Source organism: Streptomyces sp. NRRL S-37 (assembly GCF_000721605.1).
Classification (GTDB): Bacteria; Actinomycetota; Actinomycetes; order Streptomycetales; family Streptomycetaceae; genus Streptomyces.
The window spans coordinates 1-115,343 of the sequence record NZ_JOIZ01000013.1 but is presented as its reverse complement, the minus strand read 5'-3'; the positions used below and the strand labels follow the sequence as shown (position 1 = coordinate 115,343).

Below are 115,343 nucleotides of genomic sequence, written 5' to 3'. Positions count from 1 at the left end.
ATGTCGGGCGCCAGCGCCGGAACCTCGTGCATCAACCCCTACCCGAGCGCGGCGGAGAAGGCGCAGGTCGAGCGGAACTTCGAAGGAGCCCCCACCGGGGCGCTCCTGGGGCGGATGTGACGCGTGGGTCGATCACCGCTATAGTCGTACCAGGTCACGGCGACGGAAACCTCCGGAGCCCGCCCGTGCGTTGGTGGTCCAAGGAAAGACGCCCCGCTTCCTGCGGGGAGATGCAGGTGCAAGGCCTGCCCGGCGCTCCATCCGAGCCCCCGTCCCGAAGTTTCGGGACGGGGGCTCGTCGCGTTGCCGGTGGTCCGGGGCCGCACCGGCACGGTCCAGCGGTCGGAGCGCGCCGGCCCGCCCCGAGCCGGCCGGCCATTCCACCGCGTCACCCCGGCCGGTGAGGATCCCGTCGCCGAGGCCGGGCGGCACGACGGCCCGGCAGGTGACGCCGGCGCCCTCGAGGCACCGGTCCGGGGCCGGCCGGCGGGCCCGCGCGTGCGGCACGATGCCGTCCTGGACGCCGGTGACCGGGCGGACCGGACCGGCGGGCCCGAGCCCGCCGGCGCGCCGCTCGTCGAGGTGCCGGGCGCACGCGGGAGCGGGCCCCGCCGGTCGCCCGGCGGGGCCCGCTCCGGGGCGTGGCCGGTCAGGCCGTGTGCAGGGTCAGTCCGTAGCGGTTGAGGATCTCGTTGACCGGCTGGAACCAGGTCTCGCCCCCGCCGGAGCAGTTGCCCCAGCCGCCGGAGGTGACGCCCTGCGCCTGGTCGCCGCTGATGAACGAGCCGCCCGAGTCACCGGGTTCGGCGCAGACGCTGGTCTTCGTCATCTGACGCACCGCGCCCTGGCTGTAGTTGACCGTCTCGTTCTTGGCCAGCACGGTGCCGCAGTGCCAGTGGGTCGTGGAGCCGGAACGGCAGATCGAGGCGCCGACCGGTGCCTCCGCCGAGCCGCGCACCAGCTGGTCCGACACCGTGCCCCAGCCGAGCACCACCGGCACCGTCCACCAGCCGCTGCCCACGTTCACCCAGGCGTAGTCGTTCTCCGGGAACGAGGAACCCTGGAAGTTGCCGATGTACGAGCCGTCCCAGCCCCTGACCTGCTGCCCGGCCCCGCCGCAGTGCCCGGCGGTGATGAAGCCGCCGTGCACCGAGAAGCCTATGGAGCAGCGGACGTTGCCGGTGTAGTACGGGTCGCCGCCCACCGTCCCGGCGGCGAAGGTCTCCGCCGCGGCCTTCACGGTCCGCACGGTGACCGGGCCGGCCTCGCGGGCCTGGTCCACGAAGGAGCGGACATCGTTGTCAGCGCGCCGGCCGGCGACGACGTTCACGACGACCGTGTTGGCGGCCGGGTCGACGGCCCAGCTGCTGACGCCCGAGGGCGCGTCGAGGCGGTCGATGCGGGACTTGGCCGCGTCGAGCTGCCGGGCGCTGTGCTCGACGGTGCGGACGGTCGCGCCGGACGCGTGCAGGGACCGTACCGTCGAGGCGTCGGCGTCCGGGGTGACGGCCACGGTCAGTTTCTCGCTCTTCGCGTCGAACCAGGCGCCGCCGTACGCCGCTCCGGCGGTTTCGCGGGCCTCGGGCGCGAGCTCGGTGGCCTCGCGTTCGGCGGCCAGCCGGTCCTCCGCCTCGGCGCGGGTCAGCCCGAAGTCCCGCTGCATCGCCTGGAGCAGGCCGTCGGAGGCGGGCGCGGAGCCGGCGGCGCGGGCGGTGGGGGAGCCGGGGGAGTCCTGCGCCGAGGCCGGCAGGGTACCGGCCGCGGTCCAGCTGCCGATCATGAGCAGAGCGGCCACGCCGGCATGCGTGAGTCGGGTGCGTCTCATGGAAGGTGCCCTTCGTCGTTCCAGCAAGGTGGGGGTGGAACAATCGCAGTGTGAGAGCGCTCTCAGCCTGAGTCGAGCAGAGCGTAGCGGGCCGGATGGTGTCAGGTCTATGCCAATGCAGGGCCCAATTCCCGTCCGCCCCGGGCGTGAGGTCTTCCGGAGGGCTGCTCCGGAAGGCGGCCCGGGACGGGCGTCCCCTTCCTCCGGGGAGAGGGGTGGTCAGAGGCGTTCGCCCGCCACCTCGTCCTCGTCCGGATCCGGCCCCGCACCGCCCGCCCGGGCCCGGTGGGCCCGCAGCCGGTCGAGGCGTGAGATGACGGGGGTGGCACTCACCCCGTGCAGCACGACGGACGCCAGCACCGTGAAGGTCACCACCGCCCACAACTGCTCGGCCGGGACGCCGAAACCGGGGGTGCCGAGCGCGTGGGCCAGGTAGAACAGCGAGCCGATGCCGCGGATCCCGAAGACGGCGATCACCACCCGCTCCCGCGGCCCGGCGGACGTACCGAACTGGGCGGCCCACCCCGTCAGCGGCCGGACCGCCGACAGCAGCAGCAGACCCACGGCCGCCCCCTGCCAGGTCAGCGACGCCAGGCCGCCCTGCGCGACGAACACACCGAGCAGGAACAGCAGTGCGGCGGTCAGCAGCCGCTCCACCTGCTCCACGAAATCGTGCAGCACCCGGTGATAGCCGTGGGCGCGCTCCGCCCCGCGGATCCGGCAGGCGGTGACGAACACGGCCACGAAGCCGTAGCCGTGCAGCAGCTCCGTTACCCCGTAGGCGAGGAACGTGGCGCCGATGGCGACGAACCCCTCCCGGTGCTCGGACAGCCGCATCGCCCGCCGCCCGGCCCGGAAGAACAGCCACCCGAGCAGCGTGCCGACGGCGAGTCCCGCGGACACGCCCACCACACACTTGTACAGCACCTCGACCAGCGCCCAGTGGGCGATCCCCCCACCGGTGGGACGTCCGCCCGCGGCGGCGAGCGCGACGGCCGCCATGACGAAGGGGAAGGCGAGACCGTCGTTCAGCCCGGCCTCGCCGGTCAGCGTGAAGCGCACCTCGTCCTCGTCGTGCTCGGAGTCGGTGGGCGCGCCCACCCGCACCTCCGAGGCGAGCACCGGATCGGTCGGCGCCAGCACGGCCGCCAGCAGCAGCGCGGCGACCGGCGGCCAGTCGAGCAGGCCCCAGGCCAGGAGGCCCACGGCCGCGATGGTCAACGGCATGGTGACGCCCAGCTGCCGCCAGGTGCCCTGCCAGCGCCGGCGGCCGAACGGCCGGTTCAGGGCGAGACCGGCGCCCATGAGGGAGACGATCACACAGATCTCGGTGACGTGCTCCACCCACGTCCGGTCCGCCACCGGGTCGATCTCGGGCATGGGCAGGGGCAGCAACTGGAGGGCGACTCCGCAGACGAGGAACACCAGCGGCAACGACAGCGGTCTGCGGGCCACCAGCCGGGGCAGCACTGCCGCGCCGAGGGCACCGGCCCCGAGCAGGGTGAAGAGGTAATCAGGGGAGGTCACCGGTCACAGGTGCCCGGAGCGGGCCGGGAGTACGCCGCGGCTTCGTCCTGGACATCGTCCCGGCGGCGGGATCCCGCCCGAACGGGCGGACGGGTGCGGTCCTCACCGCCCGCCGGGACGCGCGCTCCGGCGCGAAGGGCGGGGCCCGCGAAAGACACCGCGGCCGGTGCGCGCCCCGTGCGCCGCCTCGCGACGCGGAGGACTTGACGGAGCGGGACGCGCTCGGCGCTACTGGAAGGCGTGCCGGGCGCACACGTGTGGGGGGCCCGCCCGGCGCCGACCCGGTGTACCCACCCCCGCCGGACGCATGCCGAAGGGGTGACCGGTGCGGTCTCGACGGGCGGCAGTGGTCGTACTGCTGGCCTCGATGCTGCTCTGGACCCTGTGCTCCCCGGCGTCGGCGGCGGACCGGCCCGCCCCGGCGCACCCCGCCGCACAGCAGGACGGTCCGGCCGAGGCGGTTCCCGAGGCCGCCGACACGCCCGAGGCCGTCGGCACGCCCTTGCCCGGCGAGGGCGACACCTCGCTCCACCGGCCCCTCGCCCGCCCGTCCAGGGCGTCGGGGGCGGCCGGAGCGGCCGGCCCCGCCCACCCGGCGGCCGACGTGCGGCGACGAGCCGCTCCCCGGCCGTACCCGGTGGGACCGCCACCGGACCGGGATCCGGCCGGTCCGGCCCCCAGCGCCGCCGGCCTGCAGACATTCCGCTGCTGAGCGACCGCGGTACCGCCCGAGGCCTGCGCCGTGCGGCCGGGTGCCGCCCGCCGCGTGCTCCCCGAGCCGGTCCACGGTGACGAGCAGGCCTTCTCGTGTCCCGGAAACCGTGACCGACACAGGAGGCACACACATGTACGGAAAGCGCGTTCTCGTGGTGCGGCCCGACGAACTCGGGCCGAGTGAGCACAAGACATGGAGAGACCTGCGCGCCAGGTCCGGCGCACCGGAGAACCCGTTTCTCGACCCGGCGTTCACCACGGCCGTCGGACAGGTCAGGCCCGGCGCCAGGGTGGCCGTGCTGCAGGACGACGGGACACCCGTCGGCTTCCTCCCGTACGAGAGGGGGCCGCTGGGCCGGGGCCGGGCCATCGGTCTCGGGGTGTCGGACAGCCAGGGCGCCGTCCTGCGCCCCGGCCTCCGGCCCGACCCGCGCGCCCTGCTCGCGGCCTGCGGGCTCTCCTCGTGGGAGTTCGACAACCTGGAGGCCGGTCAGCACCTCTTCGTACCGCACGCCGTCGAGGAACTCGCGAGCCCGGTCGTCGACCTCGACCGGGGATACGAGCACTACACCGACGGGCTGCGCGCCCGTTCCCCCGGTTTCCTCAAGCAGACCCTGGCCAAGGAGCGCAGGCTCGCCCGGCAGGCCGGCGAGGTGCGGTTCGTGTACGACGCCCGGGACCCCGAGGCGTTACGGGCGCTGATGCGCTGGAAATCCGCCCAGTACCGGCGGACGGGCCGCCGGGACCGGTTCGCCCAGCGGTGGATCACCCGGCTGGTGGAGTTGCTGGCGCACGGCGACGATCCCGGGTGCCGCGGACTGCTCTCCGTGCTGTACGCCGGCGACCGCCCCGTCGCCGCCCACTTCGGCCTGCGCTCGGCCACGGTGCTGTCCTGGTGGTTCCCCGCGTACGACCGTGACCACGGCCGGTACTCACCCGGACTGGTGCTGCACCTGCGGATGCTCCAGGCGGCCGCCGCGGACGGCATCCGCATGGTCGACCTGGGCAGCGGTCCCGCCCGCTACAAGGACTCCCTCAAGACCCGCGAACTCCTCGTCTACGAAGGCGCCGTGGTACGTCCGGGGCCGGGCGGGGCCGCCTACCGGCTGGGCCGGGAGCCGGCGCGGGCCGCCCGCCGCTTCGTGCGCGGCCACCCCCGGCTGGCCGGTGCGGCCCGGCGCACCCTGACGGGGCTGGGCCGGCTGCGCGAGCGCTGACCGCGTCCGGCGTACGCCGACGTCAGTACGCGGGGTTGCTCCCGCCGTCAGATGTCAGCGCCGCCCGGGCCCGGCACCGTGGGTCGGGTGAAACTCAGCCGACCCGCACGCCGGGCCCACCTCGTCATCCATGTCCTCGCCTCCGCCGGCTGGCTCGGACTCACCGTCGGGCTGCTCGCGCTCGGCGTCACCGCGAACACCACCGGGTCCGCGGCCGCGGTGGAGGCGTCCGTCCGGGCCATGAAGCTCTTCGCGGACTGGCTCCTGCTGCCGGTCGCCTTCCTGACGCTCACCAGCGGCCTCGTCCTGTCCCTGGGCACGCCCTGGGGACTGGCGAGGCACCGCTGGGTGTGGACGAAGTTCTGGCTGACCCTGGCCACGACCACCGCCACGGCCTTCGCGCTGCGGCCGGGCGTGAACGCCGCCGCGGCGGCCGTGTCCGCCGGGCAGACCCTGCCCGACGGGGGTGACGTCCTCATGGGGCCGGTCGTCTCCCTGACCGCCTACGTCTTCATGACGGTGATCTCGGTCCTCAAACCCTGGGGGCCGACCCGCCGCGGCCGGCGCCTCCGGGCGGCCGCCCGGAGGCCGGGGCCGGCCGCACCGGCACGCCTGTGACCTACGGGCACGTCACAGGGTGCGCTCCAGCCGGTCCGCCATCAGCCGCACGAAGCGCGCCGGGTCCTTCGGCCGGCCGCCCTCCGCCAACACGGCCAGGGAGTACAGGAGTTCGGCGGTGTCGGTGAGGTCCGAACGGTCCTCGCGCTCCCCGTACGCCTCGTTCAGGCCCTTCACCAGCGCGTGATCCGGGTTGAGTTCGAGGATGCGCTTGGTGCGCGGCACCTCCTGACCCATGGCCCGGTACATGTTCTCCAGCGCCGGCGTGAGATCGTTCGCGTCGGCGACGAGACAGGCCGGGGACACCGTCAGCCGCGTGGACAGCCGCACCTCCTTGACGTCCTCCTCCAGCCGCTCCCGCATCCAGTCGAGCAGACCCGCGTACTCCTCGGCCTGCTGCTGCCGTTCGCCCTCGCCCTTGTCGTCCTCCCGCGCGCCGAGGTCGACCTCGCCCTTGGCGATCGACCGCAGCCGCTTGCCCTCGTACTCGCCCACGGCGTCGACCCACATCTCGTCGACGGGATCGGTGAGCAGCAGCACCTCGATGCCGCGCTCCCGGAACGCCTCCATGTGCGGGGAGTTGTCGATGCTCTCCCGGGACTCGCCGGTGATGAACCAGATGGCGTCCTGCCCGTCCGGCATCCGCTCCACGTACTGCTTCAGCGTGGTCGTGCCGTCGCCCTCGCGCGTGGTCGCGAACGAGGTCACCGCGAGGAGGGCGTCACGGTTGTCGGGGTCGGTGACCAGGCCCTCCTTCAGCACCGCGCCGAACTCCCGCCAGAACGTGGCGTACCGCTCGGCGTCACCGGTCATCATGCTCTTGACCGACGCCAGCACCTTCTTGGTGAGCCGGCGCTGCATCATCCGGATGTGCCGGTCCTGCTGGAGGATCTCGCGGGACACGTTCAGCGAGAGGTCCTGCGCGTCGACCACGCCCTTGACGAACCGCAGGTACGGCGGCAGCAGCTCCTCGCAGTCGTCCATGATGAAGACGCGCTTCACATACAGCTGCAGCCCGTGCCGGAAGTTCTGGGTGAACAGGTCGTGCGGGGCGTGCGACGGGACGAACAGCAGGGCCTGGTACTCGAAGGTGCCCTCGGCCTGCAGCTGGATGGTCTCGAGCGGTTCGCGCCAGTCGTGGCCGATGTGCTTGTACAGCTCGTGGTACTCCTCCTCGGACACCTCCTCGCGCGAGCGCGCCCACAGCGCCTTCATCGAGTTCAGCGTCTCGGGCCCGGCCGCCTCGCCGTCCCCGTCCGTCTCCCCGACGAGCCTGATCGGCCAGGTGATGAAGTCCGAGTAGCGCTTGACGATCTCCTTGATCTTCCACACCGAGGTGTAGTCGTGCAGCTGGTTGTCGGGGTCGGCCGGCTTGAGGTGCAGCGTGACCGAGGTGCCCTGCGGCGCGTCATCGACCCGCTCCAGGGTGTACGTGCCCTCGCCGCGCGACGTCCACCGGGTGCCCTGCCCCTCACCCGCGCGCCGGGTGAGCAGGGTGACCTCGTCCGCGACCATGAAGCCCGAGTAGAAGCCGACGCCGAACTGGCCGATCAGCCCCTCCGTCCCGGCGCCGTCCTGAGCCTCCCGCAGCTCCCGCAGGAACTGGGCGGTGCCCGAGTTGGCGATCGTGCCGATGAGCTGCCCGACCTCGTCGTACGACATGCCGACGCCGTTGTCCCGCACGGTGAGGGTACGGGCGTCCTTGTCGATCTCGAGCTCGATGTGCAGGTCGGAGACGTCGGCGTCGAGGGAGTCGTCCCGCAGCTTGGCCAGACGCAGCTTGTCGAGCGCGTCGGAGGCGTTGGAGACGATCTCCCGGAGGAAGACGTCCTTGTTCGAGTAGACCGAGTGGATCATCAGCTGGAGCAGCTGACGGGCCTCTACCTGGAACTCAAACGTTTCGGTCGGCATGATGCGTGACTACCTCACTGATCCACGGATCACCGGATACTGGCACGATCACTTTAATGAAAGAGGGCGTCAGCCGGTCGCGTTCACCGCCGAGTCCAGCAGGGGGCCGAGTTCGCGGGACACCGTCGTCAGGGGGCGGATATCCCGCTCGGCGCGGGCCATCAGGATCGCCCCCTCCAGAGAGCTGATCATCAGGGTGGCGAGGGGCCGGGCGCGCTCGGCCGGGACGCCCATGTCCGCCAGGGCCAGGGCCACCGCACCGGTCCACTCGGCGAAGGCGGCCGACACGGCCCGGCGGGCCGACGCGGTGGAGCCGGCGCGGTCCACCGTGGCGGCGGCGACCGGACAGCCGCCGCCGAAGCCCTCGCTCTCGTACTCGTCGGTCCACTGCCGGACCATCTGTGCGAACAGTCCGCCGGGCGTCGGTTCGGGCAGCGCGGCGAGGAACCGGGCGACACGCCCGGCCGCGTACCGGCCCGCCCACCCCACCGCCTCGTTGACGAGTTGCTCCTTGCCGCCCGGGAAATAGTGCTGGAGCGATCCGCGCGGCGCCTCCGCGTGCGCGGCGACCTCGCGCATCCCCGTCGAGGCGACCCCGTCGCGCCGGATGAGCTGGGCCGCGCTGAAGACCATCCGCTCCCGCGGTCCCCGTCCGGACTCCGTCATCCCCGACCTCCCGCGCTTTTCCTTCCTCCACCCTATGACGGCTGTCATGACGGCGGCTACTATGACAGCGGTCATGGAAGAGGCGCCGCGTGGGCGCGGCCCGGGAACGGCGGTGCGTCGTGCGCGTGGGTTTCATCGGACTCGGAGTCATGGGCCGGCCCATGGCGCTCAACCTCGCCCGTGCCGGAACACCCCTCACCGTCTGGAACCGCACCGCCGCCCGCTGCGCACCGCTGCGCGACGCCGGGGCCGAGGTCGCCGGGAGCGCCGGCGAGGTGTTCGACCGGGCCGGCACCGTCCTTCTCATGCTGGCCGACGAGACGGCCGTCGACGCGGTGCTGGGGCGCGGCACCCCGGACTTCGCCGCCCGCGTCGCCGGACGCACCGTCGTCCACATGGGCACGACCTCGCCGGAGTACTCGGCCGCCCTGGAGGACGCCGTCCGCGAGGCGGGCGGCGCCTACGTCGAGGCCCCGGTCTCCGGCTCCCGGGTCCCGGCGGAACAGGGGCTGCTGGTCGCGATGCTGGCGGGCGACGCCTCCGCCGTGGCGGCCGTACGGCCCCTGCTCGCCCCGGTGTGCCGCGAGGCGTTCGACTGCGGCGCGGTGCCGGGCGCGCTGCTGATGAAGCTCTCGGTGAACCTGTTCCTGATCACCCAGGTCACCGGACTGGCCGAGGCGTTCCACTTCGCCGACCGGCACGGGCTCGACCGCCGCCGTTTCCTCGACGTCCTGGACGCCGGCCCGATGGCCAGCGCCGTCTCCCGGATGAAGGCGCCCAAGCTGCTCGCCCGTGACTTCGCGGTCCAGGCCGCCGCCACGGACGTACTGAAGAACAACCGCCTGATCGCCCGGGCCGCCCGCAGGGCCGGACTGGCCTCCCCGCTCCTCGACGTCTGCCACGCCCTCTTCGACGAGACCGTGGCCGGCGGTCACGGCGGCGAGGACATGGTGGCCGTCCTGCGCGCGCTGGAGACCAGGACCGACGGCACCCCGGCCGGCTGAGTCACCTCTTCCGGCATACCTGTAAGGCCATGTCCGTCCTCGCCGGGTGACCGGCTCCTCCGGCGTTCCCGGCCGGGACACCGACCGCACGGCCTTCGGCCTCGCGACGTGTCCGCCGCGCCGCCCCGGCGCCTCGCCACCGGAGCCGCCCACCGCGCCGACAGGAAGAATCCGCAGGTCACCGCTGTGGGGCGGGCTTCCCGCCGACCACGGCGACCCGATGTCGGAGGCACCTGTCACACTTCAGTGGCGTGCGGGGGAGCGATGCGGGTAGTCGCGCGGTGTGATCGGTGAGTGAAGGCGGGCCGGATGGAACCAGTTCCAGTCGACGAGGGGGACACGGTGCCAGGCGCACCGCGGCTGCGGGCGTCGTACGCCCTGGACAACGACGGTGCCTGGATAGCCCAGGCACGCCACCTCGCCGCCGCGTTCCTGACCCGGGCGCGGGCGGAGGACGGCCTGCCGGTGTCGACCCGCGTGGTGGAGGTCACCCAGCTCGTGGTCAGCGAGCTGGTCACCAACGCCCGCAAGTACGCCCCGGGCCCCGTCGGCCTCGACCTGCGGGTCGCCGGCGACGCCGTCGAGGTGATCGTCCGGGACGGCAACCCCGCGCCACCGGTGGCCCGGGACGCGGACCCCGGCCGAGTGGGCCAGCACGGACTGGAGATCGTGATGGCCGTCGCCCAGGCCCTGGACGTACGGCAGGAGCCGGCCGGCAAGAGCATCATGGCCCGCATCTCCCTCCTCGCCTGAACCGCCCCGGGAATCATCCGCCCGGCCCGCTGTCCGGCGGTGCCGGCACGGCCGGAACAATGGGGTCGGCGGTGCGGTTCTCACCGGTGAACGCCGCAGGACACGTGGGAGAAGGGCGAGACGAAGATGACGACGAACGAGGAGAAGGCGCTGCTCGCGGGCGGCTGCTTCTGGGGCATGCAGGAGCTGATCCGCACGTTCCCGGGTGTGCTGACCACCCGGGTGGGCTACAGCGGTGGCGACGTGCCGAACGCGACGTACCGCGACCACGGCACCCACGCCGAGTCGATCGAGATCACCTACGACCCCACCGTCACCGACTACCGCACGATCCTGGAGTACTTCTTCCAGATCCACGACCCGAGCACGAAGAACCGGCAGGGCAACGACATCGGGACGAGCTACCGCTCCGCCATCTTCTACTTCGACGACGAGCAGAAGCGCGTCGCCGAGGAGACGATCGCCGATGTGAACGCCTCGGGGCTGTGGCCGGGCACCGTGGTGACCGAGGTCGTGCCGGCCGGCCCGTTCTGGGAGGCCGAGCCGGAGCACCAGGACTACCTCCAGCGCTACCCGGACGGCTACACCTGCCACTTCCCGCGGCCTGGCTGGCGGCTGCCGAAGCGCGCGGAGGCCTGACCGGACGTCCGGCCCGGCCCGTCGTGGGCCGGGGCGGCGCGCTCCGCCCCGGTGAAGGCCGTGGCCTCCCGCGGGGCGGCGCGCCGTTCCCGGGGTGCCGGACGACCGATAACCTGGCCGGATGAACGGGGAGCGGAGCGTCGGTGAGTGAGCGTCGGGAACGCGACTGGACGGACATGACGCCCGGGGACTTCGACCTCGACGCCCCGCTGTGCCTCAACGTGGGAACCGGTCCCGTCGTGGTGCCGGCCGAGCCGGACGAGTACGGCACGGCCCCGCTGTTCGGGGAGGAGACCCCGGTACGGCGGCCGGGTCCGCGCCGTACCCCGCGCCGGACCGCCCCCGACGAGCAGGGGCAGTTGTTCTGAATCCGGCGCGGGGCACTGTCGTGCTCAGGGGAACTGGACGACCTTGGACGGGATGGTGTCCGTCCCGGACGTCGGGGCGCCCGTGTCGTTGATGACGTGGCGGTACTGCCCCTTGCCGCCGAGCGAGATCACCTGCAGGTGCCGCATCCTGATGCCGGGCTTCACCGGCGCCTGGAACCCGTGGTGCTGCACGATGGTGTCGTCGGACGTGTAGTTGCAGTAGCTGCCGAGCGCCCAGGCCTCGTGTTCGTTCACCGAGTCGGCGACCTTGTAGGCCGCGTAGCCGACGATGCCGTCATGGGTGATGGCGGCCTCATTGGGGGCGTCGTACGCCTTCTCGTTCTGGAAGAAGATCGTGCGGCCGCGTTCGCCGCTCCAGACCACGTCGTACTTGTTGAAGTGTTCGACGAACAGACCCGTGGTGAGGACGTCGTCGCCGTTGACGCGCAGTCCGTAGTCGGCGCGGTTGGTCTCCCAGCCGACGCCCTCGCCGTGGTCGGCGCGCCAGATCCAGGTGTGGTCGATGATCACGTCGTCGCTGTTGACGACCACGGAGTCGGTGGCCCGGCCGGGACCGGCGCCGCCGACGCGGATGAACACGTCCTGCATGGTGGTCGGGTTGGCGGCGTGGTCCGCGGAGGAGCCCGGCTGGCCGATCCGCAGCAGGGTGTCCGAGTTGACCGGGCCGGCGTCGATCAGGAAGCCGGCCAGCCGGACCCCGTCGACGTCCGCGACGTGCATGGCGTCGACCCCGTTGTCCGGGATGATCGTCGCCAGGCCGAGACCGAGCACGACCGTGTTGGCGCGGTCGACCTCGATCGTCCGGTCGAGGTGGTAGACGCCGGGCGTGAACAGCAGGTGGAGGCCCTGGTCGAGCGCGGCGTTGATGGTCGCGGCCGTCGCGCCGGGCTTCACCACGTAGAACCGGTCGAGCGGAAGGGACGTACCGCCGGCGTTGGCCGGCCAGGAGACACCGCGCGGGTTGGTGCGCTTGGCGGGCACGAACACCTTGTACTGGTTGCCGTCGAGGTAGAGGAACGGCTTCTCACGGGAGATCGGCGTGGTGTCGAACGTGGTGTACGGGCCGGTCTCGAAGTTGCTCGCCGGGGCGCCCTGGACACCGGTGAACGTCATGTTCCACACGCCGTTGGTCCAGCCGCCGACGGAGCTGTCGCGCGTGTACCACTGCTGCTGGGAGTACGGGCCGACGGTGCCGTCGATCTTCGAGTCGGCGATGTAGCCGCCGGAGGCCCAGCCGTAGCCGTTCGGGGCGAGGTTGAGGCCGCCCTTGACGTGGATCCGGCGGAACGGGGCGGCCTGCGCGACCGCCCAGCGGTCGGTGCCGTTGACGGGGCTGAGGGCGAGGTTCTCCGCCGAACGCCAGAAGTTCTGCGTGGCGTTGCCGTTGAACCAGCCGGCGTCCACGGTGATGTCGCCGTTGATCTGGACGTCGTCGGGGTTGAGGCCGAGCCCGGAGACCGAGGTGTAGAAGCCGAGCTGGGCGTTGATGTTGTTGTACGTGCCCGGCTTCAGCAGGAACTGGTAGCGCCCGCTGCCGAACTGGTTGCTCTCCTGCTGGGCGAAGACCTGGTCGAACTTCTGCTGGAGGTTCGGCGTGGACGGGTCCACGACGATGACGTTCGGGCCGAGGTCGCCGCCGCCCTCGATCGGACCGCCGCCGCCGTCGTCCGACGCGGTGTGCACGGCGACCTCCCACAGGGAGTAGCCGTAGCCGGTGCCGCGGGCCGTGCCGAGGACGCGTACGTACCGGCCGGAGCCGCTCACCTCGTAGGAGGCCCGGCCCCCGGTGGCGCCGGTGACGGACGTGAGCGTGGTCCAGTTCTGACCGTCGGCGGAGGCCTCGATCCGGAAGTCCTTGGCGTAGGCGGCCTCCCAGTTCAGGTCCACCCCGCACAGGTCGCGTACGGTGCCCAGGTCGACCCGTACCCACTGCGGGTCGGAGGCCTGGCTGGACCAGCGGGTGCCGGCGTCGCCGTCGAAGGCGGCGGAGGCGGGGGTGCCCGCGTTCTCCGTGGAGGAGGCGGAGGCGGGTCTGCCCTGGGCGGCGTTGGCCGTGCCGCAGGAGGCGGGCGGGTTGCCGCCGCCGGTGGTGCCGAAGACCTGGAACTCCCACAGCGAGTAGCCGTAAGGGGTGGCCCGGTCCAGGCCCTGCATACGGACGTAGCGGGCCTGCCCCGACACGTCCACGGTGTCGACGCCGCCGTCGCTCCCGGTCACGGTCCGGGCGTCGGTCCAGCCGCTGCCGTCCTGCGAGAGCTGGATCTTGTAGTCCTTGCCGTAGGCGGCCTCCCAGTTCAGGACGACCCGGGAGACCGACGCCGTGGCGCCGAGGTCGACCTGCAGCCACTGGTCGTCGCTCGCGGCCGACGACCACCGGGTGCCCGTGTCGCCGTCCACGGCGCCGCTCGCGGGCGTGCCGGCGTTCTCGGTCGAGGAGGCGGTGGCCGCCTTGCCCTGGGACAACGGGGTCTCGGCCGCGGCGGCCGGGGCCTGGGCGGCGGGCAGGGTGACGAGTGCCGCCGTGGCGGCGAGCGCCGTGCCCAGGGCTCCGCGTCTGAGGCGGCTCGGGTGCTTCATGTGTCTCATGCGTCAGCCTTCTGCTGGTGCGGTGTGGGGATGCGGGCGGGCCCGCGTGCGGGTGGGCCGGGCCGTCCGGATGGCGGATGGTGCGGTGAGGCGGCTCTCCGTGTGTTCTGCGCGTTTTTTGTGCGTGAGGGCATGCCGGAGGACGGAACACGGCCCCGTGACCGCTTAGTTCAGGCTTTGATTTAAGTGGTGAGACATCAGGTGGGCAAGCCCTCGGACACGAATTGGTGAGTGAGCGCCCGCCGGTGGATCGGTGTGCCGGGGCGAATCCGCATGCCTTGACCGCCGGGCCGGGGGTACGCGGGCGGAGCGGTCGGATCCGGTGGGGAGGGCGAAGAGGGGAGTGCGGGTGTGCCGAGGTGCGGGGCGCTGCGCCCCGAGGCGGGGAGTTCACCCCAACGGCGGGTGCCCGCTGCGAGGGTGTGCCCGCCGTGAGACGTTGGCGGCACCCGATGCCCTTTTCGAGCGCTTTGTTCTCCCGGTTCGCCCGCAGTCGGCAAGGAAACGCACGGCCACCCCGTCCGTGGCCGGTCTGAAGCGGAGGAGTGTCACCCCATGAGCGAGGCCAACCCCGTCAAGCGGGCGGCGAAGAAGATCGCCGAGAAGCTGCAGGACGACGGATCGGCCCCGGCCGACGGCATTCCCGGACGCCCGGGCTCCCAGCCGCCGTCCCTGGCCGAGCCGACCGAGCCCCGCGAGCCGCTGCCGCCGAAGCCGGACCAGAGCGGCCCGGCCACCGTGTCGCCCACCGGCCAGCCCACCGGCGCCGACCAGGCCAGGATGGCGCAGTCCGGCAGCTACCTGACCAACGCGCAGGGCACCCGGCTGTACGACACCGACCACTCGCTCAAGGCGGGTCCGCGCGGCCCCGTCCTGCTCCAGGACCACCACCTGCGCGAGAAGATCATGCACTTCGACCACGAGCGCATCCCCGAGCGCGTGGTCCACGCCCGCGGCGCGGGCGCGCACGGGGTCTTCCAGAGCTACGGCACGGCGGCCTCCGTGACCAAGGCGGGGTTCCTCGCCCCGGACGTCGAGACGCCGGTGTTCGTACGGTTCTCCACCGTGGTCGGCTCGCGCGGGTCCGCCGACACCGTGCGCGACACCCGCGGTTTCGCCACGAAGTTCTACACCAGCGAGGGCGTCTTCGACCTGGTCGGCAACAACATCCCGGTCTTCTTCATCCAGGACGCCATCAAGTTCCCCGACGTCGTCCACGCCGCGAAGCCGCACCCCGACAGGGAGATCCCGCAGGCACAGAGCGCGCACGACACCTTCTGGGACTTCGTCTCCCTGCACACCGAGGCGACCCACCACACCCTCTTCTTCATGGGCGACCGCGGCATCCCGCGCTCCTACCGCATGATGGAGGGCTTCGGCGTCCACACCTTCCGGCTGGTCAACGCGGAGGGCGCCACGACACTGGTGAAGTTCCACTGGAAGCCCAGGCTGGGCGTGCACTCCCTGGTGTGGGACGAGGCGCTGACGATCAACGGCGTCGACCCGGACTTCCACCGGCGGGACCTCGCCGACGCCATCGAGGCGGGCGCCTACCCGCAGTGGGAACTGGGCATCCAGACCTTCCCCGACACACCGGAGCAGACCTTCGAGGGCATCGACCTGCTGGACCCGACGAACATCGTGCCCGAGGAACTCGCCCCGGTGCAGCCGGTCGGGCTGATGACCCTCAACCGGAACCCCTCCAACTTCTTCGCCGAGACGGAGCAGGTCGCCTTCCACGTCGGTCACCTCGTACCCGGCATCGACGTCACCGACGACCCGCTGCTCGCCGGACGGCTGTTCTCGTACCTGGACACACAGATCACGCGCCTGGGCGGCCCCAACTTCCCGCAACTGCCCATCAACCGGCCGCAGGCACCGGTCAACGACATGCTGCGCGACGGCATGCACCAGACGGCCGTGCACCGGGGCGTGGCCCCCTACCGGCCCAACTCCCTCGACGGCGGCTGCCCGTTCACCGCGGGCGCGGACACGGGCGCGTTCATCGAGACGCCGGTGACCGTCCCGGAGGGGCGGAAGGTGCGCGAGGCGCCGGAGTCGTTCGCGGACCACTTCAGCCAGCCCCGCCGGTTCTGGCTGAGCATGAGCCCGGTGGAGCGCGAGCACATCATCGGCGCGTACACCTTCGAGCTGGGCAAGTGCTACGAGGAGGCCATCAGGGTGCGGACCCTCCAGGTCCTGGCCAACATCGACCCCGAACTGTGCGCCGGTGTCGCCGAGGGCCTCGGTCTGCCCGCGCCCGAGCCCACCGTCCCGCTCGCCGACGTCGAGCCGAGCCCGGCCCTCTCGCAGATCGGGGGGACCTGGCCGGTGGACGGGCGCGTCATCGGCATCGTCGCCGGCCCGGACGGCGACCTCGACGGCGTCCACGCGGTACGCGACGCGGTGCTCGAGGCGGGCATGGTCCCGCTGGTCGTGGCGCCGACGGCCGGCACGCTCGGCTCGGGCGACCCGGCCCTGACGGTCCAGCGCAGCTACGTCACCGCGCGGTCCGTCGAGTTCGACGCCGTCCTGCTGGCCGGGGTGCCGGCCATGGGCGACGACCCGGCCGGCGTGCGCGACGGCAAGGGCGCGGCCTCCGCCGCACAGCGGACGACGGTCGATCCGCGGATCGGGCTGCTGCTGACCGAGGCGTTCCGGCACGGCAAGGCGATCGGCGCGTGGGCGGGCGGCGAAGCCGCCCTCGAGGCGTCCGGCGTCCCCACCGACGCCCCCGGCATCGTGGTCGCCGACTCCGGCCCCGCCGTTCTCGGCCAGGTCCGTGAGCTGCTGGCCTCGCACCGCGTCTGGGAACGCTTCACGACCCGGGCCTGACACCCGGCCACGACGGGACACCCCACCGGCCCGGTCCGCAGGCGCACCGGCGCCCCGGGCCGCACCCACCCTCGGTTTCACTCGAGCGGAGCCCCACCGCCGTGCGGGGCGGCTGCCCGGGGTGGGCGGTCCGCGGGGTGCCGGTGCCGGGGGCCGTGCCCGTCCTTCCCCGCTTCCGGGTTCGCTCGCGCGGGGGAGGGGGACTCCCGCCGGCCCGCGGGGCGGCTGTCCGCGGTGGTCACGGCCGGACGCCGGCGGTCCCACGGCCTGCTCGGCGGCGGGGTGCCGGCCCCGTCGCCGTACAGTGGGGAGGACGGCTCTCACCCGCCGGGTTCCGTGGAATCCGGCAGGCGGGCGCTCCGTATCGCCCCCGCTCCCGAGAAGCCGGTCCGCACATGCACCACCCTCCGTCCGCGTCCCCCGGCTCCCAGGAGCCGCTCTTCGGTCTCGACGACCTGCCGGCGGCACCGCCGGCCGGGACGGCGGCGTCCGCCTCTGCCTTCCGGGACTCCGCGCAGGCGCGCCGGCTTCTCGCGATCCGGGAGATCCACGCCGAACCGGCCGCCGCCGCCTCGCCCCGCGGGCGGCAGATCATCGCCCGGTTCCCCGGGGCCCGGCTGATCGAGACGGACTCCCACTGGCGCATCCCCGAACTCCACGGCAACGAGGGCAGCGCCGACCGCTGGATGCGGCTCAAGCGCGAGACCCTCGTCCTGGGCGTGAAGAAGACGCTCACCACCCGCCCCAACGGCCGCTCCGCCGACTGGATCGCCCCCGGCCCGTCCAACGGCTGCGCCCTGTCCTGCGTGTACTGCTACGTCCCCCGCCGCAAGGGCTTCGCCAACCCGATCACCCTCTTCACCAACATCGACCGGATCATCGCCCACCTCGGCCGCCACGTTGCCGCCCAGGGCCCCAAACCGGAGCCCAACCAGTGCGACCCCGAGGCATGGGTGTACGACATCGGCGAGAACGGCGACTGCTCCGTCGACGCCCTCGTCTGCGACAACACCGCCGACCTGGTGCGCGCCTTCCGCGACTGGCCCACCGCGAAGGCGTCCTTCGCGACCAAGTTCGTCAACCCCGACCTGCTGGAGCTCGACCCGCGCGGCCGCACCCGTATCCGCTTCTCGGTGATGCCGGCCGGCGACTCGCGCCTGCTGGACCTGCGCACCAGCCCGGTCGACCGGCGGATCGCCGCCGCCGCGGACTTCCTCGACGCCGGGTACGAAGTGCACTTCAACCTCTCACCCGTCGTCGTCCGCCCCGGCTGGCAGGACGCCTGGGCCGGACTGCTGCGGCACATGGACGACGTACTGCCCGAGCGCGTGAAGCGGCAGGCCCGCGCCGAAGTCATCATGCTCACCCACAACGCGGAGCTGCACGAGGTCAACCTCCGCTGGCATCCGCGCGGTGAGGACGTGCTGTGGCAGCCTGCCGCGCAGGAGACCAAGCGCTCCCAGAACGGCGCCCTCAACCTCCGCTACCGCGCCGGCATCAAGCGCCGCGCCCTCGCGGACCTGCGCGAACTGGCCACCCGGCACACACCGTGGCTCGATATCCGCTACGCCTTCTGACGGACGGCACCCACCCGTTCCGGCTTTCTCCCAGGTCACCCCCTGATAACGGGAATTAAGGGTAGGCTAACCTTGCCACGTGATTCCTGCTGAAGAGGCGGTCCCGGGCCCGCGCGGCCATCAACTGTCGGCCACCGATGTGACCGTGGCGTACGACGGCGCCGACGTCGTGCACGGCGCGGCGCTGACCCTGCGCCCCGGCGAAGTGACCGCCCTGGTGGGCCCGAACGGCAGCGGCAAGTCGACTTTGCTGCGCACCGTCGCCCGGCTGCAACGGCCGCGGACCGCCACGCTCACGATCGACGCCGGCACCGACGCGCTGGCCCTCGGCCCCCGGGAGTTCTCCCGCCGCGTCGCCCTGCTGCTCCAGGGACGCCCCACCCCCAGCGGGCTCAGCGTGCGGGACGTCGTCGAGTTCGGACGCTACCCGCACCGCGGCCGATGGGGCGGCGCGGATCCCGGCGGCCGTGCCGCCGTCGACCGTGCCCTCGCCCTCACCGGCGTCGCCGAACTCGCCGACCGCGGAGCCGAGCACCTCTCCGGAGGACAGCTCCAGCGCGTGTGGCTGGCCGGCTGTCTCGCCCAGGAGACCGGCGTCCTCCTCCTCGACGAACCCACCACCTACCTCGACCTGCGCTACCAGGTCGAACTCCTCGACCTCATGCGGGACCTGGCCGACGAACACGGCATCGCCGTCGGCGTCGTCCTGCACGACCTCGACCAGGCGGCGGCCGTTGCCGACCGGATCGTGCTCCTCGCGGCCGGACGCGTCGTCGCCGAGGGCCCGCCCGAGGACGTCCTCACCCCGCAGCGCCTGACCGAGGTCTACGGCATCCGGATCGAGGTCGACACCGACCCCCTCACCGGTCGGCTGCGCACCCGCGCCATCGGCCGTCACCACACCCGAAGCGAAAGGCTCGGCACCACCTCATGAGACGCCTCCTGCTCACCGCGCCCCTGGCCACCGCCGCCGCCCTCCTGCTGGCCGCCTGCGGCACCACCGAACCCGCCGCCGACGACGACACGGCCGCCAAGGAGTCCGCGCAGGCCATCACCCTCACCGACGCCACCGGCGCGAAGGTGGAACTCGACGGCCCTGCCGAGAAGGTCGTCGGCACCGAGTGGAACGTCGTCGAGCACCTGGTCTCCCTCGGCGTCGACCCGGTGGGCGTCGCCGACGTCAAGGGCTACAGGACCTGGGACGCCGCCGTCCCGCTCAAGAACGAGCCCACGGACATCGGCACCCGCGGCGAGCCCAGCATGGACACCATCGCCTCGCTCAAGCCCGACCTCATCGTCGCCACCACCGACCTGAAGCCCGACGCCGTCGAGCAGCTGCGCAAGGTCGCCCCGGTCCTGGAGGTGAAGTCCGCCGACGCCGCCGACCCGATCGGGCAGATGCTGAAGAACGTCGACCTCATCGCCGAGGCCACCGGCACCACCGAGCGCGCGGCCACGCTGAAGAAGGACTTCGACACCAAGCTCGCCGAGGGACAGAAGGCCCTCGCCGACGCCGGCCTGGACGGCGCGGAGATCGCCTTCGCCGACGGCTACGTCGCCTCCAACCAGGTCTCCCTGCGCCCCTACACCTCCGGTTCGCTCATCGGCGCCGTCAACGAGCGGCTCGGCCTGAAGAACGCCTGGAAGCAGAAGGGCGACGAGGCCTACGGCCTGGCCTCCACCGACGTCGAGGGACTGACCGGCCTGGGCAAGGTCCAGTTCGCCTACATCGGCAACAAGGACGACGCGAGCAGCGACCCGTTCGGCAAGGAACTCGCCGGCAACTCCGTGTGGAAGTCGCTGCCGTTCGTGAAGTCCGGTGACGTCCACCGGCTGGACGACGGCATCTGGATGTTCGGCGGCACCGGCTCGATGGAGGCGTACACCGACGCCCTCGTCGCCTCGCTGACGAAGTAGCGCGATGGCCGTCACCGCCACCACTCCCACCGCCCGTCCGGCGACGGCCGGGTCCCGGACGGGCGCGGCCGCGGTGACGACCGCGCTCGTGCTCCTGGTCGCGGCCCTCGCCGTCGTCGACATCACCCAGGGCACCGCCGCGGTCGGCCCGGCCGAGGTCCTCAAGGCCCTCACCGGACGGGCCGACCCGGCCGACGCGTCCGTCGTCATCGCCTCACGGCTGCCCCGCATGACCGCCGGGCTCCTCGTGGGCGCGGCCCTCGGCATGGCCGGCGTCGCCCTGCAGGCCGTCAGCCGCAACGTCCTGGCCTCCCCGGACACCCTCGCCGTCAACGCGGGCTCCTACTTCGCCCTCGGCATCGCCGCCGTCACCGGCGTCTCCCTGCCGCTGCTCGCCTCCTCGGGCGTCGCCTTCGCCGGCGGGCTCGCGGCGGCGGCCGTCGTCCTCGGACTGTCGGGGCTCGGCGCCGGCACCGTACGGCTGGTGCTCGCCGGTACCGCGCTCGCGCTCGGACTCACCGCCGTCACCGAGGGGCTGCTCCTGCTGTTCCCGCAGCAGACCGAGGGCCTCTACCAGTGGAACCAGGGCAATATCGGCCAGAACGGTTTCGACGGTGTCCTCCAGATGCTGCCCGTCGCCGTCGTCGGCCTCGCCGGTCTGCTGCTCATCGCCCGCCGGGTCGACGCCCTCGCCCTCGGCGACGACGCGGCCCGCGGACTCGGCGTGCCGGTGCGGGCCACCCGCGTCACCGCCGTCGTCCTGGCGACGCTGCTGTCCGCGGCGGCCGTCACCCTGGCCGGCCCGATCGGCTTCGTCGGCCTGTGCGCCCCGGCCCTCGCCCGCCCGCTCGCCCGCCGCGTCCGGGGGCTGCGGCTGCTGCGGGCGGGCGTGCCGGTCGCGGGCCTCGTCGGTGCCGCGCTGGTGCTCGGGGCGGACGTGCTGCTGCGGACGTTCGTCGACGCGGACACCGCGGTCGCCGTCCCCACCGGTGTGGTCACCAGCCTCGTCGGCGCGGCCTTCCTGGTGGTGATGGCGGCCCGGCTCCGTGACACCGCAGGCGCCGCCGCGCCGGACACCCTGCGCATCCGCAGCCGCGCCGTCTTCCTCACCACGCTCACCGTGCTGACGGTCGTCCTGGCCGGCGTCGTGATCGCCGCCGTCCTGCTGGGCGACAGCAAGCTGCTGCTGGGCGACGTGGTCAACTGGGCGCAGGGCAGGGCGGGCAGGACCGTCTCCTTCGTACTGGACACCCGTGTGCCCCGGGTGTCCGCCGCGCTCCTCGCCGGGGCGGCGCTCGCGCTGGCCGGAACCCTGGTGCAGGCCGTCACCCGCAACCCGCTGGCGGAACCCGTCGTCCTGGGCGTCTCCGGCGGCGGCGCGCTCGGCGCGGTGATCCTGGTGACGACGGTCCCCGTCGTCGGGGGGTGGGGCGTCGCCGGGGCGGCCTTCGCGGGATCCGCGGTCGCCGCGGTCGTCGTGTTCGGCCTCGCCGCGCGCGGGGGGTACCAGCAGAACCGGCTGGTGCTCGTCGGCATCGGTACCGCGACCGCGACGACGGCCCTGATCAGCCTGCTGATCGTGCTCACCGACCCGTTCAACGCGACCAAGGCCCTCACCTGGCTGTCGGGCTCCACGTACGGCCGGACCATGCCCGACGTCCTCCCCCTCGCGGCCGTCCTCGCCGTCGGCGTCGCGGTGGCCGGCGTACGGCACCGGGAACTCGACCTGGTCTCCCTCGACGAGGACACCCCCCGGCTGCTCGGACTCGACCTGGCGCGCGGGAGACTGGGCTTCCTCGTGCTGAGCGTGCTGCTCAGTGCCGCCGCCGTCGCCGCCGCGGGCACCATCGGCTTCGTCGGCCTGGTCGCCCCGCACGCGGCACGCGCCCTCGTCGGGCGGCGGCACACCCGCGTCCTGCCGGTCGCGCTGCTGCTCGGCGCCGTACTGGTGTGCACGGCCGACCTGTTGGGCCGCACCGTGATCGCCCCCGCCCAGCTGGGCGCCGGCCTGATGACGGCCGTGATCGGAACGCCGTACTTCCTGTACGTGCTGGTGCGCGGCCGCCGGTAGTCCGCGCGGGCCGGCGGCGCACCGCCGCCGGCCCGTCGGGCGGCGGCGGTGGGACCGGGCGGCGGTGGAACGGCGGGCTCAGCCGAAGGCCCTGACGGCCTGGTAGTACGTCCACGCGGTGCTGTCGCAGGCGGTCTTCGTGGCGCCGCCGTAGTCGTTGCAGACACGCTTGAGGTCCTCGTAGAAGGCGCTGTCGAGCCGCGTCTTGTGGGCGCTGAACGTGCCCGCGGCCTTGTAGTTGCGGTAGCCGAAGTCGTGGCGGGCGCAGGCGGTCGAGAACGGGAAGCCGAAGGGGTTGTCGGGGGAGGAGGAGCAGTAGTCGGTGGACCAGTCGAACTGGTAGGCGGACCAGGCGGATCGGTTCGCGCGGGCGGCGGTCCAGAGGCTGTAGCTCGACGAGCTGGTCTGCGTCCAGCTCGCGAGGACCTGGGGCTTGTCGGCGGGTACGGCCTCGGCGCCGGTGGCGGTGCCGAGGACACCGGCCAGGGCCAGGGCCGGGGCGGCGAGTGCGGTGGCGAGCCTTCGGTTCATCCCACACCTCCGTGAGACTGCGGCCCGGCCATCGGGTCGCAGGTTCATGCCAAGACGATGCCCGTGGCGCCTGTCCTGTCATGCGCGCGCCGTCCGACGCATCATGAACAACCGGTGACAAGGCACCGCGCGCCAAGGCCGTCCTCTTCGCCGGACTGGGCGTCGAGGTGCACCTGTGCGGAGACGTGACGCTGTAACCACCCGAGCGGCACCACCGCACGTACCGGAACCCGCCGAGGAGCACCCCCGTGCGCAGATCAGGAGCCCCGGTCACTCTGACGGCCGAGCCGGAGGCGTACCACCGCCGACGGCGAAAGGCACCTGACAGATCGTCGCGCGGAGGGCTATGCTCGCCGCGATGACCACTCAATCTGTTCTCGGATGGGAGGTCCCGTCCACGCAAGGTGAGTGCTGATGCATCCACCGACAGCGAACGGGAACTCCCGCCTTTCCCTCTGGCGGCGCGTACGTGAGTACGCCGTGCCGCCCTCCATGATCGAGACCGCGACCGCCCGCCGGCACGCCGGCGACTGGGCGGGGGCGTGTGCCGCCGCAGGTGTCGACGTCGATCTGGACCTGCGTCTCCTGACCCGCACCCACGGCCGGGAGCTCACGGCCCAAGTCCGGGACGACCTACGGCATTTGGCGCCCGACCTGCTGCGCTGGCACATGCCGAGAGTCGCCCCCGACGGACTGCTGCGCCCCGGCCTCACCGTCGCTCTGGCCCGTTACGGCCATCAGGACCCGGTGTACCTCGTGGTCCGCACGCCGCCCGCCTGGGCGGAGGGCGGTCAGCGGATCAGCCTCGCCCTGTGGGACGGCGACCGCCTCCGGGCCGGCGCCGCCCGGCACCCGCGGGCGCGCCCCAGCCCCCGGTTCCGCCTCGACCTGCACCGTCACCTGTGGGACGCGCGCAGGTCCGGCGAACTGCCGTTCCGGGCCGGCGCCGGCCCGCGGGCGGGACACCGGGACCGGTCGGTGCCGCTGGTGCCCGGGCACCACTGCGCCGTCGACCGCTGGGCCGACGAGACGCGGATCGTGCTCCGCGACGCCGGGCGCACCAGCGGTGCCGTCACCGTGCGCATCGGGGTCCGGCAGCGGCTGCGCCTGGACCTCACCGAGGACGACCAGGGCGGTGCGGCACCCGCCCTGCGCATCGGGCACGCCCCCACCGACGGCTCCGCCACCACGCTGCCGGTCCTGCCCGAAGCGGCGGCCTACGTCCTGCCCGACCTGGAACTGCTCCGTGCCGGGGCGATCGAGCCCGGCCGGCTGCACCCGCTGGTCGCCTCCGCGCTCGTCCCCGGGCACGCGCCGGCCGGCCCGCCCCGGACACCGGCACCGGCAGGACGGCCGCAGCTCGTGGAGTGCCGGGGAGCACAGCACCGCATCGGCCTGGTCGACGGCGTACTGGCGCCGCTGGACCACGACCCGGACGAGCTCAGGCGGGAGGAGCTGCTGGTCGCCCTGACCGGCACCCCGCTCCCCTGCCTGCGGGCCGTCGACCGGGCGCACCGGCGTCCCGACTGTCTCACCGGCGTCCGGGAACGCCTGGACCACGGTGACACCGCCGGTGCGCTGGCCGTCGTCGAGGGCCTGCTGGGCCCCGCGGCACACCTGCGCGACGGCCCGCTGCGGGACGCACTCGAAGCGGCCGCGCGGCGGCGGATCCTGCACGGGCTGTACCGGTCGGGAATGAGTGAACCCGCGCCCCGCTTCGGCCTCCCGGCCCCTCCCCGCCCCGGCCACCACCGGTCCCGCCCGCGCCACGCGATCTGCGACTGACACCACGGGGACTCGCGTCCCCGGCCCTTTCCATACCTGCGCCCTCTCACACACCACGGGTGATCACCCATGTCCTCGCACGCCCTTTCCGCCTCTCCCTCCCGACTCGACGTCGCCGGTGACCTGCTCACCCTCCTGCGCGACACCTCCACCGAACCCCGCCCCGACGTCCAGCTGGAGGCCCTGACCCTGGCCGTCGCCGCCGACCTGCCCGTCCTGCTGTGGGGCGAGCCGGGGATCGGCAAGACCGCCGCCCTGAACCAGCTCGCCGCCTCCCTCGGCCTCCCCCTGACCACCGTGATCGCCAGCGTCCACGAGCCGTCCGACTTCTCCGGGCTGCCCGTCGTCGGCGACGACCCCGCCGAACAGGGCGTCCCCATGGCCCCGCCGGACTGGGCCGTGCGCCTGGTCCGGGCCGGCCGGGGCCTGCTCTTCCTCGACGAACTGTCCACCGCGCCGCCCGCCGTCCAGGCCGCCCTGCTGCGGCTGGTGCTGGAACGGCGGATCGGCGCCCTCCGGCTGCCGCCCGGCGTACGGATCGTGGCCGCCGCCAACCCGCGCGCCTCGGCCGCCGACGGCTGGGAACTCAGCCCGCCGCTGGCCAACCGGTTCGTGCACCTGAACTGGACCCACGACCCCGAGGTCGTCGTCCGCGGCCTCGGCGGGACCTGGCCCCGCGCCACCCTGCCCCGCCTCGACCCGGGGAAGCTCACCGAGGCGGTGGCGTTCGCCCGGCGCGCGGTGTGCGCGTTCCTCACCGCGCGGCCCGCGCTCGTGCACCGGCTGCCCGACGGCGAGACCCGCCGGGGCGGCCCCTGGCCCTCCCCGCGCAGCTGGGACATGACCCTGACCCTGATCGCCTTCGCGACCGCGGCCGGCTCCTCCCGCGACATCCTCTCCCTGCTGGTCCGCGGCACCGTCGGTGACGGACCCGGCCTGGAACTCCTGGCGAGCCTGGACCGGCTGGACCTCCCCGACCCCGAGACGCTGCTCGCCGACCCGGCCGGCGCCGAGCTGCCCGAGCGGGGCGATCTGCGCCAGGCCGTGCTCGACGCGGTGGTGGCCGCCGTGCGCGCCCGCCCCGAGAGGTCCCGCTGGGACGCCGCCTGGGCGCTCCTCGCCCGCGCGGTCGACACCGGCGCGCCCGACCTGGTCGTCGTCCCCGCCACCACCCTCGCCACCCTGCGCCGCGAGGACTGGGAGGTACCGGTGACGATCGAACGGCTCACCTCGGCCGTGGCCCTGTCCCGGCGCGCGGACCGGGTCGCGGCCCGCGTCACGGCCGGAGCGGCGGCGGGCCGATGACCACCCGCCCGCCGAAGACCCCGGCCCCCGCGCTCGACCTCGACAAGCTGCTCACCGCCCGGCTGCAGGCCGCCCGCGCCCGCCCCTACCTCGCCACGGCACTGTTCGCGCTGCACCCCGTCGAGTCCCGGCGCGTCCCCACGATGGCCGTCGACCGGCACTGGCGCTGCTATGTCTCACCGGCGTTCGTGGCCGCCACACCGGAGGAGGAACTCGCCGGCGTCTGGGTGCACGAGGTGTCGCACCTGCTGCGCGACCACCACGGACGCAGCGACCGCGTCGCCCGCGAACGCGGACTGCACGGCCCGGGGGAGCGGCTGCGGATGAACATCGCCGCCGACTGCGAGATCAACGACGACATCTACGGCGACGGGCTGGCACGCCCCGAGGACGTGGTGCTGCCGAGCACCCTGGGGCTCACCTCCGGAGAGCTGATGGAGGACTACCTGCGCCAGTTCACGCTCGGCCCGTACACCCAGGGCCTGGTCTGGCTGGACTGCGGCAGCGGCGCCGACGGACTCGCACGGGACTGGGACCTCGGCCCGGACGGCGCCCACGGGCTCAGTGAGCAGGAACGCGACGCCGTGCGCTTCCGCGTGGCGCAGGGCATCAACGCCCGGCCGGGCGACGCGCCGCAGGGCTGGCGGCGGTGGGCGGAGAAGGCGTTCCATCCGCCGCAGCCCTGGCGGGACCTGCTGGGCGCGGCGCTCCGCTCGGCGGTCTCCGGCTCGGGCGCAGGGGACGACTACAGCTACGGGCGGCCGTCCCGGCGGTCGGCCGGGGTGCCCGGTGCCGTACTGCCGAGTCTGCGGCGCACCCCGCCCCGGGTGGCGGTCGTCATCGACACCTCGGGCTCGGTCAGCGACACCGAACTGGGCAGCGCGCTGCTGGAGGTCACCGCGATCTCCCGGGCCGTGGGCGGCCGCCGCGACATGGTCTCCGTGGTGTCCTGCGACGCGGCGGCCGGCCGGGTGCACCGGCTGTGCGGCGCCGAGGGCATACCGCTGACGGGCGGTGGCGGTACGGACCTGCGGAGCGGCTTCGCCAGGGCCCTCGGGTCCCGGCTCCGGCCGGATGTCGTGGTCGTCCTCACCGACGGACAGACACCCTGGCCGGACACCCGGCCACCGTGCCGGACGGTGGTGGGCCTGTTCCCCCGCGTGGGGGAGTCATGGGACGAGGACGACCCCGACTACGTACCGGACACCCCGCCCGACTGGGCCCGCGTGGTGACCATCGGCGCGGAGACCGGAGCCCGGTGAACGGCGCCCGGACCCGCTCGGCTCCGCGCGGTGTCCGGCGGCCGGTGGCTCCGCTCCCGGTCGGCGTCGGTGTCCGGCCGCACCACCGGGCGGTGGTGCGGCCGGACGCGGACGGACCGGTCAGTCCGTGACGTCCGTGACCGTCCAGCGCTGGTTGGAACCGGAGTTGGGCTGCCACGTCGTGACCGCGGCGCCCTCGTGCGTGGCCTGCCCGCCGACCTCCAGGAGGCGGCCGGTGGCCGCGTTGACCAGGGTCCAGGTGCCGTCGCCCGTCGTGGACATGATCCATTCGGCGGCCGGGTCCCGCTCGCCGGTGTGCGGTTCGGTCACCGGGACGTCGTCGCGCACGGCCAGCCGCTCGCCGTCCACCGGGCTGGTGAACTCGTAGCGCTCCCGCACGCCGTCGTCGGGGCGCACCGCGCTCAGCCGCCACCGCTGGGAGGCGGAGCCGTCGCCGGTGCCGATGACGAGGTGCGTGCCGTCGTCCGCGACGGTGACCGCCTTGCCGCTCTGCACGCCGGTCAGGGTGTACGTGTGGCCCTTGCGCAGCAGCGGGGCGTCCTTCGCGACGCCGGAGACGCCCTTGACGACGAAGGACGTCACCGACTGTGCGGGCACGGTGAAGGTGGCCGCACGGTCGGTGACCTTGATCGGCCGGTGCCGCTCCAGCTTGCCGTCGGCGCTGGTCACCACGGGCGTGACGGTCGCGTTCCGGCCGACGGTGCGGAACTTGGACAGGTCGAGGGTGACGTCGCGCGCCTCGGTGGTGCTGTTGACGTGGACGAGCGAGGCGCCCTTGCCGTTCTTCGTCACCGCCGCCGCGCTGGAGGTGTCGTCCACCTTGATCAGCCGGTCGCCCGGCTTGATGAAGTGGGTGAAGTTGCGGGCGGTGTCGAACTTGGTGTTGGTGCGGATCGGGCAGGTCTCGAGGGTGTCCTCCGAGGTGCAGCTGAAGGGGAGCTGGATCTCGCCCCAGTTGCCGCCCTCGGCGGACTCGCCGCCGGGCCTCATGTTGTCGTGGTCCTCGACGGGCTGCCAGAACACCCAGGCGCGCGGCTCCAGTTCGCGCAGGTCGTCGACGATGCGCTGGGCGAGGCCGAGACCGGGGCGCATGTCCGTGAAGCTCTGTCCGTCGCCCCAGTCGCCCTCGACCTCGCTCATCCACAGCCGTTTGTCCTCGGCCTTGGCGATGTCGCGCACGGTGGTGCGCTGACCGGTGCCGTAGGTGTGGACGTTCATCTGGCCGACGAGGTCACGCGCCTCGGGCGAGTAGGAGTTCCAGTTCTGCGCGAAGATCGACGGGTTGGTCTCGTCCATGGCGGAGATCTCCGCCTTGGTCCTCGCCTTCTTCAGCGCCGGGGCGAGCGCGTGGAGCACCTTCTCCTGGAGTCCGGGACCGATGTGGGCGCCCTCCTGGCGTCCGCCGACGGGTTCGCCGTCCGCGCCGAGGCGAGTGCTCCAGTAGTTGGTGTTCGGTTCGTTGAAGGGGTCGACGGTGTCGACCTTGATGCCGTGCGCCTTCTCCAGCCGCTTGGTGGCGCCCGCCAGGTAGGCGGCGAAGTCGTCGACCGACTCGGTCTTCAACTGGTCGGCGGTGGCGTCGAACCCGCCGGACACGTAGCCGCTGACGGTCATGAACCAGGGCGGGGAGTTGCTGAAGGTCTCCCAGTGGGTGATGTCCTTCTTGATGCGGTCCACCCACCACCGCTGGGTGGCGTCGGCGTCCTCGTTCCAGTCGGCGGGGTCCTCGGCGTCCCACCAGTCGGTGTCCTCGCGGGTGGTGCCCGCGGGCGCCTTCCACCAGCCCTCGACCGCGCCGCCGGCCCGCAGGTAGTCCTTCACGTCGGGGGCGTTGCCGCCGCCGATGTTGTACCGGGCGATGTTCAGGGCGAGGCCGTCGTCGCCGAACAGGAGCCGTGCGAGCTTCTCGCGGATCTGAGGCGGGTAGTCGCCGGTGGCGTTGGCGAACCAGACGAGGCTGGTGCCCCAGCCCTCGAACTCCTCCTGCTGGTAGGAGGGGTCGGGCCGGACGGTGACGGAGGGGAGGTCCGCGGCCTGGGCGGCGGACGTCGGCCCGGGGATCAGGGCGGTCCCGGTGGCCAGGGCTGCGGTGAGCCCGGTGGCCGTGAGGAGCCGTCTGGTGCGGGTGCGGCGTGCCATCGGTGTGCTCCCAACATGGAGGTGTGTGGTCGCGCTTCGGTGGACCCTCCCGCCGCACCGGCTGCCGCGGCGGGAGGGGACGGCCCCCGGAACGGGTGCGTGCCGTTCCGGGGGAGTGGTGGGGGCGGGTGTCAGGCGGCCGGCTGCCGCAGTACGGCGACCGCGCGGGGCCCGAGCGTGAGGACGCCGTCGGCGCCGGTGGTGCCGACGAGGACCTCCCCGTCGAGACCGCGCACCGGGACGGTGCCGTCGGTGCGGTTCACCAGGAACAGGAACCGGACCCCGTGACCCCGGCGTACGACCGGCTCGACCAGCCCCCGTACCTCGGCGGGCAGTTCGCTCTCCACGCCGGCCGGCTCCAGCAGCCGGGGCAGCAGCGCGGTGAGCCCCTCGACACCGAGCCGGGTGGACACGTACGCGGCGGAACCCCCGCCCGCCGGCCGCCGGGTGACGGCGGGCCTGCCCGCCTGCTCGCCGGTGCGGTAGCGGGCCAGGACCTCGGTCCCGGCATCGGTCACGGTGATCCGGTCGGTCCACAGGGTGCCGGTCGTGCCGTCGTCGAGCTCCACACGGTCACCGGCGAGCAGCGGGCCGAACTCCTCGATGCGGATGCCGAGCAGATCCCGCAGGGCGCCGGGATAACCGCCGAGCCAGACGTGGTCGTGCTCGTCGACGACACCGGAGAAGTACGTGGTGATCAGATGGCCGCCCTGTTCGGCGTACCGGGTGAGGGCCTTCGCCAGGCCGGCGGGGACCATGTGCAGCACAGGGGCGATCAGCACCTGGTGGCGGTGAAGGTCGGCCCGGGTGGTGACGAGGTCGGCGCGGACGCCGAGGGCGAGGAGCGCCGAGTACCAGTCGAGCGCCTCCTGCCGGTAGTCGAGCAGGGAGGTGGGGTGGGAGTCCTGCTCGCTCGCCCACCACGACTCCCAGTCGTAGAGGATGCCGACCCGGGCGGGCTCCCGCTCGGACCCGGTGACCGGGGCGAGGGTCTCGAGGGTGGCGCCGAGCGCGGCCACCGCGCGGAACAGCTCGCTGTTCGCGCCGGCGTGCGGGACCATCGCCGAGTGGTACTTCTCGGCGCCCGCCGCCGACTGCCGCCACTGGAAGAAGCAGACCGCGTCGGCTCCGTGGGCGACGTGCAGCAGCGAGTCGCGGGCCAGGTCACCGGGGCGCTTGGCCACGTTGACGGGCTGCCAGTTGACGGCGCTGGTGGAGTGCTCCATCAGGAACCAGGGCCGCCCGCCGGAGATGCCGCTGGTGAGGTTGGCGGAGAAGGACAGCTCGTCGCGGTCCTGCGGGCCGGGGTGGACGTAGTGGTCGTTGGAGACGAAGTCGACCTCGCCCGCCCAGTCCGGGTAGTTCATGCCCTTGATGCCGCCCGTCAGCATGAAGTTGGTGGTGACGGGGACGTCCGGGGTGAGCTCCCGCAGGATCTCCCGCTCGGCGCGCAGGTGCTCCTTGAGCACGTCCGAGGAGAAGCGCTTGAAGTCGAGCTGCTGGGTGGGGTTGGGGTGGGAGGCGGCCAGCCGCGGCGGCAGGATCTGCTCCCAGTCGGTGTACCGCTGCGACCAGAAGGCCGTGCCCCAGGCGGTGTTGAGCTCCTCCAGCGTGGCGTAGCGGGCGCGCAGCCAGTCGCGGAAGGCACGGGCCGCGTCGTCGGAGTAGTCGTAGACGTTGTGGCAGCCCAGCTCGTTGTTGACGTGCCAGGCGACGAGCGCCGGATGACCGGCGTAGCGGGTCGCCAGCTCCCGGACCAGGCGCAGCGCGTACCGGCGGAAGACGGGCGAGGTGGGCCGCCAGTGCTGGCGCGCCCCCGGCCACAGGGTCTCGCCGGTGGCCGTGACCGGGAGGATCTCCGGGTGGGCGGTGGTGAGCCAGGGCGGCGGGGAGGCGGTGGCGGTGGCGAGGTCGACGCCGACGCCGCCGGCGTGCAGCAGGTCCATCACCTCGTCGAGCCAGGCGAAGTCCCAGGTGTCCTCGGCCGGTTGCAGCCGGGCCCAGGAGAAGATCCCCACGGACACGAGGTTCACGCCGGCCTCGCGCATCAGCCGGACGTCCTCCTCCCACACGGTGCGGGGCCACTGCTCGGGGTTGTAGTCGGCGCCGTAGACGAGACGGGGGGCGGGGGCACCGTCCGCCCCGCCGGTGCGGGACAGGAGGGTGGAGATCATGGCGGTCCTTCCGGGTGGGGGCGCCGGGCGGCGCGCGGGATGGTGCGCGCCGCCCGACGGGTGCTACTTCTCGACGGTGAAGCCCTGCTCCTCGGCGTACTTCACCGAGGCGTCCTGCCAGGCCTTCAGGCCGTCCGCGAGCGTGGTGCCCGAGACGTAGGCCTTGCCGACCGTGTCGTTGAAGACCGAGTTGGCGTACTGCTGGAACGGCAGGTACGACCAGTCGCCGGCGACGTTCGCGGCGGACTCGGCGAAGATCTTGTTCGCCTCCTGGCCACCGAGGTAGTCGAACTTGGTGCTCTGGAAGTCGGCGGACTGCAGTTCCGCCTTGGTGGCGGGGAAGGCGCCCTGCTCGACGCGGGTGTGGACACCGTCACCGGAGTTCGCGTACTCCACGAAGGCGTAGGCGAGTTCCTTGTTCTTGCCGAGCGAGGGCAGGGTCAGCGAGCTGCCGCCGTTCTCCGCGCTGGTCTTGTCGCCCTCGGTCCAGGCCGGCATCGGGGCCGCGCGCCAGTCGCCGGCCGCGCTCGGCACGCCGCTGACGAAGTTGGCGGGCATCCAGGCACCGGTGGTCAGGGTGGCGATGGTGCCGTCGCCCAGGCCCTTGTACCACTCGTCGGTCCAGCCGTTGACCGGGGCGAGGAGCTTCTCGTCGATGAGCTGCTGCCAGGTGTCCGTGTACTTCTCGGCCTCCGCGCCACTGAAGTCGATCTTCACGTCGGTGCCGTCGACCTTGTACGGACGGGCACCGGCCTGCCACAGCATGCTGGTGGTGAAGCCGGCGTCGCCCGCGTCGTTGGCGATGTAGACCTTGGGGTCGGCCTTGTGCAGCGTGCGCGCGGCGTCGACGTACTCGTCCCAGGTCGTCGGGACGGCGATCTTGTGCTTGTCGAAGACCTTCTTGTTGTAGAACATCGCCATCGGGCCGGAGTCCATCGGCAGGCCGTAGACCGCCTCGCCCTCGCTCACGGCGTTCCACGGACCGGGCGTGTACTTCGAGGCCAGCTTGTCGGCGCCGAAGGGGGCCAGGTCGGTGAGACCCTTGCCGAGGGCGTACTGGTTCACCGCGAAGTACTCGACCTGCGCGACGTCCGGGACGCCCTTCTCGGCCGATATCGCGTTCGACAGCGCGGTGTAGTGCTTGTCGCCCGACCGCTCGCTGACGAGGTTGATCTTGACCTTCGGGTACTTCTTCTCGAAGTCGGCGGCGACCGTCTTCAGCGTGGGCTCCCAGGCCCACACCGTCACCGTGCCGCCCTTCTTCAGGGCCGCCTGGACGTCCGAGGCGGAGACCGCCTCGCCGGTGGAGCCGTCGTCGGAGCCGCCGCAGGCGGTGGCTCCCAGGGCCATGGCGGACACGAGGGCGATGCCGCGCAGCAGGCGGCCGGTGTTTCTGCGCATGAGGGTGCTTCCACTTCTTCGTGGGCGGGACGGGGTGAGGGCGGTGGTGCGAGGGTGCGGATCCGAGGGGGCGGCCGGGGGCCGCGCGGTCACTCCTTGACGCTGCCCGCGGCGAGACCCGACTGCCAGTACTTCTGGAGCAGCAGGAACGCGGCGATGAGCGGCAGGATGGTGATCAGCGAACCGGTGATCACCAGGTTGAAGACGACCTCGCCGCCGACGGTCTCGGCCTGGGAGTTCCACGCGCTCAGACCGAGCGTCAGCGGGTACCAGTCCGGGTCCTTGAGCATGATCAGCGGCAGGAAGTAGTTGTTCCAGGTGGCGACCGTGGTGAACAGCAGCACGGTCACGATGCCGGGGGCGAGCAGCGGGAGGGCGACGGTGAAGAAGGTGCGCGCCTCGCCGGCCCCGTCGATGCGGGCGGCCTCGAGGAGTTCGGTGGGGATGGCCTCGGTGGCGAACACCCACATCAGGTACAGGCCGAACGGCGAGACCAGCGAGGGGATGATCACCGCCCACGGGGTGTCGGTCAGGCCCATCTCGCTGAACATCAGGAAGGTGGGTACCGCGAGGGCCGTGCCGGGCACCGCCACCGCGCCGATGACCGTGGCGAAGACGCCGCGCTTGCCGGGGAAGTCGAACTTCGCCAGCGCGTAGCCGCCGAGGACCGCGAGGAGGGTGGCCCCGCCGGCGCCCAGCACCACGTACAGCAGGGTGTTCAGCAGCCAGCGCGTGAACACGCCGTCGTGGTAGGTGAACGTGTCGCGGAGGTTGTCCCACAGCGCGAAGTCGTCGGCGAACCACATCCCGGACGAGTCGGCCAGACCCGCCTGCGTCTTGGTGGCGTTGACGGCCAGCCAGGCCAGCGGCACGACGGTGTAGAGGACGACCAGGGAGGTCAGCACGGTCAGCAGCACGCTGCGCCGGGGCTTGCCGGCGGAGTGCCGGCGCGTCGTGCGCAGCCGTGGCGCGGCACGGCCGGAGGCCTTGGCGGGGGCGGCCGGGGCGGCGGTGGTGAGAGGGCTGCTCATCGGGTCACGCTCCCTTGCGCATGCCGCGCAGCTGCACGACGTAGGCGATCACCATCGTGATCAGGCCCATGATGATGGCCACCGTCGCGGAGTAGTTGTGCTGCTGGCCGTTGAAGGACAGCGAGTACGTGTAGAAGTTCGGCGTGTAGTCGGTGGTGAGGGCGTTGCGGGCGAGCGGACGCAGGATGTTCGGCTCGTTGAACAGCTGGAAGCTGCCGATGATGGAGAAGATCGTCGCGATGACCAGGGCGCCCCGGATGGCGGGCAGCTTGATCGCGGTGATCACGCGGATCTGTCCGGCGCCGTCGATCTCCGCCGCCTCGTACAGGGAGTTCGGGATGACGCGCAGCGCCGAGTAGAAGATCAGCATGTTGTAGCCGACGAACTCCCAGGTGACGATGTTGCCGATGGAGGCCAGCACCAGGTCGGGGGAGAGCGGGTCGGGCAGCGTGACGCCGAACGCCCCGTTGATGTCGCCGACCAGGCCGTACTTCGTGCCGTACATGAAGCCCCACATGAGGGTGGCGACCACCGCGGGCACCGCGTACGGCAGGAAGATCGTGATGCGGAAGAAGCTCTTGCCGTAGAGCCGGCCGCTGTCCAGGGCCAGCGCCACCAGCAGCGCGATGCCGAGCATGATCGGGACCTGGACGCACAGGAAGAGCGAGACCCGGCCGAGGGCCGCCCAGAACCGGTCGTCCTGGAGCGCCTGCTGGTAGTTGTCGAGGCCGACGAAGGTGGTCCCGCCGATGAGCCGGTCCCGGAAGAGGCTCAGATGGACCGAGTACGCGATCGGTGCCAGGAAGACCAGGGCGAACACGGCCACGAAGGGACCGATGAAGCCCCATCCCGTCCAGGAACGGCGGTCCCGTCTCGCCGGGGGAGGCGCCGGCCTCGGCTCGGCGTCCACCGGCGGTTGCAGCGTCGTCATGTCGTTCCTCGCTCGTCACCGTTCCGGACCGGCGGCTGCCCGGCGCGTGAGCCGGACGGCATGCCCCCTGCACGTGATGTTTGCGTAAACATCGGCTGCCGCGAAGGGCCGGCGAGCTGTTATGTTTACGTAAACATCGGATGGCGGCATGTTTACACCGCCCTCCTGAGGACGGTCAAGGGTCCCTTGGGAAACCGTGACGCGAGCAGTGACAGGAAGGCGGCTGACGGCGAGTGGACACGGCCGAGAGAACGCCGGCGAACGCGCCCGGCCCCGGCGCCGGGGCGGCCACCGCGGCCGGCGGTGCGCGCCGTACCCGGGGCGGCGCCCGGGCCACGGCCTCCATGGCCGACGTGGCCCGCCTGGCGGGGGTCTCGTCCCAGACCGTCTCCCGCGTCTCCAACGGCTACGCGGGGGTCACCGAGGAGACCCGCCGCCAGGTGCTGGCCGCGATGAAGGAGCTCGGCTACCGGCCCAACAGCGCGGCCCGCGCCCTCAAACGCGGTGAGTTCCGCACCATCGGCGTCATCACCTTCACCCTCTCCACCACCGGCAACGTCCGCACCCTGGAGGCGATCGCCACCTCCGCCGCGCGCGAGGGCTACGCGGTGACGCTGCTGCCGGTCGCCGTGCCCACCCAGGACGAGGTGCGCGGGGCGTTCTCCCGGCTGGAGGAACTCGCCGTCGACGCCGTCATCGTCATCATGGAGGTCCACCTCCTGGACGCGGCGACGGTCACCCTGCCCCCGCACGTCCAGGTCGTGGTGGTCGACTCCGACGCCGGCGACCACTACACGGTCGTCGACACCGACCAGGCGGGCGGCACCCGTACCGCCGTCCAGCACCTGCTCGGCCTCGGCCACCGCACGGTGTGGCACCTGGGCGGCCCCGAGGACTCGTTCGCCGCTCAGCGCCGCACGGACGCCTGGCGCGCCGCCCTCACCGAGGCCGGACGGGTGCCGCCGCCCCTCGTCCGGGGCGACTGGTCGGCGGACTCGGGCTACCGGGCCGGCCTCGAACTCGCGGCCCGGGACGAGTGCACGGCCGTCTTCGCCGCCAACGACCAGATGGCGCTCGGCCTGCTGCGCGCCCTGCACGAGCGCGGCCGGCGTGTGCCCGAGGACGTCAGCGTCATCGGCTTCGACGACATCCCCGAGGCGTCCTCCTTCCTGCCCCCGCTGACCACCGTCCACCAGGACTTCGCCGAGGTGGGCCGGCTCTGCGTCCAGGCGGTGCTGAGCAAGATGCGGCAGGGCGGCCCCGAGCGGGGCACCACCCTCGTCCCGACCCGGCTGGTGCCGAGGGCCAGCACGGCACCGCCGCCGGACCCCGCCCGACGATCGAACTCCTGACCCCCGTACACCGGTTGTGTGTGCGAGACTTGATGATCGTCAGGCACTCCCGAGCCACTTCAGGGACGGACTCCGCCATGTCGACGGGCACACCCCCCACCCCTCCGCGGATCGACACCAGCAGGGCGCACCCCGCGCGGGTCTACGACTGGCTCCTCGGCGGCAAGGACAACTACCCGGTCGACGAGGCCGTGGGGGAGAAGCTGCCGCCCCAGGCGCGCGACGCCGCCCGCCAGAACCGCCGGTTCATGCACCGGGCGGCCGCCTGGCTCGCCGGGCAGGGCGTCGACCAGTTCCTCGACATAGGCACCGGCATCCCCACGGAGCCGAACCTGCACCAGATCGTGCAGGGCGTGGTCCCGGCCGCGAAGGTCGTCTACACCGACAACGACCCGATCGTGCTGCGGCACGCCGAGGCCCTGCTGATCAGCAGCCCCGAGGGCACCACGGACTACATCCAGGCCGATGTGCGCGACCCGGGCGGCATCCTCCGGCACGCCCGCGGCGTGCTCGACTTCGAGCGCCCGATCGCGCTCTCCCTGATCGCCCTCCTGCACTTCCTCCCCGACGACCAGGACCCCCTCGGCATCGTCGGCGAGCTGCGGGCCGCGCTGCCGCCGGGCAGCTACCTCGTGCTGTCGCACGCCGCCTCCGACCTCCACTCCGAGCTGGCCGAGCAGGTCACGGCCGAGTACGCCCGCGCCGGCATCCGCCTGGGCTTCCGCACCCGCGCCGAGGTCGCCCGCTTCTTCGACGGCCTGGAACTGGTCGACCCCGGCCTGGTGACCGCACCGGAGTGGTTCCGCACGACCCCGCCGCCGCCCCCCGAGGACAGCGGCATCTACGCGGGTGTGGCGAGGCTCTCCTGATCCTCCGGTGATCACCGAAGGGTCCGCGGGCTAGCGTCCTCACATGAACGTTTCCTCGGACCAGGGCCGGCGCCGGACACCCTCGGGCGGCGACGACACGGCCGGAGCCACGGCGTGACGCCGCTGGAGATGGCCGGCGTCTTCGCGGCGGGCGTCGGCGCCGGCGCCATGAACGCCGTCGTCGGCTCGGGAACGCTGGTGACCTTTCCCGTGCTGCTCGCCACCGGGCTGTCCCCCGTCACCGCCACGGTCTCCAACGCGCTCGGACTGATCCCCGGCTCCGTCAGCGGCGCCATCGGCTACCGCAGGGAACTCGCGGGACAGGGCCGGCGCGTCCGCAAGTTCGGCGTCGGCGCCGCGCTGGGCGGACTCTGCGGCGCGACGCTCCTGCTGGCCCTGCCCGCCGAGGCGTTCGAGACCATCGTGCCCACCCTGGTGGGGCTCGCCCTCCTCCTCGTCGCGTTCCAGCCCCTGATCGCCGGGAAGGTGCGCGCCCGCCGCGCGGAGGGACACCCCTCCCGCCGCGACGGCGGACGGCCGCTCTCCGCCGGCCTGGCCCTGGCCAGCGTCTACGGCGGCTACTTCGCCGCCGCGCAGGGCATCATCTACATCTCCCTGATGGGCCTGCTCCTCGACGAGCCGCTGCAACGCCTCAACGCCGTCAAGAACGTGCTCGCGGCGATCGTCAACACGGTCGCGGCGGCCTTCTTCCTCTTCGTCGCCGACTTCGACTGGACGGCCGTCGCGCTCATCGCGGCCGGATCCGCCCTCGGCGGCCAGCTCGGCGCCAGGACCGGGCGCAGGTTCAGCCCCGCGGTGCTGCGCGCCGTCATCGTCGTGATCGGCACCCTCGCCCTCGTCCAGCTGCTCCTGCGCTGACTGCCGCCCGCTCTCAGGGCAGGATCGCATCCACGTAGCCGCCGTCGACGCGCAGTGCCCCGCCGGTCGTCGCGGAGGCCTGCTCCGAGCTGAGGTAGACGACCATGTGGGCGATCTCCTCCGGCTCGATCAGCCGTTGCAGCAGCGACTGCGGCCGGTGCTCGCGCATGAAGGCGCGCTGCGCCTCGTCCCACGGGAGGCCGCGGTCCACCAGCTCGTAGACGAAGTCCTCCACCCCGCCGGTGTGGGTGGGCCCGGCGATGACCGAGTTCACCGTGACGCCCGTGCCCGCCGCCTTCTTGGCGAAACCGCGGCTCACCGCGAGCAGCGCCGTCTTGGACATGCCGTAGTGGATCATCTCGGCGGGGGTGACGACCGCCGAGTCACTGGCGATGTACTGGACGCGCCCCCAGCCGCGCCCGGTCATGCCCGGCAGGAACAGCCGGGTCAGCCGCACGGCGGCCAGGACGTTCACCTCGAAGTAGCGCCGCCACTCCTCGTCGGTGATCTCCAGCGGGTCGGCGGAGCCGAAGACGCCGAGGTTGTTGACGAGAATGTCCACCCGCGGCAGCGCCTCGGCGATCCGCTCGGCGCCCGCCTCGGTGGTCACGTCCGCCGCGACCGGTACGACGTCGGCGCCGGGCACCTCCCGTTCGAGGGCGGCGGCGCTGTCCCGTACGCGCTCGGCGGAGCGCCCGTTGACCGCGACCCGGGCGCCCGCCCGCGCCAGCCCGGTGGCGATCGCCGCGCCGATGCCCTGGGTGGAGCCGGTGACCAGCGCCGTACGGCCCTTCAGATCGATCTGCACGTCGTGCGTCCCCTTCGTCCGGGTACCAGTGCCTGCATGAGATGCCTCGACATGGACGGAAGACGCCGCTCGCGCACGGGTTCCGCCCGATCCTGCTCCTTCCCGGGTCCCGCGCCCGCATCACCGCGAAACGCCCGGTGGGCATACGCTTCTTGTGACGCACTCGTACGGACGCGGGAGGCGACGTGACGGCCGAACACACGGACGGGACGGACGGCCGGACGGATGCCGGGACCGACGGCGACGACCTGCTCCACGGGCTGGAGGTGGACGACCGGCGCCCGGAGCGGCCCGTGCTGCTCGACGCCGACGGCACCCCGATCGAGACCTGGCGGGAGAACCACCCCTACGACCGCAGGATCCGCCGGGCGGAGTACGAGCGCACCAAGCGCATCCTGCAGATCGAGCTGCTGAAGATGCAGCGGTGGGTCAAGGACACCGGCCAGCGGATCGTGGTGCTCTGCGAGGGGCGGGACGCGGCCGGCAAGGGCGGCACCATCCAGCGGTTCATGGAACGCCTCAACCCCCGCGGTGCCCGCGTGGTCGCCCTGGAGAAGCCGACCGAGCGGGAGGCGGGGCAGTGGTACTTCCAGCGCTACGTGGCGCACCTGCCGGCCCGCGGCGAGATCGTCTTCTTCGACCGCTCCTGGTACAACCGCGCGGGCGTCGAGCGGGTCATGGGATTCTGCACGGACGACGAGTACCGCCAGTTCCTCCAGCAGGCGCCCCTGTTCGAGCGGCTGCTCACCGACGACGGCATCATGCTGGTGAAGTTCTGGTTCTCGGTGTCCCGGGCCGAGCAGCGGACCCGGTTCGCGATCCGCCAGGTCGACCCGGTGCGCCGCTGGAAGCTGTCGCCGATGGACCTCGCCTCGCTCGACCGCTGGGACGACTACACCGAGGCCAAGATCGAGATGTTCCGGGCGACGGACACGCCCCACGCGCCGTGGACGGTCGTGAAGAACAACGACAAGCGCCGGGGCCGGCTGGAGGCCATGCGCAGCCTCCTCGACCGCTGCGACTACCCGGCGAAGGACCACGAGGCCCTGGGCAAGCCGGACCCGCTGATCGTGGGCGCGGCGGACACCCTGCTGGAGGCCGGTGAGGAGCCCGCGGCCCTCTCACCGACCCCCCTCGCGGGTCCCGGGGGCGGCCCGGGCAGTCACCCGGGCACGTGACCCGGTCACCCCAGCGGCAGCGTCACCTCGCCCGAACCCTGTGCCTCGGCCCCGCCGGGCACGCGCACCGTGAACGGCCGGCCGGTCCCGGACGCGGTGACCCGCAGGACGTCGCCGTCCCGCCGGACCCGGAACACCGCGGCCGGGAGCCCCGCCGTGTCCGGCACGGTGACCTCGGCCGCGTAGTCGGCCGCGGCCGGCGGGTGCACGAGCAGGACCGGGGCGTCCAGCCAGTCGCCGTCGGGCCGGGAGTCGTCGCCGGCCAGCGGCAGCACGGCGCCCTCGCGGACGTACAGCGGAAGGCTGTCGTAGCCGTGCCGCTCGGTGCGCCAGCACGGGCCGGTGACCCGCTCGCCGCTCAGCAGGTGAGTCCAGGTGCCCTCGGGCAGATAGACCTCCACCTCGCCGTCCTCGCTGAACACCGGCGCGACCAGCAGGTCGGGGCCCAGCATGTACTGGCGGTCGAGCGGGCGGCACGCCGGATCCCGGGGGAACTCCAGCACCATGGGCCGCATCACCGGGACGCCCGTGTGGTGGGCCTCGGCGGCGGCGCCGTACAGGTACGGCATCAGGCGGTGCTTGAGCAGGGTGAACCGCCGGGCCACGTCGACCGCCTCGTCGCCGAACTCCCACGGCACCCGGTACGACGTGGAGCCGTGCAGCCGGCTGTGCGAGGAGAGCAGGCCGAAGGCGAGCCAGCGCTTGAACACCTCGGGGACGGGCGTGCCCTCGAAGCCGCCGATGTCGTGGCTCCAGAAGCCGAACCCGCTCAGCGACAGGGACAGGCCGCCCCGCAGCGACTCGGCCATCGCCTCGAAGGACGACCAGCAGTCGCCGCCCCAGTGCACCGGGTACTGCTGCCCGCCGGCGGTCGCGGACCGGGCGAAGACCACCGCCTCGCCCTGCCCGCGCTCCTTCTCCAGGAGCTCGAACACGGTCCGGTTGTACAGGTGGGTGTAGTAGTTGTGCATCCGCTCCGGGTCGGAGCCGTCGTGCCAGACGACATCGGTGGGGATGCGCTCGCCGAAGTCCGTCTTGAAGCTGTCCACCCCCTGGTCGAGCAGCGGCTTGAGCTTCGACTGGAACCAGGCGCGGGCCTCGGGACTGGTGAAGTCGACCAGGCCCATGCCGGCCTGCCACAGGTCCCACTGCCACACGTCGCCGTTCGGGCGGCGCACCAGGTGCCCGAGGGCGGCGGCCTCGTCGAAGAGCGGGGACTTCTGCGCGATGTACGGGTTGATCCAGGCGCTGATCCGCAGGCCCTTCTCCTTGAGCCGGGCCAGCATGCCCTCCGGGTCGGGGAAGACGTCCGGGTCCCACTGGAAGTCGCACCACTGGTACTCGCGCATCCAGAAGCAGTCGAAGTGGAACACCGACAGCGGGATGCCGCGCTCGGCCATGCCGTCGACGAACGAGGTCACCGTCGCCTCGTCGTACGACGTGGTGAAGGAGGTGCTGAGCCACAGGCCGAACGACCAGGCCGGGGGCAGGGCCGGGCGTCCGGTGAGGGCCGTGTAGCGGCCGAGGACCTCCTTCGGGGTGGGTCCTGCGACGACGTAGTACTCCAGCGCCTGGTCCTCGACGCTGAACTGGACCTGCCCGACGGACTCGGAGCCGATCTCGAAGGAGACGGCGCCCGGGTGGTTGACGAAGACGCCGTAGCCGCGGGAGGACAGGTAGAACGGGACGTTCTTGTAGGCCTGCTCGCTGCTCGTGCCGCCGTCGGCCTGCCACACGTCGACGGTCTGGCCGTTCTTGACGAACGGGGTGAAGCGCTCGCCCAGGCCGTAGACCTGCTCGCCGACGCCGAGCGAGAGCCGGCTCAGCACGTGGTGGGCTCCCTCGCCGGTGGTGGCGAAGGCGGTGCTCTTGGCGCCGGCGCGGGTCAGCTCGCGTCCGTCCGCGTCGTGGAAGGTGAGCGCGAAGGGGCCGGCCCCGTCCAGGCGCAGGGTCAGGGGGCCGCTGGTCAGCTCGGTGACGGTGCCGTCCTCGCGTACCGTCCCCGCGCCGTCCGCGTCCCCGGTGAGGGCGAAGTCGGGGCCCGGCCGGTACTTGCCCGCGTGGTGGGTGACCCGGACGCCGATCACGCCCTCGGCGGGGGAGAAGCACTCGACCGTGATCAGCGGCGCGTTCAGGGTGTCCCCCCTGCGCGTCACTTTCTTCACGGCGGCATAGCCGGTGAAGCGCTTCGATTCCGCGCGCACATCGCGCACTTCGGTGGCGTACGAGATCTGGACGCCGTCGCGGATGCGCCAGAAGCCGTCGGTGAATTTCATGGTCTTCCTCGGAGGGGGAGGGCGGCAGAGGCTCGGAAGGAAGCTTCTGACCAGGAACTATGACAGGAGACGCAGGACCTGTCACGCCTTGGCGCAAGCAGATCGTAGCGCTGGGGGTCTAGCGCGACCGGCTTCCGCTGGCGTATTAGTAATCAGGCAAAACAAATTACACCCGGTGCAGCGTCGAGCAACACCTCGACGAGAGCCGCCTCGAGTCGAAGCGCTTCACCAGTCTCCTGAAAGAGTCACCAGCTCAACGCGGGTTGAGCCGGTCCCCACGCAAGGGCACCCACCGTGACAGCACATCCTCCGGTTGCCGCACACCGCGCGCGCGGACGTTCGCGCGGAGCCGTCACGTCGATCGCCGCCGTCTCCGTCCTCATCGCCGGAGCGGCGCTGACCGGCTGCGCACAGCAGCGCGACAGCGACGTGTACACCGTGATGAACTCCTCGACCGACGAGACCTACCACCGCTGGGACGCCGAGGCGATGGCCCGCTGCGGCAAGCAGCTGGGCGTGCGCATCGAGCAGCAGAGCGTCCCCGCCGCGCAGGTGATGACGAAGGCCCTGCGCATGGCCTCGTCGAAGTCGCTGCCGGACATCGTGCAGTTCGACGCCTCCGAGATGCCGACCTTCGCCGACGCCGGCGGCCTCGTCGACCTGCGCACCCTGGGCCTGGCCACCGACGACATCCCCGAGGGCATCGTCGACTTCGGCTCGTACAAGGGCACGTACTACGGAGCGGCCCGCTCCGTGAACACCCTCGCGCTCTTCTACAACAAGGACATCCTGGACGAGGCGGGCGTACGGGTGCCCACCACCTGGGACGAGCTGCGCCAGGCGGCGAAGAAGCTCACCGAGGGCAACCGGTACGGCGTGGCGCTCAGCGCGGGCGGCGCCGAGGACGGCGTCTTCCAGTTCACACCGTTCATGTGGTCCAACGGCGGCGACGAGACGGACCTGGACAGCCCCCAGGTCGTCGAGGCGCTCGACTACTGGAAGGCGCTGCTCCAGGACGGGTCGCTGTCCAAGTCCACGGTCAACTGGACGCAGGCCGACGTGAACGACCAGTTCATGGCCGGCAACGCCGCCATGATGATCAACGGCCCGTGGCAGGTCGAGACCCTCAACACCAGGAAGTCGCTGCACTGGGAGATCGCGCAGATCCCCGTCCCCGAGGCGGGCGCCGACTCGGTGGGACCGCTCGGCGGCGCCGTGCTCACCGTGCCCAACACCGGCGACACCGAGCGCGAGAGGACGGCCGGCCGGATCGTCGCCTGCCTGGCGAGCGAGAAGGAACAGCTCACCTACGCCCTGAACAGCTGGATGGTCCCCGCCAACGAGAAGGCCGCCGCGCAGTGGCGTCAGGAGGTGCCCGAGCTGGACGCGCTGGCCGACCAGGTCGCCGCCGCCCGGTCCCGCACCGCCAAGCTCGGCGCCGGCTGGTCGGGCGTCTCGCTCGCCCTGCAGAGCGCCTTCCAGTCCGCCCTCACCGGCCAGTCCAGCGAAACCGCCCTGCAGCGCGCCCAGCAGCGCGCCACGAGCGGGAACTGAGGTACGCGCCATGACCACGTCCACCGTCACCACCCCGGTGTCCGCGCAGACCTCCGGGAAGTCCGCCGCGCCGGACCCGGCCCGGCAGCGCCTGCGCCGCAGACTCGCCCAGTGGGGCTTCGTCGCCCCCGCCGTCGCCTTCATGCTGCTGTTCTTCGGCTACCCGCTCGTCCGCAACATCGTGATGAGCTTCCAGCACTACACGCCGAAGACGTTCTTCACCGGCGAGGCCCCCTTCAACGGCACCGACAACTGGTCGTCCGTCTTCCAGGACGTCCTGTTCGGCAAGGCCCTGTGGCACACCCTCGTCTTCACCGCCGGCTCCCTGCTCGGCCAGTTCTGCATCGGCCTCGCCCTCGCCGTCTTCTTCAACCGCAGGTTCCCCCTGAACGGCGTCCTGCGGTCGCTGATCCTGCTGCCCTGGCTGGTGCCCATGGTGGTGTCCGGCATCGTCTGGCGCCGCATCCTCGACCAGGACACCGGCGTACTGAACACCTTCCTGGACACCCTGGGCCTGGGCGGCAGCACCCCGTGGCTGACCAGCCCCGACATGGCGCTGCTCTCGGTGATCCTGGTCAACATCTGGATCGGCATCCCGTTCAACATGGTCATCCTCTACGGCGGCCTCCAGGAGATCCCCAAGGAGCTGTACGAAGCGTCCGCCCTGGACGGCGCCTCGGCCTGGCGGACCTTCCGCTCCATCACCCTGCCGATGCTCAAGCCGGTGATCACGGTCGTCCTGGTGCTCGGCTTCATGTCGACGGTCAAGATCCTCGACCTGATCCTCGCCCTCACCGACGGCGGACCCGCCGACGCCACCCAGACCCTGGGCACGCTCACCTACCAGAACTCCTTCGTGGAGCTGGACTTCGGCGCCGGCGCGGTCGTCGGCAACGTCCTCATCATCATCTCCGCGGTGTTCGCGGTGTTCTACCTGCGGGCCAACCGCACCGAGGGGAAGTGACCGACATGGCCGCTCACACTCCCGCCGCGTCCCGGCGCCGCTGGGGCTCCACCGTCGCCGGTGTGCTGATCCTGGGCGTGATGCTGTTCCCGCTGTACTGGATGCTCAACACGGCGCTCCAGTCCGAGTCCGGCCTGCTCCAGGTCGACCCGGTGCCCGGCAGCCTGGACCTCTCCGGGTTCTCCAAGGCCGTCACCGACCAGGGCGGTCACCTGCTGACCTCGCTGCTGGTCTCGTTCGGCGCCGTCGCCATCTGCCTGGCCATCTCCGCCCCGGCCGCCTACGGCCTGGCCCGGTTCGGCCTGCGCGGCTCGCGCACCATCGTCTTCGGCACCCTGATCACCCAGATGGTGCCGGGCATCGTCATCGCCAACGCCCTCTACAACTCCTACGTCGACCTGGGCCTGGTGAACTCCTACTTCGGCCTGATGCTCGCGGACGCCTCGCTCGGCATCCCGTTCTCCATCGTCCTCATGCGCTCCTTCATGGTGTCCATCCCGGGCGAGGTCATCGAGGCCGCCGAGATCGACGGCGCCGGTCCGGTCCGGGTCTTCCTGCGGGTGGTGCTGCCGATGAGCCGCAACTCGCTGATCACCTCCGGCCTGTTCGCGTTCCTGTTCTCGTGGAGCGACTTCATGTTCGCGCTCACCCTGAACACCACCGACGACGTCAAGCCGATCACGCTGGGCATCTACCAGTACATCGGCGCCCACGTCGGCGACTGGGGCGCCGTGATGGCCGCGTCCGTGCTCTCCGCCGTCCCGGCCGCGATCCTGCTCGTCCTCGCCCAGAAGTACATCGCCGCCGGCATCACCGGGGGCTCCGTCAAGTGATCACCGCACACACCGAGATGGACGCGCACCACATGAACGACTTCCCCCGTTTCCCGCCCGGCTTCGTCTTCGGCGCCGCGACCGCCTCGTACCAGATCGAGGGCGCGGCATACGAGGACGGCCGCGGCCCGTCGATCTGGGACACCTACAGCCACACCCCCGGCCTGGTCGCGAACGGCGACACCGGTGACACCGCCTGCGACCACTACCACCGCTACCCCGAGGACGTGGCCCTGCTGCGCGACCTCGGCGTCGGCTCGTACCGCTTCTCGATCGCCTGGCCGCGCATCGTGCCCGACGGCACAGGGCCGGTGAACCCCAAGGGCCTGGACTTCTACTCCCGCCTGGTCGACGAACTCCTCGCCGCCGGCATCGAGCCCGCCGCCACCCTCTACCACTGGGACCTCCCGCAGGCCCTGGAGGACCGGGGCGGCTGGCGGGTGCGGGAGACCGCCGAGCGGTTCGCCGAGTACACGGCCGTCGTCGCCGAGCGCCTGGGCGACCGGGTGCCCCGCTGGATCACCCTCAACGAGCCGTGGTGCAGCGCCTTCCTCGGCTACTCGGTGGGCCGCCACGCGCCGGGCGCCCGCGAGGGCCGGGGCGCCCTGGCCGCCGCCCACCACCTGCTGGTCGGCCACGGACTCGCCGTCCGGGCGCTCCGGTCCGCCGGGGTCCGCGAGGTCGGCATCACCCTCAACCTCGACCACCACCTGCCCGCCACCGGCTCCGCCGCCGACCGGGAGGCCGTCGTACGCGCCGACACCCTGCACAACCTGGTGTGGACGGAGCCGATCCTCGCCGGGCGCTACCCGGACACCGAGGAGGACACCTGGGGCGAGCTGATCACCGGACAGGACTTCCGCCGCGACGGCGACCTGGAGCTGATCTCGCAGCCGCTGGACTTCCTCGGCGTCAACTACTACCGCCCGATCGTCGTCGCCGACGCCCCGTACCGGGAGGACGACCCCGCCCTGCGCGTGGCGACCGACAACCGCTACGCCGAGACGGCGATGCCCGGCGTCCGGCACACCGCGATGGGCTGGCCGGTGGCCCCGGACACCTTCACCGACCTCCTGGTGGACCTGAAGGAGCAGTACGGCGACGCCCTGCCGCCGGTGCACATCACCGAGAACGGCTCCGCCGAGGACGACGAGGCGGACGCGGACGGCGCCGTGCACGACACCGACCGGGTGGCGTACCTGCGCGACCACCTCACCGCGCTGCGGGCCGCGATCGACGCCGGCGTGGACGTGCGCGGCTACTACGTGTGGTCGCTGCTCGACAACTTCGAGTGGGCCTTCGGCTACGACAAGCGCTTCGGCATCGTCCGGGTCGACTACGACACGCAGGAGCGCACCCCGAAGGACAGCTACCACTGGTACCGCCGCATGATCGCCGCCCAGCGGCCCTGACGGACCGGCCGCGCTAGGCGGCGCCTTCGCGGTCGTCGGAGGTGCCGTCGGCGTCCGGTTCCGGTCGTGTCGTGAGCGGCAGGACGACGGGGGAGGCCGCGTCCGCCGCCCCGGCGGTGGCGGGGGGCTTGCGCAGCAGGAGCAGTGCCGCGTCGTCGTGCAGTCGGCCGCCCACGTGGTCCAGCAGTTCCTGGTGCAGCGCGGCGAGCGTGCGGGCCGGCTCGTCGCACAGGTGCCGGGCCAGGCCCTCGGCCAGCGGGTAGAACGCGCGGCCGGCGTCGCGGGCCTCCGTGACCCCGTCGGTGTAGAACAGCAGCTGGTCCCCCTCGGTGAAGGACACCACCTGGAGGCCGGGGGACTCGCCCGACAGGGCGCGCAGCCCCAGGGGCGGCGCCGGGTGGTCGGGGTCCACCGGCACCACCTCGGTGCCGCGGACCAGCAGCGGGGGAGCGTGTCCGCAGTTGACCACCTCCAGCCGCCCCGGCTCCGGGTAGCCGGCGACCACGGCGGTGACGAAGTCGTCGTGGCCGAGGTTGCGGGCCAGGCTCCGTTCGATCCGGCAGACGACGTCCAGCAGATCGGGCTCGTCGTAGGCGGCCTCCCGGAAGACACCGAGCACGAGCGCGGCCGTCCCCACGGCCGGCAGCCCCTTGCCGCGCACATCGCCGACGATCATCCTGACCCCGTACGGGGTGGGGATGAGGGCGTAGAGGTCGCCGCCGATCCGGGCCTCCGCCGCGGCGGCGCTGTAGTGGACCGCCGTCTGGAACGGGCCGACGGTCTCCGGGACCGGCAGGAGCAGGGCGTGCTGCGCGGTCTCCGCGACGGAACGGACGGCGGCGAGCACCCGTTCGCGGCGTTCCCGCAGGGCGCTGGCGAGCGTGCCGGCCAGGGCGACGGTCACCAGCGCGGCGAGTACGACGGCCAGCTCCGAGGCCGCCATGCCGTGCCGGGCGCCGATCGCCGCGCCGAGGAGGGAGGCGAGGAGACCCACCCCGAGGACCCCGGCCGGCCGGCTGGTGGCCGCCGCCAGCGCCGGCCCGGCGGCGAGCAGCGGCAGCCAGACCTTGCCCGTTCCGCCGACGAGGTCGACGAACACGACGAGGAAGACGATCAGTACGGAGAGGGCGGGCGTGCCGGCGGCCCAGTGCGCGGCGGCCCGCGCCCGGGGCGACCACGTGTGGCGGACCCCCCGCTTGTACTGCCGTATCGGCCAGTGGTCGCGTCCATGCTGACGGGCGTGACTCATGTGTCGTCCGCAGTCCTCACCTTTGCGCGGCGTGCGCGCGTCCGTAATGTCTGACTTATTCAGGAAAGATGATCGTTGCGAACGTCACAAGGGTGTGCTTTTCAGATAGTGAACGACAGTCCCCGGGTCACCCGCCCGGCGGTCGGCAGGAGGCGTTCGCGCACCTCGTCGAGCCGGTGCAGCCGGTCCTTCGGCATGGAGACACCGAGCGAGCCCAGGGTGTCCCCGCTGTAGACCGGCACCGCGACACAGACGGTGCCCAGGGAGTACTCCTCCAGGTCGGCGACGGCCGGCGCCAGGTCGCTGCTCTCCAGCCGGCGCACCAGCTCCTCGGCCGTGGTGATCGTCCGCGGGGTGAGGTCGTTGAGGGGGTGCCGGGAGAGGTACTCCTTGCGCGCCTCGTCGTCGAGCTCCCGGAGCACCGACTTGCCCAGCGCGGTGGCGTGCCCGGCGTCCTCGAACCCCACCCACAGCTCGGCCCGCGGGGTGCGGGGGCTGTCGACGATCTCGGCGACGCGGATCTCACCGTCCTCGTAGAAGGTGAGGTAGGCGGCGGTGGACAGCTCGTCCCGCAGCGCGGCGAGCGCCGGCCGGACCCGGCTGAGCAGCGCCTGGCCGCGGCCCGTCGTGTGCAAGGTCTGGAACCGGTCGCCCAGGACGAATCCGCCGTCGTCCAGCTTGCGCAGATACCCGTCGTGCACCAGCGTGCGCAGCAGGTGGTAGGCCGTGGCCAGGGGCAGCCCCGTCTCCCGCGCCAGCTGTTTCGCCGGCGCGCCGTTCTCATGGGCGCCCGCCGCCTCCAGCAGCCGGAAGGCGCGCTGCACGGAGGTGATGAGCGTCGGGCCCGCACCCATGGGACCAGCCTGCGCCGGTCGCCCGCCGCAGGCAAGTAAGGCCCCGCTCGGCCTGGGGCGAGCGGAGCCTCACGGCGAGGGCCGCGGGTCAGCGGCCGGCGGCCGGGGCGGGCGGTACGGGCACCCCGTCCTCGGTCACGTACTTCGTGCCGTCGTCGTACTTGGTGATGGTGAAGGAGTCCAGTACCTCCCCGGGCTCCTTGTCCGTGGTGGACCGGTCGTCCCACTTCGCGGCGACGACCGCCTCGTAGCGGATCGTGTCCTTCGTGACCTTGATCCCCTGGAAGGTGGAGGTGTGTCCGGCGCGCACCACCTGGGTCGCCCCGTTGCGGGTCCACACGTTGTCGTCCTCGGGGGCGAGCTCGTAGTACTTCGGCCCGGAGACGGCGACCGTGTAGACGGGGCCGGTGGTCACGCCGGGCGTGGCGGTGGCGTCGGAGTCGACGTACCCGCGCGCGTACACGTGGTCGTGTCCCATCAGCACCAGGTCGATGTCGCCGCGCTGGAACACCGGCAGCCAGGCGTCCCGCACCGCCTTCTCGTCGCGGCCCTCGGCCCCGGAGAACACCGGCTGGTGGAACACCGCCACCGCCCATTTGCTGGGATTGTCCTCGAGGATGTGGTCCAGCCACCTGCTCTGCATGCCGAGCCAGAGCTTCTCGGGGTCGGGGCAGTTCTCACTGCACTCCGGGAGGTCGTCCGGCGTCATCAGCGAGCGGGCGTCACCCGTGCTCGCGTTGAGGGAGACGAACCGCACCCCCTGGTAGTCGGTGTAGTACGCGGTCTCGGCGAGCGCCTTCGCCATGTGCGCCTCGTAGGCGGCGCGCTGCCGCCCGGCCGGGGTGTCGTCCTCGGCCGTCGAGACGCTCGGCCCGTTGCCCGGGTACTCGAACGTCGACTTCCACTTCTTGAGGAAGGTGTCCCCCGAGTACTCGTGGTTGCCGGGCGCGGCGATGACGTTGGTCGTCTGGCTGTAGCCGTCCATCGCCCCGAACCAGTCGCGCCACTCGCTGTCGTTGCCCGAGGAGTTCACCAGGTCTCCGGCGTTGACGCTGCCGACGGCGTCGGGATAGCGCGCGTACGCCTGCTTCACCACCGGCGCCCACTTCGCCGACAGCTCGTTCTGCGCGTCGCCGAAGTACAGGAAGGTGAAGTCCTCGCCGGCGGGCCGGGCGGTGGTGAACCGGTACACCGGGCTGAACCGGTCGCCGGTGCCGACCTGGTACTCGTACGCGGTGCCGGGGGAGAGGCGGTCGAGGACCGCGGAGTGGGTGCGGGTCCGCTCGCCGTCCGAGGTCAGCTCCTCGTTCGCGCGGGCGGCCACGGTCCGCCACGGTGCGGTGCCGGCCTCACGGACCCGCACCTCGCCCGAGGTGAACGCCGCCGCCGTACGCCAGGTGACGGCCTGGGACGTCTCCGGCTTCCCGGTCGGCGTCAGGACGATCCGCTCCGGGGCGGAACCGGGAACCTCGAGATCCGGATTGTCGGTGAGCGCCACGTCGAACACGTGCATGACGCCCCGGTCGGTGCCCTGCGGCAGGACGACGGCGGCCACCCGCTTCGCCGGGTCCAGCAGCTGCGGACGGGTGGCGAACACCTTGGTCTGCACGGTGTCGGCGCCGCCCGCGGCCCGGTTGCGTCCCGTGGTGGTCACCAGCGGCTCGTTGCCGAACTGGTGGTTCGTCCCGGGGGTCCAGTCCGTGAACCGCACCGGCACCGGCTGGGTGGAGCCGTCGGTGTACTCGACCACCGCGGTGCCCTGCGAGGGCCCGTTGGTGGCCAGCCCCAGGAAGGAGATCCCGGTCGCCGGCGTCCCGTCCAGGGGGATGCGCTGGCCGTGCGGGATCCAGTTGTCGGGCTCCCCGGGCTCGGTGTCCGGCCAGGTGAACTCGACACCGGTGCCGCCCAGCGCGAGCTTCGCGCCCGGCGCCGCCCCGGCCGCCGCCAGCCGCTCCCGGGACAGGGAGTTGTCGCTGAGGTCGAGGGAGCCGAGGTTCCCCCGGCCGTCGGGAGTGGTGCCGATGTTGTTCCGGGCGTCCGTGCCGTCCGTGTGCGACGGGGGGACGTCCCCCGCGCGGGTGCCCCAGGTGCCGGGTGTCTCCGACATCCGGAAACCGAGCCTGCCGCCCTCGCGGGTGAACTCCGCGGGGAGCCAGGAACGGGTGGTGGCCCGGCCGTTCACCTTCAACGAGCTCACGTACGGTGCCTCGTCGGCGCGCGGCGCGTCGAGGACGATCCTGCGCCGGCTGTCGGCGCTGTCCACCACGACCCGGTCGAACATCGGGCCGCTCACCACCAGGTCGGCGGTGCCGGGGACGGCGGGGAAGAGCCCGATGTTCGCCCACACGTACCAGCTGCTCAGCGAACCGAGGTCGTCGTTGCCGGGCAGCCCCGAGGGCGTGGTGTCGTACATCTCGTCCACCGCGCGGCGCAGCACGTCCGCCGTACGGTGCGGCCGCCGCAGCCAGTTGTGGACGAACGGCATGGTGAAGCTGGGCTGGTTGCTCAGATACGCGCCCGAGGTGTTGTACACGCCGGCGTCGAGCTCACGGGTGTGGTCGTCCAGCGCCCTGGTGGTGGCCTCGACGCCGCCCCGCTTCTCGATGAGCGCGCCCACGTTGTGCGGGACCATCCAGCCGTACTGGTAACCGGTCGCCTGCTCGAACTGGTCGCCCCGCTCACCGAGATCGAACCCCCGGTCGAAGCCCGTACGGTCACGGGGGCGGATGTGGTCACTGGCCTCGTCGAACACGTTCTGCCAGTTCTGCGCCCGGACCATGTACCGGTCGTACGTCTCCCGGTCGCCGAGGCGCCGGGCGAGCTGGGCGATGCCGAAGTCGTCGACGGCGTACTCGAGCGTCTTCGACGTCGCCGAGTCGCCCTTGCGGTTCTCGATGAAGCCGACGGTCGCGTACTGGTAGGCGTGCCGCCGCAGCGTGGAGTCGGCGGGCAGGTCCTGCGTCGACTTCATCGACTCCAGCGCGGCCCGCCGGTCGTAGTCCGTGCTGCCGAACGCGTCGATCGAGGCGACCACCGATTGCAGCGAGTCGCCGCTCATCTTCTGCTGCGCCTGGTTCAGGTGCGGCCAGTTGGGCCAGCTGCCGGTCTGGCGCACCATGTCGGTGATCGACTGGTTGATGTCGCTGCCGACCTCGGGGAACAGCAGCGCGATCAGCTGGGCCTGGCTGCGGTAGGTGTCCCAGCCGGCATAGGTGACGTAGTGGTGGCGGCCCTCGGCGACCCGGTGGAGCTCGCCGTCGTAGCCGCGGTACTCGCCGTTCACGTCGTCGAAGACGTTCGGATGGAGCAGCGCATGGTAGAGCGCGGTGTAGAACTTCACCCGCTCGTCCCGGGTGCCGCCGTCCGCGTCCACCGTGCCGAGCGCGTCCCGCCACACGCGGGCGGTCCGCGCGCGGACCCGGTCGAAGCTCCGGCCGCGGGTCTCGTCGGCCGCGTTGCGGGCCGCGCCCGCGACGCTCACATAGCTGAGGCCGGTCTTCGCGGTGACCTTCGCGCCCCGGTCGAAGACGAGGTAGGCGCCCGCCCCGTGCTGGGTGTCACCACCGGAGGCGGCGGCCGATCCCGGCCGTACGTCCGAGCCCTGCCAGGTGCCGTGGGCCTTGACGGGCCGGTCGAACGTGGTCGAGAAGTAGGCCCGGTAGCGTCCGCCCTCGTCGCACACCGAGGCGGTCTCCACCCAGCCGCTGACGGTGTCGCCGTCGACCTTCACCTCGCTGCCGAAGACCCGGTTGTTGGAGCCGGCCACGTCGAACAGCAGCGTCGAGGTGCCGTCCGAGGGGAAGTCGAAGCGGCTCACGGCGGTGCGGGTGGTGGCCGTCAGCTCCGTCTCCACGCCGTTGGCGAGGTCCACGGAGTAGTAGCCGGGGTCGGCCTTCTCGTCGGCGTGGTCGAAGCCGACGTAGTAGTCGGTGACCTTGTCGGCCGGGCTGGACGGCAGGGCGCCGTCGGTGAGGTCGCCGGTGTAGGGCAGGACGGGGAAGTCGAAGCCGCTGTACCGGCCCTCGCAGCCGGTCCCGGAGAGCCGGGTCATGCCGAAGCCGCGGATCCTGTCGGCCGTGTACTCGTAACCGCCCTTCTGGTCCCCGTCCGAGGAGCGGTACGTGGTGGGGGAGGACTGCACCATGCCGAACGGCACCGTGGCGCCCGGCCAGGTGTTGCCGTACGCGCTGTTGCCCTTGTTCTGGGAGGTGTCCAGCCGGGTGCCGATGAACGGGTCGACGGCGTCGAACGCGGCGATGTCGCGGCCCTTGGCGGCGGCGCCCGTGACGGGCGTGAGCCCGGCGACCAGGGTGCCGAGGATCAGCGCGGCGGCGAGGAGTCTGCGCCGGCCCGGCGGGGGCGTCGGCGGATGGGGTCCGGTGGCGTTCCGCATGGCGTGGGCATCCCTGCTTCCGGTAGGTGTGACAACGTTGTCTGCGTGCGGCCCCGGTCGGGCCGCGTCCTACAGTCCAGCCTTTCGGGCTCGACGGCGGAAGCCCTTGACGAAGATCACGTGAACTCGGGGGGAAGCCCGCCCGGACGCGGCCGGGGCCCCGGTGAGGGGCCCCGGCCGGGCTCAGGCCGTCAGGGTGCGGGGACCTCGTCCACGAAGGACGTGCCGGCGCCTCGGTAGGCGTTGATCTTCGCGGTCACCTGGGCGGGGGTGAGCACCTGGTCCTTGACGTGCAGCACGTAGTCGACCTGCTGGTCGTAGGCGCGGGGTGCGGTCGACGTCTGGCCTTGGAGGTCGATCAGCCACTGGTTGAAGTTGATCGACATCGGGCGCTCCGGCAGATACGCGGCGTCGTGCGTGCCGAAGTGCTGACCGTCGACGTAGTAGGTGATGGCGCTGTCGTCGATGGTCACCACCAGGTCGTGCCAGCCGGCGAAGCTGCGCCGGCTCTCGGTGTGCTGGTTGACGGCCTGCCAGGGGTCGGGGTTGTAGGTCTCCCAGGAGGTCGTGTAGAGGATGTTCGAGGGCTCGCCCCAGCCGCCGTTGGGCAGGTACTCGAAGTCGTACTCGGCGTAGTCGTCGGCCATGGGGGCCTTGAGGTCGTTGATGGTGAAGAAGGTCTGCACGACGCGGTCGCCGTCGGGACCGTACTTCGGGGTGTCGGAGAACCGCACCCGGGCGGCGTAGGTGCCGTTTCTGAACTTCATGCTCTTGGTGAGGACTTCGGTGTGGACGGTGGAGGCGCCGGTGCCGGCGGTGGAGGTCTCCAGGTTCATCACCGAGTTGCCGCCCGAGGTGCTGAAGGTGACCTTGGACGGGTCCCAGGCCGCGCCGGGCACGCCGGGGCCGCCGGAGTTGGACCGCACGCTCCAGCCGTGCGCGGAGATCGCCGGGTCGGTGTGCGAGGTGTAGTCGAAGTCGTCGAACAGGGTCTGGCCGCCGCCCGGCGGGTCGGTCGGGTCCGTGGGATCGGTCGGATCGGTGGGGTCGTTGCCCTCGGGAGCCGTGCCCCACACCGTGGTGCCGGCGAGCTGGGCGGTGACCTTGTTCCAGTCGGCGTACGAGGTCCGGGCGCCGTCGAAGGAGTAGTCGTCGCTCTGCCTGAGCGTCTGCCAGTTGGCCTGGTAGAAGCGCAGTTGCATGTCCCCGGTGTCGGCGCCGGGCGCCAGGGAGCCGGCGGCCGGGGTGAAACCGATCTCCAGATAGCGGTCGGCGGTCGCGGTGGGGTGCGCGAGCGTGCCGAACGTGCCGGTGACGGCGGAGCAGCCCCTGACCGCCCAGGAACAGGCGAAGCGGTACGTGGCGTTCGGGGCGTCCGCCTTGAAGTAGTAGCGGACCTTCACCTGGCTCAACTGCACGGTCGTGGAGCCCGTGTTGCGGACCTTGAGCCAGGGCTCGCTCTGGTCGGCGGTGGCTCCGCCCGCGCTGGTGCGGTACTGCACGGTGACGGCGCCGTCCGCGGCGGCGGCGGTGGTGGCGGGGAGGCCGGCCAGGGCGGTGCCGCCGAGCAGGGCGGTCAGCGCGAGTGCCGCGTGGGTGCGGCGGCAGAGGGGACGAGTGCTCATCCGTGTTCCTTTTCTGTGGGGGTGGCGCACGGTGGATCGTCTGTGCGGCGTGTGCGGGTGCCGCCGCGCGCCGTGGAGCGCGAGGGGCGGCCCGGACCTTCGCGGGACACGCGCGGTCGCGGACGGACGGCGAGCGGCGGTACACGCACGGTCCTCGGGATTGACCAGTCGGCCCCCGAGGCTTTACCAGTCGATGTCGAACGAAGGTGGCATAGACCAATGTGGCCGTCAACCCTCCTGGCAGGAAAGGAAATCGATGTTCCCCGACAGTCCCCCTCGGGCGGCGGACCAGTTACGGTCGAAGCCGTACCAGTGCCACGACGACCCGCCGGTCCGACGACGAACGAGGGTCCCGCATGGAGATCGATCCCGCCGCCTCGCGCGCCGTGCTCAAGCGCGAACGGGTCCGCGACGCGATCCTCGAGCTCATCGAGGCCCGGCGCCCCGGTGACGCCATCCCCTCGGAACGCAGCCTGTGCGCCCGGCTCGGCGTGTCCCGGCCCACGCTGCGCGCCGCCGTGGACGAACTCGTGGTCGCGGGACTGCTGGTGCGCGAGCACGGCCGCGGCATGTTCGTCGCCGCCGAGAAGATCACCCAGGAACTGGTCTCCGCGCGGGGCTCCCTCGCCGTGCCGCGGGCCGGCGGCGTGTGGACCAGCCGGGTCCTGGAACTCCGTACCCTGCCGGCCGGCGCGCGGGTGGGCCGCAGGCTGCGCGTCTCGCCCGCGGCGCGGATCCGGTACGTGGCCCGCCTCCGGCTGGTCGACGGCTCGCCCATGGCCATCGAGTACCTGCACGTCCCGGCGGACCTCGTGCCGGAGCTGACCAGGGAGGAACTGGAACAGGGCGATCTGTACGAGCACTTCCGCGACCGCCACGGCGTGCGGGTCGGTGAGGCGGTGCAGTCCATCGAGCCCACCGTGGTGACCCGCGCGGAGGCGGAGCTGCTCGAGGTGCCCGAACTGTCGCCCGCTCTGCTGTTCGAACGCCTCACCACCGACACCGGCGACCGCCCGGTCGAGTACGTCCACTCGCTCTACCGGGGAGACCGGTACCGCATCGTCTCGCGGCTCGCCCTCGGGCCCCGTACCGTCCCCGCGCCGCCGCCCGGGGGACACCACCCGGGCATCCCTCCCGGGGATCTCCCGTCCGGCACACCGGTCAGCTTCTCCACGCGTGGAGTGGTGCAGGACGACCGGTGAGCCGGCGAAGGCCCCGCGCCCGGTCCTCCGAAGACTCGGAAATTCCTTAGCCGTTTCGGTGTTTGCATGGCTGCCACGAGGACGGCTCGTGAGTCAGCGCAGGCCGTGCGTCCCCGGTATGCGGCAGGACCGGCCCTCCGGCCGGTGCGACGGCCGGTGCGCGTCCCGCGCCGGATGCCGCCGCTTCCGGTCCGCGGACACGGTGCGGACTCCCGCCGACCGGTCCTCTCCGTGGCGGTGGAAAGAGAGAAGATGTCCAAGCGCGCACTGATCACCGGAATCACCGGACAGGACGGCTCGTACCTGGCGGAACACCTGCTGAGCCAGGGGTACCGGGTGTGGGGGCTCTGCCGTGGGCAGGCCAACCCGCGGAAGGACCGGATCGCCGAGCTGATCCCCGGCCTGTCCTTCGTGGACGGCGACCTGATGGACCAGGGAAGCCTGGTCTCCGCGGTCGACCTGGTCCAGCCGGACGAGGTCTACAACCTGGGGGCGATCTCCTTCGTCCCCATGTCCTGGCAGCAGCCCGAACTGGTCACCGAGGTCAACGGCACCGGCGTGCTGCGCATGCTCGAGGCCATCCGCATGGTCAGCGGACTCGGCAGGTCCTCCGGCGGCGGTCCCCGGGGCCAGATCCGCTTCTACCAGGCGTCGTCCTCGGAGATGTTCGGCCAGGTCGCCGAGAGCCCGCAGAGCGAGACGACCAGGTTCCACCCCCGCAGCCCCTACGGCGTGGCCAAGACCTTCGGCCACTACATCACCCGCAACTACCGCGAGTCGTTCGGGATGTACGGCGTCTCCGGGATCCTCTTCAACCACGAGTCCCCGCGCCGCGGCGCCGAGTTCGTGACCCGGAAGATCACCCTGGCGGTGGCCCAGATCAAGCTGGGCCTGATGGACAAGGTCAGCCTCGGCAACCTGGACGCCGAGCGCGACTGGGGGTTCGCCGGCGACTACGTGCGCGCCATGCACCTGATGCTCCAGCAGGACGAGCCCGGCGACTACGTCGTGGGCACCGGGCGGATGCACACCGTGCGCGACGCGGCACGCATCGCCTTCGAGCACGTGGGCCTCGACTGGCGCGACCACGTCGTGGTCGACCCCGGCCTGGTGCGGCCCGCCGAGGTCGAGACGCTGTGCGCGGATTCGGCCAACGCCCGCAAGGAGCTGGGCTGGGAACCCGACGTCGACTTCGAGCAGTTGATGCGCATGATGGTCGAGTCCGACCTGCGCCAGGCCTCCCGCGACCGCGACTACAGCCGGCTGGTGGCCGCCGCCGGCAGCTGGTAGGCCCCTTGGGCCGCCGGACCGCCCCGCGCCCCCGGCGTCACACACTAGGGATTTCCGCAGACGCGCCGTCCGAGACTGGGCCCATGGTCTGCGGAAGTGTGTGCGCACCACGCGCGTGGTGCGCGTGGTGCGGAGGAGTCGTCGCGGCGGTCCCCGCCCGGCGCGGCGCCGGGGATCCGCCGCGGACCGGCGGACCCCGGCACCGCGTACGGCCCGGCCCGCGCGGCGCGTGACCTCCCGCACCGGCCGCCCCGCCCCGCCGGCCCCGCCTCCTCCCCTCCCTCCTTCCGACACCCCGGCCGTCCCGCCGAACGGCCGCCCCGAACACCCGGTGTCCCCGCCGGACCACCAGCCGTCCGCCGGTCTTCTTCCAGATGGGTTGCGTTGACATGGACAAGGAACAGAAGCTCCGGGACTACCTCAAGCGAGCCAGCGCCGACCTGAAGCGTTCGCGGCAGCGGGTGAGCGAGCTGGAGGCGGCGGCCACCGAGCCCATCGCGATCGTCGGCATGGGCTGCCGCTACCCGGGCGGCGTGAACAGCCCCGAGGACCTGTGGCGGATGCTGGCCGCCGGTGAGGAGGGCATCACCCCCATGCCCGGCGACCGCGGCTGGGAGACCGCGATCGGCGACGGGCCCGCCGACTTCGCCGGCGGCTTCCTGCACGACGCGCCCGCCTTCGACGCGGACTTCTTCGGCATCTCGCCCCGCGAGGCCCTGTCCATGGACCCGCAGCAGCGCCTGCTCCTGGAGACCTCCTGGGAGGCCTTCGAGCGCGCCGGGATCGACCCGTCCGGCGTGCGCGGCAGCCGTACCGGCGTGTTCGTCGGCGCCATGCCGCAGGACTACCGCGTCGGCCCCGACGACGACGTCCAGGGCTTCCAGCTCACCGGCAACGCCACCAGCATCCTGTCCGGCCGGCTCTCCTACTTCTACGGCGCCGTCGGCCCCGCTGTGACGGTCGACACCGCCTGCTCGTCCTCCCTGGTCGCCCTGCACCTGGCCGCGCAGTCGCTGCGGGCGGGGGAGTGCTCGCTGGCGCTGGCGGCCGGTGTCACCGTGATGGCGAGCCCCACCACGTTCGTCGAGTTCGCCCGCCAGGGCGGCCTCGCCGGCGACGGCCGCTGCAAGTCCTTCGCCGACGCCGCCGACGGCACCGGCTGGTCCGAGGGCGCCGGCGTCCTCGTCCTGGAACGCCTCTCCGACGCCCGCCGCAACGGCCACGAGATCCTCGCCGTCGTCCGCGGCTCCGCCGTCAACCAGGACGGCGCCTCCAACGGCCTGACCGCCCCCAACGGCCCCTCCCAGCAGCGCGTCATCGAGGCCGCCCTGGTCAACGCCCGCCTCTCCGCCGCCGAGGTGGACGCGGTCGAGGCGCACGGCACCGGCACCGTCCTCGGCGACCCCGTCGAGGCGCAGGCCCTCCTCGCCACCTACGGCCGGGGCCGCGACCCCGAGCGCCCGCTGCTCCTCGGCTCCGTCAAGTCGAACATCGGCCACACCCAGGCCGCCGCCGGCGTCGCCGGCGTCATCAAGACGGTCATGGCGCTCCGCCACGACCTGCTCCCGCGCACCCTGCACGTGGACCGGCCGTCCACCCACGTCGACTGGACCGAGGGAGCCGTCCGCCTCCTCACCGAGCCCGCACCGTGGCCGCGCCGCGCCGACGCCCCGCGCCGGGCCGGCATCTCCTCCTTCGGCCTGTCCGGCACCAACGCGCACACCATCATCGAGGAAGCCCCCGCCGAGGAGCCCGCCGCCGAGGAGACCCCCGCGGCCCCCGCCGTCGAACCCGGCGTCCTGCCCTGGCTGCTGTCCGGCCGCACCACCGACGCCCTGCGCGAGCAGGCCGGCCGGCTGCTGACCCACCTCCGCGACCGGCCCGCGCTCACCGCCCTCGACACCGCCCACGCCCTGGCCACCACCCGCTCCGCCTTCGAGCACCGCGCCGCGCTCACCGCCGCCGACCGCGACACCGCCCTCACCGCCCTCACGGCGTTCGCCGCCGGCGAGGACGCGCCCGGCCTCACCGTCCGCCACACCCGCGGCCGCCCCAAGCTCGCCGTGCTCTTCTCCGGCCAGGGCTCCCAGCGCCCCGGCATGGGCCGCGGCCTGTACGCCCGCTTCCCCGTCTTCGCGCGCGCCCTCGACGAGGTCCTCGGCCACCTCGACACCCTGCTCGACCGCCCGCTGCGCCCCCTGCTGCTGGCCGAGGAGGGCACCGCCGAGGCCGCCCTGCTCGACCGCACCGGATACGCGCAGCCCGCCCTCTTCGCCCTCGAGGTCGCCCTGTACCGGCTGGTGGAGTCCTGGGGCCTGACCCCCGACCACGTCACCGGCCACTCCGTCGGCGAGATCACCGCCGCGCACGTCGCGGGCGTCTTCTCCCTCCAGGACGCCTGCACCCTGGTCGCCGCCCGCGGCCGGCTGATGGAGGCGCTGCCCGAGGGCGGCGCCATGGTCTCCGTCGAGGCCACCGAGGACGAGGTGGCCCCGCTGGTCGCCGAGCGCGCCGAACGGGTGTCGATCGCCGCCCTCAACGGCCCCCTGGCCGTGGTCGTCGCGGGCGCCGCCGACGACGTCGACGCCGTGGCGGCCCACTTCGACGGGCTCGGCCGCCGCACCCGCCGGCTGCGCGTCTCGCACGCCTTCCACTCGCCGCTGATGGAGCCGATGCTCGCGGAGTTCCGGGAGACCGTCGCCGGGCTGCGCCCGCAGGCCCCCGCGCTGCCCGTGGTCTCCAACCTCACCGGCACGCCCGCCACCGTCGGACAGCTCACCTCCGCCGACTACTGGACCGACCACGTCCGCCACGCCGTCCGCTTCGCCGACGGCGTCTCCTGGCTGGCCGGCCACGGCACCGGCGTCTTCCTCGAACTCGGCCCCGACGGCACCCTGTCCGCGCTCACCCGCGCCTGCCTGGACGCCGCCGGACACGAGGACGCCGCCGTCCTGCCCGCCCTGCGCAAGGACCGCCCCGAGCCCACCGCGCTCACCGAGACCGCCACCGGCCTGTACCTGCACGGCGTGCCGCTGCGCTGGGACACCTGGTTCGAGGGCACCGGCGCCCGCCGCGCCGACCTGCCGACGTACGCCTTCCAGCACCGCCGCTTCTGGCCCAAGGGCGTCACCGGGACCGCCGGCGACGTACGGGCCGCGGGCCTGGGCGCCGCCCACCACCCGCTGCTGGCCGCCGCCGTCACCCTCGCCAACTCCGACGGACTGCTGCTCACCGGCCGCCTCTCGGTGCGCACCCACCCCTGGCTCGCCGACCACGCGGTCCGCGGCACCGTCCTGCTGCCCGGCACCGCCTTCCTGGAGCTGGCGGTGCGGGCCGGCGACGAGGTCGGCTGCGACCGCGTCGAGGACCTCACCCTCGCCGCCCCGCTCGCCCTGCCCGAGGACGGCGGCGTCCAGGTCCAGGTGTGGATCGCCGGCCCCGACGACACCGGCCGCCGCGCCCTCAGCCTCTACGCCCGCCCCGACGGCGACGACGAACTGCCCTGGACCCGGCACGCCACCGGCACCCTCGCCCCCGGCGCCCGCCACGAGGACGGCTTCGACGCGACCGTGTGGCCCCCGGCCGGCGCCGAACCGGTCGGCCTGGACGGCTTCTACGACTCGCTCGCCGACGCCGGCTTCGGCTACGGCCCGGCCTTCCGCGGCCTGCGGGCGGTGTGGCGGCGCGGCGAGGAGACCTTCGCCGAGGTCGCCCTCGACGCCGGACCCGCCGGCGACGCGCCCTCCTTCGGCCTCCACCCCGCGCTCCTCGACGCCGCCCTGCACGCCACCGCCTTCGCCCCGCTCGGCGAGGACGGACGCGGCGGCCTGCCGTTCTCCTGGCAGGACGTCACCCTGCACGCGAGCGGTGCCACCGAGGCCCGCGTGGGGCTCGTCCCGGCCGGCGACGACGCCGTGTCGATCACCGTCGCCGACACCACCGGCGCGCCCGTCGCCTCCGTGGCCTCCCTGGTGCTGCGCACCGCCCCGGACGCCCGCGCCACCGCCGCCTCCCGCCTGGAGCGGGACGCGCTGTTCGCCCTGGACTGGACCCGGACCACCGCCTCCGCCGACGGCACCGCTCCGCCGGCGGCCGTGGGCCTGCTCGGCGGCGACCACTTCGGCCTCACCGCCGCCCTGACCGCCGCCGGCACGACGGTCACCGACGCCGGCGAGGGGACGCCGGACCTGGTGCTCGCCCCCGTCGCCGGCGCGGGCGACGACCGGATGCCCGCCTCCGTGCACGAGGTCACCGCACGCGCCCTCGGCCACCTGAAGGACTGGCTCGACGCCCCGGCCCGGTCCGGCTCCCGGCTGGTCTTCGTCACCCGGGGCGCCGTCGCCACCGACGGCGGCGGCGTCACCGACCCCGCCGCCGCGGCCGTCTGGGGCCTGGTCCGCTCCGCGCAGACCGAACACCCCGGCCGCTTCGGCCTGCTGGACCTCGACCCGGCGTCCACGGCCGACCCCTCCTCCGCCCTCCAGGCCGCCCTCACCGCCGACGAACCGCAGACCGCCGTCCGCGACGGCGAGGTCCTCGGCGCCCGCCTCACCCGCGTCCGCCCGCCCGCCGAACGGGACACCCCCGCCTGGAACCCCGACGGCACCGTCGTGATCACCGGCGGCACCGGCGGCCTGGGCGCCGTCCTCGCCCGCCACCTCGTCGCCGCACACGGCGTACGGCACCTGCTCCTCGCCGGCCGGCGCGGCCCCGACGCCCCCGGCGCCGCCGAACTCGCCGACGCCCTGCGCGCGTCGGGCGCCGAGGTCACCCTCCGGGCCTGCGACGCCGCCGACCCCGACGCCGTCTCCGCGCTCTTCGCCGCCGTCCCCGAGGACCACCCCGTCACCGCCGTGGTGCACACCGCGGGCGTCCTCGACGACGGGCTCGTGGAGTCCTTCACCGCCGACCGCCTCACCGCCGTCCTGCGGCCCAAGGCCGACGCCGTCTGGCACCTGCACCGGGCCACGCGCGACCTCGACCTCGCCGCGTTCGTCGTCTTCTCCTCCTTCGCCGGCACCGCCGGCGCCCCCGCCCAGGCCGGCTACGCCGCCGCCAACGCCTTCCTCGACGCGCTCGCCGCGACCCGGCGCGCCTCGGGGCTGCCCGCGCTCTCCCTCGGCTGGGGCCCCTGGGCGCCCGGCACCGGCATGACCGGCGAACTCACCGAGCACGACCTGGACCGCCTGTCCCGCTCCGGCACGCCTCCGCTCACCCCCGAGGAGGGCCTGGCCCTCTTCGACGCCGCCCTCGCCCTGCCCCGCGCGGCCGTCCTGCCCGTCCGGCTCGACCTGGCCGCGCTGCGCGGTGGGGGAGAGGTGCCGCCGCTGCTGCGCGGACTGATCCGGGCCCGCCGCCGCACCGTGCGCACCGGCTCCGAGGCCGCCCTCGGCCTCACCCGGCGACTGTCCCGGCTCGACGCCGAGGCCCGCACCGAGACCGTCACCGACCTGGTGCGCGCCCAGGTGGCCGCCGTACTCGGCCACGCCTCCGCCACCGACATCGACCCCGAACGCGCCTTCCAGGACCTCGGCTTCGACTCCCTGACCGCCGTCGAGCTGCGCAACCGGCTCGCCGCCGTCACCGGCCTGCGCACCTCCGCCACCGTCGTCTTCGACCATCCCACGGTGTCCGCGCTCGCCGCCCACCTGCTGGAGGAGCTGACCGGCGCCGCGGACACGGACGCGGCCGCCCCGGCGGCCGCCCCGGCGGCCGGCGCCGACGACCCGATCGTCATCGTCGGCATGAGCTGCCGCTACCCCGGCGGCGTCAGCTCCCCCGACGACCTGTGGCGCCTGGTCACCGAGGGCACCGACGCGGTCGGCGGGCTGCCCGTCAACCGCGGCTGGGACCTGGACGCGCTGTACCACCCGGACCCCGACCACCCCGGCACCTCGTACACCCGCCACGGCGGATTCCTGCACGACGCGGGCGACTTCGACCCCGGCTTCTTCGGCATGAGCCCCCGCGAGGCGCTGGCCACCGACTCCCAGCAGCGACTGCTCCTGGAGGCGTCCTGGACCGCCGTGGAGCACGCCGGCATCGACCCGGTCTCCCTGCGCGGCAGCCGCACCGGCGTCTTCGCCGGCGTCATGTACAGCGACTACTCCGCCGTCCTCGCCGACGAGCGCTTCGAGGGCCACCAGGGCAGCGGCACCGCGCCCAGCATCGCCTCCGGCCGGGTCTCCTACGCCCTCGGCCTGGAGGGCCCGGCGGTCACCGTCGACACCGCCTGCTCCTCCTCCCTGGTCGCCCTGCACTGGGCGATGCAGGCCCTGCGCTCCGGTGAGTGCTCCCTCGCCCTGGCCGGCGGCGTCACCGTGATGTCCACGCCGACCTCCCTGATCGAGTTCTCCCGCCAGCGCGGCCTGTCGCCCGACGGCCGCTGCAAGGCGTTCTCCGACGACGCCGACGGCGTCGGCTGGTCCGAGGGCGTCGGCGTCCTCGTCCTGGAACGGCTCTCCGACGCCCGCCGCAACGGCCACGAGGTCCTCGCCGTGGTCCGCGGTTCGGCCGTCAACCAGGACGGCGCCTCCAACGGCCTGACCGCCCCCAACGGCCCCTCCCAGCAGCGCGTCATCCGCCAGGCCCTCGGCGCCGCCGGGCTCACCCCCGCCGACGTGGACGCCGTCGAGGCGCACGGCACGGGCACGACCCTGGGCGACCCGATCGAGGCGCAGGCCCTCCTCGCCACCTACGGCCAGGACCGCGACCCCGAACGCCCCCTGCTGCTCGGCTCGGTGAAGTCCAACCTGGGCCACACCCAGGCCGCCGCCGGCGTCGCCGGCGTCATCAAGATGGTCATGGCGATGCGCCACGGCGAACTGCCGCGCACCCTGCACGCCGACCGGCCCTCCCGCCACGTCGACTGGGAGTCCGGCGCGGTTTCCCTCCTTCAGGAGCACACCGCCTGGCCCGAGACGGGCCGCCCCCGCCGCGCCGCCGTCTCCTCCTTCGGCATCAGCGGCACCAACGCCCACGTCGTCCTGGAACAGCCCGCGCCGCGCCCCGCGCCCCGCCCCGCCGCCGCGGACGCCGGCGCGCCCGCCGTCCTGCCCTGGGTCCTGTCCGGCCGCACCCGGCCCGCGCTGCGCGCCCAGGCCGCCCGCCTCCTCGCTCACCTGGACGAGCGCCCCGCCCTCGCACCCGCCGACGTGACCCTCTCCCTGGCCACCACCCGGCCCGCGTTCGAACAGCGCGCCGTCGCCGTCGGCACCCCCGACGACGTACGGCGGGCCCTGGCCGCCCTCGCCGCCGACCGGCCCGACCCGGCGCTGGTCCTCGGCGAGACCGGCGGCGCCGGCCGCACCGCCCTGCTCTTCACCGGGCAGGGCAGCCAGCGCCCCGGCACCGGCCGCGAACTGTACGGCCAGTACCCGGAGTTCGCCGAGGCGCTCGACGAGGTCGTGGCGAAACTCGACCCGCTGCTCACCGGCCCGGAGACGGAGACCGCGCCGCGCTCCCTCAAGGACGTCCTCTTCGCCGAGGACGGCACCTCCGAGGCCGCCGCGCTGTACGAGACCGGCTGGACCCAGCCCGCCCTGTTCGCCCTCGGAACCGCCCTGTACCACCTGGTCCGCTCCTGGGGCGTGCGCCCCGGCGTGCTCCTCGGGCACTCCATCGGCGGCATCACCGCCGCCCACGTCGCGGGCGTCCTCTCCCTGGACGACGCCTGCGCCCTGGTCGCCGCGCGCGCCCGGCTGATGCAGGCACTGCCCGAGGGCGGCGCCATGTACGCCGTACAGGCCACCGAGGACGAGGTGCTGCCGCTGCTGGACGGCCTGGAGGACCAGGTCTGCCTGGCCGCCGTCAACAGCCCCGGCTCCGTGGTCGTCTCCGGGGACGAGGACGCCGCCGAGCGCGTCGCCGCCCACTTCGCCGGCCAGGGCCGCACCACCCGCCGGCTGCGGGTCAGCCACGCCTTCCACTCGCCGCGCATGGACGCGATGCTCGACGCCTACCGGCAGGTCGCCGAGGGCCTGGCCTACCACGAGCCGGCCGTGCCGGTCGTCTCCGACCTCACCGGCCGCCCCGCCACCGGCGACGACCTGCGCACCGCCGACTACTGGGTGCGCCACGTCCGCGGCACCGTCCGCTTCGCCGACGCCGTGCGCGCCGCCCACGAGGCGGGCGCCGCCACCTTCCTCGAGCTCGGCCCCGGCGGCTCCCTGGCCTCCCTCACCGAGGACACCCTCGGTGACGACGCCGGCACCGACGCCGTCCCGCTGCTGCGCGCCGACCGCCCCGAGGACGTCAGCGCCCTCACCGCCCTCGCCCGTCTGCACGTGCGCGGGATCCGTGTGGACTGGTCCGCCCTGCACACCGGCGCCACCACCGTCGAACTGCCCACCTACGCCTTCCAGCACGAGACGTACTGGCCCGACACCACCGCCCCCGGCGCCCGCCGCGCCGTGTCCGACCCGGCCGACGCCGCCCTGTGGACCGCCGTCGAACGCGGCGACGCCGACGGGCTCGCCGGACTCCTCGGCCTGCGCGACGAGGAACACGCCTCCCTGTACGCGCTGCTGCCCTCGCTGTCGTCCTGGCGCCGCGCCCGGCAGGAGAAGTCCGTCCTGGACGCCGCCCGCTACCAGGTCGCCTGGCGTCCCGCCACCACCGGCGCCCCCGTCCTGGACGGCACCTGGCTGGCCGTCACCACCGCCGTCACCACCGCCGGTGACGAGGCCGGCGAGGTCCTCGACGCGCTGCGCGGCCACGGCGCCCTGTTCCGGCGCCTCGAACTCGACGCCACCCACCTCGACCGCGAGCACCTCGCCGACGCCCTGCGCGCCGCCGGGGCCGGCGAAGCCGCCGGCATCCTGAACCTGCTGCCGCTCGCCGACGGCCCCCACCCCACCGACGGGGCACCCGGGGACACCGCCACCGGCGGCCTCCCGCCCGGTTTCGCCCTCGGCGTCGTCCTCGCCCAGGCCTGCGGCGACACCGGCACCACCGCCCCGCTGTGGACCGTCACCCGCGGCGCCGTCTCCACCGGCGCCGGCGACCCGCTCACCCACCCCGCCCGCGCCGCCCACTGGGGCCTGGGCCGGGTCACCGCCCTGGAACGCCCCGAACAGCCCGGCGGCCTCGTCGACCTGCCGGCCGTCCTCGACGCGCCCGCCGCGCAGCGCCTGGCCGGCGTGCTCGCCGCCCGCGACGGCGACGACCAGGTCGCCGTCCGCGCCTCCGGCGTCCTCGTCCGCCGCGTGGTCCGCCACCCCGGCGCCGACCTGCCCCGCGAGGACGCCCTCACCGCCTCCGGCACCGTCCTGATCACCGGCGGCACCGGCGGACTCGGCGCCGAGACCGCCCGCCTGCTGGCCCGCGCCGGCGCCGGCCACCTGATCCTCACCGGCCGGCGCGGCCCCGACGCGCCGGGCGCCGCCGAACTCGCCGCCGAACTTCAGGAGTCGGGCGCCCGCGTCACCCTCGTCGCCTGCGACAGCGCCGACCGCGACGCCCTCGCCGCCGTCCTCGCCGCGATCCCCGAGGACGCCCCGCTCACCGGCGTGGTGCACGCCGCGGGCGTCGGTCAGGCCGCCCCGCTGTCCGCCACCCCGCTGGCCGACACCGCCGCCACGATGGCCGCCAAGACCCTCGGCGCCGCCCACCTCGACGCCCTGCTCGACGGCCACGACCTGGACTTCTTCCTGCTGTACTCGTCCGTCGCCGGAGTGTGGGGCAGCGCCGGGCAGAGCGCCTACGCCGCCGCCAACGCCTACCTCGACGCCCTCGCCGAGCACCGGCGCGCCCGCGGCCTGACCGCCACCGCCGTCGCCTGGGGCCCGTGGGCCGAGACCGGCATGGCCCACGCCCACCACTCCGTCTCCGACACCCTCGAACGCAGCGGACTGCGCCTGCTGGCCCCCGCCACCGCCGTCACCGAACTGCGCCGCGCCCTCGTCCAGCGGGACACCGCCGTCACCGTCGCCGACGTCGACTGGGAGCAGTACCACCCCGTCTTCACCGCCGTACGCGCCAGCCGCCTCTTCGACGAGATCGACACCGTCCGCGCCCTGGCCGCCCCCGCGGACACCACCACCGCCGCCGCCTCCGAACTGGCCGGACGGCTGCGCGGACTGACCGGTGACGAGCAGCAGCGGCTGCTCGTGGACCTGGTGCGCTCCGAGGCCGCCGTCGTCCTCGGCCACCCCTCCGCCGACGGCGTCCCCGCCAGGCGGGCCTTCCGCGACGCGGGCTTCGACTCGCTGACCGCCGTGGAACTGCGCAAGCGCCTCGCCGCGCTCACCGGCCTCGCCCTGCCCACCACCCTGGTCTTCGACCACCCCAGCCCGGCCGCCCTCGCCCGCCACCTCCGGGACGAACTCCTCGGCACCGGCGACAGCGCACCCCTCGCCACCGCCGGCCAGGCCGCCACCGACGAGCCCATCGCCATCATCGGCATGAGCTGCCGCTTCCCCGGCGGCGCCCGCTCCGCCGACGCGTTCTGGCGGCTCGTCGCCGACGGCACCGACACCATCTCCGACTTCCCCGTCAACCGCGGCTGGGACGCCGACGCCCTCTACGACCCCGACCCCGACAACCCCGGCACCACCTACTCCACCCTCGGCGGATTCCTGCACGACGCGGGCGAGTTCGACCCCGGCTTCTTCGGCATCTCGCCCCGCGAGGCCGTCACCATGGACCCGCAGCAGCGGCTGCTCCTGGAGACCACCTGGGAGGCGTTCGAGCACGCCGGGATCGACCCCGCCGCGGTGCACTCCACGCCCACCGGCACCTTCATCGGCTCCACCTACCAGGACTACGGCGTCGCCATGGACGACGGCTCCGCCGGGCACGCCGTCACCGGCTCCAGCCCCAGCGTCCTGTCCGGCCGGCTCGCCTACACCTTCGGCCTGGAGGGCCCGGCGGTCACCGTCGACACCGCCTGCTCCTCCTCCCTGGTCGCCCTGCACCTGGCCTGCCAGTCGCTGCGCAACGGCGAGAGCAGCCTCGCCCTCGCGGGCGGCGCCACCGTCATGACCAACCCGATGTCGTTCATCGCGTTCAGCCGGCAGCGCGCCCTGGCCCGCGACGGACGCTGCAAGGCCTTCTCCGACGACGCCGACGGCATGACCCTCGCCGAGGGCGTCGGCGTCCTCGTCCTGGAACGCCTCTCCGACGCCCGCCGCAACGGCCACGAGATCCTCGCCGTGGTGCGCGGCTCCGCCGTCAACCAGGACGGCGCCTCCAACGGCCTCACCGCACCCAACGGCCCCTCCCAGGTCCGCGTCATCCGTCAGGCCCTGAACGCCGCCGGACTCACCCCCGACGACATCGACGTGGTCGAGGCGCACGGCACCGGCACCGCGCTCGGCGACCCCATCGAGGCACAGGCCCTGCACGCCACCTACGGACGGGACCGCGACCCCGAGCGCCCCCTGCTGCTTGGCTCGGTGAAGTCCAACATCGGCCACACCCAGTCGGCCGCCGGCGTCGCCGGCGTCATCAAGATGGTCATGGCGATGCGCCACGGCACCCTGCCGCGCACCCTGCACGCCGACCGGCCGTCCACCCACGTCGACTGGTCGAGCGGCACCGTCCGCCTCGTCACCGAGACCACCGACTGGCACAAGGACGACGCCCCGCTGCGCTGCGCCGTCTCCTCCTTCGGCATCAGCGGCACCAACGCCCACGCCGTCCTGGAGCAGGCGCCCGCCGCACCGGAACCCGACGGGGCCACCGAGCCCGCCCTCCCGGCCGGCGGCACCCTGCCCTGGATCCTGTCCGCCGCCGCCCCCGCCGCGCTGCGCGACCAGGCCCGCAACCTCGCCGCGCACGTCACCGCCGGCGGCCCGCACCCCACCGACGTCGGCCACACCCTGATCACCGCCCGCTCCGTACTGGAGCACCGTGCCGTCGCCCTCGGCACCACCACCGGCGAACTCACCGACGCGCTCACCGCGTTCGCCGACGGCGCGTCCACCGCCCAGGTCGTCGGCGGCACCGCCGACACCGACGGCCGCACCGTGTTCGTCTTCCCCGGCCAGGGCTCCCAGTGGGCCGGCATGGGCGCCGAACTCCTCGACACCTCACCCGTGTTCGCCGAGCGGCTGCACGAGTGCGCCGCCGCGCTCGCCCCGTTCACCGACTGGTCCCTGACCGACGTCATCCGCGGCGCCGACGGCGCGCCCGACTTCGACCGCGTCGACGTCGTCCAGCCCGCCACCTGGGCCGTCATGGTGTCCCTGGCCGAGCTGTGGCGCGCCCACGGCGTCACCCCGGACGCCGTCGTCGGCCACTCCCAGGGCGAGATCGCCGCCGCCGTCGTCTCCGGCGCCCTGTCCCTGGAGGACGGCGCCCGCGTCGTCGCCCTGCGCAGCCAGGCCATCGGCCGCGTCCTGGCCGGCGCCGGCGGCATGATGTCCGTACAGCTGCCCGCCGCCGAGGTGGAGGAGTACCTGGCCGCCCACGACGGCGCCGTCTCCGTCGCCGCCGTCAACGGACCCCGCTCCGTGGTCCTCGCCGGCACCCCCGACGCGCTCGACGCCCTGCACGCCGAGTTCACCGCCCGGGACGTACGCGCCCGCCGCGTCGCCGTGGACTACGCCTCCCACTCCCCGCAGGTCGAGCGTGTCCACGACGAACTCCTCGCACTCCTCGCCCCCGTGACGCCCCGCCGGGCACGGGTGCCCTTCCACTCCACCGTCACCGGTGAGATCCTCGACACCGCCGCCACGGACGCCGCCTACTGGTACCGCAACCTGCGGCAGACCGTCCGCTTCGAGGACGCCGTACGCGCCCTCCTCGGCTCCGGACACAGCGTGTTCGTCGAGATCAGCCCGCACCCCGTGCTCACCATGGCGGTGCAGGCCACCGCCGAGGAGACCGGCGACCACATCGCCGTCACCGGCACCCTGCGCCGCGAACAGGGCGGCACCGGACGCTTCCTGGCCTCCCTCGCCGAACAGTGGGTCCGCGGCGGCCGCGCCGACTGGACCGCCGTCTACGCCGGCTGCGGCGCCCGCAGGACACCCCTGCCCACCTACGCCTTCCAGCGCGAGCACCTGTGGGTCCAGGCCGCGCCGCCGCGCGCCGCGGACGGCGGCGACCCCGCCGACGCCGAGTTCTGGACCGAGGTCGAGCAGGAGGACGTCGACTCCCTCGCCACCCGCCTGCACCTGGACCGCGACGCCCTCGCCCCCGTCCTGCCCGCCCTGTCCACCTGGCGGCGGCAGCGCCGCGACCGCTTCACCGTCGGCTCGTGGCGCTACCGCGCCGCCTGGAAGCCGCTCGCCGCCCTGCCCGACGCCGCCCTCACCGGCACCTGGCTGCTCGTCACCGCCGACGGCACCGACCCCGAGTACACCACCGCCGTACGGGAGGCGCTCGCCGCGCACGGCGCCGACCCGGTGCCGCTGCGCCTCGACGCCGCCGACACCGACCGCGCCCACCTCGCCGCCCGCCTGCGCGAGCTGCCCGCACCCACCGGCGTGGTCTCGCTGCTGGCCGCCGCCGAGGACACCGGCACCCTCCACCCCGTGCTGCCCGCCGGGCTCGCCCTCTCCGTCACCCTGGTCCAGGCCCTCGGCGACGCCGAAGTCGACGCGCCCCTGTGGGCGCTGACCCGCGGCGCCGTCTCCACCGGCCGCGCCGACCGGCTCACCCGGCCCGTACAGGCCATGGTGCACGGCCTCGGCTGGACCGCCGCGCTGGAACACCCGCAGCGCTGGGGCGGCACCGTCGACCTGCCCGAGACCCTCGACCACCGCGCGGCCCAGCGGCTCGCCGCCGTCCTCACCGGCACCACCGGCGAGGACCAGCTCGCCGTCCGCGCCTCCGGCGTCCTCGCCCGCCGCGTCGCCCCGGCGCCCGCGCCGTCCGGCGGCCCCGGCTGGAGCCCGCGCGGCACCGTCCTGGTCACCGGCGGCACCGGCACCCTCGGCCCCCACCTGGCCCGCTGGCTCGCCGAGCAGGGCGCCCGCGACCTGGTCCTCACCAGCCGCCGCGGCGACGCCGCCCCCGGAGCGGCCGAACTCGTCGCCGAGCTCGCCGAACGCGGCTGCACCGCCACCGTCGCCGCCTGCGACGTCACCGACCGGGACGCCGTCGCCGCGCTCCTGGACGGGCTCGCCGCCGAGGGCCGCACCGTCCGCAGCGTCTTCCACACCGCCGCCGTCATCGAACTCCAGTCGATCGACGAGACCGGCCTGGACGCCTTCGCCAAGGTCGTGCACGCCAAGACCGCCGGCGCCGCCCACCTCGACGAACTCCTCGACGACGACCAGCTCGACGCGTTCGTCCTGTACTCCTCCACCGCCGGCCTGTGGGGCAGCGGCCGGCACGCCGCGTACGTCGCCGCCAACGCCCACCTCAACGCGCTCGCCGAGCACCGCCGCGCCCGCGGCGCCCGCGCCACCGCGATCTCGTGGGGCATCTGGGCCGACGACATGAAGCTCGGCCGCGTCGACCCCGGCCAGATCCGCCGCAGCGGCCTGGTCTTCATGAACCCCGGACTGGCCCTCGCCGGACTGCGCCAGGCCCTCGACGCCGACGAGGGCGTCCTCGCCGTCGCCGACGTCGACTGGGACCGCTACCACCCGGTGTTCACCTCCTCGCGCCCCACCAGCCTGTTCGAGGACGTCCCCGACGTACGGCGCCTCACCGAGGAGTCCGAGGCCCGCGCCGCCGACGGCGGCGAGTTCACCGCCCGGCTGCGCGCCCTGCCCGCCGCCGAACAGGACCGCCTCCTGCTGGACCTGGTGCGCTCCGAGGCCGCCACCGTCCTCGGCCACGCCTCCCCGGAGGTGCTGTCCGAGCGCCGCGCCTTCCGCGACGTCGGCTTCGACTCGCTCACCGCCGTCGACCTGCGCAACCGGCTCGCCGCCGTCACCGGCCTCACCCTGCCGAGCACCCTCGTCTTCGACTACCCGGACCCGCTCACCCTCGTCGCGCACCTGCGCGGCCTCGTCGGCGGCCCCGGCACCGAGGACCACGGACCGGTGCGCACCACCGACGCCGTCGACGACGAGCCCATCGCCGTCGTCGCCATGAGCTGCCGCTACCCCGGCGGCATCACCAGCCCCGAGGCCCTGTGGGACCTCGTCGCGGCCGGCGGCGACGCCATCACCGGCTTCCCCGCCGACCGCGGCTGGGACGCCGACGCCCTCTACGACCCCGACCCCGACAAGCCCGGCACCACCTACTCCACCCAGGGCGGCTTCCTCCACGACGTCGCCGACTTCGACGCCGCCTTCTTCGGCATCTCGCCGCGTGAGGCCCTCGCCATGGACCCGCAGCAGCGGCTCCTGCTGGAGACCGGCTGGGAGGTCCTGGAACGCGCCGGCATCGACCCCGCCACCCTCCGGGGCAGCCTCACCGGCACCTTCATCGGCGCCAGCTACCAGGACTACACGGCGGGCGGCGCCGCCTCCGAGGGCGCCGAGGGCCACCTCATCACCGGCACCATCTCCAGCGTGATGTCCGGCCGCCTCGCCTACACCCTCGGCCTGGAGGGCCCGGCCGTCACCCTGGACACCGCCTGCTCCTCCTCGCTCGTCGCCCTGCACCTGGCCTGCCAGTCGCTGCGCAACGGCGAGAGCACCCTCGCCCTCGCCGGCGGCGTCAGCGTCATGGCCACCCCCAGCGCCTTCACCGGCTTCAGCCGCCAGCGCGCCATGGCCCCCGACGGCCGCTGCAAGGCGTACGCCGAGGGCGCCGACGGCATGAGCCTCGCCGAGGGCGTCGGCCTCGTCCTGGTCGAACGGCTCTCCGACGCCCGCCGCAACGGGCACCCCGTGCTCGCCGTGATCCGCGGCTCCGCCGTCAACCAGGACGGCGCCTCCAACGGCCTCACCGCCCCCAACGGCCCCTCCCAGGCCCGGGTGATCCGCCAGGCCCTCGCCAACGCGAACCTCACCCCCGCCGACGTCGACGTGGTCGAGGGCCATGGCACCGGCACCGCGCTCGGCGACCCCATCGAGGCGCAGGCCCTCCTCGCCACCTACGGCCAGGGCCGGCCCGCCGACCGGCCGCTGCTGCTCGGCTCGGTGAAGTCCAACATCGGCCACACCCAGATGGCGTCCGGCATCGCCGGCGTCATGAAGGTGGTCATGGCGATGCGCCACGGCACCGTGCCGCCCACCCTGCACGTGGACACTCCCTCCCGCCATGTCGACTGGGACTCCGGCGCCATCGACCTGGTCACCGACACCGTGCCCTGGCCCGAGACCGGCCGGCCCCGCCGCGCCGCCGTCTCCTCCTTCGGCCTCAGCGGCACCAACGTCCACACCGTCGTCGAACAGGCCCCCGACACTCCCGACGCGGAGCGGCCGCAGGCCGCGCCCGCCGCGGACCCCGGCACCCTGCCGGCCGGCGTGCCGTTGGTCCTGTCCGCCCGCACCGCCCCCGCCCTGCGCGCCCAGGCCGGCCGGCTCCTCGACCACACCGGGGCCCACCCCGACGTCCCGCTGCTCGACGTGGCCCACTCCCTGGCCACCACCCGCGGCACCCTGGAACACCGCGCCGCCGTCCTCGCCGGTGACCGCGACGGGGTCCTGCGCGCCCTGACCGCGCTGCGCGACGGCACGCCCGACGGCGCCCTCGTCACCGGCGCCCCCTCCCGGGGCCGCCTCGCCTTCCTGTTCACCGGGCAGGGCAGCCAGCGCGCCGCCATGGGCCGCGGACTGTACGACCGGTACCCGGCCTTCGCGGACGCACTGGACGCCGTCCTCACCCGCTTCGACCGGGAACTCGAACGCTCCCTGCGGGACGTGCTGTTCGCCGAGGAGGGCACCGAGGACGCCGACCTCCTGCACGACACCGCCTACACCCAGCCCGCCCTGTTCGCCCTCGAAGTGGCCCTCTACCGGCTCGTCGAGTCCTGGGGCACCGTCCCCGACGGCGTCGCCGGCCACTCCGTCGGCGAACTCGCCGCCGCCCACGTCGCCGGCGTCCTCTCCCTGGACGACGCCTGCACCCTCGTCGCCGCCCGGGGCCGCCTCATGGCCGCCCTGCCGGCCGGCGGCGCCATGGTCGCCGTACAGGCCGCCGAGGACGAGGTGCTGCCGCTGCTGGACGGCCTGGAGGACCAGGTCTGTCTCGCCGCCGTCAACGGCCCCCGCGCCGTGGTCCTGTCCGGCGAGGAGGACGCCGTCACCCGGATCGCCGCCCGGCTCGCCGCGGACGGCCGCAGAACCCGCGCCCTGCGCGTCAGCCACGCCTTCCACTCGCCGCGCATGGACGCCATGCTCGACGACTTCGCCCGCATCGCCCGCGGCCTTACCTACCACCTGCCGTCCGTCCCGCTGGTGTCCACCGTCACCGGCGAACCCGCCGACACCGACGCGCTGCGCACCCCCGACTACTGGGTGCACCAGGTCCGCGCCACCGTCCGCTTCGCCGACGCCGTGCGCGCCCTCGCCCGGCAGGGACACACCACCTTCCTGGAGATCGGCCCCGACGGCACCCTGTCCGCCGCCGCCCGCGACACCCTCGACGCCGCCGACGTCACTCCGGACCACGCCGAGGTGACCACGGTGCCCGCGCTGCGCCGCGACCGCGACGAGGTCACCGCGCTCACCGCCGCCCTGGCCCGCCTCCACGTCCACGGCGCCCGCGTCGACTGGTCCGGCGTCCTGCACGGCACCGGCGCCCGCCGCGTCGACCTGCCCACCTACGCCTTCCAGCACAGCCGCTACTGGCCCGACACCGCCCACGGTCCCGCCCCGGCGACCGCGGCCGGCCCGGCCGACGGCGCGGACGCCGCGTTCTGGTCCGCCGTCGAACGCGCCGACCTGCCCGCCCTCGGCGCCGACCTCGGCCTCGACGACGACACCCTCGCCGCCCTCGTGCCCGCCCTGTCCGCGTGGCGGCGCCGCCGCACCGAACGGGCCGCCGCCGACGCCCGCCGCCACCGCGCCGTGTGGAAGCCGCTGGACGGCGCCCCCACCGCCCGCCCGGCCGGCACCTGGCTCGTCCTGCTCCCGGCCACCGGCCCCGGCACCGACGCGGCCGGACTGCCGGACGCCCTCGGCCTGCACGCCGTACGCGTGACCACCGACGGCCGGGACCGCACGGACCTCACCGCCCTCCTGCGGGAACTGCCCGCACCCGACGGCGGCTTCGCCGGCGTCCTGTCCCTGCTCGCCCTCGGCGCCGACGACCCTGCCGGCCTCGACGGGGTGCTGCCCACGGCCACCGCCGTGCAGGCCCTCGGCGACGCGGGCATCCACGCCCCGCTGTGGATCCTCACCCGCCGGGCCGTCACCACCGGCCGCGCCGACCGCCTCGCCCACCCCGGACAGGCCGCCGCACGCGGCCTCCTGCGGGTCGCCGCCCTGGAACACCCCGAGCGCCGCTTCGGCGCCGTCGACCTCCCCGAACACCTCGACACCCGGGCCGTACGCCGCCTGGCGCACCTCCTGGCCGAACCCGGCGACGAGACCGACCTCGCCGTCCGCGCCTCCGCCACCTACGCCCGCCGCCTGGCCCACCACCCCGCGCCCGACGGCCCCGCCCCCCGACGCTTCGCACCCGAGGGCACCGCCCTGATCACCGGTGGCACCGGCGCCCTCGGCGCCCACGTCGCCCGCCGCCTCGCCGGACGCGGCACCCCGCACCTGCTGCTGGTCAGCCGCCGCGGCCCGGACGCGCCCGGCGCCGCCGGACTCGCGGCGGAGCTGAGGGACCTGGGCGCCCAGGTCACGATCACCGCCTGCGACACCGCCGACCGCGACGCCCTCGCCGCCGTCCTCGCCGCCGTACCCGCCGAACACCCCCTCACCGCGGTGATCCACACCGCCGGCGTGCTCGACGACGGCGTCCTCGACACCCTCACCCCCGAGCGGTTCGACACCGTCCTGCGGGCCAAGGCACGCTCCGCCGCCCACCTGCACGAACTGACCCGCGACAGCGGCCTCACCGACTTCGTGCTGTTCTCCTCCACCGCCGGCAGCCTCGGCGCCGCCGGCCAGGGCAACTACGCCGCCGCCAACGCCTACCTGGACGCCCTCGCCGAGCAGCGCCGCGCCGCCGGCCTGCCCGCCACCTCCGTCGCCTGGGGCCCCTGGGCCGGCACCGGCATGGCCGGCGACGGCACCGGGGTCGAGGACCGCGTCCGCCGCGGCGGATTCACCCCGATGACCGCCGAGGACGCGCTCGCCGCCCTCGACACCGCCGTCGAGCACGGCGACACCGCGCTCACCGTCGCCGACATCGACTGGCAGCGGTACGCGACGGTCTTCGCCGCCCACCGCCCCCTCGTCCGCAACCTGCCCGAACTGCGCGCCACCACCGTCGACGCCACCACCGCGGCCACCACCGCGGCCCCGGCGCTCGGCCGGGAACTCGCCGCGCTCACCGGACCCGCCCGGCAGCGCCACGTCCTGGACTTCGTACGCGCCCGGGTCGCCGGCGTCCTCGGCCACCCCGACCCGGCCGCCGTCGAACCCGACCAGCCCTTCACCGACCTCGGCTTCGACTCGCTGACCACCGTCGAACTGCGCAACACCCTCAACGCCACCACCGGCCTGACACTGCCCGCCACCCTCGTCTACGACCACCCCACCACCCGCGACCTGGCCGCCCACCTCCTCACCGAACTGCTCGGCACCCTGCCCGACCCGGCCGACGACCGCGCCGCCACGGACACCACCGGACGCGCGGCCGACGACGACCCCGTGGTCATCGTCGGCATGGGCTGCCGCTTCCCCGGCGGCGTCGACTCACCCGACGACCTGTGGGACCTGCTGTACGACGGCCGCGACGCCATCACCGGCTTCCCCGCCGACCGCGGCTGGGACCTCGACACCCTCGCCCGCGGCGGCTCCGCCACCCTGGAGGGCGGATTCCTCGACGGCGCCGGCCTGTTCGACGCCGCCTTCTTCGGGATCTCCCCGCGCGAGGCCCTCGCCATGGACCCGCAGCAGCGCCTGCTCCTGGAGACCTCCTGGGAGGCCCTGGAGCGCGCCGGCATCGACCCGGCGGGCCTGCGCGGGAGCGCCACCGGCGTCTTCGTCGGCACCAACGGCCAGGACTACGCCACCATGCTGCGCCGCGGCACCACCGACGTGCGGGGCCACGCCGCCACCGGCACCACCGCCAGCGTCATGTCCGGCCGGCTGTCCTACACCCTCGGCCTGGAGGGCCCGGCCGTCACCGTCGACACCGCCTGCTCCTCGGCGCTCGTCGCCCTGCACATGGCCGCCACGGCGCTGCGCTCCGGCGAGTGCTCCCTGGTCCTGGCCGGCGGCGTCTCGGTGATGTCCAGCCCCGACGCCTTCGTCGAGTTCACCGCCCAGGGCGGCCTCGCCGGCGACGGCCGCTGCAAGGCCTTCGCGGACTCCGCCGACGGCACCGCCTGGTCCGAGGGCGCCGGCGTCCTGGTCCTGGAGCGCCTGTCCGACGCCCGCCGCAACGGGCACCCGGTGCTCGCGGTGGTCCGCGGCGCGGCCGTCAACCAGGACGGCGCCTCCAACGGCCTGACCGCCCCCAACGGCCGCGCCCAGCAGCGCGTCATCCGCGCCGCCCTCGCCGACGCCCGCCTCACCCCGGCCGACGTCGACGTGGTCGAGGCACACGGCACCGGCACCGCCCTCGGCGACCCCATCGAGGCGCACGCCCTCATCGCCGCCTACGGCGACGGGCGCGACCCGCAGCACCCGCTGCTGCTCGGCACGGTCAAGTCCAACCTGGGCCACACCCAGGCCGCCGCCGGTGTCGCCGGCGTCATCAAGACCGTCCTCGCCCTGCGCCACGGCGAACTGCCCCGCACCCTCCACGTCGACACCCCGTCGACCCACGTCGACTGGTCCGACGGCACCGTCTCGCTGCTCCGCGAGCGCCGCGCCTGGCCGGAGACCGGCCGGCCGCGCCGCGCCGGCGTCTCCGCCTTCGGCGTCAGCGGCACCAACGCCCACGTCCTGCTGGAGCAGGCCCCGGCGGACGTCGAGCCGCGCGGCGACGCGGCTCCCGTGGCGCCCACCGAGGTGCCCTGGCTCGTGTCCGCCCGCACCACCGAGGCCCTGGAGGACCAGACCGGGCGGCTGGTGTCGTTCACCGCCGCCCACCCGGACGTCCCGGCCCTCGACACCGCGTACACCCTGGCCGTCGGCCGCACCGCGTTCGAGCACCGGGCGGTGCTGCTCGCGGGCGCCGAGGGCGGGGCACCGGTCGAGGTGGCGCGTGGTCGTGCCGTCGAGCGGTCGCTGGCGGTGCTGTTCTCGGGTCAGGGGTCGCAGCGGGCGGGGACGGGGCGTGAGCTGTACGCCCGGTTCCCGGTGTTCGCGGAGGCGCTGGACGCCGTACTGGCGCGGCTGGACGCGGAGCTGGAACGGCCGTTGCGGGAGGTGCTGTTCGCGGAGGAGGGCACGCCCGAGGCGGAACTCCTCGATGCGACCGGGTTCACGCAGCCCGCGCTGTTCGCGGTCGAGGTGGCCCTGTACCGGCTGGTCGAAAGCTGGGGTGTGCGGCCGGAGTTCGTGGCCGGGCATTCCGTCGGTGAGATCACGGCCGCGCATGTCGCGGGTGTCCTCTCCCTGGAGGACGCGTGCGCGCTGGTCGCGGCGCGCGCCCGGCTGATGCAGGAACTGCCGTCCGGTGGTGCGATGGTGGCCGTCCAGGCCACCGAGGAGGAGATCGCTCCGAGGCTGACGGACGGCATCGCCCTGGCGGCGGTGAACGGTCCGGACGCGGTCGTCGTCGCGGGTGTGGAGGCTGAAGTCCTCGCGCTGGCGGAGGAGTTCGCCGCGCGGGGCCGCAGGACGCGGCGCCTGCCGGTGAGTCACGCCTTCCACTCGCCGTTGATGGATCCGATGCTGGCGGAGTTCCGCCGGGTCGCCGAGAGCCTCGCCTACGCGGAGCCGGCCCTCCCCGTCGTCTCCAACGTGACCGGTGAGATCGCCGGCCCGGAGCTGCTGTGCTCGGCGGAGTACTGGGTGCGCCACGTCCGCGGCACGGTGCGGTTCGCCGACGGTGTGCGCGCGTTGTCCGGTGCCGGTGTGAACGCGTTCCTGGAGCTGGGCCCGGACGGTGTCCTGACCGGGATGGCCGCGCGGGTGCTGGACGGAGCCGCCGACACGGTGTCCGTGCCGGTGCTGCGGGGGGACCGCCCCGAGGAGACCGCGCTGCTCACCGCGCTGGCCCGGCTCCACGTCACCGGCGTCGACATCGACTGGGACGCCTGGTTCCGCGGGACCGGCGCCCGTCGTACCGAGCTGCCCACCTACGCCTTCCAGCGCGAGCGCTACTGGCCCGAACCGGCCGCCGCGCCCGGCGCGGGAGCCGGGCAGGACCCGGCGGACGCCGCCTTCTGGGCCGCCGTGGAGCGGGAGGACCTCCAGGCGCTGTCCGCCGCGCTCGACCTGGACGACACCGTCCTGTCGGACGTGCTGCCCGCGCTCTCCTCGTGGCGCCGCGGGCTCAACGAGCGGTCCCTGGTGGACGGCTGGCGGTACCGGGTGACCTGGCGTCCGCTGACGGCCGGCGCCGTCACCTCCCCGGCCGCCGACGGTCCCTGGCTCGTCCTGATCCCCACCGTGCTCGACGGCGACCCGTGGGCCGAGGCCCTCGCCGGCGCCCTCGGCGCGGACGCGGTGCGCGTGGTCTGCGCCCCGGACGACACCGCGCTCGCCGCGCGGCTGGCGGAGGCCGCCGAGAGCGGTACCGAGTACGCCGGTGCGGTGTCCCTGTTCGCTGCGGCCAGCAGTGACCGTGCCCTGCCGTCCGGTGCCGCCTGGCCCGACGCCCTGCTGGACGCCCTGGACGGCGCCGGGATCACCGGCCGCCTGTGGGCCGTCACCCGGGGCGCCGTCTCCGTCGGCCGTTCCGACGCCGGGGCGGACCCCGCGCAGGCGGCGGTCTGGGGCATGGGCCGGGTCACCGCCCTGGAGCGGCCCGACCGCTGGGGCGGTCTCGTCGACGTCGACCACGTGGCCGACGCCCGCACCGCCGAGCGCCTGCGGGCCGTCCTGACCGCGACCGGTCCGGACGCCGAGGACCAGGTCGCGCTGCGCGCCTCCGGCGCCTACGGCCGGCGGCTGGTCCGGGCGGCGGCACAGCGCCCGGACGCCCCCTGGCGGCCCACCGGCACCGTGCTGGTCACCGGCGGCCCCGAGGGCTTCGCCGGTCACGTCGCCCGCTGGCTGGCCGGGAACGGCGCCACCGGCGTACTGCTGGCCGTCCGCGGTGAGGCCGACGCCCGCGCGCTCGACGCGCTGCGTGCCGAACTCGCCGATTCGGAGACGGAGTTCACGGCGGTCGTGTACGACCCGGCGGACCCCTCCGTCCTCGCCGACGCGGTGGACGCCCTGCCCGGCGGCCGTCCGCTCACCGCCGTGATCCACACCGGCGACGACGGGACCCCCGCCGAGGACGCCGACGCCCTCCTCGCCGCCGTGCGCCGGGACCTCGACGCGCTGGACACGGCCACCGGGGACCGGGACCTGGACGCCTTCGTCGTGTTCGGCTCCATCTCCGGCATCTGGGGCGTCAGCGGTCAGGGAGCCGGCGCCGCCGCGGGCGCCTACCTGGACGCCGTCACCCAGGAACGCCGGGCGGAGGGCCGTACCGCGGTCGCCGTCTCCTGGGGCGCCTGGACCGGCGCCGGACCGGACGGGCTCGCCGCCCACCTGCGCGCCAACGGCCTGCCCGCGATGGACCCGGACCGGGCCCTGACCGTGCTCGGCGCGGTCGTCGGCGACGCCGTCGCCGACCCGTCGGCACCGGCCTCGGTGACCGTCGCCGACGTGCTGTGGGACCGCTTCGCACCCGCCTTCACCCGCACCCGGCCCGGCCGCCTGTTCACCGAACTGCCCGAGGCGAGGCGCGCCCTGGACGCGGCCGGCGGCGGCGACCGCGCGGACGCCGGCACCGCCGGCACGCTCCGCACCCGGCTGCGGCAGCTCGACGAGCGGGACCGGCTCCCGTACGCCCTGGACCTGGTCCGCACCGAGGTCGCCTCGGTGCTCGGCCACGCGGGCGCCGACGCCGTACCCGCCGAACAGGCCTTCAAGGACCTCGGATTCGACTCGCTGACCGCCGTCGACCTGCGCAACCAGCTCGCGACCGCGACCGGCCTCACCCTGCCCGCCACCCTGGTCTTCGACTACCCGACGCCCACCGCGCTCGCCACGCACCTGCTGACCGGGCTCCTCGGCGAGGACACCGGCCCGGCCGCCCCGGCCGTGCCCGGGACGGACGCCGCGACGGCCGACGACCCGATCGTCATCGTCGGCATGAGCTGCCGCTACCCGGGCGGAGTGCGTTCGCCCGAGGACCTGTGGGAGCTGGCCGTCGCCGGCACCGACGCCATCGGCGCCTTCCCCACCGACCGCGGCTGGGACCTGGACCGGCTCCTGAACGGGGACCGGGACGGCCGGGGCCGCAGCGTCACCCGCCACGGCGGATTCCTGTACGACGTCGCCGACTTCGACCCCGACTTCTTCGGCATCTCCCCGCGCGAGGCCCTGGTCATCGACCCGCAGCAGCGGATCGTGCTGGAGGCCGCCTGGGAGGCCCTGGAGCGGGCCGGCATCGACCCGGCCGGGCTGCGCGGCGGTGACACCGGCGTGTTCGTCGGCGGCGGCAGCGGCGACTACCGTCCCGCCGTCGGCCAGGCCGGCCACGTCGAGACCGCCCAGTCGGCGAGCCTGCTCTCCGGCCGGCTGTCCTACACCCTCGGCCTGGAAGGGCCCTCGGTCAGCGTCGACACGGCCTGCTCGTCGTCGCTGGTCGCGCTGCACCTCGCGGCGCAGGCCCTGCGCAACGGCGAGTGCTCCCTCGCCCTCGCGGGCGGTGTCACCGTGATGTCGACGCCGGTCGGCTTCGTCGAGTTCGGCGAGATGGGCGCGCTGTCCCCGGACGGCCGCTGCAAGGCCTTCTCCGACGACGCCGACGGCACCGCGTGGGCCGAGGGCGTGGGCGTCCTCGTCGTCGAGCGGCTCTCCGACGCCCGCCGCAACAACCACGAGGTCCTCGCCGTGCTGCGCGGCTCGGCGATCAACCAGGACGGCGCCTCCAACGGCCTGACCGCCCCTAACGGCCCCTCCCAGCAGCGCGTCATCCGCAAGGCGCTGGCCGCCGCGGGCCTCACCGCCCGCGACGTCGACGCCGTCGAGGCGCACGGCACCGGCACCGCGCTCGGTGACCCGATCGAGGCGCAGGCCCTGCACGCCACCTACGGCCAGGGCCGGCCCGCCGGACGGCCGCTGCTGCTCGGCTCGGTGAAGTCCAACCTCGGCCACACCCAGGCGGCCTCCGGTGTCGCCGGCGTCATCAAGATGGTCCTGGCGATGCGGCACGGCACCCTGCCGAAGACCCTGCACGTCGGCACGCCGTCCTCGCACGTCGCCTGGGACCCGGCCGCCGTACGGCTGCTGACCGAGACGACCGCCTGGCCCGAGACCGGGCGTCCGCGCCGCGCGGGCGTCTCCTCCTTCGGCGCCAGCGGCACCAACGCCCACGTCGTCCTGGAGCAGCCCACCGCCACCACCGCGCCGGCGGCCCCGCCCGCCGGGGAGGGCCCGGCGGCCGCGGGACCGCTGCCGGTGGCCCTGTCCGCCGTCACCCGGGACGCCCTCGCCGAGCAGGCGGACCGCCTGCTCGCCCGGCTCACCGACGGCGCGGACCCGGCCGCCTCGGTCGCCGACCTGGCGCTGTCCCTCGGCACCACCCGCTCGGCGTTCGAGCACCGCGCCGTGCTCGTCGCCGCCGACCGGGCCGAACTCCTCGACGCGCTCACCGCGCTCGCCGCGGACCGGACCGTCCCGGACGTCCTGCGCGGCCGGGCCGTGCCCGGCGGCCGGACCGCGTTCCTCTTCCCCGGCCAGGGCTCCCAGCGGCCCGGCGCCGGCCGTGCACTGTACGACCGGTACCCGGTGTTCGCCGAGGCCCTGGACGCCGTCGCCGCCCACCTCGACCCGGAGCTCGACCGGCCGCTGCGCGAGGTGATGTTCGCGCCGGAGGGCACCCCCGAGGCCGCCCTGCTGGACACCACCGGCTACACCCAGCCCGCGCTGTTCGCCCTCGGCGTCGCCCTGTACCGGCTGGTCGAGTCCTGGGGCGTGCGCCCCGACCTGCTGGCCGGGCACTCCGTCGGCGAGATCGCCGCCGCCCACGTCGCCGGGGTGTTCACCCTGGAGGACGCCTGCACGGTCGTCGCCGCCCGCGCCCGCCTGATGCAGGCCCTCCCGGCCGGCGGCGCCATGATCGCCGTACGGGCGAGCGAGGAGGAGGTCGCCGCACGGCTCGGCGACCGGACGTCACTGGCCGCCGTCAACGGCCCCGACGCGGTCGTGGTCTCCGGCGACGAGGACGCGGTCACCGCCCTCGCCGAGGAGTTCACCGCACTCGGCCGGAAGACTAGGCGTTTGCGGGTGAGCCATGCGTTTCACTCCCTGCACATGGACGCCATGCTCGAGGACTTCGCAAGGGTCACCCGGAGCGTGTCGTACACCGCGCCCACGCTGCCCCTGGTGTCGAACCTCACCGGGGAGACGGCCGCACCGGAGCGGGTGTGCGACCCCGGGTACTGGGTCGAACACGTCCGCCACGCCGTCCGGTTCGGCGACGGGGTACGCACCCTCGCCGCCCGCGGCGCCACCCGCTACCTGGAGCTCGGGCCCGACGGCGTGCTCTGCTCCCTGGCGCAGGACACCTTCGACGCCCTCGCCGACGACAACCGCCCGGCCCCGGCCGCCGTACCGGCGCTGCGCACCGGACGCGACGAGGAGCGGTCCCTGATCGCCGCGGTGGCCCGGCTGCACGCCGCCGGCCAGCCCCTCGACTGGGCCGCGCTGCTCGACGGCACCGGTGCCCGCCGCGTCGACCTGCCGACGTACGCCTTCCGGCGCCGCCGCTTCTGGCCCGACGCGGTCCCCGCCACCGCGGACACCGCGGCCGGCGCCGGGGACGGTGACGCCGCGTTCTGGGCGGCCGTCCAGGGCGAGGACTTCGACGCCCTCGCCGGCGACCTGGGCGTCGACGGGGAGTCCCTGTCCCGGGTGCTGCCCGCGCTGCGGGACTGGCGCCGCAAGCGCGGCGACCAGGCCACCGTGGACGGCTGGCGCCAGCGCATCGCCTGGCGCCCCCTGAACCGGGCCGCCACCGGCGCCCCGGCCGGCACCTGGCTGGCCGTGCTGCCCGCCCAGGGCACCGACGACCCGTGGACCGCCGAGGTGCTGCGCCTCCTCGGCCCCGCGACCGTCCGCCTGGAGGCCACCGGCGCCGACCGGGCCGGCCTTGCCGCCCGGCTGCGCGAACTCCAGGACGGCGAAGACCCGTTCACCGGCGTGGTGTCGCTGCTCGCCCTCGCCGAGGGCGGCGACCCGGGAGCGCCCGGCACCCCGCTCGGCGCCACCCTCACCACCGCGCTGCTCCAGGCGCTCGGCGACGCCCGCGTCGACGCACCGCTGTGGTGCCTCACCCGCGGCGCCGTCGCCGTCTCGCCCGGCGAGAGCGTGCCCGCGCCGCTCCAGGCCGCCGTGCACGGCCTCGGCCGGGTCGCGGCCCTGGAGTACCCGCACCGCTGGGGCGGCACCGTCGACCTGCCCGGCACCCTCGACGAGCGGTCCGCGCGGCGGCTCGCGGCGGTCCTCGCCGACCCCGAGGGCGAGGACCAGCTCGCGATCCGGCCCGCCGCCGTCTTCGGCCGCCGGCTCGCCGCCGTACGGCCCGGCACCCCCCGTGACTGGCAGCCCACCGGAACCGTCCTGATCACCGGCGGCACCGGCGCCCTCGGCGCCCACGTCGCCCGCCGCCTCGCCGGCGCCGGGGCTCGCCACCTGCTGCTCCTCAGCCGCCGCGGCCCCGACGCGCCCGGCGCCGGCAAGCTCCGCGCCGAGCTCGCCGAACTCGGCGCCGAGGCCACCCTCACCGCCTGCGACACCGCCGACCGGGACGCCCTGGCCGCCGTCCTCGCGGACATCCCCGCCCACGCGCCCCTCACCGGCGTCGTGCACACCGCGGGCGTCCTCGACGACGGCGTGCTCGACGGTCTCACCCCCGAACGGTTCGAGACGGTCTTCCACGCCAAGGTCACCGGCGCGCTCCTCCTGGACGAGCTGACCCGCGGCCACGACCTGGACGTCTTCGCCCTGTTCTCCTCCGCGTCCGCCGCGGTCGGCAACCCCGGCCAGGGCAACTACGCGGCGGCCAACGCGGTCCTCGACGCCCTCGCCGAACGCCGCCGCGCCGACGGCCTGCCCGCCACCTCCGTCGCCTACGGCGCCTGGGGCGGCGACGGCATGGCCGGCGACGACCGCGCCGCCGCCCTCGCCCGGCGCACCGGCATCCGGCCGCTCGACCCGGACCTCGCGGTCCTGGCACTGCGCCAGGCCGTCACCGGGGGCGACCCGGTCGCGGTCGTCGCCGACGTCGACCCCGAACGGTTCGTACGGGCCTTCACCACGGTGCGGCCCAGCGCCCTGCTGACGGAGATGCCCGCCCACGCCGCCCTCACCGCCGCCGCGACCACCGCCGGGGACGACGCCGGACGGGACGCGCCCGCCCTGCGCGACCGGCTGGCCCGGCTGCCCGGCAACCGGCGCCTGGGCGCGGTGCTCACCCTGGTGCGGGAACGCGCCGCCGACGTCCTCGGCCACACCGGAACCGACCTGGTGGGCCCCGACCGGGCCTTCCGCGACCTCGGCTTCGACTCACTCGGCGCCGTCGAGCTGCGCAACCAGCTGGGCGCCGCCACCGGACTCACCCTGTCCGCCACCCTCGTCTTCGACCACCCCACCCCCGCCGCCCTCGCCGAGCACGTCCTCGGCCGGCTGCTGCCCGCCGGCACCCCGGGCGGCGGGACCACCGGCGAGACCACCGACGAGACCGCGCTGCGCGCCGTCCTCGCCTCGGTGCCCCTCGACCGGCTGCGGGAGATCGGCGTCCTGGAACCGCTCCTGAAGCTCGCCGGACGGGCCCAGGCACCGGCGGCCGGGACACCGGCGCGGGACACCGGCGCCGAGGACGTGTCCGACGCGTCCATCGACGCCATGGAGGTCGACGACCTCGTGCAGGCGGCACTCAACGGCAACCTTGACGAACAGCGGGACTGACGGAGCGACCATGACCACGCCCAGCGAAAAAGTTGTCGAAGCTCTCCGGGCCTCGCTCAAGGAGACCGAACGGCTGCGCCGGCAGAACCGGGAACTCGCGGCAGCCGCCGCGGAACCCGTCGCCGTCGTCGCGATGAGCTGCCGCTACCCCGGAGGCGTCACCTCCCCCGAGGACCTGTGGCGGCTCGTCGAGTCCGGCACCGACGCCATCTCCGGCTTCCCCACCGACCGCGGCTGGGACCTCGACGCCCTGCGCGACGCGGGCGTCGACGCCCGCGGCCACTCCGTCAGCCAGCAGGGCGGATTCCTCGACGGCGTCGCCGACTTCGACGCCGCCTTCTTCGGGATCTCGCCCCGCGAGGCCGTCTCCATGGACCCGCAGCAGCGCCTGCTGCTCGAAACGTCCTGGGAGACCCTGGAACGGGCCGGCATCGACCCGCACAGCCTGCGCTCCAGCGCCACCGGCGTCTTCGTCGGCACCAACGGCCAGGACTACGCCTACCTGCTGGTCCGCTCCCTGGCCGACGCCACCGGCGACATCGGCACCGGCATCGCCGCCAGCGCCACCTCCGGCCGCCTGTCCTACACCCTCGGCCTGGAGGGCCCGGCCGTCACCGTCGACACCGCCTGCTCCTCCTCCCTGGTCGCCCTGCACACCGCCGTCCACGCGCTGCGCGCCGGGGAGTGCGGCCTCGCCCTCGCGGGCGGCGTCAACGTCATGTCCGCGCCCGGCTCCCTGATGGAGTTCAGCCGCCAGGGCGGACTGGCCGGCGACGGCCGCTGCAAGGCCTTCTCCGACGACGCCGACGGCACCGGCTGGTCCGAGGGCGTCGGCATGCTCCTGCTGGAACGCCTCTCCGACGCCCGCCGCAACGGCCACCCCGTCCTCGCCGTGATCCGCGGCTCCGCCGTCAACCAGGACGGCGCCTCCAACGGCTTCACCGCCCCCAACGGCCCCGCCCAGCAGCGCGTCATCCAGCGCGCCCTGCACACCGCCGGCCTGACCACCGCCGACGTCGACGCCGTCGAGGCCCACGGCACCGGCACCCCCCTCGGCGACCCCATCGAGGCCCAGGCCCTCCTCGCCACCTACGGCCAGGACCGCGACCCCGAGCGCCCGCTGCTGCTCGGCTCCATCAAGTCGAACATCGGACACGCGCAGGCCGCCGCCGGTGTCGCCGGCGTCATCAAGATGGTCATGGCCATGCGCCACGGCGTCCTGCCGCCCACCCTGCACGCCGACCGGCCCTCCCGCCACGTCGACTGGAACGCGGGCGCGGTACGCCTGCTCACCGAACGCACCCCCTGGCCGGAGACCGGCCGCCCCCGCCGGGCCGGCGTGTCCTCCTTCGGCATCAGCGGCACCAACGCCCACGTCCTGCTCGAACAGGCCGAACCGGCCCCGGAGCCCGAAGAGCCCGCCACCCCGCCCCTCACCCCGGGGATCGTGCCGTGGCCGGTCTCCGCCAGGACCGAGGACGCCCTGCGGGACCGCCTCGCGCAGCTCACCGCACCCACCGACGCCACCGCCCTCGACACCGGCTACTCCCTCGCCACCGGCCGCTCGGTCTTCGAACACCGGGCCGTGCTGCTCACCGGCGCCGACGGCGTACCCACCGAGGTGGCCCGCGGCCGGGCCACGGAACGCTCACTGGCCGTCCTGTTCTCCGGCCAGGGCTCCCAGCGGCCCGGCATGGGCCGTGAACTGTACGCCCGCTTCCCGGTGTTCGCCGAAGCCCTCGACGCCGTACTGGACCGGCTCGACCGCGACCTCGACCGCCCGCTGCGCGACGTCGTCTTCGCCGCACGCCGCACCCCCGAGGCGGAATTCCTCGACACCACCGGCTACACCCAGCCCGCGCTGTTCGCCGTCGAGGTCGCCCTGTACCGGCTCGTCGAATCCTGGGGCGTGACACCGGAGTTCGTCGGGGGCCACTCGGTCGGTGAGATCGCCGCCGCGCACGTGGCGGGCGTGCTGTCCCTGGACGACGCCTGCGCCCTGGTCGCCGCCCGCGCCCGGCTGATGGCACAGCTCCCGGCGGGCGGCGCCATGACGGCGATCGAGGCCACCGAGGAGGAGGTGACCCGCGAGCTGACCGCCGGTGTGTCGGTGGCCGCGGTCAACGGCCCGGACGCCGTGGTCGTCGCCGGTGACGAGACGGAAGTCCTCGCCCTCGCCGCCGGATTCGCCGACCGGGGCCGCAGGACGCAGCGCCTCGCGGTGAGCCACGCCTTCCACTCGCCGCTGATGGAGCCGATGCTCGACGCCTTCCGTACCGTCGCGGAGACACTCACCTACCACGAACCGCTCCTCCCGGTCGTCTCCAACGTGACCGGCGAGATCGCCGGCCCCGAACTGCTGTGCTCCGCCGACTACTGGGTGCGCCACGTACGGCAGGCCGTGCGCTTCGCCGACGGCGTACGCGCCCTGGCCGCCGCCGGCGCCGACGCCTTCCTGGAACTGGGCCCCGACGGCGTCCTCACCGGCATGGCCGCGCGGGTGCTCGACGGCACCGCCGACACCGTGTCCGCGGCCGCCCTGCGCAAGGACCGCGCCGAGGAACGCGCCCTGCTCACCGCCCTGTCCCGGCTGCACGTCGCGGGCGTCGGCGTCGACTGGGCCCGCTGCTTCGACGGGACCGGCGCGCGCCGCACCGACCTGCCCACCTACCCGTGGCAGCACGAGCGGTACTGGCCCGTCCTGATGGCCGCCGCCGGCGACGTGTCGGCCGCCGGCCTGGTCTCCGCCGAACACCCCCTGCTGGGCGCCGCGGTCTCCCTCGCCGGCCTCGACGGGGTCCTGTTCACCGGACGCCTCTCCGCGCAGACCCATCCCTGGCTGATGGACCACACGGTGGGCGGCGTCGTCGCCTTCCCCGCCACCGGCTTCCTGGAACTCGCCGTCCGCGCCGGCGACCAGGTCGGCTGCGACCGCATCGACGAACTCACCCTCGCCAAACCGCTCATCCTCACCGAGAACGCCGCCGCCGTCGTCCAGGTGTGGGTCGGCGCCCCGGACGAGACCGGCGCCCGCAAGGTCACCGTCTACTCGCAGACCATGGACGACCCGGAGCAGCGCTGGACCGAGCACGCCAACGGCGTCCTCACCACCGGCGAGCGCACCACCCCCTTCGACGCGAGCGTCTGGCCCCCGCGCGGCGCCGTCGCCGCCGACCTCGAGGGCTTCTACGAACGCACCGAGTACGGCCCCGTCTTCCAGGGACTGCGCGCCGTCTGGCGGCGCGGCGACGAGGCGTTCGTCGAGGTCGCCCTGCCGAGCCAGGTCGACGACGCCGAGTACTACGGCATGCACCCGGCCCTGCTCGACGCGGCCGTGCAGTCCGTCGGCTTCGTCGGCCTCGGCGACGGCAAGAAGCTGCTGCCGTTCTCCTGGTCCGGGGTGTCCCTGCACGCGGGCGGCGCCTCCGTGGTCCGCGTCCGCGTCGCCCGGGTCGGCGAGGACTCCGTCTCCATCGCCGCGGTCGACGTCGAGGGCGCGCCCGTGCTCTCCGCCGAGTCGTTGATCCTGCGCGTCCCCTCCGCCATCCAGGCCCCCGCGCTGCGCGGCAGCGCACAGGACGGCCTGCTCCGCCTCCAGTGGACCCCCGCCCCCGACACCGGCGCCGACACGGACGTCCCCTGCGCCGTCCTCGGCAGCGGCACGGGACTGCCGGGCACCCCGCTCACCGCCCTCTCCGACAGTCTGGCCGCCTCCCCGCGACCCGAGCTGGTCCTGGTACCGCTGGGCGACGGCGGCGGCGAACTGCCCGCCGCCGCCCACACCCTCGCCGCCCGCGCCCTCGACCTGGTACGCGAGTGGCTGGGGCTGAACCCGTCCGGACCGTCCCGGCTGGTGTTCGTCACGCGCGGCGCCGTCGCCGCCGACACCGGCGAGCGGGTGCGCGACCTCGCCGCTGCCGCCGCCTGGGGCCTGATCCGCAGCGCCGAGGCCGAGAACCCGGGCCGCTTCGCCCTGCTCGACCTCGACGCGGACACCACGGGCGCCACCGCCCGCACACTGCTGGGACGGCTGCCCGCCCTGCTGGCCGGGGGAGACACCCAGTTCGTCGTCCGCGACGACACCGTGCGCGTCGCCCGGCTGGCCCGGCTGACCAGCGGCGCGAGCCTGCTCCCGGCCGCCGGACTGCCCTGGCGGCTCGACAGCGACGACCGCGGCACCCTCGACGCCCTCACCCTCGCCCCCTCCCCGGAGGCGCTCCAGGCGCCGGAGGGCCGGCAGGTGCGGCTCGACGTGCGGGCGGCCGGGCTGAACTTCCGCGACGTGATGAACGCGCTCGGCATGTACCCGGGTGAGGCCGGACTCCTCGGCTCGGAGGCCGTCGGCGTCGTCGCCGAGACCGGTCCCGAGGTCACCGGGCTGCGGGCCGGCGACCGGGTGATGGGCATGGTCCCCGGCGGCCTGGCCGACACCGTCCTCATCGACGAGCGCTACCTCGTCCACGTTCCCGACGGGGTGCGGGTGGTGTGGGCATGGCTGCGGTGCAGCTGGCCCGGCATCTGGGCGCGGAGGTGTTCGCGACCGCGAGCGAGGGCAAGTGGGACACGCTGCGGTCTCTGGGGCTGGACGAGGATCACATCGCGTCGTCGCGTGATCTGGGCTTCGAAGAGAAGTTCCGGGCGGTGACCGGCGGCCGGGGCGTGGACGTGGTGCTGAACGCCCTGGCCGGTGAGTTCGTGGACGCGTCGCTGCGGCTGACCGCCGACGGTGGCCGGTTCCTGGAGATGGGCAAGACCGACATCCGCGACCCGCGGGCGATCGACCGGGTGACCTACCGGGCGTTCGACCTGGGTGAGGCGGGTCCCGACCGTACGGGGGAGATGCTGCGGGAGCTGGTGGGCCTGTTCGCCGAGGGGGCGTTGCGGCCTCTTCCGGTGACGGTGTGGGACGTGCGGCGGGCGCGTGAGGCGTTCCGGTTCATGAGCCGGGCCCAGCATGTCGGCAAGATCGTGCTGACGATGCCGCCGCGCTGGAACCCCGACGGTACCGTCCTCATCACCGGCGGCACGGGAGGCCTGGGCCGGGAACTGGCCCGCCACCTGGTGACCGCGCGGGGCGTGCGCCGTCTCCTCCTGGTGTCCCGCCGGGGCATCGACGCCGAGGGCGCCGCCGAGCTGCGGGACGAACTCACGGCCGCCGGGGCGGTCGTCGACATCACCGCCTGCGACATCGCCGACCGCGAGGCGGCCGAGGCACTGCTCGCCGGGATCGACACGGCGCACCCGCTGACCGCGGTCGTCCACGCCGCCGGTGTCCTCGACGACGGTGTGGTGACGTCCCTGTCGGCGGAGCGCGTCTCGAAGGTGCTGCGGCCGAAGGTCGACGCCGCCTGGCACCTGCACGAACTCACCCGGGACCTGGACCTGGCCGCGTTCGTCATGTTCTCGTCGGTGTCCGGTGTGATGGGCAGCGCCGGTCAGGGCAACTACGCGGCGGCCAACGTCTTCCTGGACGCGCTCGCAGGTGCCCCCGCTGCTGCGCAACCTGGTGCGCGGCACCCGGCGCGCCGCCGCCACCGCCGTCGGCGGCGCGAGCACCGCCGCCGACCTGACCCGCCGCCTGCTGGCCCTCCCCGAGGACGAGCGCGTCCGCCACCTCGTCGAACTGGTACGGGCCGAGGCCGCCGCCGTGCTCGGCCACTCCTCGCCCAAGGCCATCGAACCCGGCCGCGAGTTCCGCGAACTCGGCTTCGACTCGCTCACCGCCGTCGAACTGCGCAACCGCCTCACCACCGCCACCGGCCTGCGGCTGACCGCCACCCTCGTCTTCGACTACCCGACCCCGCACGGCCTCGCCGAGCACCTGGTCGCCGAACTCCTCGACGAACACGGCGACGCGGGCGCCCCCCTCGTGTCCGCCGACGTCGCCGACGACCCGGTGGTCATCGTCGGCATGGCCTGCCGCATGCCCGGCGGCATCACCACCCCCGACGAACTGTGGCGGATGCTCGCCGACGGCGAGGACCGCATCACCGCGTTCCCGACCGACCGCGGCTGGGACCTGGACGCCCTGTTCGGCGGAGGCCACGACAACCGGGGCGTCAGCGCCACCCGCCGCGGCGGCTTCCTGCACGACGTGGGCGGCTTCGACGCCGGCTTCTTCGGGATCTCGCCCCGCGAGGCCCTCGCCATGGACCCGCAGCAGCGGCTGCTCCTCGAGACGTCCTGGGAGGCGTTCGAACGCGCCGGGATCGACCCGCAGAGCCTGCGCGGCAGCGCGACCGGCGTCTTCGTCGGCACCACCGGCCAGGACTACGCGACCCTGGTGATGACCTCCCGCGAGGACGTCGAGGGCCACGCCAGCACCGGCCTCGCCACCAGCGTCATCTCCGGCAGGGTCTCCTACGCCCTCGGCCTGGAGGGCCCGGCGCTCACCGTCGACACCGCCTGCTCCTCCTCCCTGGTCGCCCTGCACCTCGCCGCCCAGTCCCTGCGCAGCGGCGAGAGCTCCCTCGCCCTCGCGGGCGGCGTCACCGTGCTGTCGACCCCCATGAACTTCTCCGGCTTCACCCGGCAGGGCGGCCTGGCCGGCGACGGCCTGTGCAAGGCGTTCGCCGACGCCGCCGACGGCACCGGCTGGTCCGAGGGCGTCGGCCTGCTCGTCCTGGAGCGCCTCTCGGACGCCCGCCGCAACGGGCACGAGGTGCTCGCGGTGGTCCGCGGCTCGGCCATCAACCAGGACGGCGCCTCCAACGGCCTGACCGCCCCCAACGGGCCCTCCCAGCAGCGCGTCATCCGCCAGGCCCTGGCGAGCGCCGGGCTCACCCCCGCCGACGTGGACGCCGTCGAGGCGCACGGCACGGGCACGACCCTCGGCGACCCCATCGAGGCGCAGGCCCTGCTGGCCACCTACGGCCGCGACCGCGACCCGGAGCGCCCGCTGCTGCTCGGCTCCATCAAGTCGAACATCGGGCACACCCAGGCCGCCGCCGGTGTCGCCGGCGTCATCAAGATGGTGCTCGCCATGCGCCACGGCGAACTGCCCAGGACCCTCCACGTCGACCGGCCCTCCACGCACGTCGACTGGGAGGCGGGCGCGGTACGCCTCCTCACCGAGCCGACCGCGTGGCCGGACACGGACCGGCCGTGGCGTGCCGGTGTGTCGTCCTTCGGCCTCAGCGGCACCAACGCCCACGTCATCCTCGAACAGCCCGAACCGGCCGCGCCGGAACCGGAGCCGGCCACCGCGCCGTCCGTCTCGCCGGTCCTGGTGCCGTGGCCCGTCTCGGCGCGGTCCGAGGACGCACTGCCGGGACAGATCGACCGGGTGACGTCCTTCGACACCGGGTCCGTCCTGGACGTGGGTTACTCGCTGGCCTCCGGACGGTCGGTGTTCGAGCACCGGGCGGTGCTGCTCGCGGGCGCCGAGGGCGGGGCACCGTTCGAGGTGGCGCGTGGTCGTGCGGTGGAGCGGTCGTTGGCGGTGCTGTTCTCGGGTCAGGGTTCGCAGCGTGCGGGGATGGGGCGTGAACTGTACGCCCGGTTCCCGGTGTTCGCGGAGGCGCTGGACGCCGTACTGGCCCGGTTCGATGCCGAGCTGGAACGGCCGCTGCGGGAGGTGCTGTTCGCCGAGGAGGGCACGCCCGAGGCGGAGCTCCTGGATACGACCGGGTTCACCCAGCCCGCACTGTTCGCCGTCGAGGTGGCCCTGTACCGGCTCGTCGAGTCCTGGGGCGTACGGCCCGACCACGTGGCGGGTCACTCGGTCGGTGAGATCACGGCCGCGCACATCGCCGGGGTGCTGTCGCTGGAGGACGCGTGCGCGCTGGTCGCGGCGCGTGCCCGGCTGATGCAGGAACTGCCGTCCGGTGGTGTGATGGTGGCGGTCCAGGCCACCGAGGAGGAGGTCATCCGCGAGCTGACCGCCGGTGTGTCGGTGGCCGCGGTCAACGGCCCGGACGCCGTGGTCGTCGCCGGCGACGAGTCGGAAGTCCTCGCCCTCGCCGCCGGGTTCGCCGACCAGGGGCGCAGGACGCGGCGCCTGTCGGTGAGCCACGCCTTCCACTCGCCGCTGATGGAGCCGATGCTGGCGGAGTTCCGTGCCGTCGCGGAGGGGCTGAGCTATGCCGAGCCGGTGATTCCGGTCGTCTCGAACGTGACCGGCGAGGTCGCGGACCGGGAGCTGCTGTGTTCGGCGGAGTACTGGGTGCGCCACGTCCGCGGCACGGTGCGGTTCGCCGACGGTGTACGGGCGTTGTCCGATGCCGGTGTGAACGCGTTCCTGGAGCTGGGCCCCGACGGTGTCCTGACCGGGATGGCCGCGCGGGTGCTGGACGGCGGCCAGGACGTCGTGTCGGTGCCCGCCCTGCGCGGGGACCGGCCCGAGGAGAGCGCGCTGCTCACCGCGCTGGCCCGGCTCCACGTCACCGGCGTCGACATCGACTGGGCGCCGTGCTTCGAGGGGACGGGTGCGCGCCGGGTGGCGCTGCCGACGTACGCCTTCCACCACGAGCGGTACTGGCCCCGCCCGGCGGCCCACACCGGTGATGTCACGGGAGCGGGGCTCCGCCCCGCCGAACACCCGCTGCTGGGCGCCGCCACGGCGCTCGCCGCCTCCGAGGGCGTGCTGTTCACCGGGCGCCTGTCGCTCACCACGCACCCCTGGCTCGCGGACCACACCGTCGGCGGCGGCATGGTCCTCTTCCCGGCCACCGGCTTCCTGGAACTGGCCGTGCGCGCCGGCGACGAGGTCGGCTGCGCGTGCGTCGAGGAGTTCACCCTCGCCACACCGCTGCTGCTGCCCGAGGACGGGGCCGTCGTCGTCCAGGTGTGGGTCGGGGCGCCCGACGAGTCCGGCGCCCGCAAGGTGAGCCTGTACTCGCGGGCCGCCGACGCGCCGGAGGCGACCTGGACGGAGCACGCGGCCGGCGTGCTCGGCACCGACGCACGGACCGCCGGCTTCGACGCGAGCGTCTGGCCCCCGCGGAACGCGGTCGCCGCCGACCTGGAAGGCTTCTACGACCGCACCGAGTACGGACCCGTCTTCCGCACCATCCGCGCCGTGTGGAAGCGCGGTGAGGAGGCGTTCGTCGAGGCCGCGCTCCCGGCGGAGGCGGACGACGCCGGTTACTACGGCATGCACCCGGCCCTGCTGGACGCGGCCGTGCAGTCCGTCGGCTTCGCCGGCCTGGACGACGAGCACAAGCTGCTGCCGTTCCTGTGGGGAGGGGTGTCGCTGCACGCGGGCGGCGCCTCCGTGGTCCGCTTCCGGGTCGCCCGCACGGGTGAGGACTCGGTCTCGATCGCCGCCGTGGACGTCGAGGGCGCGCCCGTCCTGTCCGCCGAGTCGCTGGTGCTGCGCGTCCCCGCCGGGACGCAGGTGCCCGCCGCCCGCCGCACCGAACTGGACTCGCTGCTCCGCCTGGAGTGGACCGCCGCTCCCGAGACCGCCGCCGACCCCTCGGTCCGCCACGCCGTCCTGCCCGCGCTCGGCACCCAGGCCGCCGCGGCCGCCCTGGCCGGTCTCACCGGCACCGAGACCCTGGTGTGCGTCCCCGTCTCCGGCGACGGCCACGGCGAGGACGTGCCACAGGCCACGCACACGCTGCTCGCGCACGCCCTGGACCTGGTGCAGGAGTGGCTGCGGCAGGACCGCTTCGAGACGGCCCGACTGGTGTTCGTCACCCGGGGCGCGATGTGCTCCGGGCACGGCGACCGGGTCGAGGACCTGGCGGCCGCGGCCGTCTGGGGTCTGCTGCGCGCCGCGCACTCCGAGAACCCCACCCGCTTCGCCCTCGTCGACCTCGACGCGGACAGCCGCGTCGAGACCGTGCTGCCGCTGCTGCCGGAGCTCCTGGCGGGCGGCGACGCCCAGTTCGTCGTACGGGACGGGGAGGTGCTCGTCGGGCGCCTCGACCGGGTGGTCACCGGTGCCGGACTGCTGCCCCCGGCCCACGGCCCCTGGCGGCTGGACAGCACCGGCAAGGGCGACCTGGACGCCCTCACGCTCGTTCCGTGCCCGGAGGCGCTGGACGCTCCGGAGGGCCGGCAGGTGCGGCTCGACGTGCGGGCGGCCGGGCTGAACTTCCGCGACGTGCTCAACGCGCTCGGCATGTACCCGGGGGAAGCGGGACAGCTCGGAGCCGAGGCGGTCGGTGTCGTCACCGCCACCGGGCCCGAGGCGACCGACTTCGCGCCGGGCGACCGGGTGATGGGCATGGTGCCCGGCGGCCTGGGCACCGACGTCCTCATCGACGAGCGGTTCCTGGTCCACGTCCCCGACGGGTGGACGGACGAGCAGGCGGCGTCGATACCGCTGGTGTTCCTGACCGCCTACTACGGCCTGACCGAGCTGGCGGGTCTGCGGGCGGGGGAGTCGGTGCTGGTGCACGCGGGTGCGGGTGGTGTGGGCATGGCTGCGGTGCAGCTGGCCCGGCATCTGGGCGCGGAGAGCACGTGGGCAAGATCGTACTGACGATGCCGCCGCGCTGGAACCCCGAGGGCACCGTCCTCATCACCGGCGGCACCGGCGCGCTCGGCGGACACCTCGCCCGCCGCCTCGCGGCCTCCGGCATGCGGCACCTGCTGCTGACGAGCCGACGCGGTCCGGAGGCGCCCGGCGCCGCCGAACTCGCCGCCGAACTGCGCGAACTGGGCGCCGAGGTGACCGTCGCGGCCTGCGACACCGCAGACCGCGACGCCACCGCCGCCCTCCTCGCCACGGTCCCCGCCGCACACCCGCTCACCGCGGTCGTCCACACGGCCGGTGTCCTCGACGACGGTGTGGTGACGTCCCTGTCGGCGGAGCGGGTCTCGAAGGTGCTGCGGCCGAAGGTCGACGCCGCCTGGCACCTGCACGAGCTGACCCGGGATCTGGGCCTGGCCGCGTTCGTCATGTTCTCGTCGGTGTCCGGTGTGATGGGCAGCGCCGGTCAGGGCAACTACGCGGCGGCCAACGTCTTCCTGGACGCGCTCGCCACCCGCATGCCCGGCCAGGTGCCGCCGCTGCTGCGCAACCTGGTGCGCGGCACCCGGCGCGCCGCCGCCACCGCCGTCGGCGGGGCCCGGGTCGCCGCCGACCTCGTCCGCCGACTCCTGGAGACGCGGGAGGAGGAACGCGTCCGCGTCCTGCTCGACCTGGTGCGCGGCGAGGCCGCCGCCGTGCTCGGCCACTCCTCGCCCAAGGCCGTCGAGGCCGACCGCGACTTCCACGACCTCGGCTTCGACTCGCTCACCGCCGTCGAACTGCGCAACCGCCTCACCACCGCCACCGGCCTGCGCCTCCCCGCGACCCTCGTCTTCGACTACCCGACGCCCACCGTGCTCGCCGGGCACCTGGTGGCCGCGCTCCTCGAGGAGGAACGGACCGCCGACACACCCGCGGCCGCCGGCACCGTCCTGCCCGCGACGGCCGACGACCCGATCGTCATCGTCGGCATGGCCTGCCGGATGCCCGGCGGCGTCAGCTCGCCCGAGGAACTGTGGCGGCTCGTCGTCGAGGGCCGCGAGGGCATCTCCGCCTTCCCGACCGACCGCGGCTGGGACCTGGACACCCTCATGCGCGGCGGACAGGGCGGCCACGGCCGCAGCGCCACCTCCGAGGGCGGGTTCCTCCACGACGTCGCCGACTTCGACGCCGGCTTCTTCGGGATCTCCCCGCGCGAGGCCCTCGCCATGGACCCGCAGCAGCGCCTGCTCCTGGAGACCACCTGGGAGGCGTTCGAACGCGCCGGCATCGACCCGGCGACCGTGCGCGGCAGCCAGACCGGTGTCTTCGTCGGCACCAGCGGCCAGGACTACACCACCCTCGTCATGAACTCCAGCGAGGACGCCGAGGGCCACGCCCCGACCGGCCTCGCCACCAGCGTCATCTCCGGCCGTCTCTCCTACACCTTCGGCCTGGAGGGCCCCGCGGTCACCATCGACACCGCCTGCTCCTCCTCCCTGGTGGCCCTGCACTGGGCGGCCCACGCGCTGCGCTCCGGCGAGTGCTCCCTCGCCCTCGCGGGCGGTGTCACCGTGATGTCGACCGCCATGGGCTACGCCGGCTTCACCCGGCAGGGCGGCCTCGCCCCCGACGGCCGCTGCAAGGCCTTCGCGGACGCGGCCGACGGCACCGGCTGGTCCGAGGGCGTCGGCATGCTCGTCGTCGAGCGCCTCTCGGACGCCCGCCGCAACGGCCACCCCGTCCTCGCCATGATCCGCGGCTCCGCCGTCAACCAGGACGGCGCCTCCAACGGCCTCACCGCGCCCAACGGGCCCTCCCAGCAGCGCGTCATCCGCCAGGCCCTGGCGAGTGCCGGCCTCTCGGCCGCCGACGTGGACGCCGTCGAGGCCCACGGCACCGGCACGACCCTCGGCGACCCCATCGAGGCACAGGCCCTGCTGGCCACCTACGGCCAGGACCGCCCCGCCGACCGGCCGCTGCTGCTCGGCTCCATCAAGTCGAACATCGGACACGCCCAGGCCGCCGCCGGTGTCGCCGGCGTCATCAAGACCGTCATGGCGCTCCGCCACGGCCTGCTGCCCAAGTCCCTGCACATCGACGCCCCGTCGACCCACGTGGACTGGACCGAGGGCGAGGTGCGCCTGCTCACCGAGACCGTCGACTGGCCGGAGACCGGACGTCCGCGCCGTGCCGGTGTGTCGTCCTTCGGCATCAGCGGCACCAACGCGCACACCATCATCGAACAGGCCCCGGAGACCGAGCCGGTCACGCCGGCCGGGGAACCCGGGCGCGTTCCCGAGACCGTGCCGTGGCCGGTGTCGGCCAAGTCCGAGGAGGCCCTGGAAGGCCAACTGGAGCGGATCACCTCCCTCGACCCCGACACCGCGTCCGCGCTGGACGTCGGTTTCTCGCTGGCCTCCGGGCGGTCGGTGTTCGAGTACCGGGCGGTGCTGCTCGCCGACGCGGAGGGCGGTGCCCCCGTGGAGGTGGCGCGCGGGCGTGCCGTCGAGCGGTCGCTGGCGGTGCTGTTCTCGGGGCAGGGGTCGCAGCGTGCGGGGATGGGGCGTGAGCTGTACGCCCGGTTCCCAGTGTTCGCCGAGGCGCTGGACGCCGTACTGGCCCGGCTCGATGCCGAGCTGGAGCGTCCGTTGCGGGAGGTGCTGTTCGCGGAGGAGGGCACGCCGGAGGCGGAGCTCCTCGACACCACCGGCTACACCCAGCCCGCGCTGTTCGCGGTCGAGGTGGCCCTGTACCGGCTGGTCGAAAGCTGGGGTGTGCGGCCGGAGTTCGTGGCCGGGCACTCCGTCGGTGAGATCACGGCCGCGCACATCGCCGGGGTGCTGTCGCTGGAGGACGCGTGCACGCTGGTCGCGGCCCGCGCCCGGCTGATGGCGGAACTGCCGTCGGGCGGCGCCATGATGGCGATCGAGGCCACCGAGGAGGAGATCACCCCGCGCCTCACGGACGGGACCGCCCTGGCCGCGGTCAACGGACCCGAGTCCGTCGTCGTGTCCGGTGCCGAGGCCGAAGTCGTCGCGCTGGCGGAGGAGTTCGCCGCGCAGGGCCGCAAGACGCGGCGCCTGTCGGTCAGTCACGCCTTCCACTCGCCATTGATGGAGCCGATGCTGGCGGATTTCCGCGCCGTCGCGGAGACGCTGACGTACGCGGAGCCGCGCATCCCGGTCGTCTCCAACGTGACCGGCGAGATCGCCGGCCCCGAGCTGCTGTGCTCCGCCGAGTACTGGGTGCGCCACGTCCGCGGCACCGTCCGCTACGCCGACGGCGTACGCGCCCTCGCCGACGCCGGGGCGAACGCCTTCCTCGAGGCCGGCCCCGACGGCGTACTGACCGCGCTCACCCGCCGCTGCCTCGACACCGGCGCCGACACGGTCGCCGTGCCCGCCCTGCGGGGCGACCGGCCCGAGGAGAGCACGCTGCTCACCGCGCTGGCCCGGCTCCACGTGTCCGGGGTACGCGTCGACTGGCGGCCCTGCTTCGACGACACCGGCGCCCACCGCACCGAACTGCCGACCTACGCCTTCCAGCGGTCCCGTCACTGGCCCGACGCCCGGCGCCCCACGGCGGGCGGAACCGGGCCGGACCCCCTGGACACGGCGTTCTGGACGGCCGTGGAGGGCGAGGACCTGACCACGCTCGCCGCCGATCTCGAGGTCGACACCGACGCGCTGGGCGCGGTCCTGCCCGCCCTGTCCACCTGGCGGCGCCGACAGCGCGACCAGGCGATGGTCGACGGCGTCAGGCACCACGAGGCGTGGAAGCCGCTGTCGCTGCCCTCCTCCGCGCCCACCGCCGCCGGCACCTGGCTGGCCGTCGTCCCCGAGGCGCTCGCCGACGACCCGTGGGTGGCCGCCGTCCTGGCGGCCGTCGGCACCGACGTCGTGCCGCTCACCGTCGGCACCGACGACCGCGACGCGCTCACCGGAAGGCTGCGCGGCCTGCTCTCCGAGGGCACCGCCCTCACCGGAGTGCTGTCCCTGCTCGCCCTCACCGACACCGCCGGGGCCTCCGCCGCCTCGACGGCGGTGCTGCTCCAGGCCCTGCCGGACGCCGGGATCACCGCGCCCCTGTGGTGCGTGACGCGCGGCGCCGTCGCCGTCGCCGGAACGGAGCGGCTCACCGCCCCCGGCCAGGCGGCGGTGTGGGGACTCGGCAGGGTCGCGGCACTGGAACTCCCCGTGCGGTGGGGCGGGCTGATCGACCTGCCCACCGCCCTGGACGACCGCGCCGCCAGGCGGTTCGCCGCCGTCCTCGCCGGACACGACGGCGAGGACCAGGTGGCCGTGCGCGACTCGGCCGTCTTCGGCCGCCGGCTCGTGCCCGCGCCGGAGACCGCGCCCGACGCCGGCTGGGAGCCCAGCGGCACCGTCCTGGTCACCGGGGGCACCGGGGGCCGTGGCGCCCACGTGGCGCGCTGGCTCGCCGCCGCCGGAACCGCGCGCCTGGTACTGGTCAGCCGGCGCGGCCCGGAGGCGCCCGGCGCCACCGAACTCGCCGACGAGCTGCGGGAGCTGGGCGCCGAGGTGACGGTCGTCGCCTGCGACGCCGCCGACCGCGACGCCCTCGCCGCCGTCCTCGCCGGCATCCCCGAGGACACTCCCCTGACCGGTGTGGTGCACGCCGCCGGCATCGTCGACGACGGCGTGCTCGACGACCTCACGCCGGAGCGGTTCGCCGCGCTGCACCGTGCCCGCACCGCCCCCGCCCTCCACCTCGACGAACTGACCCGGGACCTGGACCTGACGGCGTTCGTGCTCTGCTCCTCGCTGGCCGGCACGGTCGGCACCGCGGGGCGCGCGGGCCTCGCCGCCGCCACCGCCGTCCTCGACGCGCTCGCCCGGCGCCGCCGCGGCGAGGGCCTGCCCGCGACCTCCATCGCCTGGGGCGCCTGGACCGACGAGGAACCCGGCGCGAACACCACCGGCACCACGGACGCCACCGGCACCACGGACACCAGCTCCACGGACACCGGCACCACCGCACGCCCGGCCCGCACCGCCGGTCACCCGGCCGTGCACCCGGACCTCGCGCTCGCCGCCCTGCGGCAGGCCGTGACCCGGCCGGAGCCGGCGCCCGTGGTCTTCGACCCGCGCCAGCCGCAGGTCCTGGACACCCTCATCGGCATCCGCGGCAGCGCCCTGCTGCGCGACCTGCCGGACGCCCGGCAGGCGCTGGCCGACGCGGCCGCCGCGCGGCAGCAGACCGAGACGGCCGCATCCGGGCTCACCGCCCGGCTGCGGGACCTGCCCGCCGCCGACCGCACCGCGCTCCTCGGCGACCTGGTCCGCACGCACGCCGCCGCCGTCCTCGGCCACCCGGGACCGGAGGCCGTCGCCCCCGACCGCAACTTCCGCGACCTGGGCTTCGACTCGCTGACCGCGATCGAACTGCCCGACCGGCTCGCCCTCGCCACCGGGCTGCGCCTGCCCGCCACCACGGTCTACGACTTCCCGACCGCGCGGGCCCTGGCCGAGCACCTGGTCGCCGAACTCCTCGGCGAACAGGACACCGACTCCGGCCTCGACCGGGTGAACGCCGCCGGACTGTCCGACGACCCGATCGTCATCGTCGGCATGGCCTGCCGCCTCCCCGGCGGCGTGCGCTCCCCCGAGGACCTGTGGCGGATGCTCAGCGAGGGCCGCGACGGCATCGAGGCCTTCCCCGAGGACCGGGGCTGGGACCTCGCCACCCTGGCGACCGGCGGCGCGGACGGCCGCGGCCGCAGCGCCACCCTCCGGGGCGGATTCGTCGAAGGGGCCGCCGAGTTCGACGCCGGCTTCTTCGGGATCTCCCCCCGCGAGGCCATCGCCATGGACCCCCAGCAGCGCCTGCTCCTGGAGACCACCTGGGAGGCGTTCGAACGCGCCGGCATCGACGCCGACGGGCTGCGCGGCAGCCGCACCGGCGTGTTCGTCGGCACCAACGGCCAGGACTACTCCACCCTCGTCATGAACTCCCGCGAGGACCTGGAGGGCCACGCCGGCACCGGCCTCGCCGCCAGCGTCGTCTCCGGCCGGCTCGCCTACACCTTCGGCCTGGAGGGCCCGGCGGTCACCGTCGACACCGCCTGCTCCTCCTCCCTGGTCGCCCTGCACTGGGCGCTCCAGGCGCTGCGGGCCGGCGAGTGCGACCTCGCCGTCGCGGGCGGCGTCACCCTCATGAGCACCCCGTCCGGCTTCTCCGGCTTCACCCTGCAGAACGGCCTCGCCCCCGACGGCCACTGCAAGGCGTACGCGGACGCCGCCGACGGCACCGGCTGGTCCGAGGGCGTCGGCCTGCTCGTGGTGGAGCGCCTCTCGGACGCCCGCCGCAACGGGCACGAGGTGCTCGCGGTGGTCCGTGGCTCGGCCATCAACCAGGACGGTGCCTCCAACGGGCTCACCGCCCCCAACGGCCCCTCGCAGCAGCGCGTCATCCGGCAGGCCCTGGCGAGCGCCGGGCTCACCCCCGCCGACATCGACGCCGTCGAGGGCCACGGCACCGGCACCCCCCTCGGCGACCCCATCGAGGCGCAGGCACTGCTGGCCACCTACGGCCAGGACCGCGACCCGGAGCGCCCGCTGCTCCTCGGCTCGCTGAAGTCGAACATCGGCCACACCCAGGCCGCCGCCGGTGTCGCCGGCATCATCAAGACCGTCCTGGCGATGCGGCACGCCGTCCTGCCGAAGACCCTCCACGTCGACCGGCCCTCCACGCACGTCGACTGGGAGGCGGGCGCGGTGCGCCTGCTCACCGAGCCGACCGCGTGGCCGGAGACCGGCAGGCCGTGGCGCGCGGGCATCTCGTCCTTCGGCATCAGCGGCACCAACGCCCACACCATCATCGAGCAGGCACCCGAACCCGAGGCGGCCCCCGCGCCGGCCGGTACGGCGGCCCGCCCGACGGTCGTCCCGTGGCCCGTCTCCGCGAAGTCCGAGGAGGCCCTGGACGCCCAGGTGACCCGCATCGCCGCCCTGACCGGCAGGTCCCCGCTGGACGTGGGCCACTCCCTGGCCACCGGCCGCGCCCTGCTCGACCACCGCGCGGTCCTCCTCGCCTCACCCGGCGGGGACCCCCTCGAGGTGGCGCGGGGCCGCGCCGCGTACCGCACCACCGCCGTCCTGTTCTCCGGCCAGGGTTCCCAGCGGGCCGGCATGGGGCGTGGACTGTACGCCGCCTTCCCGGTGTTCGCCGAGGCCCTGGACGCCGTACTGGCCCGCCTGGACACCGGCGGCGAAGTCCCCTTGCGCACCGTGCTGTTCGCGGAGGAGGGCACGCCGGAGGCGGAACTCCTCGATACCACCGGGTTCACGCAGCCCGCGCTGTTCGCCGTCGAGGTGGCCCTGTTCCGGCTGGTGGAGTCGTGGGGCGTACGGCCGGAGTTCGTGGCGGGTCACTCCGTCGGTGAGATCACGGCCGCGCACGTGGCCGGGGTGCTGTCGCTGGAGGACGCCTGCACGCTGGTCGCGGCCCGCGCCCGGCTGATGCAGGAACTGCCGTCCGGTGGTGCGATGGTGGCCGTCCAGGCGACGGAGGAGGAGATCACCCCGCGCTTGACGGACGGCATCGCCCTGGCGGCGGTGAACGGTCCGGACGCGGTCGTCGTCGCGGGTGAGGAGAAGGAAGTCCTGGCGCTGGCCGAGGAGTTCGCCGCACAGGGCCGCAAGACGCAGCGCCTGTCGGTCAGTCACGCCTTCCACTCGCCGCTGATGGAGCCGATGCTCGACGCCTTCCGCGAGGTCGCGGAGGGGTTGACGTACGCGGAGCCGCGTATCCCCGTCGTCTCCAACGTGACCGGCGAGATCGCCGGCCCCGAGCTGCTGTGCTCGCCCGAGTACTGGGTGCGCCACGTCCGCGGCACCGTCCGCTACGCCGACGGCGTACGCGCGACTGGGCGGCCTGGTTCGAGGGCACCGGGGCGCGCCGCACCGAACTGCCGACCTACCCCTTCCAGCGCGAGCGGTTCTGGCCCCGCCCGGCCGCCCTGACCGGCGACGTCAGCTCCGCCGGCCTGGTCTCCGCGGACCACCCGCTGCTCGGCGCCGCCGTGCCGCTGGCCGACTCCGAGGGCGCGCTGTTCACCAGCCAGATCTCCCTGACGGTCCACCCCTGGCTGCTCGACCACAAGGTCGGCGGCACGGTCGTCCTGCCCGGCACCGCCTACCTGGAGATGGCCGTCCGCGCCGCCGACCAGGTCGGCTGCGGCCGGGTCCAGGAACTCGTCCTGTCCGCCCCGATGGTGCTCGACGAGAAGGTGCCCACCGCCCTCCAGGTCGTCCTCGGCGCCCCGGACGAGGAGGGGACCCGCACCATCGCGTTCTACTCCCGCCCGTCCGACGCCGTCGACGCCCCCTGGACCCGGCACGCCACCGGATCCCTCGCCGCCGCGGAGCACACCGCCCCGTTCGACGTCCCCGTCTGGCCCCCGGCGGACGCGCGGCCGATGCCGGTCGACGGCACCTACGAACGCACCGAGTACGGCCCCTGCTTCCAGGGGATGCGCAAGGTGTGGATCCGCGGACAGGAGGCCTTCGTCGAGGTCGCCCTGCCCGAGGAGATCGCCGGGGACGCCCAGTACTTCGGCATCCACCCGGCCCTGCTCGACGCCGTCCAGCACGCCAACGGCTACCTCGGCGTCGGCAGCGAGGACAACCCGCTGCTGCCGTACATCTGGAACGGCGTCTCGCTGCACGCGGGCGGCGCCACCACCCTGCGGGCCCGCATCACCCGGCTCGGCGACGAGTCGGTCACGCTCACCGCGGTCGACGCCGAGGGCGAGCCCGTGCTGTCCGCCGAGGCGCTGGTGCTGCGCGCCCCGAGCGTGCCGCGCGCCCCGGTCGCCACCGGCGGCCAGGAACCGGTGTTCCGCCTCGACTGGGTCACCGCCCCCGAGGTCAAGCCCACCGAGGGGCTGCGGGCCGTCACCCTGGGCGCCGACGTCTTCGGCACCGGCACCGCACTGCCGTCCCTCGCCGACCTCACCGACCCGGCCGACGCCCCCGACTACGTCCTCGTCCCGCTCCAGGGGGAGTACACCGCCGCGGACGGCACGGACGCGGGCGGCGACCCGACCGCACCCGGTACGGACGTGCCCGGCGCCGTCCACGCGCTGACGACCCGCACCCTGGAACTCGTACGCCAGTGGCTGGACCACGACCGGTTCGACCGCACCCGCCTGGTCTTCGTCACCCGGAACGCGGTGGCCGCCGCCGACGGCGAGACCGTACGGGACCTCGCCGCGGGCGCCGCCTGGGGTCTGGTGCGCTCGGCCCAGTCCGAGAACCCCGACCGGTTCGTCCTCGTCGACCTCGACGGACAGGACGACGTCCAGGCACTGCTGCCGGATCTGCCGGCCCTGCTCGCCACCGGCGACGCCCAGTTCGCCGTGCGCGGGGGCACCGTCCGCGTCGGCCGGCTGGACCGCCTCGCCACCGGCGCCGGACTGCTCCCGCCCGTCGGCGTGCCGTGGCGGCTCGACACCACCGGCAAGGGCACCCTGGACAACCTCGTCCTCGCCCCCTGCCCGGAGGTGCTGCGGCCGCTCGACGACCACCAGGTCAGGATCGACGTCGACGCGACCGGCCTGAACTTCCGCGACGTCCTCAACGCCCTCGGCATGTATCCCGGCGAGTCCGGCCCGATGGGCACCGAGGCCGCCGGCACGGTCACGGCCGTCGGCTCCGCCGTCACCGGACTGCGGCCCGGCGACCGGGTGTTCGGCACCGTGCCCGGCGGATTCGGGGCTGGACGAGGATCACATCGCGTCGTCGCGTGATCTGGGCTTCGAGGAGAAGTTCCGGGCGGTGACCGGCGGCCGGGGCGTGGATGTCGTACTGAACGCCCTGGCCGGTGAGTTCGTGGACGCGTCGCTGCGGCTGACCGCCGACGGTGGCCGGTTCCTGGAGATGGGCAAGACCGACATCCGGGACCCGCGGGCGATCGACCGGGTGACCTACCGGGCGTTCGACCTGGGTGAGGCCGGACCCGAGCGCAACCGCGCCCTCCTCGGCGAACTCCTCGACCTGTTCGCCGAGGGCGCCCTGCGGCCCCTCCCGCTGACGGTGTGGGACGTGCGGCGGGCGCGTGAGGCGTTCCGGTTCATGAGCCGGGCCCAGCACGTGGGCAAGATCGTGCTGACGATGCCGCCGCGCTGGAACCCCGACGGCACCGTCCTGATCACCGGCGGCACCGGCGCGCTCGGCGGACACCTCGCCCGCCGCCTCGCGGCCTCGGGCATGCGGCACCTGCTGCTGACGAGCCGGCGCGGTCCGGAGGCGCCCGGCGCCGCCGAACTCGCCGCCGAACTGCGCGCACTGGGCGCCGAGGTGACCGTCGCGGCCTGCGACACCGCAGACCGCGACGCCACCGCCGCCCTCCTCGCCACGGTCCCCGCCGCACACCCGCTGACCGCGGTCGTCCACACGGCCGGCGTCCTCGACGACGGCGTCGTCGCCTCACTCACCCCCGAACGGCTCGCCACCGTCCTGCGGCCGAAGGTCGACGCCGCCTGGCACCTGCACGAACTCACCCGGGACCTGGACCTGGCGGCGTTCCTGCCGTTCTCGTCCATCGCCGGTGTCATGGGCAGCCCCGGCCAGGGCAACTACGCCGCCGCCAACTCCTTCCTCGACGCCCTGACCGCGCACCGCCGCTCCCAGGGCCTGGCCGGCACCTCGCTCGCCTGGGGCCCCTGGTCCCACGACGGCGGCATGACCAGCACCCTCTCCGACACCGACATGCGCCGCATGCAGTCCGGCGGCCTCCCGCCGCTCTCCGTCGACCAGGGCTTCGGCCTCTTCGACATCGCACGCGGCTCCGACGAGTCGTTCCTGGTCCTGGTCGGCCTCGCCCCCGGCGCCATGCGCGGCGCCGCCCCCGAGGACCTGCCGCCGCTCTTCCGCGGCATGGTCAGGAGCAGCCGCCGCACCGCCGCCGCCACCGACGCGGCCGGAACGGCCGCCGCCCTCGGCGCCAGGCTCGGCGAACTCCGCGCCGACGAACGCGTCCGGTACGTCACCGACCTGGTCCGCGAACAGGCCGCCCGGGTCCTCGGCCACGCCACGCCGAAGGCCGTCGACGTCACCCAGGAGTTCCGGGAGCTCGGCTTCGACTCGCTGACCGCCCTGGAACTGCGCAACCACCTCTCCACGGCGACCGGGCTGCGCCTGCCGGCCACCCTGGTCTTCGACTACCCGACCCCCACGGCACTCGCCGAACACTTCGTCTCCGAACTGGCCCCCGGCGACGAGAGCCCGCAGGGCCCCTCGCTGCTCGCCGAACTCGACCGCCTGGAAACGCTGTTCGCGGCGGCGGGCGAGCACGACGAGATCACCCGCGCGGGACTCGCCCTGCGGCTCGGCCAGATGCTGGACAAGGTGCGCGGCAGCGCACCGGAGTCGACCGGCACCCCCGTGGACGACGCCTTCGAATCGGCCAGCGCCGACGAGGTGTTCGCCTTCATCGACAACGAGCTCGGCCGCATGGGCGACCACTGAGACGAGCCGATTCACCACAGGAAGGGTTTCCCGTCATGCCCGATGACAAAAAGCTCGTCGACTACCTGAAGTGGGTCACGGCCGACCTGCACAAGACCCGTCGGCGGCTGGAGGAGGCCGAGGCGAGCCGGCACGAGCCGATCGCCATCGTGGGCATGGCCTGCCGGCTGCCCGGCGAGGTCGCCTCCCCGGAGGACTTCTGGCGGCTGCTCGACGAGGGCCGCGACGGCATCGCCCCGTTCCCCACCGACCGGGGCTGGGACCTCGCCGCCCTCGGCGGCGAGGGCGCCGGCAGCAGCGCCGCCGCCGAAGGCGGCTTCGTCGACGCCGCCGCCTTCGACGCCGGCTTCTTCGGCATCTCGCCGCGCGAGGCCGTCGCCATGGACCCGCAGCAACGGCTCCTGCTGGAGACCACCTGGGAAGCCGTGGAACGCGCCGGCCTCGACCCGGTGTCCCTGCGCGGCTCCCGCACCGGCGTGTTCGTCGGCACCGCCGGCGTCGACTACGTCGGCGTCGTGATGAACTCCCGCGAGGACGCCGAGGGCCACGCCACCACCGGCCTCACCGCCAGTGTCGTCTCCGGTCGCGTCGCCTACGCCTTCGACCTCGCCGGCCCGGCGGTCACCGTGGACACCGCCTGCTCCTCCTCCCTGGTCGCCATCCACCTGGCCGCCCAGTCCCTGCGCCAGGGCGAGTGCGGCCTCGCCCTCGCGGGCGGCGTCACCGTCATGTCCACCCCCATGGGCTTCTCCGGGTTCACCCGCCAGGGCGGCATCTCCACCAGCGGCCGCTGCAAGGCGTTCGCCGACTCCGCCGACGGCACCGGCTGGTCCGAGGGCGCCGGCGTCCTCGTCCTGGAACGGCTCTCCGACGCCCGCCGCAACGGGCACCAGATCCTCGCCGTGGTGCGCGGCTCCGCCGTCAACCAGGACGGCGCCTCCAACGGGCTCACCGCCCCCAACGGGCCCTCGCAGCAGCGCGTCATCCGGCAGGCTCTCGCCGGCGCCGGACTCTCACCCGCCGACGTGGACGCCGTCGAGGCCCACGGCACCGGCACGCCCCTCGGCGACCCGATCGAGGCGCAGGCGCTGCTGGCCACCTACGGCCAGGACCGGCCCGCCGACCGGCCGCTGCTGCTCGGCTCGGTGAAGTCCAACATCGGCCACTCCCAGGCCGCCGCCGGTGTCGCCGGCGTCATCAAGACCGTCCTGGCCATCCGCCACGGCGTCCTGCCCAAGACCCTCCACGTCGACGCGCCCTCCACGCACGTCGACTGGACCGCGGGCAACGTCCGCCTCCTCACCGAACGCACCCCCTGGCCGGAGACCGGCCGGCCGCGCCGCGCCGCCGTGTCCTCCTTCGGCATCAGCGGCACCAACGCCCACCTCGTCGTCGAGCAGGCCCCCGAACCCGAGGAGCCGGAGCGGCCCGCCGCGCCGACGGCCCACCCGACGGTCGTGCCGTGGCCCGTCGCCGGCAAGACGAAGGGCGCCCTGGAGGCGCAGCTCGCAGGGGTGTCGGCACTGACCGACGCCACCGCCCTGGATGTGGGCTTCTCCCTGGCGTCGGGGCGGTCGGTGTTCGAGCACCGGGCCGTGCTCCTCGCGGGCGTCGAGGGCGAACAGCCCGTCGAGGTGGCGCGCGGTCGTGCGGCGCAGCGCTCACTCGCCGTCCTGTTCCCGGGGCAGGGGTCGCAGCGGGCCGGGACGGGGCGCGAACTGTACGCAGCCTTCCCTGTGTTCGCCGAGGCGCTGGACGCCGTACTGGCACAGCTCGACGCGGAGCTGGAACGGCCGTTGCGGGAGGTGCTGTTCGCGGAGGAGGGCACGCCGGAGGCGGAACTCCTCGACACCACCGGGTTCACGCAGCCCGCGTTGTTCGCGGTCGAGGTGGCGTTGTTCCGGCTGGTCGAAAGCTGGGGTGTGCGACCGGAGTTCGTGGCCGGACACTCGGTGGGGGAGATCACGGCCGCGCACGTGGCCGGGGTGCTGTCGCTGGAGGACGCCTGCACGCTGGTCGCGGCGCGTGCCCGGCTGATGCAGGAACTCCCCTCCGGCGGCGCCATGATCGCCGTCCAGGCCACCGAGGAGGAGATCACCCCCAGGCTGACCGACGGCGTGGCCCTGGCCGCCGTCAACGGACCCGACTCCGTCGTCCTGTCCGGTGCCGAGGCCGAAGTCGTTGCACTGGCGGAGGAGTTCTCCGCGCAGGGCCGCAAGACGCAGCGCCTGTCGGTGAGTCACGCCTTCCACTCGCCGTTGATGGAGCCGATGCTCGACGCCTTCCGCGAGGTCGCGGAGGGGCTGACGTACGCGGAGCCGCGCATCCCCGTCGTCTCCGACGTGACCGGCGAGATCGCCGGCCCCGAGCTGCTGTGCTCGCCCGAGTACTGGGTGCGCCACGTCCGCGGCACCGTCCGCTACGCCGACGGCGTACGCGGCGCCCGCCGCACCGACGTCCCCACCTACCCCTGGCAGCACCGCGCCTACTGGCCGCGGCCCCTCGCCTTCGCCGGGGACGTGGCCGGCGCCGGACTCACCCCCGCCGAACACCCCCTGCTCGGCGCGGCGGTGTCCCTGGCCGGCACCGGCGGAGTGCTGCTCACCGGGCGGGTGTCCCTGCGCACCCACCCCTGGCTCACCGACCACACCATGGGCGGCATGGTCCTCTTCCCGGCGACCGGCTTCCTCGAACTGGCCGTGCGCGCCGGCGACCAGGTGGGCTGCGGCCGGGTGCAGGAACTCACCCTGACCACCCCGCTCGTGCTCGACGCCGCGAGCGCCGTCGCCGTCCAGGTGCGCGTCGGCGCCCCCGACGGGACCGGAGGCCGGGAACTCGGCATCCACTCCCGGGCCGCCGACGCCCCCGACGAGCCGTGGACCCGGCACGCCACCGGCGTCCTCGTCCCCGACGAGCGGCAGGTCGAGTTCGACACCGCCCAGTGGCCGCCGCAGGGCGCCGAACCCCTCGACCTGACCGGCTTCTACGAGCGCACCGAGTACGGTCCCCTCTTCCAGGGCCTGCGCGCCGCCTGGGCCCGTGGCGAGGAGGTCTTCGCCGAACTGGAGCTGCCCGGCCGCACGGACGACGCCGAACTGTTCGCCCTGCACCCGGCCCTGCTCACCGCCGCACTGCAGGCCGTGGAGTTCGTCGAACTGAAGGACGCCGACCAGGGCCTGCTGCCGTTCTCCTGGTCCGGGGTGTCCCTGCACGCCTCCGGCGCCGCCCGGCTGCGGGCGCGCCTGGCCAAGGCCGGGGAGGACACCGTGTCCATCGCCGCCGTCGACCCAGCGGGCCGGCCCGTCCTGTCGGTCGAGGCGCTGGCCCTGCGCCCGTCGTCCGCCGCCCGGCTGCTCGGCCCCGGCGCCGACGGCCGGCCCGCCGCACCCGCCGCACGCCCGGCCCGCCCGGCCGCGACCGTCTCCACGGTGCCGGTCCGCGCCGCCGACCCGGCCTCCTTCCGCGACCGGCTGGCCACCCTCGGCGCCGCCGAACAGGAACAGGCCCTGCGCGATCTGGTCGTCACCTGTGCCGCGCGGCTCCTCGGCCACTCCGACACCTCCGAGGTCGACCCCGAACGCGACTTCCTGGAACTCGGCTTCGACTCCCTCATCGGCATCGAACTGCGCCGCAGGCTCAGCGAGGCCACCGGCCTGCAACTGCCCGCCGGCATCGTCTACGACAGCGGCTCCCCGAACGGCCTCACCTCCTGGCTGCTCACCGAACTCGGCGCCCAGGGCGGTGGTTCCGTCCCCCGGGGCGGCGGCGTGCCGGGCGGCCCGGCCGAGAACGACTCGATGGAGCGGCTGTTCCTCGACGGCCTCGCCCGGGGCAAGACCCGGGAGGCGCAGCGCATGCTGGCCACCGTCGCCGCCCTGCGGCCCACCTTCGAGGCGACCGCCGAACTGGAGGACCTGCCCTGGCCGGTGACGCTCGCCGAGGGCCCGGCCGCCTCACGGCTGGTCTGCGTCAGCGCGCCCACCGCCAACGGCGGCGTCCACCAGTACGCCCAGCTCTCCGCGCACTTCCGGGGCAGCCGCGACATGGCCGCACTGCCGCTGGTCGGCTTCGCCACCGGTGAGGCCCTGCCCGCCGGGCCGGAGGCCGCCGCCCGGGTGATCGCCGAGAGCGCCCTGCAGGCCGCCGACGGCCGGCCCTTCGTCCTCGCCGGCCACTCCTCGGGCGGCTCCCTCGCCTACGCCGCCGCCGGCGTGCTGGAGAGCACGTGGGGCATCCGCCCCGCCGCCGTCGTCCTGCTCGACACCCTGAGCATCCAGCACAAGAACGACGAGGGCGTGGACTTCTCGGGCATGATGCGGTTCAACTTCACCGCCGTCGACGACTCGCCCGTACGGCTCACCAACTCCCGGCTCTCCGCGATGGGCCGCTGGATGGTCCTGCTCAACGCCCTCGACGTGCACCCCACCACCGCGCCCGTCCTCGAGATCAAGTGCACCCGCGCCCTCATCGAGGGCGTCCCCGCACCGGACGCCGGCACCCTGCACGAGCCGCTGGTGCCGTCGGCCACCGTACGGCCGGTCGACGCCGACCACCTCTCCGTGATCCGCGAGGACTCCGCCAAGGCCGCCGCCATCATCCAGGAGTGGCTGACCGAACTGGAGACACCGGCGGCCGCCGCCCGATGACCGACCAGGCGGCAGCGCGAAGGTGACCGATCGGGCGGCAGCCCCATAACCGATCCAGTACGAGGGAATTCACCAGTTCCCCTCCCCGGGCCGGGCGCACGTGGTACCCACCACGGCGCCCGGCCCCCGCCTTTCCCCAGGCTCTAGGGAAACCCGCAGTCCGGGACGGCCAGACTGACCACCGGACCGGGTCGGCCTGCGACCCGGACCGGAAGACCACCGGCCGGCGCTCCCCGCGCACCGCCGGTTCTTCCTACAGGGTCGGGGCGTGGATCCGGGGATCGCCGCTCTCCGCGTTTTCCGGAATCTGAGTGAGAGGTGGGCACCTGATGTCGAACGAGGACAAGCTCCGCGCGTACCTCAAGCGGGCGATCGCCGACCTCCAGGAGGCCCGGCAGCAGCTCAGCGAGGCCGAGAACCGCGACCACGAGCCCGTCGCCGTCGTCGCCATGGCCTGCCGCTACCCCGGCGGCGCCCGCTCGCCCGAGGAACTGTGGGAGCTGGCCCGGGACGGCGTGGACGCGATCTCCGCGTTCCCCGCCAACCGGGGCTGGGACCTCGACCGGCTGTTCCACCCCGACCCGGCCCACCACGGCACCACCTACACCCGCGAGGGAGGCTTCCTGCACGAGGCCGGCGAGTTCGACCCGGCGTTCTTCGGGATCTCCCCGCGTGAGGCCCTCGCCATGGACCCGCAGCAGCGGCTGCTCCTGGAGACCTCCTGGGAGGCCCTGGAACGCGCCGGGATCCTCCCGGACTCCCTCACCGGCAGCCCCACCGGCGTCTTCGTCGGCACCGGACACGCCGACTACGACAGCGCCGCCCGGGGCCGCCAGGAGGAGGTCGCCGGACACCTCCTGACCGGCAACACGGTCGCCGTCGCCTCCGGCCGCCTGTCCTACACGTACGGCTTCGAGGGCCCCGCCGTCACCGTCGACACCGCCTGCTCCTCCTCCCTGGTCGCCCTCCACCTGGCCGTGCGTTCCCTGCGCCAGGGGGAGTGCTCCCTCGCCCTGGCCGGCGGCGCCACCGTCATGTCGACGCCGAAGATGTTCACCGAGTTCTCCCGGCAGCGCGGCCTGGCCGCCGACGGCCGCTGCAAGGCGTTCGCCGCAGCCGCCGACGGCACCGGCTGGGCCGAAGGCGTCGGCATGGTCCTGCTGGAGCGGCTCTCCGACGCCCGCCGCAACGGCCACCCCGTCCTCGCCGTCATCCGTGGCTCCGCCCTCAACCAGGACGGCGCCTCCAACGGCCTGACCGCCCCCAACGGGCCCTCCCAGCAGCGCCTGATCCGTCAGGCCCTCATCGACGCCGGACTGTCCGCCGCCGAGGTCGACGTCGTCGAGGCGCACGGCACCGGCACGACCCTGGGCGACCCGATCGAGGCGCAGGCGCTGCTGGCCACCTACGGCCAGGACCGGCCCGCCGACCGGCCGCTGCTGCTCGGCTCGCTGAAGTCGAACATCGGCCACACCCAGGCCGCCTCCGGCGTCGGCGGCGTCATCAAGATGGTGCAGGCCATGCGGCACGGCATGCTGCCCAAGAGTCTCCACATCGACGCGCCCACCCCGCACGCCGACTGGGCCGACGGCGCCGTCGACCTGCTCACCGAGCACACGGACTGGCCGGAGACCGGCCGGCCCCGCCGCGCCGCCGTGTCCTCCTTCGGCGTCAGCGGCACCAACGCCCACCTCATCCTCGAGCAGGCCCCGGAACCCGAACCGGCCGACGAGGCCGACGGCAGGACCGAGGCCCCGGTGTGGTTGCCGTGGGTGGTGTCGGCGAAGTCGCGTGAGGCGGTGCGGGAGCAGGCGGCGCGGCTGGCAGCGTCCGTGCGCGACAGCGGTGCGGGTGCGCTGGACGTGGCGTATTCGCTGGTGTCGACCCGTGTCGCGATGGAGCACCGTTCGGTCGTGGTGGGCGGCGGCCTGGACGACCTCCTCGCCGGCCTCGACGCCCTCGCCGCGGGCCGGCCCGCCCCCGGCCTCGTCGAGGGCACCGCCGCCGAAGGCGGCGGCGTCGTGTTCGTCTTCCCCGGCCAGGGCTCCCAGTGGGCCGGTATGGCGGTCGAACTCCTGGACACGTCCCCGGTGTTCGCCCGGCAGATGTCCGCCTGCGCCGACGCGCTCGCCCCCCACGTCGACTGGTCGTTGCTGGATGTGGTGCGGGGTGTGGAGGGTGCTCCGTCGTTGGAGCGGGTGGATGTGGTGCAGCCGGTGTTGTGGGCGGTGATGGTGTC

General features: G+C 74.1%; 51 protein-coding genes and 2 pseudogenes (1 of these 53 running past the window's edge). 36 read left to right on the top strand and 17 right to left on the bottom strand.

Translation table 11 applies throughout. From position 1 onward, the window contains the following. A protein-coding gene (locus IH50_RS0119545) for a snapalysin family zinc-dependent metalloprotease (protein ID WP_030863557.1) crosses the window boundary here: on the top strand, positions 1-120 show its 3' portion. The gene continues 429 nt to the left of window position 1, outside the view; only the last 120 of its 549 coding nucleotides appear in the window; the start codon falls outside the window, past its left edge; it ends in the stop codon at positions 118-120. A gap of 529 nt (positions 121-649) precedes the next feature. Here the strand turns inward: IH50_RS0119545 and IH50_RS0119535 are convergent. Continuing rightward, complete coding sequence (locus IH50_RS0119535) at positions 650-1,825, bottom strand: S1 family peptidase (protein WP_030863554.1); 1,176 nt, start codon at positions 1,823-1,825, stop codon at positions 650-652. 219 nt (positions 1,826-2,044) lie between these two features. Beyond that, positions 2,045-3,352 carry a cation:proton antiporter gene (locus IH50_RS0119530; protein ID WP_030863551.1) on the bottom strand — a complete coding sequence of 436 codons (1,308 nt, stop codon included), beginning with the start codon at positions 3,350-3,352 and terminating at the stop codon, positions 2,045-2,047. Positions 3,353-3,677: 325 nt separating this feature from the next. Here IH50_RS0119530 and IH50_RS38830 point away from each other — a divergent pair, with 325 nt between their 5' ends. The 3 genes from IH50_RS38830 to IH50_RS0119515 all read left to right on the top strand — a co-directional run bounded on the left by IH50_RS38830 (position 3,678) and on the right by IH50_RS0119515 (position 5,901). After that, positions 3,678-4,064, top strand: coding sequence for a hypothetical protein (locus tag IH50_RS38830; RefSeq protein WP_158801276.1), 387 nt, complete (start codon positions 3,678-3,680; stop codon positions 4,062-4,064). A 133-nt stretch (positions 4,065-4,197) separates the two neighbouring features. Next, complete coding sequence (locus tag IH50_RS0119520) at positions 4,198-5,283, top strand: GNAT family N-acetyltransferase (RefSeq protein WP_030863544.1); 1,086 nt, start codon at positions 4,198-4,200, stop codon at positions 5,281-5,283. Between the two features lie 51 nt (positions 5,284-5,334). Beyond that, positions 5,335-5,901 (top strand): hypothetical protein, encoded by a 567-nt coding sequence (locus IH50_RS0119515; RefSeq protein WP_030863541.1) that lies wholly within the window; start codon positions 5,335-5,337, stop codon positions 5,899-5,901. A gap of 12 nt (positions 5,902-5,913) precedes the next feature. Here the strand turns inward: IH50_RS0119515 and htpG are convergent, their stop codons facing one another. Together htpG and IH50_RS0119505 are read right to left on the bottom strand one after the other, a co-directional pair. Beyond that, complete coding sequence (gene htpG, locus IH50_RS0119510) at positions 5,914-7,812, bottom strand: molecular chaperone HtpG (protein WP_030863537.1); 1,899 nt, start codon at positions 7,810-7,812, stop codon at positions 5,914-5,916. Positions 7,813-7,881: 69 nt separating this feature from the next. After that, a complete protein-coding gene (locus IH50_RS0119505; protein WP_030863536.1) occupies positions 7,882-8,478 on the bottom strand; it encodes a TetR/AcrR family transcriptional regulator in 597 nt (198 codons plus the stop codon). A gap of 119 nt (positions 8,479-8,597) precedes the next feature. Between IH50_RS0119505 and IH50_RS0119500 the strand changes: the two genes are divergently transcribed. From IH50_RS0119500 to IH50_RS0119485, 4 genes are all read left to right on the top strand, one after another. Then, entirely contained in the window at positions 8,598-9,482 is an 885-nt protein-coding gene (locus IH50_RS0119500) for an NAD(P)-dependent oxidoreductase (RefSeq protein ID WP_030863534.1), read from the top strand. A 309-nt stretch (positions 9,483-9,791) separates the two neighbouring features. Next, positions 9,792-10,235, top strand: a complete 444-nt coding sequence (locus IH50_RS0119495) for an ATP-binding protein (protein WP_030863533.1) — start codon at positions 9,792-9,794, stop codon at positions 10,233-10,235. Between the two features lie 126 nt (positions 10,236-10,361). Beyond that, positions 10,362-10,874, top strand: a complete 513-nt coding sequence (gene msrA / locus IH50_RS0119490; RefSeq protein ID WP_030863530.1) for a peptide-methionine (S)-S-oxide reductase MsrA — start codon at positions 10,362-10,364, stop codon at positions 10,872-10,874. A 143-nt stretch (positions 10,875-11,017) separates the two neighbouring features. After that, entirely contained in the window at positions 11,018-11,242 is a 225-nt protein-coding gene (locus IH50_RS0119485; protein ID WP_030863527.1) for a hypothetical protein, read from the top strand. A 24-nt stretch (positions 11,243-11,266) separates the two neighbouring features. Here the strand turns inward: IH50_RS0119485 and IH50_RS0119480 are convergent, their stop codons facing one another. After that, entirely contained in the window at positions 11,267-13,849 is a 2,583-nt protein-coding gene (locus IH50_RS0119480) for a discoidin domain-containing protein (protein ID WP_234328203.1), read from the bottom strand. A 555-nt stretch (positions 13,850-14,404) separates the two neighbouring features. On the opposite strand from IH50_RS0119480, the gene IH50_RS0119475 reads away from it, so the two are divergent. The 5 genes from IH50_RS0119475 (at position 14,405) to IH50_RS0119455 (ending at position 22,249) form a co-directional block, all read left to right on the top strand. Next, entirely contained in the window at positions 14,405-16,684 is a 2,280-nt protein-coding gene (locus IH50_RS0119475) for a catalase (protein ID WP_030863522.1), read from the top strand. Between the two features lie 395 nt (positions 16,685-17,079). Continuing rightward, positions 17,080-18,261 (top strand): spore photoproduct lyase family protein, encoded by a 1,182-nt coding sequence (locus tag IH50_RS0119470; protein WP_030863518.1) that lies wholly within the window; start codon positions 17,080-17,082, stop codon positions 18,259-18,261. A gap of 79 nt (positions 18,262-18,340) precedes the next feature. Continuing rightward, positions 18,341-19,195: an ABC transporter ATP-binding protein gene (locus IH50_RS0119465; RefSeq protein ID WP_078914035.1), complete on the top strand. Its 855-nt coding sequence runs from the start codon at positions 18,341-18,343 to the stop codon at positions 19,193-19,195. Continuing rightward, a complete protein-coding gene (locus IH50_RS0119460; RefSeq protein ID WP_030863513.1) occupies positions 19,192-20,178 on the top strand; it encodes an iron-siderophore ABC transporter substrate-binding protein in 987 nt (328 codons plus the stop codon). The genes IH50_RS0119465 and IH50_RS0119460 overlap by 4 nt, the downstream gene beginning before the upstream one ends. A 4-nt stretch (positions 20,179-20,182) precedes the next feature. After that, positions 20,183-22,249 carry an iron ABC transporter permease gene (locus tag IH50_RS0119455; RefSeq protein WP_030863510.1) on the top strand — a complete coding sequence of 689 codons (2,067 nt, stop codon included), beginning with the start codon at positions 20,183-20,185 and terminating at the stop codon, positions 22,247-22,249. Positions 22,250-22,327: 78 nt separating this feature from the next. Here IH50_RS0119455 and IH50_RS0119450 read toward each other — a convergent pair whose 3' ends face one another. Continuing rightward, a complete protein-coding gene (locus tag IH50_RS0119450; protein ID WP_030863507.1) occupies positions 22,328-22,780 on the bottom strand; it encodes a phospholipase in 453 nt (150 codons plus the stop codon). A 414-nt stretch (positions 22,781-23,194) separates the two neighbouring features. Between IH50_RS0119450 and IH50_RS42060 the strand changes: the two genes are divergently transcribed. The 3 genes from IH50_RS42060 to IH50_RS0119435 all read left to right on the top strand — a co-directional run bounded on the left by IH50_RS42060 (position 23,195) and on the right by IH50_RS0119435 (position 27,132). Next, entirely contained in the window at positions 23,195-24,565 is a 1,371-nt protein-coding gene (locus tag IH50_RS42060; RefSeq protein ID WP_030863505.1) for a hypothetical protein, read from the top strand. A 69-nt stretch (positions 24,566-24,634) separates the two neighbouring features. Further along, on the top strand, positions 24,635-25,870 hold the full coding sequence (locus IH50_RS0119440) for an AAA family ATPase (RefSeq protein ID WP_030863503.1): 1,236 nt from the start codon (positions 24,635-24,637) through the stop codon (positions 25,868-25,870). After that, complete coding sequence (locus tag IH50_RS0119435) at positions 25,867-27,132, top strand: DUF2201 family putative metallopeptidase (RefSeq protein WP_030863501.1); 1,266 nt, start codon at positions 25,867-25,869, stop codon at positions 27,130-27,132. Before IH50_RS0119440 ends, IH50_RS0119435 begins: the two co-directional genes overlap by 4 nt. 120 nt (positions 27,133-27,252) lie before the next feature. Here the strand turns inward: IH50_RS0119435 and IH50_RS0119425 are convergent, their stop codons facing one another. The 5 genes from IH50_RS0119425 to IH50_RS0119405 form a co-directional block, all read right to left on the bottom strand. Further along, positions 27,253-29,292: an RICIN domain-containing protein gene (locus IH50_RS0119425; RefSeq protein WP_030863498.1), complete on the bottom strand. Its 2,040-nt coding sequence runs from the start codon at positions 29,290-29,292 to the stop codon at positions 27,253-27,255. 131 nt (positions 29,293-29,423) lie between these two features. Then, positions 29,424-31,466 carry a beta-galactosidase gene (locus tag IH50_RS0119420; protein WP_030863496.1) on the bottom strand — a complete coding sequence of 681 codons (2,043 nt, stop codon included), beginning with the start codon at positions 31,464-31,466 and terminating at the stop codon, positions 29,424-29,426. A gap of 63 nt (positions 31,467-31,529) precedes the next feature. Next, a complete protein-coding gene (locus tag IH50_RS0119415) occupies positions 31,530-32,867 on the bottom strand; it encodes an ABC transporter substrate-binding protein (protein WP_030863494.1) in 1,338 nt (445 codons plus the stop codon). Positions 32,868-32,956: 89 nt separating this feature from the next. Beyond that, positions 32,957-33,898: a carbohydrate ABC transporter permease gene (locus IH50_RS0119410; protein ID WP_030863491.1), complete on the bottom strand. Its 942-nt coding sequence runs from the start codon at positions 33,896-33,898 to the stop codon at positions 32,957-32,959. A gap of 4 nt (positions 33,899-33,902) precedes the next feature. Continuing rightward, entirely contained in the window at positions 33,903-34,829 is a 927-nt protein-coding gene (locus IH50_RS0119405; RefSeq protein WP_030863488.1) for a carbohydrate ABC transporter permease, read from the bottom strand. Between the two features lie 344 nt (positions 34,830-35,173). On the opposite strand from IH50_RS0119405, the gene IH50_RS0119400 reads away from it, so the two are divergent. The 3 genes from IH50_RS0119400 to IH50_RS0119390 all read left to right on the top strand — a co-directional run bounded on the left by IH50_RS0119400 (position 35,174) and on the right by IH50_RS0119390 (position 37,929). Then, positions 35,174-36,181, top strand: coding sequence for a LacI family DNA-binding transcriptional regulator (locus IH50_RS0119400; RefSeq protein WP_030863486.1), 1,008 nt, complete (start codon positions 35,174-35,176; stop codon positions 36,179-36,181). 77 nt (positions 36,182-36,258) lie between these two features. Continuing rightward, on the top strand, positions 36,259-37,050 hold the full coding sequence (locus IH50_RS0119395; RefSeq protein ID WP_030863483.1) for an SAM-dependent methyltransferase: 792 nt from the start codon (positions 36,259-36,261) through the stop codon (positions 37,048-37,050). Positions 37,051-37,164: 114 nt separating this feature from the next. Then, positions 37,165-37,929, top strand: coding sequence for a sulfite exporter TauE/SafE family protein (locus IH50_RS0119390; protein ID WP_030863482.1), 765 nt, complete (start codon positions 37,165-37,167; stop codon positions 37,927-37,929). 13 nt (positions 37,930-37,942) lie between these two features. On the opposite strand, the gene IH50_RS0119385 is transcribed toward IH50_RS0119390, so the two are convergent. After that, positions 37,943-38,737, bottom strand: coding sequence for an SDR family NAD(P)-dependent oxidoreductase (locus tag IH50_RS0119385; RefSeq protein WP_030863478.1), 795 nt, complete (start codon positions 38,735-38,737; stop codon positions 37,943-37,945). Between the two features lie 185 nt (positions 38,738-38,922). Here IH50_RS0119385 and ppk2 point away from each other — a divergent pair, with 185 nt between their 5' ends. Further along, positions 38,923-39,915 (top strand): polyphosphate kinase 2, encoded by a 993-nt coding sequence (gene ppk2 / locus IH50_RS0119380; RefSeq protein ID WP_030863475.1) that lies wholly within the window; start codon positions 38,923-38,925, stop codon positions 39,913-39,915. A 5-nt stretch (positions 39,916-39,920) separates the two neighbouring features. On the opposite strand, the gene yicI is transcribed toward ppk2, so the two are convergent. Next, complete coding sequence (gene yicI, locus IH50_RS0119375) at positions 39,921-42,191, bottom strand: alpha-xylosidase (RefSeq protein WP_030863473.1); 2,271 nt, start codon at positions 42,189-42,191, stop codon at positions 39,921-39,923. Positions 42,192-42,485: 294 nt separating this feature from the next. Between yicI and IH50_RS0119370 the strand changes: the two genes are divergently transcribed. The 4 genes from IH50_RS0119370 to IH50_RS0119355 are packed head-to-tail and all read left to right on the top strand — an operon-like array spanning position 42,486 to position 46,954. Then, positions 42,486-43,745 carry an ABC transporter substrate-binding protein gene (locus tag IH50_RS0119370; protein WP_030863471.1) on the top strand — a complete coding sequence of 420 codons (1,260 nt, stop codon included), beginning with the start codon at positions 42,486-42,488 and terminating at the stop codon, positions 43,743-43,745. 10 nt (positions 43,746-43,755) lie between these two features. Continuing rightward, positions 43,756-44,709 (top strand): carbohydrate ABC transporter permease, encoded by a 954-nt coding sequence (locus tag IH50_RS0119365; protein ID WP_030863469.1) that lies wholly within the window; start codon positions 43,756-43,758, stop codon positions 44,707-44,709. 5 nt (positions 44,710-44,714) lie between these two features. Then, positions 44,715-45,542 carry a carbohydrate ABC transporter permease gene (locus IH50_RS0119360; protein ID WP_030863465.1) on the top strand — a complete coding sequence of 276 codons (828 nt, stop codon included), beginning with the start codon at positions 44,715-44,717 and terminating at the stop codon, positions 45,540-45,542. Positions 45,543-45,574: 32 nt separating this feature from the next. After that, positions 45,575-46,954, top strand: coding sequence for a GH1 family beta-glucosidase (locus tag IH50_RS0119355; RefSeq protein WP_030863463.1), 1,380 nt, complete (start codon positions 45,575-45,577; stop codon positions 46,952-46,954). Positions 46,955-46,967: 13 nt separating this feature from the next. Here IH50_RS0119355 and IH50_RS0119350 read toward each other — a convergent pair whose 3' ends face one another. From IH50_RS0119350 to IH50_RS0119335, 4 genes are all read right to left on the bottom strand, one after another. Beyond that, entirely contained in the window at positions 46,968-48,203 is a 1,236-nt protein-coding gene (locus tag IH50_RS0119350; protein ID WP_078914032.1) for a PP2C family protein-serine/threonine phosphatase, read from the bottom strand. A gap of 101 nt (positions 48,204-48,304) precedes the next feature. Further along, entirely contained in the window at positions 48,305-49,057 is a 753-nt protein-coding gene (locus tag IH50_RS0119345) for an IclR family transcriptional regulator (protein WP_030863458.1), read from the bottom strand. An 88-nt stretch (positions 49,058-49,145) separates the two neighbouring features. Then, positions 49,146-53,450, bottom strand: coding sequence for a GH92 family glycosyl hydrolase (locus tag IH50_RS0119340; protein WP_030863457.1), 4,305 nt, complete (start codon positions 53,448-53,450; stop codon positions 49,146-49,148). 191 nt (positions 53,451-53,641) lie between these two features. Then, positions 53,642-55,075 (bottom strand): cellulose binding domain-containing protein, encoded by a 1,434-nt coding sequence (locus tag IH50_RS0119335; RefSeq protein ID WP_030863453.1) that lies wholly within the window; start codon positions 55,073-55,075, stop codon positions 53,642-53,644. A 356-nt stretch (positions 55,076-55,431) separates the two neighbouring features. On the opposite strand from IH50_RS0119335, the gene IH50_RS0119330 reads away from it, so the two are divergent. The 12 genes and pseudogenes from IH50_RS0119330 to IH50_RS0119295 all read left to right on the top strand — a co-directional run. Then, a complete protein-coding gene (locus IH50_RS0119330) occupies positions 55,432-56,277 on the top strand; it encodes a GntR family transcriptional regulator (RefSeq protein ID WP_030863450.1) in 846 nt (281 codons plus the stop codon). A gap of 252 nt (positions 56,278-56,529) precedes the next feature. Then, positions 56,530-57,567, top strand: a complete 1,038-nt coding sequence (locus IH50_RS0119325; protein ID WP_030863447.1) for a GDP-mannose 4,6-dehydratase — start codon at positions 56,530-56,532, stop codon at positions 57,565-57,567. A gap of 389 nt (positions 57,568-57,956) precedes the next feature. Continuing rightward, on the top strand, positions 57,957-86,561 hold the full coding sequence (locus IH50_RS0119320; RefSeq protein WP_030863445.1) for a type I polyketide synthase: 28,605 nt from the start codon (positions 57,957-57,959) through the stop codon (positions 86,559-86,561). Between the two features lie 10 nt (positions 86,562-86,571). Next, entirely contained in the window at positions 86,572-91,206 is a 4,635-nt protein-coding gene (locus IH50_RS42685) for a beta-ketoacyl synthase N-terminal-like domain-containing protein (protein WP_420709077.1), read from the top strand. Next, positions 91,092-91,475, top strand: a pseudogene (locus IH50_RS43570) (zinc-binding dehydrogenase); the annotation flags it as partial. The gene IH50_RS42685 and the pseudogene IH50_RS43570, both read left to right, overlap by 115 nt. Positions 91,476-91,562: 87 nt before the next feature. Beyond that, positions 91,563-96,558 (top strand): annotated as a pseudogene (locus tag IH50_RS42675) (SDR family NAD(P)-dependent oxidoreductase); the annotation flags it as partial. 12 nt (positions 96,559-96,570) lie between these two features. Continuing rightward, positions 96,571-96,993 (top strand): alcohol dehydrogenase catalytic domain-containing protein, encoded by a 423-nt coding sequence (locus IH50_RS43565; RefSeq protein WP_420709085.1) that lies wholly within the window; start codon positions 96,571-96,573, stop codon positions 96,991-96,993. Next, positions 96,975-104,951, top strand: coding sequence for a type I polyketide synthase (locus tag IH50_RS42670; protein ID WP_324617147.1), 7,977 nt, complete (start codon positions 96,975-96,977; stop codon positions 104,949-104,951). The genes IH50_RS43565 and IH50_RS42670 overlap by 19 nt, the downstream gene beginning before the upstream one ends. A 59-nt stretch (positions 104,952-105,010) precedes the next feature. Continuing rightward, positions 105,011-106,738 (top strand): polyketide synthase dehydratase domain-containing protein, encoded by a 1,728-nt coding sequence (locus IH50_RS42665; RefSeq protein ID WP_234328207.1) that lies wholly within the window; start codon positions 105,011-105,013, stop codon positions 106,736-106,738. Positions 106,739-106,766: 28 nt separating this feature from the next. Then, on the top strand, positions 106,767-108,458 hold the full coding sequence (locus IH50_RS42660) for an SDR family NAD(P)-dependent oxidoreductase (protein ID WP_234328201.1): 1,692 nt from the start codon (positions 106,767-106,769) through the stop codon (positions 108,456-108,458). 35 nt (positions 108,459-108,493) lie between these two features. Next, positions 108,494-113,104, top strand: coding sequence for a type I polyketide synthase (locus IH50_RS0119300; RefSeq protein ID WP_030863439.1), 4,611 nt, complete (start codon positions 108,494-108,496; stop codon positions 113,102-113,104). A 326-nt stretch (positions 113,105-113,430) separates the two neighbouring features. After that, positions 113,431-115,343: type I polyketide synthase (locus tag IH50_RS0119295; protein ID WP_420709084.1), on the top strand; the 1,913-nt coding region annotated here is incomplete at its 3' end.

Coding starts and splice junctions, on each gene's coding strand:
- IH50_RS0119495 (WP_030863533.1), top strand. CDS start 9,792: ATGGAACCAGTTCCAGTCGACGAGGGGGACACGGTGCCAGGCGCACCG.
- IH50_RS0119420 (WP_030863496.1), bottom strand. CDS start 31,466: ATGATCTCCACCCTCCTGTCCCGCACCGGCGGGGCGGACGGTGCCCCC.
- IH50_RS0119480 (WP_234328203.1), bottom strand. CDS start 13,849: ATGAGACACATGAAGCACCCGAGCCGCCTCAGACGCGGAGCCCTGGGC.
- IH50_RS0119400 (WP_030863486.1), top strand. CDS start 35,174: ATGGCCGACGTGGCCCGCCTGGCGGGGGTCTCGTCCCAGACCGTCTCC.
- IH50_RS0119475 (WP_030863522.1), top strand. CDS start 14,405: ATGAGCGAGGCCAACCCCGTCAAGCGGGCGGCGAAGAAGATCGCCGAG.
- IH50_RS0119300 (WP_030863439.1), top strand. CDS start 108,494: ATGCCCGATGACAAAAAGCTCGTCGACTACCTGAAGTGGGTCACGGCC.
- yicI (WP_030863473.1), bottom strand. CDS start 42,191: ATGAAATTCACCGACGGCTTCTGGCGCATCCGCGACGGCGTCCAGATC.
- IH50_RS0119505 (WP_030863536.1), bottom strand. CDS start 8,478: ATGACGGAGTCCGGACGGGGACCGCGGGAGCGGATGGTCTTCAGCGCG.
- IH50_RS0119425 (WP_030863498.1), bottom strand. CDS start 29,292: ATGGCACGCCGCACCCGCACCAGACGGCTCCTCACGGCCACCGGGCTC.
- IH50_RS0119355 (WP_030863463.1), top strand. CDS start 45,575: ATGAACGACTTCCCCCGTTTCCCGCCCGGCTTCGTCTTCGGCGCCGCG.
- IH50_RS0119325 (WP_030863447.1), top strand. CDS start 56,530: ATGTCCAAGCGCGCACTGATCACCGGAATCACCGGACAGGACGGCTCG.
- IH50_RS0119345 (WP_030863458.1), bottom strand. CDS start 49,057: ATGGGTGCGGGCCCGACGCTCATCACCTCCGTGCAGCGCGCCTTCCGG.
- IH50_RS0119435 (WP_030863501.1), top strand. CDS start 25,867: ATGACCACCCGCCCGCCGAAGACCCCGGCCCCCGCGCTCGACCTCGAC.
- IH50_RS42685 (WP_420709077.1), top strand. CDS start 86,572: ATGACCACGCCCAGCGAAAAAGTTGTCGAAGCTCTCCGGGCCTCGCTC.
- IH50_RS0119330 (WP_030863450.1), top strand. CDS start 55,432: ATGGAGATCGATCCCGCCGCCTCGCGCGCCGTGCTCAAGCGCGAACGG.
- IH50_RS0119405 (WP_030863488.1), bottom strand. CDS start 34,829: ATGACGACGCTGCAACCGCCGGTGGACGCCGAGCCGAGGCCGGCGCCT.
- IH50_RS0119340 (WP_030863457.1), bottom strand. CDS start 53,450: ATGCGGAACGCCACCGGACCCCATCCGCCGACGCCCCCGCCGGGCCGG.
- IH50_RS0119520 (WP_030863544.1), top strand. CDS start 4,198: ATGTACGGAAAGCGCGTTCTCGTGGTGCGGCCCGACGAACTCGGGCCG.
- IH50_RS0119455 (WP_030863510.1), top strand. CDS start 20,183: ATGGCCGTCACCGCCACCACTCCCACCGCCCGTCCGGCGACGGCCGGG.
- IH50_RS0119470 (WP_030863518.1), top strand. CDS start 17,080: ATGCACCACCCTCCGTCCGCGTCCCCCGGCTCCCAGGAGCCGCTCTTC.
- IH50_RS0119515 (WP_030863541.1), top strand. CDS start 5,335: ATGTCAGCGCCGCCCGGGCCCGGCACCGTGGGTCGGGTGAAACTCAGC.
- IH50_RS0119410 (WP_030863491.1), bottom strand. CDS start 33,898: ATGAGCAGCCCTCTCACCACCGCCGCCCCGGCCGCCCCCGCCAAGGCC.
- IH50_RS0119440 (WP_030863503.1), top strand. CDS start 24,635: ATGTCCTCGCACGCCCTTTCCGCCTCTCCCTCCCGACTCGACGTCGCC.
- IH50_RS0119350 (WP_078914032.1), bottom strand. CDS start 48,203: ATGAGTCACGCCCGTCAGCATGGACGCGACCACTGGCCGATACGGCAG.
- IH50_RS0119395 (WP_030863483.1), top strand. CDS start 36,259: ATGTCGACGGGCACACCCCCCACCCCTCCGCGGATCGACACCAGCAGG.
- IH50_RS0119415 (WP_030863494.1), bottom strand. CDS start 32,867: ATGCGCAGAAACACCGGCCGCCTGCTGCGCGGCATCGCCCTCGTGTCC.
- IH50_RS0119365 (WP_030863469.1), top strand. CDS start 43,756: ATGACCACGTCCACCGTCACCACCCCGGTGTCCGCGCAGACCTCCGGG.
- IH50_RS42060 (WP_030863505.1), top strand. CDS start 23,195: ATGCATCCACCGACAGCGAACGGGAACTCCCGCCTTTCCCTCTGGCGG.
- IH50_RS0119450 (WP_030863507.1), bottom strand. CDS start 22,780: ATGAACCGAAGGCTCGCCACCGCACTCGCCGCCCCGGCCCTGGCCCTG.
- htpG (WP_030863537.1), bottom strand. CDS start 7,812: ATGCCGACCGAAACGTTTGAGTTCCAGGTAGAGGCCCGTCAGCTGCTC.
- IH50_RS0119535 (WP_030863554.1), bottom strand. CDS start 1,825: ATGAGACGCACCCGACTCACGCATGCCGGCGTGGCCGCTCTGCTCATG.
- IH50_RS0119360 (WP_030863465.1), top strand. CDS start 44,715: ATGGCCGCTCACACTCCCGCCGCGTCCCGGCGCCGCTGGGGCTCCACC.
- IH50_RS0119335 (WP_030863453.1), bottom strand. CDS start 55,075: ATGAGCACTCGTCCCCTCTGCCGCCGCACCCACGCGGCACTCGCGCTG.
- IH50_RS0119460 (WP_030863513.1), top strand. CDS start 19,192: ATGAGACGCCTCCTGCTCACCGCGCCCCTGGCCACCGCCGCCGCCCTC.
- IH50_RS0119320 (WP_030863445.1), top strand. CDS start 57,957: ATGGACAAGGAACAGAAGCTCCGGGACTACCTCAAGCGAGCCAGCGCC.
- msrA (WP_030863530.1), top strand. CDS start 10,362: ATGACGACGAACGAGGAGAAGGCGCTGCTCGCGGGCGGCTGCTTCTGG.